At 69.9% G+C, this 82,864-nt stretch carries 83 protein-coding genes and 2 pseudogenes (1 of these 85 running past the window's edge); 46 read left to right on the top strand and 39 right to left on the bottom strand.

All coding sequences use genetic code 11. The annotated features are described in order from the left end of the window. Positions 1-42: 42 nt before the first annotated feature. Entirely contained in the window at positions 43-1,560 is a 1,518-nt protein-coding gene (locus AB0M56_RS27940) for a polysaccharide deacetylase family protein (RefSeq protein WP_364180860.1), read from the bottom strand. Positions 1,561-1,740: 180 nt separating this feature from the next. Here AB0M56_RS27940 and AB0M56_RS27935 point away from each other — a divergent pair, with 180 nt between their 5' ends. The 5 genes from AB0M56_RS27935 to AB0M56_RS27915 all read left to right on the top strand — a co-directional run bounded on the left by AB0M56_RS27935 (position 1,741) and on the right by AB0M56_RS27915 (position 7,690). After that, positions 1,741-2,433, top strand: a complete 693-nt coding sequence (locus tag AB0M56_RS27935; protein ID WP_364180857.1) for a response regulator transcription factor — start codon at positions 1,741-1,743, stop codon at positions 2,431-2,433. Between the two features lie 5 nt (positions 2,434-2,438). After that, the gene (locus AB0M56_RS27930; RefSeq protein ID WP_364180854.1) at positions 2,439-3,722 is read left to right on the top strand and encodes a nucleotide sugar dehydrogenase; all 1,284 of its coding nucleotides are present in this window, start codon (positions 2,439-2,441) and stop codon (positions 3,720-3,722) included. Between the two features lie 28 nt (positions 3,723-3,750). Further along, complete coding sequence (locus AB0M56_RS27925; protein ID WP_364180851.1) at positions 3,751-4,734, top strand: NAD-dependent epimerase/dehydratase family protein; 984 nt, start codon at positions 3,751-3,753, stop codon at positions 4,732-4,734. A 107-nt stretch (positions 4,735-4,841) separates the two neighbouring features. Next, positions 4,842-5,807: a glycosyl hydrolase family 18 protein gene (locus AB0M56_RS27920; RefSeq protein ID WP_364180849.1), complete on the top strand. Its 966-nt coding sequence runs from the start codon at positions 4,842-4,844 to the stop codon at positions 5,805-5,807. After that, complete coding sequence (locus AB0M56_RS27915; RefSeq protein ID WP_364180846.1) at positions 5,804-7,690, top strand: glycosyltransferase family 2 protein; 1,887 nt, start codon at positions 5,804-5,806, stop codon at positions 7,688-7,690. Before AB0M56_RS27920 ends, AB0M56_RS27915 begins: the two co-directional genes overlap by 4 nt. A 457-nt stretch (positions 7,691-8,147) precedes the next feature. Here AB0M56_RS27915 and AB0M56_RS27910 read toward each other — a convergent pair whose 3' ends face one another. Next, on the bottom strand, positions 8,148-9,119 hold the full coding sequence (locus AB0M56_RS27910) for an FAD-dependent monooxygenase (protein WP_364180844.1): 972 nt from the start codon (positions 9,117-9,119) through the stop codon (positions 8,148-8,150). Between the two features lie 267 nt (positions 9,120-9,386). On the opposite strand from AB0M56_RS27910, the gene AB0M56_RS27905 reads away from it, so the two are divergent. Continuing rightward, positions 9,387-10,088 (top strand): TetR family transcriptional regulator, encoded by a 702-nt coding sequence (locus tag AB0M56_RS27905; RefSeq protein WP_364180842.1) that lies wholly within the window; start codon positions 9,387-9,389, stop codon positions 10,086-10,088. Between the two features lie 206 nt (positions 10,089-10,294). Here the strand turns inward: AB0M56_RS27905 and AB0M56_RS27900 are convergent, their stop codons facing one another. Together AB0M56_RS27900 and AB0M56_RS27895 are read right to left on the bottom strand one after the other, a co-directional pair. Further along, positions 10,295-10,651, bottom strand: coding sequence for an arsenate reductase family protein (locus AB0M56_RS27900; RefSeq protein ID WP_364180885.1), 357 nt, complete (start codon positions 10,649-10,651; stop codon positions 10,295-10,297). A gap of 19 nt (positions 10,652-10,670) precedes the next feature. Continuing rightward, complete coding sequence (locus AB0M56_RS27895) at positions 10,671-11,270, bottom strand: hypothetical protein (RefSeq protein WP_364180840.1); 600 nt, start codon at positions 11,268-11,270, stop codon at positions 10,671-10,673. A 147-nt stretch (positions 11,271-11,417) separates the two neighbouring features. Between AB0M56_RS27895 and AB0M56_RS27890 the strand changes: the two genes are divergently transcribed. Beyond that, the gene (locus tag AB0M56_RS27890; protein WP_364180837.1) at positions 11,418-11,948 is read left to right on the top strand and encodes a GNAT family N-acetyltransferase; all 531 of its coding nucleotides are present in this window, start codon (positions 11,418-11,420) and stop codon (positions 11,946-11,948) included. Between the two features lie 309 nt (positions 11,949-12,257). Here AB0M56_RS27890 and AB0M56_RS27885 read toward each other — a convergent pair whose 3' ends face one another. Together AB0M56_RS27885 and AB0M56_RS27880 are read right to left on the bottom strand one after the other, a co-directional pair. Then, positions 12,258-12,734 (bottom strand): MEKHLA domain-containing protein, encoded by a 477-nt coding sequence (locus AB0M56_RS27885; RefSeq protein WP_364180835.1) that lies wholly within the window; start codon positions 12,732-12,734, stop codon positions 12,258-12,260. Between the two features lie 142 nt (positions 12,735-12,876). Then, positions 12,877-13,518, bottom strand: coding sequence for an NAD(P)H-dependent oxidoreductase (locus AB0M56_RS27880; protein ID WP_364180833.1), 642 nt, complete (start codon positions 13,516-13,518; stop codon positions 12,877-12,879). An 84-nt stretch (positions 13,519-13,602) separates the two neighbouring features. Between AB0M56_RS27880 and AB0M56_RS27875 the strand changes: the two genes are divergently transcribed. From AB0M56_RS27875 to AB0M56_RS27860, 4 genes are all read left to right on the top strand, one after another. Continuing rightward, entirely contained in the window at positions 13,603-14,127 is a 525-nt protein-coding gene (locus AB0M56_RS27875) for a MarR family winged helix-turn-helix transcriptional regulator (RefSeq protein ID WP_364180831.1), read from the top strand. Between the two features lie 91 nt (positions 14,128-14,218). Then, positions 14,219-15,970 carry a cytochrome c oxidase subunit I gene (gene ctaD, locus AB0M56_RS27870; RefSeq protein ID WP_364180829.1) on the top strand — a complete coding sequence of 584 codons (1,752 nt, stop codon included), beginning with the start codon at positions 14,219-14,221 and terminating at the stop codon, positions 15,968-15,970. Between the two features lie 37 nt (positions 15,971-16,007). Continuing rightward, complete coding sequence (ligD, locus tag AB0M56_RS27865; protein ID WP_364180826.1) at positions 16,008-17,594, top strand: non-homologous end-joining DNA ligase; 1,587 nt, start codon at positions 16,008-16,010, stop codon at positions 17,592-17,594. A 54-nt stretch (positions 17,595-17,648) separates the two neighbouring features. Then, positions 17,649-18,635 carry an LLM class F420-dependent oxidoreductase gene (locus tag AB0M56_RS27860; protein ID WP_364180824.1) on the top strand — a complete coding sequence of 329 codons (987 nt, stop codon included), beginning with the start codon at positions 17,649-17,651 and terminating at the stop codon, positions 18,633-18,635. A 399-nt stretch (positions 18,636-19,034) separates the two neighbouring features. Here AB0M56_RS27860 and AB0M56_RS27855 read toward each other — a convergent pair whose 3' ends face one another. Continuing rightward, positions 19,035-19,655, bottom strand: a complete 621-nt coding sequence (locus tag AB0M56_RS27855; RefSeq protein ID WP_364180821.1) for a hypothetical protein — start codon at positions 19,653-19,655, stop codon at positions 19,035-19,037. Between the two features lie 39 nt (positions 19,656-19,694). Further along, positions 19,695-20,249 carry an XRE family transcriptional regulator gene (locus tag AB0M56_RS27850; protein WP_364180819.1) on the bottom strand — a complete coding sequence of 185 codons (555 nt, stop codon included), beginning with the start codon at positions 20,247-20,249 and terminating at the stop codon, positions 19,695-19,697. A 43-nt stretch (positions 20,250-20,292) separates the two neighbouring features. Between AB0M56_RS27850 and AB0M56_RS27845 the strand changes: the two genes are divergently transcribed. From AB0M56_RS27845 to AB0M56_RS27835, 3 genes are read left to right on the top strand one after another with little or no spacing between them, the layout of a single operon-like run. Next, positions 20,293-20,814, top strand: coding sequence for an N-acetyltransferase family protein (locus tag AB0M56_RS27845; RefSeq protein ID WP_364180816.1), 522 nt, complete (start codon positions 20,293-20,295; stop codon positions 20,812-20,814). A 19-nt stretch (positions 20,815-20,833) separates the two neighbouring features. Beyond that, positions 20,834-21,283: a helix-turn-helix transcriptional regulator gene (locus tag AB0M56_RS27840; RefSeq protein ID WP_364180813.1), complete on the top strand. Its 450-nt coding sequence runs from the start codon at positions 20,834-20,836 to the stop codon at positions 21,281-21,283. Positions 21,284-21,292: 9 nt separating this feature from the next. Next, a complete protein-coding gene (locus AB0M56_RS27835; RefSeq protein ID WP_220246681.1) occupies positions 21,293-21,697 on the top strand; it encodes a VOC family protein in 405 nt (134 codons plus the stop codon). A 41-nt stretch (positions 21,698-21,738) separates the two neighbouring features. On the opposite strand, the gene AB0M56_RS27830 is transcribed toward AB0M56_RS27835, so the two are convergent. From AB0M56_RS27830 to AB0M56_RS27820, 3 genes are all read right to left on the bottom strand, one after another. Further along, positions 21,739-22,725 carry a hypothetical protein gene (locus AB0M56_RS27830; protein ID WP_364180811.1) on the bottom strand — a complete coding sequence of 329 codons (987 nt, stop codon included), beginning with the start codon at positions 22,723-22,725 and terminating at the stop codon, positions 21,739-21,741. Beyond that, positions 22,722-23,279, bottom strand: a complete 558-nt coding sequence (locus AB0M56_RS27825; protein WP_364180809.1) for a hypothetical protein — start codon at positions 23,277-23,279, stop codon at positions 22,722-22,724. Before AB0M56_RS27825 ends, AB0M56_RS27830 begins: the two co-directional genes overlap by 4 nt. A gap of 71 nt (positions 23,280-23,350) precedes the next feature. Next, the gene (locus AB0M56_RS27820; protein WP_364180806.1) at positions 23,351-23,737 is read right to left on the bottom strand and encodes a hypothetical protein; all 387 of its coding nucleotides are present in this window, start codon (positions 23,735-23,737) and stop codon (positions 23,351-23,353) included. Positions 23,738-24,350: 613 nt separating this feature from the next. On the opposite strand from AB0M56_RS27820, the gene AB0M56_RS27815 reads away from it, so the two are divergent. The 3 genes from AB0M56_RS27815 to AB0M56_RS27805 all read left to right on the top strand — a co-directional run bounded on the left by AB0M56_RS27815 (position 24,351) and on the right by AB0M56_RS27805 (position 29,734). Continuing rightward, on the top strand, positions 24,351-27,455 hold the full coding sequence (locus AB0M56_RS27815; RefSeq protein ID WP_364180804.1) for a BTAD domain-containing putative transcriptional regulator: 3,105 nt from the start codon (positions 24,351-24,353) through the stop codon (positions 27,453-27,455). A gap of 539 nt (positions 27,456-27,994) precedes the next feature. Beyond that, complete coding sequence (locus AB0M56_RS27810) at positions 27,995-28,879, top strand: LysR family transcriptional regulator (RefSeq protein WP_364180801.1); 885 nt, start codon at positions 27,995-27,997, stop codon at positions 28,877-28,879. Between the two features lie 108 nt (positions 28,880-28,987). Next, positions 28,988-29,734 (top strand): SDR family oxidoreductase, encoded by a 747-nt coding sequence (locus AB0M56_RS27805; RefSeq protein WP_364180798.1) that lies wholly within the window; start codon positions 28,988-28,990, stop codon positions 29,732-29,734. A 68-nt stretch (positions 29,735-29,802) separates the two neighbouring features. Here the strand turns inward: AB0M56_RS27805 and AB0M56_RS27800 are convergent, their stop codons facing one another. From AB0M56_RS27800 to AB0M56_RS27790, 3 genes are all read right to left on the bottom strand, one after another. Next, positions 29,803-30,717, bottom strand: a complete 915-nt coding sequence (locus AB0M56_RS27800) for a DJ-1/PfpI family protein (protein ID WP_364180795.1) — start codon at positions 30,715-30,717, stop codon at positions 29,803-29,805. Positions 30,718-30,825: 108 nt separating this feature from the next. Then, complete coding sequence (locus tag AB0M56_RS27795) at positions 30,826-31,818, bottom strand: glutathione S-transferase C-terminal domain-containing protein (protein WP_364180792.1); 993 nt, start codon at positions 31,816-31,818, stop codon at positions 30,826-30,828. 28 nt (positions 31,819-31,846) lie between these two features. After that, positions 31,847-32,326, bottom strand: coding sequence for a MarR family transcriptional regulator (locus tag AB0M56_RS27790; RefSeq protein ID WP_364180789.1), 480 nt, complete (start codon positions 32,324-32,326; stop codon positions 31,847-31,849). Between the two features lie 110 nt (positions 32,327-32,436). Between AB0M56_RS27790 and AB0M56_RS27785 the strand changes: the two genes are divergently transcribed. Then, positions 32,437-32,997: a YceI family protein gene (locus AB0M56_RS27785; RefSeq protein WP_364180786.1), complete on the top strand. Its 561-nt coding sequence runs from the start codon at positions 32,437-32,439 to the stop codon at positions 32,995-32,997. An 87-nt stretch (positions 32,998-33,084) separates the two neighbouring features. On the opposite strand, the gene AB0M56_RS27780 is transcribed toward AB0M56_RS27785, so the two are convergent. From AB0M56_RS27780 to AB0M56_RS27770, 3 genes are all read right to left on the bottom strand, one after another. Continuing rightward, positions 33,085-33,969 carry a TIGR03620 family F420-dependent LLM class oxidoreductase gene (locus tag AB0M56_RS27780; protein WP_364180784.1) on the bottom strand — a complete coding sequence of 295 codons (885 nt, stop codon included), beginning with the start codon at positions 33,967-33,969 and terminating at the stop codon, positions 33,085-33,087. Between the two features lie 67 nt (positions 33,970-34,036). After that, positions 34,037-34,351, bottom strand: a complete 315-nt coding sequence (locus AB0M56_RS27775) for a metalloregulator ArsR/SmtB family transcription factor (protein ID WP_354881496.1) — start codon at positions 34,349-34,351, stop codon at positions 34,037-34,039. A gap of 43 nt (positions 34,352-34,394) precedes the next feature. Then, complete coding sequence (locus AB0M56_RS27770; protein ID WP_364180781.1) at positions 34,395-34,988, bottom strand: TetR/AcrR family transcriptional regulator; 594 nt, start codon at positions 34,986-34,988, stop codon at positions 34,395-34,397. Between the two features lie 85 nt (positions 34,989-35,073). On the opposite strand from AB0M56_RS27770, the gene AB0M56_RS27765 reads away from it, so the two are divergent. After that, complete coding sequence (locus AB0M56_RS27765; protein WP_364180778.1) at positions 35,074-35,844, top strand: SDR family oxidoreductase; 771 nt, start codon at positions 35,074-35,076, stop codon at positions 35,842-35,844. Between the two features lies 1 nt (position 35,845). Here the strand turns inward: AB0M56_RS27765 and AB0M56_RS27760 are convergent, their stop codons facing one another. From AB0M56_RS27760 to AB0M56_RS27750, 3 genes are all read right to left on the bottom strand, one after another. Beyond that, positions 35,846-36,397 carry a hypothetical protein gene (locus AB0M56_RS27760; RefSeq protein ID WP_364180775.1) on the bottom strand — a complete coding sequence of 184 codons (552 nt, stop codon included), beginning with the start codon at positions 36,395-36,397 and terminating at the stop codon, positions 35,846-35,848. Positions 36,398-36,468: 71 nt separating this feature from the next. Further along, positions 36,469-38,019, bottom strand: a complete 1,551-nt coding sequence (locus AB0M56_RS27755; RefSeq protein ID WP_364180774.1) for an alpha/beta hydrolase — start codon at positions 38,017-38,019, stop codon at positions 36,469-36,471. A 14-nt stretch (positions 38,020-38,033) separates the two neighbouring features. Then, positions 38,034-38,333: a hypothetical protein gene (locus AB0M56_RS27750; RefSeq protein ID WP_364180771.1), complete on the bottom strand. Its 300-nt coding sequence runs from the start codon at positions 38,331-38,333 to the stop codon at positions 38,034-38,036. Positions 38,334-38,692: 359 nt separating this feature from the next. On the opposite strand from AB0M56_RS27750, the gene AB0M56_RS27745 reads away from it, so the two are divergent. The 4 genes from AB0M56_RS27745 to AB0M56_RS27730 all read left to right on the top strand — a co-directional run bounded on the left by AB0M56_RS27745 (position 38,693) and on the right by AB0M56_RS27730 (position 44,646). Continuing rightward, a complete protein-coding gene (locus tag AB0M56_RS27745) occupies positions 38,693-40,093 on the top strand; it encodes a sugar porter family MFS transporter (protein WP_364180768.1) in 1,401 nt (466 codons plus the stop codon). 163 nt (positions 40,094-40,256) lie between these two features. Beyond that, positions 40,257-40,667 carry a DUF742 domain-containing protein gene (locus tag AB0M56_RS27740; RefSeq protein WP_364180765.1) on the top strand — a complete coding sequence of 137 codons (411 nt, stop codon included), beginning with the start codon at positions 40,257-40,259 and terminating at the stop codon, positions 40,665-40,667. Positions 40,668-40,689: 22 nt separating this feature from the next. After that, positions 40,690-41,901 carry a monodechloroaminopyrrolnitrin synthase PrnB family protein gene (locus AB0M56_RS27735; RefSeq protein WP_364180763.1) on the top strand — a complete coding sequence of 404 codons (1,212 nt, stop codon included), beginning with the start codon at positions 40,690-40,692 and terminating at the stop codon, positions 41,899-41,901. A 117-nt stretch (positions 41,902-42,018) separates the two neighbouring features. Then, positions 42,019-44,646, top strand: a complete 2,628-nt coding sequence (locus AB0M56_RS27730) for a choice-of-anchor P family protein (RefSeq protein WP_364180760.1) — start codon at positions 42,019-42,021, stop codon at positions 44,644-44,646. A gap of 340 nt (positions 44,647-44,986) precedes the next feature. Here the strand turns inward: AB0M56_RS27730 and AB0M56_RS27725 are convergent, their stop codons facing one another. The 4 genes from AB0M56_RS27725 to AB0M56_RS27710 form a co-directional block, all read right to left on the bottom strand. Further along, positions 44,987-45,841, bottom strand: coding sequence for a hypothetical protein (locus tag AB0M56_RS27725; protein ID WP_364180757.1), 855 nt, complete (start codon positions 45,839-45,841; stop codon positions 44,987-44,989). A 174-nt stretch (positions 45,842-46,015) separates the two neighbouring features. Continuing rightward, entirely contained in the window at positions 46,016-47,212 is a 1,197-nt protein-coding gene (gene dinB / locus AB0M56_RS27720) for a DNA polymerase IV (protein WP_364180754.1), read from the bottom strand. A 56-nt stretch (positions 47,213-47,268) separates the two neighbouring features. Beyond that, positions 47,269-48,264 carry a HEAT repeat domain-containing protein gene (locus AB0M56_RS27715; protein WP_364180751.1) on the bottom strand — a complete coding sequence of 332 codons (996 nt, stop codon included), beginning with the start codon at positions 48,262-48,264 and terminating at the stop codon, positions 47,269-47,271. Further along, the gene (locus AB0M56_RS27710) at positions 48,251-48,937 is read right to left on the bottom strand and encodes a HEAT repeat domain-containing protein (RefSeq protein WP_364180748.1); all 687 of its coding nucleotides are present in this window, start codon (positions 48,935-48,937) and stop codon (positions 48,251-48,253) included. The genes AB0M56_RS27715 and AB0M56_RS27710 overlap by 14 nt, the downstream gene beginning before the upstream one ends. Before the next feature lie 176 nt (positions 48,938-49,113). Here AB0M56_RS27710 and AB0M56_RS27705 point away from each other — a divergent pair, with 176 nt between their 5' ends. Continuing rightward, complete coding sequence (locus AB0M56_RS27705; RefSeq protein WP_364180745.1) at positions 49,114-49,410, top strand: hypothetical protein; 297 nt, start codon at positions 49,114-49,116, stop codon at positions 49,408-49,410. 9 nt (positions 49,411-49,419) lie between these two features. On the opposite strand, the gene AB0M56_RS27700 is transcribed toward AB0M56_RS27705, so the two are convergent. Then, positions 49,420-49,980, bottom strand: coding sequence for a helix-turn-helix domain-containing protein (locus AB0M56_RS27700; protein WP_364180743.1), 561 nt, complete (start codon positions 49,978-49,980; stop codon positions 49,420-49,422). A gap of 237 nt (positions 49,981-50,217) precedes the next feature. On the opposite strand from AB0M56_RS27700, the pseudogene AB0M56_RS27695 reads away from it, so the two are divergent. The 3 genes and pseudogenes from AB0M56_RS27695 to AB0M56_RS27685 all read left to right on the top strand — a co-directional run. Continuing rightward, a pseudogene (locus AB0M56_RS27695) lies at positions 50,218-50,505 on the top strand (oxidoreductase); the annotation flags it as partial. Positions 50,506-50,633: 128 nt separating this feature from the next. Beyond that, positions 50,634-50,807: a hypothetical protein gene (locus AB0M56_RS27690; protein ID WP_364180890.1), complete on the top strand. Its 174-nt coding sequence runs from the start codon at positions 50,634-50,636 to the stop codon at positions 50,805-50,807. Between the two features lie 82 nt (positions 50,808-50,889). Then, positions 50,890-51,531 (top strand): HAD family hydrolase, encoded by a 642-nt coding sequence (locus AB0M56_RS27685; protein WP_364180740.1) that lies wholly within the window; start codon positions 50,890-50,892, stop codon positions 51,529-51,531. Between the two features lie 3 nt (positions 51,532-51,534). Here the strand turns inward: AB0M56_RS27685 and AB0M56_RS27680 are convergent, their stop codons facing one another. Then, complete coding sequence (locus tag AB0M56_RS27680) at positions 51,535-53,022, bottom strand: serine/threonine-protein kinase (protein ID WP_364180737.1); 1,488 nt, start codon at positions 53,020-53,022, stop codon at positions 51,535-51,537. A gap of 172 nt (positions 53,023-53,194) precedes the next feature. On the opposite strand from AB0M56_RS27680, the gene AB0M56_RS27675 reads away from it, so the two are divergent. The 6 genes from AB0M56_RS27675 to AB0M56_RS27650 all read left to right on the top strand — a co-directional run bounded on the left by AB0M56_RS27675 (position 53,195) and on the right by AB0M56_RS27650 (position 59,390). Continuing rightward, positions 53,195-54,397 carry an MFS transporter gene (locus tag AB0M56_RS27675; protein WP_364180734.1) on the top strand — a complete coding sequence of 401 codons (1,203 nt, stop codon included), beginning with the start codon at positions 53,195-53,197 and terminating at the stop codon, positions 54,395-54,397. Between the two features lie 1,130 nt (positions 54,398-55,527). After that, complete coding sequence (locus AB0M56_RS27670; protein WP_364180731.1) at positions 55,528-56,766, top strand: GGDEF domain-containing protein; 1,239 nt, start codon at positions 55,528-55,530, stop codon at positions 56,764-56,766. Between the two features lie 58 nt (positions 56,767-56,824). Continuing rightward, the gene (locus AB0M56_RS27665; protein WP_364180728.1) at positions 56,825-57,667 is read left to right on the top strand and encodes a heavy metal-binding domain-containing protein; all 843 of its coding nucleotides are present in this window, start codon (positions 56,825-56,827) and stop codon (positions 57,665-57,667) included. Between the two features lie 10 nt (positions 57,668-57,677). Further along, positions 57,678-58,496 carry a heavy metal-binding domain-containing protein gene (locus AB0M56_RS27660; RefSeq protein ID WP_364180726.1) on the top strand — a complete coding sequence of 273 codons (819 nt, stop codon included), beginning with the start codon at positions 57,678-57,680 and terminating at the stop codon, positions 58,494-58,496. Next, entirely contained in the window at positions 58,496-58,912 is a 417-nt protein-coding gene (locus tag AB0M56_RS27655; RefSeq protein WP_364180725.1) for a hypothetical protein, read from the top strand. The genes AB0M56_RS27660 and AB0M56_RS27655 overlap by 1 nt, the downstream gene beginning before the upstream one ends. A 61-nt stretch (positions 58,913-58,973) precedes the next feature. Continuing rightward, positions 58,974-59,390, top strand: coding sequence for a VOC family protein (locus tag AB0M56_RS27650; RefSeq protein ID WP_364180723.1), 417 nt, complete (start codon positions 58,974-58,976; stop codon positions 59,388-59,390). A 6-nt stretch (positions 59,391-59,396) separates the two neighbouring features. Here the strand turns inward: AB0M56_RS27650 and AB0M56_RS27645 are convergent, their stop codons facing one another. The 4 genes from AB0M56_RS27645 to AB0M56_RS27630 form a co-directional block, all read right to left on the bottom strand. Further along, positions 59,397-60,152, bottom strand: a complete 756-nt coding sequence (locus AB0M56_RS27645; protein ID WP_364180721.1) for an SDR family oxidoreductase — start codon at positions 60,150-60,152, stop codon at positions 59,397-59,399. 52 nt (positions 60,153-60,204) lie between these two features. Continuing rightward, the gene (locus tag AB0M56_RS27640; protein ID WP_364180719.1) at positions 60,205-61,164 is read right to left on the bottom strand and encodes a zinc-binding dehydrogenase; all 960 of its coding nucleotides are present in this window, start codon (positions 61,162-61,164) and stop codon (positions 60,205-60,207) included. Between the two features lie 116 nt (positions 61,165-61,280). After that, complete coding sequence (locus AB0M56_RS27635; RefSeq protein WP_364180717.1) at positions 61,281-62,135, bottom strand: hypothetical protein; 855 nt, start codon at positions 62,133-62,135, stop codon at positions 61,281-61,283. A 65-nt stretch (positions 62,136-62,200) separates the two neighbouring features. Next, positions 62,201-63,217, bottom strand: coding sequence for a S1 family peptidase (locus AB0M56_RS27630; RefSeq protein WP_364180716.1), 1,017 nt, complete (start codon positions 63,215-63,217; stop codon positions 62,201-62,203). Positions 63,218-63,487: 270 nt separating this feature from the next. Between AB0M56_RS27630 and AB0M56_RS27625 the strand changes: the two genes are divergently transcribed. Next, positions 63,488-63,922: an SRPBCC family protein gene (locus AB0M56_RS27625; RefSeq protein ID WP_364180714.1), complete on the top strand. Its 435-nt coding sequence runs from the start codon at positions 63,488-63,490 to the stop codon at positions 63,920-63,922. A gap of 13 nt (positions 63,923-63,935) precedes the next feature. Here the strand turns inward: AB0M56_RS27625 and AB0M56_RS27620 are convergent, their stop codons facing one another. Continuing rightward, positions 63,936-64,247 carry a GNAT family N-acetyltransferase gene (locus AB0M56_RS27620; protein WP_364180712.1) on the bottom strand — a complete coding sequence of 104 codons (312 nt, stop codon included), beginning with the start codon at positions 64,245-64,247 and terminating at the stop codon, positions 63,936-63,938. Between the two features lie 253 nt (positions 64,248-64,500). Between AB0M56_RS27620 and AB0M56_RS27615 the strand changes: the two genes are divergently transcribed. The 7 genes and pseudogenes from AB0M56_RS27615 to AB0M56_RS27585 form a co-directional block, all read left to right on the top strand. Then, positions 64,501-66,735, top strand: a complete 2,235-nt coding sequence (locus AB0M56_RS27615; RefSeq protein WP_364180710.1) for a germacradienol/geosmin synthase — start codon at positions 64,501-64,503, stop codon at positions 66,733-66,735. Positions 66,736-67,557: 822 nt separating this feature from the next. Further along, entirely contained in the window at positions 67,558-68,346 is a 789-nt protein-coding gene (locus tag AB0M56_RS27610; protein WP_364180708.1) for an MBL fold metallo-hydrolase, read from the top strand. Next, complete coding sequence (locus tag AB0M56_RS27605; RefSeq protein WP_364180706.1) at positions 68,343-68,936, top strand: VTT domain-containing protein; 594 nt, start codon at positions 68,343-68,345, stop codon at positions 68,934-68,936. Before AB0M56_RS27610 ends, AB0M56_RS27605 begins: the two co-directional genes overlap by 4 nt. Then, a complete protein-coding gene (locus tag AB0M56_RS27600; protein WP_364180704.1) occupies positions 68,933-71,053 on the top strand; it encodes a phage holin family protein in 2,121 nt (706 codons plus the stop codon). The genes AB0M56_RS27605 and AB0M56_RS27600 overlap by 4 nt, the downstream gene beginning before the upstream one ends. Further along, entirely contained in the window at positions 71,050-71,274 is a 225-nt protein-coding gene (locus AB0M56_RS27595; protein WP_364180702.1) for a glutaredoxin domain-containing protein, read from the top strand. The genes AB0M56_RS27600 and AB0M56_RS27595 overlap by 4 nt, the downstream gene beginning before the upstream one ends. Beyond that, positions 71,271-71,507 carry a ferrous iron transport protein A gene (locus AB0M56_RS27590; RefSeq protein ID WP_364180700.1) on the top strand — a complete coding sequence of 79 codons (237 nt, stop codon included), beginning with the start codon at positions 71,271-71,273 and terminating at the stop codon, positions 71,505-71,507. The genes AB0M56_RS27595 and AB0M56_RS27590 overlap by 4 nt, the downstream gene beginning before the upstream one ends. A 21-nt stretch (positions 71,508-71,528) precedes the next feature. Beyond that, positions 71,529-71,782 (top strand): annotated as a pseudogene (locus AB0M56_RS27585) (SAM-dependent methyltransferase); the annotation flags it as partial. Positions 71,783-71,828: 46 nt separating this feature from the next. Here AB0M56_RS27585 and AB0M56_RS27580 read toward each other — a convergent pair. The 5 genes from AB0M56_RS27580 to AB0M56_RS27560 form a co-directional block, all read right to left on the bottom strand. Beyond that, the gene (locus AB0M56_RS27580) at positions 71,829-72,614 is read right to left on the bottom strand and encodes a TetR/AcrR family transcriptional regulator C-terminal domain-containing protein (RefSeq protein ID WP_364180698.1); all 786 of its coding nucleotides are present in this window, start codon (positions 72,612-72,614) and stop codon (positions 71,829-71,831) included. Positions 72,615-72,659: 45 nt separating this feature from the next. Then, positions 72,660-73,181 carry a hypothetical protein gene (locus AB0M56_RS27575; RefSeq protein ID WP_364180697.1) on the bottom strand — a complete coding sequence of 174 codons (522 nt, stop codon included), beginning with the start codon at positions 73,179-73,181 and terminating at the stop codon, positions 72,660-72,662. Between the two features lie 122 nt (positions 73,182-73,303). Further along, on the bottom strand, positions 73,304-73,498 hold the full coding sequence (locus AB0M56_RS27570) for a ferredoxin (protein ID WP_364180695.1): 195 nt from the start codon (positions 73,496-73,498) through the stop codon (positions 73,304-73,306). A 24-nt stretch (positions 73,499-73,522) separates the two neighbouring features. Then, entirely contained in the window at positions 73,523-74,761 is a 1,239-nt protein-coding gene (locus AB0M56_RS27565; RefSeq protein WP_364180693.1) for a cytochrome P450, read from the bottom strand. 154 nt (positions 74,762-74,915) lie between these two features. Continuing rightward, the gene (locus AB0M56_RS27560) at positions 74,916-75,542 is read right to left on the bottom strand and encodes a TetR/AcrR family transcriptional regulator (RefSeq protein WP_364180691.1); all 627 of its coding nucleotides are present in this window, start codon (positions 75,540-75,542) and stop codon (positions 74,916-74,918) included. Positions 75,543-75,658: 116 nt separating this feature from the next. Between AB0M56_RS27560 and AB0M56_RS27555 the strand changes: the two genes are divergently transcribed. The 3 genes from AB0M56_RS27555 to AB0M56_RS27545 are packed head-to-tail and all read left to right on the top strand — an operon-like array spanning position 75,659 to position 78,856. Next, complete coding sequence (locus AB0M56_RS27555) at positions 75,659-76,318, top strand: YbaB/EbfC family nucleoid-associated protein (RefSeq protein ID WP_364180689.1); 660 nt, start codon at positions 75,659-75,661, stop codon at positions 76,316-76,318. A gap of 16 nt (positions 76,319-76,334) precedes the next feature. Then, a complete protein-coding gene (locus tag AB0M56_RS27550; protein ID WP_364180688.1) occupies positions 76,335-76,652 on the top strand; it encodes a type VII secretion target in 318 nt (105 codons plus the stop codon). After that, positions 76,649-78,856: a hypothetical protein gene (locus AB0M56_RS27545; protein WP_364180686.1), complete on the top strand. Its 2,208-nt coding sequence runs from the start codon at positions 76,649-76,651 to the stop codon at positions 78,854-78,856. Before AB0M56_RS27550 ends, AB0M56_RS27545 begins: the two co-directional genes overlap by 4 nt. Positions 78,857-79,523: 667 nt before the next feature. Here AB0M56_RS27545 and AB0M56_RS27540 read toward each other — a convergent pair. Further along, the gene (locus tag AB0M56_RS27540) at positions 79,524-80,228 is read right to left on the bottom strand and encodes an SDR family oxidoreductase (RefSeq protein ID WP_364180684.1); all 705 of its coding nucleotides are present in this window, start codon (positions 80,226-80,228) and stop codon (positions 79,524-79,526) included. A gap of 99 nt (positions 80,229-80,327) precedes the next feature. Between AB0M56_RS27540 and AB0M56_RS27535 the strand changes: the two genes are divergently transcribed. After that, entirely contained in the window at positions 80,328-80,816 is a 489-nt protein-coding gene (locus AB0M56_RS27535; RefSeq protein ID WP_364180682.1) for a helix-turn-helix domain-containing protein, read from the top strand. A gap of 142 nt (positions 80,817-80,958) precedes the next feature. Continuing rightward, positions 80,959-81,537 carry a snapalysin family zinc-dependent metalloprotease gene (locus AB0M56_RS27530; protein WP_364180680.1) on the top strand — a complete coding sequence of 193 codons (579 nt, stop codon included), beginning with the start codon at positions 80,959-80,961 and terminating at the stop codon, positions 81,535-81,537. 43 nt (positions 81,538-81,580) lie between these two features. On the opposite strand, the gene AB0M56_RS27525 is transcribed toward AB0M56_RS27530, so the two are convergent. After that, positions 81,581-82,258, bottom strand: a complete 678-nt coding sequence (locus tag AB0M56_RS27525) for a GntR family transcriptional regulator (RefSeq protein WP_364180678.1) — start codon at positions 82,256-82,258, stop codon at positions 81,581-81,583. After that, positions 82,255-82,864, bottom strand: the end of a protein-coding gene (locus AB0M56_RS27520) for an alpha-galactosidase (RefSeq protein ID WP_364180676.1). Its footprint extends 1,550 nt past the window's final position; the window shows 610 of its 2,160 coding nt (coding positions 1,551-2,160); its start codon lies off the right edge, out of view — the gene reads right to left on this strand; the stop codon is at positions 82,255-82,257. Before AB0M56_RS27520 ends, AB0M56_RS27525 begins: the two co-directional genes overlap by 4 nt.

The following is an 82,864-nucleotide window of genomic DNA, read 5'->3' as shown; positions in this document are numbered from 1 at the left end:
GCTGCCCGGCGGCGAGCGCCGGGCAGCGACGGGGAACGGGCGTCAGTCACCGGGCTCCACGGGAGCGATGACCTGCCCGGGCTGCGCGCCGACCAGCGGCTTCGCGTTGCGGCCGAACGTGCCGGCCTTCGAGGAGTTGCGGCTCGTCACGCTGAACCGCTGCGGACCCGTGGTGGACGCCTGGATGGCGGCCGCCGCTGCCGAGCCGGTACCCGCGGCGAACGAGTAGTCGTCCGTCGTCACCGAACCGTTGGCGATGAGCGAGAGTCCGAAGCTCAGCCCGGTCGCACCCGCGGGCGCTGCCGGAGTGGTGAACGTGCCCTGCGTCCAGTTCGACGCCGCCGCGAGCCACGGGCCGGACGTCCAGTACATCCAGAAGCCCTGGGTGTTGCGGTAGTACAGCGCAAACTGCGTGATCGCCGTCGACTTGTACCAGACGCCGACCGTGTAGGTGTTGCCCGCGGCGATCGTCGGGGTACAGGCTCCGAGGTCGAACGCCGGCAAGAGCTTCGCGTCGCCGTCGGTGTAGTTGGAGACGTCGAGCCTTTGCGCGTAAGTACCCGTGTGCTTGTCCGTGGTTCTCGTCCACGTCGGCGTGTTGCCGCCATAGCCGCCCGGCATGTAGCAGTCGGGGAACCCGGTGCCGCTGGTCGAGGTTTCGAGCGACGTGTTCACCACGCCGGTGTTCGTCGACGCCGGTGCCGTCACGACCGGCTTCGTGGCGCCACCGATCGCCTGTTGCATGGTCTTCACCGTCGTGCCCACGCTCTTGCGCCCGTTCAGCCACGAGAGGAACTGGTCCAATCGCGAAGTGGAGATGGACAGTTCGTCACACCCGGCGCCGTCGCAGACGTGGTGGAAGGTGAAGGTGAGCAGGCCGCCATTGGTCTCGGCCGCGGTGACCGCGCTCTGCATCTGGGCCAGGGTCCAGGTGTTGTCATCCTCGTCGAGCGCCTTGATCTCGTACGCGTCGGCGGGTTTGGTCGTGTCGGCCGCCGGACAGCCTGCGCAACCGTGCGCCGAAGCCAGGTCGCCGAGACCGCGGGCGCTGTTGAAGCCGCACGCCTTCACGTTGTTCTTCACCGAGGTGTTCAACGCTGCGTACGGGTACGCGAAGCTGGTCACGGAGAAGCCCATCGCGGCCAATGAGGCGCGGCCGTTGCAAATCTGCCGCTTCGCCTCGTCAGCAGGCACCGTGGTGAGGTCGGGGTGCGTCACCGTGTGACCACCGATCTCGTGCCCGGCGTTCTTGATCGTGTTCAGATTCGCCTGCGTCAGATAGTTGGGCGCGCCGACCGAACCGCTGATGATGTAGAACGTGCCCTTCATGTTGTACTTCTGCAGGATCGGCAGGGCGGTCATCTGATCCGAGTTGCCGTCGTCGAAGGTGAGCACCACGCCCAGCGGCCGCGCCAGCGACGCACTCGCCGTGGAACTCCCCACCGCCAACGCGGGCAGCACACACAGCAGCGCGGCCGCGCAGACCGCGAGCCGCGTGCGTGCCCGCCGGAAGTCCAATCCCTTGCGGGCTTTGCGGTGTTTCCGCGTACTTCTTTCCATGGGTGGCCACCAAAATGATCGGGGATACCTCAGCTGACCGTAGGGTCAACACCCGGCACCCGGATCCCCCTAAGGGACGAGCCCGCCTACCGCAAATGCCGGATCTCCGTCATCTGCATGAGCCGTCTTTCGCACAGCTGGCTGAGGACAACCGGTTTCAGGGCCTGTTTGCTGTGCGGCGTGGACATCACCCGTCTGTTCCTGATCGAGGACCACCGCATGGTGGCCGACGTGCTGACGTCGAGCCTCGCCGCGGTGCCCTGGATCAGAGTGGTCGGCACGCGCGCCACCTCCGATCCGACGCTGCGCTCCGCGCTCATCGCACAGCAGCCGGACGTGGTGACCGTGGAGCTGGAGCCGCTCACCGACGTGCGTGAGCGGATCCGAACCTGGCGCGCAGCGGCGCCGACGGCCCGCTTCGTCGCCCTCACCGCGAGCCGGGACCGAGATCTCGCGGTGGGCGCTGCCCACGCGGGGATCGACACCTGGATTCCCAAGGAAAGTTCGCTCGAAGACCTGCTGGACCGCGTGCGCGGCGCTCGCGCCGGGCACGCGTGGTACCCGCCGGAGCTGCTGGCCGTGCTGTTCGATCGGTTGCGCCGCGACGGCGCCACCCGGCACCGGCCGGCTTCGAGCCCTCTCGACGTGCTGAGCGAGCGTGAACGCGAAGTGCTGGTGGCGATGGTCGACGGCGACCGCAGCGACCAGATCGCGGCACGCCTGCAGCTTTCCCGCAACACCGTGCGCACGCACACCCGCAACTTGTTCCGCAAGCTGAAAGTCCACAGCGGACTGGAAGTCGTCAAGATCGCCCGAGCTGCCGGCATCGAGCCCCAAGGCGAGGCGCCGATATGGAAAGGGGAAATCCCTTGACACTCATGGCCGAATCCCCCCTCAGCGAGACCGAGGGCCTCATCTCCGTCGCCATCGTCGGCATGGGCTACGTGGGTCTGCCGACCGCGTTGGGCCTGCACGCCGACGGTGCGCGTGTGCTGGGTCTCGACACCAGCGCCGACCGGCGCGAGTCGATCCTGGCCGGCGAGCCCGACCTCGTCGAGGCCGACCTCGCGCGCCTCGTCGTCGCGCGCCGGGACGGCCGGTTCGACCTCACCGGCGACCCCGCTCGGCTGGCCGAGGCCGACGCCGTGATCATCTGCGTCCCGACGCCGCTGGACCGTTATCTGACACCGGATCTGGGCCCGCTCCGGGCGGCGTGCCGGTCGGTGGTCGAGCACGCCCGCCCGGGCCAGACGCTCATCCTCACCTCCACCAGCTACGTGGGAACCACGCGCGAGATGCTCGTCGAACCCTTGCAGGACCGGGGTCTCGTGATCGGCGACGACGTGTTCGTGGCGTTCAGCCCCGAGCGCATCGACCCCGGTGTCGCCGAGCACACGCAGCAGAGCACGCCCCGCGTCGTCGGCGGCTGCACGCCGGCGTGCAGCCGCCACGCCCGGCGCGTGCTGCAGAAGCTGACGCCGCTCCTGCACGAAGTCTCCTCGGCCGAAGCGGCGGAGCTGACGAAGCTGTACGAGAACTCGTTCCGCGCGGTGAACATCGCTCTGGCCAACGAATTCGCCGGCATCTGCTCGACGCTGGAGCTCGACCCGATCGAGGTGACGCGCGCGGCCGCCACGAAACCGTACGGGTTCATGAGTTTCTACCCCGGCCCCGGCGTCGGCGGGCACTGCATCCCGTGCGACCCGCACTACCTGCTGTGGCAGCTGCGCGAGGCCCACGGCGACGCGCCGTTGATCAGCCAGGCCATGACGTCGATCGCGCACCGGCCCGGCCAGGTCGCCGACCGCGTCACGGCCACGCTCTCGGCCGCCGGCCGCGGGGTGGCGGGCGCGCGGATCGTGGTGGTGGGCGTGACGTACAAGCCGGGTGTGCGCGACCTGCGCGAGTCGTCGGCGCTGGAGATCATCGAGCGGCTGGCGGCCGGCGGGGCGAAGGTCGAGTACCACGACCCGCTCGTGCCGGAGCTGAAGCTGGGCCAGCGCTCGTACCAGAGCAACCCCGACCCGCACGGCACGGACTTCGACCTCGTGCTGATCCACACCGTCCACCCCGGACAGTCCTACGACTGGATCGAGCACTGCCCCTTGGTGCTCGACGCCACCTACACGTTCGACGCGGCCCCCCACCGCGAACTGGTCTGAACAACATCCACGAGAAAGGGCGTACCCCATGCGGTGCTTGGTAACCGGCGGGGCCGGCTTCATCGGGTCCCACCTGACCGAGCGGCTGCTCGGCGAGAACCGCGAGGTGGTGGTGCTGGACGACTTCAGCACCGGCACCGAGCAGAACCTCGCGGTCGTCGCCGGCGACCCGCGGTTGCGGATCGTCCGCGGTTCCGTGTGCGATCAGGCCGCCGTCGAGTCGTGCATGGAGGGGGTCGAGCAGATCTACCACCTGGCCGCGGCCGTCGGCGTGTTCACGATCATGCAGAAGACCCTCGACAGCCTGCGCACCAACCTGCTGGGCACCGAGGTCGTGCTCGACGCGGCGCTGCGCCACGACGCGCGCATCCTCGTCACGTCGACCAGCGAGGTGTACGGCAAGAACACCTCGATCGGGCTGAAGGAGGACGACGACCGCGTGGTCGGGTCGCCGTTGAAGAACCGCTGGTCCTACGCCGAGGCGAAGGCGCTCGACGAGACGTTCACCTACCTCTACGGCAGTGAGCTCGGCGTGCGGACGGTGCTGGTGCGGCTGTTCAACACCGTCGGCCCGCGCCAGCGCGGCCGCTACGGCATGGTGGTGCCGCGGTTCGTGGACCAGGCGCTGACCGGGCAGCCGCTGACCGTGTTCGGCACGGGCCGGCAGACGCGGTGCTTCTGCCACGTGCTCGACGTGGTGCCCGCGCTCGTGGCACTGCTGGACGACGAGTCGGCGCACGGCCGCGTCTACAACCTCGGCAGCCCCGAGCAGGTGAGCATTGAGGAGCTAGCGGAGCTGGTGATCTCGGCGACCGCGTCCAACAGCACGATCGCCCGAGTTCCGTACCAGGAGGCGTACGGCGCAGGGTACGAGGACATGCAGCGGCGGGTGCCGAACTGCGCGCGGGCGGCGCAGCAGGTCGGGTTCCGTGCTGTGCACAGCCTGCGGGAGACCATCGACGCCGTCATCGAGGACCGGCGGGCGCAGCTGCGGACCGCCGTCGCCGGTTGATGACGCGCCGGACGTCCCGGTCGCGTCACCGCGTCCGGGTCGCCGTGCTTCTCCTGTGTGAGCTGCTGGTGTTGACGTTGTTGCGAGACGGAGGAGCGCGCGCGGCCGTGCAGCCGCACACGATCGCGTCGCTCCCCTACTGGAACCTGGCCGGAGGAACCTCGACGGTGCAGGCGCACGAGTCGCAGATCACCGAGGCGTCGCCGTGGCTCTACGGCCTCGACGCCCAGGGCCGGCTCGTCGCGCAGTCTCAGCGCACGGACGATCTCACGCGGCTGCGCGCCACGGGAGTGGAGATCACGCCGACGATCGCGAACGTCACCGAGGGGCGCTGGCATCCGCAGATCGTGCAGACCATCCTGCACGATCCCGCGGCGACCGCGCGGCACATCTCGGACATCGTGGCGCTGGTCGTGCAAGGGGACTTCTCGGGCGTCGACATCGACTACGAGGAGCTGCGCTCGACCGACCGCGCCGCGTTCACGGCGTTCCTCACGCGGCTGGCGGATGCTTTGCACGCCAACGAGAAACGCCTGTCGGTGGACGTGTTCGCGAAGACCACCGACGCGGGCTACGACGAGCGCAACCGAGCGCAGGACTACGCCGCGCTGGGCCGCGCCGTCGACCAGGTGCGGTTGATGGCGTACGACTACCACTGGCAGACATCGGCGCCGGGCCCGATCGCGCCCGAGGGCTGGGTTCGCGACGTGCTGACGTATGCGACGTCGCAGATCCCGAGGGCGAAGATCGTGCTGGGCGTGCCGATGTACGGCTACGACTGGGTGGGCCACAACGCCGTGCCGGTCACGTGGGTGCAGGCCTACGGGCGGTCGCGGGAGTTCGGGGTGCCCGTCGAGTGGGACGGGTTCAGCGAATCGCCCCACTTCTCCTACACCGACGCCGCCGGGCAGCGGCACGACGTGTGGTTCGAGAACGCCTACAGCGCGTCGATCAAGTTCTCCCAGGCCCGGCAATTCGGGATCGGCGGGGTGTACCTCTGGCTCTTCGGCACGGAGGACGACCTCGTCTGGTCGAAACTCGACACCTACTGGACTCCGGCGGAGGCGCGATGATCCCCCTGTGGCTGCTGGCAATCTTCGTCTTCGGGGTGAACTTCACCCTGTGGGGCACTGCCGGTCTGGCGCGCGCGCTCGAAAACTGCATGCGGTCACCACAGCCGCCGCGGCCGTCACCGGTGCCCCGCGCGCGGCCCGCCCGCGTGCACCGCTCGCGCGTCGCCGTGCTCATGGCCGCGCACAACGAGGAGGTGGTGATCGGCGAGTCGCTGGCCGCCATCACCCGCCTCGTGCCGGCGTCGAACGTCCACGTCGTGTCCGACGGCTCCACCGACCGCACCGTCGAGCTCGCCCTGGCATGCGGTGTGAACGTCACCGAGACGCCCAGCAACGTCGGCAAGGCAGGCGCGCTGGAGGAAGGCGTGCGCCACTTCTCCCTCGCCACCCGCTACGACGCCGTGCTGCTGCTGGACGCCGACACCCGCCTCGACCCGGACTACTTCGATGCCGCCCTCCCGCAGTTCGACGACCCCGACGTGGTCGCCGTGGCCGGCTGCGCCGCCACCGACTGGTCCGCCTCCCGCCGCGGGTTCCCGGCGTTCCTGTTCACCGCGCACCGCGCACGCATTTACGCGCTGCTGCAACGCCTCCTCAAGTTCGGCCAGACCTGGCGCCGCACCAACGCGACCCTCATCGTCCCCGGCTTCGCCAGCCTCTACCGCGCGGAAACCTTGCCGTTCATCGACATCAACCCCCCGGGTCTGGTCATCGAGGACTTCAACATGACGTTCGAGGTCTACCGCAAACGCCTCGGCAAAGTCGGCTTTTCCTTGAAGGCCATCGCCGTCACCCAGGACCCGGACGCCTTGCGCGACTACGTCCGCCAGACGCGCCGCTGGGCCCTCGGCTTCTGGCAAAGCGTCCGCCGCTTCCGCCCGAGCGCCGACCTGTTCAGCTTCATGCTGGGGCTGTACGTGCTGGAGCTGGTCCTGGCCAGCCTCTTCATGGCCTTGCTGCCATTGATGGTCGTGCTCTTGTTGCTGGCCCTCATCCCCGGCTTCCTGTCCGTACCGATCGCGGGCGACCTGACCTTGGCGATCGGCCACTACGTCAACCTCCCGACCATCGCGTTCGGCATCCTCGTGCCGGACCTCCTCCTCACCCTCGCCGTCGTCCTGACGGAACGCCGCGCCCGCTACCTGCTCATGGCGCCCCTCTACCTCCCCCTCCGCTGCCTCGACGCCTGCGTCGCCCTCTGGACCCTCCCCCAAGCCTGGCGCGGCAGCTCCGGCCGCTGGCAAAGCCCCACCCGCCGCGGCACCGACATCTCCGCGGCCCCGGACCTCGCTGCAATCGGTGCGGGTGCGGATGCGGATGTGGGCTCCGGCGTGGGCGTGGGTGCGGGCTCCGGCATGGCGGCGGGCCTGGGTGCTGCCGCGAGTGCCGGAGTGCCAGGGGGCACCGAAGTGGGTTCAGGCCTGGCTGCTGCCACGAGTACCCGAGTACCAGGAGGCACCGAAGTCGGTTCAGGCCTGGCTGCTGCCACAAGTACCCGAGTACCAGGAGGCACCGAAGTCGGTTCAGGCCTGGCTGCTGCCACAAGTACCCGAGTACCAGGAGGCACCGAAGTGCCCGGGGGTACCGAAGTGCCCGGGGGTACCGGCTTGGCCACAGGCCCCGGTCAGGCTGCGGGTACCGGCCTCGGTTCCGGTGGCGGCACTCGCCTTCTCCCGTCCCCCTTCCCTCGCGACATCCCCACCCAGCACAACGGCACGGGCCCGACAATCCCCTCCCACAGCAACGACTCCAGCCAAACCCTCCCGTCTCTACCTCCGACGCCCTCCGACCCATCCCCCACGTCCGAGACCGAACCGGCCTGGCCAACCGAGTGGCCCCCGGACTGGCCCCCCGACCCCTTCCCCCGTGAAAAGGTCGGCTGACCTCTCCCACCACAGCGGCCCACGGCCGCCCCTCCCCGCGCAACGACCACGCACCGCACGCCGGCACGCCGGCGCCGCGCGGTCACCGACCAGCGTCGGCGCTCGGCCCGCCACACGCCGACGCGGCACCGGCCCCGGCCCTGGCTCTGGCCCTGGCCCTGGCCCTGGCCCTGGCCCTGGTGAGGAAACCCGCCTATCCACCCGCAACCAAGGCCCACACCACGGCGGATAGGCCACCTGGCCACCACCAACACGCGCAACCTCGCCGACCGACCAGAACACCGGCAAGGCCCATGCCGCAGCGCAACCAGTCAGCGTCTGCGCCGCTTGGTGGCCGACTGGGCAAGCAACTCACCCACCTGCCAGCGCTCGGCCAAGCCGCGCGACGCCTCTAGCCAGGCCGGCGGGTGCGCCGTCTGGCCGCCTGCCGGCCCCGGGCGGCCAAATTTCCACCCAGTCACGCGCTCCTCGCCAAGGCCAGCTTCTGCGCCGCGTTGACCAACGGCGCCAACCGCGTCCCGAGGTTGCGCACCGCCATTCCCGCCCTGGTGGCGGGAATCAGCATCGCGGCCGCCACAGGAACGTTGCGCTGCCTCGGATTCACCAGCTTCCGGTGCGTGGCCTCATAACGCCGGAACGCCGCCGCCGGATCCCCCGGGGTCGCGGCCAGTTCGGTGGCCAGCGTGTGCGCACCGGACATCGCCAGCGTGGAGCCATCGCCGAACAGCGAGACACACGACGCCGCATCACCCGCCAGCACCACCCGGCGCGCGGCCCAGCTCGGCAACCGCACACGCGAAACCGAATCGAGGTACAGATCGCCGGCAGCCCGCACCTGGTCGAGCAGCTCCGGCACCCGCCATCCCACGCCGGCGTACGCGGTCTCCAGCAACCGCTTGTGCTGCTGCGTGTCGCGGTAGTCGAAGCCCGGCACCGCGGCGTGGCGGAACATGAACGCCACGATCCCGCGCTCCCGCGATGGGTGCACCGCCACCGCACGGCCCGGCGAGTTGTACATGACGATCTCGCTCCGGTCGGGCACCGGCGCGTCGAGCGGCATGGTCGCGACGTACACACCCATGTGCTCCACGAACTCCGGCTCCGGGCCGAACGCCAGCCGGCGCACGCCGGAGTGCAGCCCGTCGGTGCCCACCACGAGGTCGAACCGCCGCGGTGCGCCGTGTTCGAAGGTGACGTCGACCCCGCCCTCGTCCTGCGCGAGCCCGGCCACCGAGTCGTGGAACACGTATTTCGCGTCGTCGGCGCTCGCCTCGTACAGGATGCGCGCGAGGTCGGTGCGTGTCAGCTCGACGTCGGTGCCACCACCGTCGCCCAGCGCCACCCGCCCGACACTCTTCCCCCGGTCGTTCACGAACTTCATGCTCCTGACCGAGGTGGCCGCCTCCCGCAGCTGCTCGGTGAGGCCCATCTTCCGCGACCTCGGCGGCCAGCCCGCGGACGTCCACCGGGCTGCCGCTCGAGCGCAGTCCGGCCGCGCGCTCCGCCACGGTCGGCCGGTACCCCGCACGCGCCAGCCAGTAGGCGAGCGTGGGCCCGGCGACTCCCGCACCGGAGATCAGCACTGTCTTCGTGGTCATAATCTGCCATCCCCTCCTGCCGCGGTCCCCCTGACCAACGGTCAGGATCGACGGTACACGCCTGTCCACCGGTCAGGCAAGGAGGTAGATTCGGCAGCATGAACGAAGTCGTGCCGCCCGACACCCGCGCGCGCATACTGCAGGTCGCCATGGACTTGTTCGCCTCGAACGGCTACCACGCGACCTCCGTGCGGGAAATCGCCGAACGCGTCGGCGTCACAAAAACCGCGGTTCTGTACCACTTCCCGGGCAAGGCCGAGATCATCACCGCGATGGCCGAGCCGATGCTGGTCGACCTGGAAGCCACCGTCGACTCGGCGCAGGCCCTGGCACCGGACGCCGACGCCGCCCGCGACGCGATGGTCGAAGGCCTGCTCGACGTCTGGCTGCGCCACCGCTACCTGCTGCGGCTCAACCTGCGTGATCTGGGGTTGACCGCGTCGCAGTCGGTGTTCGACCGCTTCCGCGACGGCATGCTGCGGGCGAACCTGATCGTGGCCGGTCCGGACCCGGACTTCGCCGCCAACGTCCGCGCCGCGCAGGCCATCGCCATGCTGAGCGATCCGGTGGTCCTCTACGCCGACCACTCCGTCGACGAACTGCGCGCCACCGTGCTCGACGGCGTCCACCGCCTCTTCGGCGACTCACAACGCCACGCCGGGCGGGGCCGGCCGACCGTGATGACCGGCAACCTGCTGGTGATGTGCCGCAAGCTGCACGACCAGGGCTTCCCGGCCACGAAGATCGCCGACGAGCTGGGCGTCTCCCGGGCGACGGTCTACCGCCACCTGAAGGTCTAGCAATATTGAGACGCTTTATGATACTTTTGAGACACCGGCGACGCAGCAGACATCACCGAACGCACATCCACTAACACGAGACAGCACGGCACACGACAGCACTGGCACGACAGCTCTGAAACAGCAGCGTTGAGAGAACAGCACCCCGAGCACACCAGGAGGCGAATGGACGAAGCAGACCACCGACACCCACGCGGGGCGAGGCGTCAGCCCAGGACGGACCGGACCGTCTCCTCGTCACGGGCGACGACTGTGGTGCCGTCGTCGGCCGTGATGATCGGGCGCTGGATGAGCGCCGGGTTCGCCGCCAGCGCCTCGATCCAGCGGGCGCGATCGGCGGGCGTTCGCGGCCACGACTTCAGGCCGAGCTCGGTCGCGACCTTCTCGCCGGTGCGCGTGATGTCCCACGGGTCGAGCCCGAGCCGGTCCAGCACGGCCTCGAGCTCGGCCGGCGTCGGCGGGTCCTCGAGGTACCGGCGCACGGTGTAGGCGGCGCCGGCCTCGTCGAGCAGCGACACGGCGGAGCGGCACTTCGAGCAACGCGGGTTGACCCAGATTTCCACGAGGGTCACCGTACGCGACCTACTTCGCGAACGCCTGCTGCTGGCACTGGTCGGCGAGCTTGTCGAGGTTGTCGTAGGTGTCGGACGAGCCGTCGTCGATCTGCCAGGTGAGGCCGTCGGCGTCGACGCTGGTGTCGGGGGCCACGTGCACGTGGGCGCCCTTGTCGGTCATGCACTTGACCATGTCGTGGAACTGGTCGTTGAACTTCGGGTTGGTCCGCGGGGAAAGCTCGGGCGGCTGCAGCGGCAGCTTTCGTTTGCAGGCCTCCTCGGCTTTCTTCGACTGGGGGCTGTCGTCGTTCATGTCGAGGGCAGGCGGGCTGTTCGGGTCGCCGACCGGGCCGGAGTGCCGTCCATCGAGGACGGCGTGGCCGTTGGTGCGGAGACAGGAGTCGTAGGCGTCCCAGTAGGACTGTTTCTCCTCGGGCGAGCTGTCGAGGCGCAGCTGCGGGCGGCCTGCGTCGGACTCGGCCGTGGTGGCCGACGACGAGGCTGGGGCACCTGCGGACGCGCTGCCCGTGTCGAGCGTGGCGACCTGCGGGGCGGCGGGCGAGCCGGAGCAGGCGCTGAGCAGGACGAACGCGGCGCCGGCGACGAAGAAGGAGATGGATGAACGCACGTTGCGAGCGTGGCAGGAGGTTGTGAGGAAGCTATGACGATGGAGTCAGGAGGCCACTAGGAGCCCCGAGGGCCAACGCCCCACGGAGGGCGACGGGTGCCACGGATCACCCGCCGGTGGAGGGTCGTTTCGGCGTACCGTTCAGCCATGGACATGCCTCTGGCCACCGACCGCCTCGTGATCCGGGACTGGTCGATCGACGACGCCGACGCCGCGTTCCGTATCTACGGCACGGACGAGGTCACTCACTGGCTGACGCCCGCGATGGACCGCGTCACCGACGTCGCCGCGATGCGCTCGGTGCTGCAAGCGTGGCAGGAAGCCCAGCCGAACCTGGCTCCGCCGCGCGGGCGCTGGGCCGTGGCGCGCACGTCGGACGGCGCCGTCGTGGGCGGGCTCGGGATCCGGCTGCTGCCGCCGTTCCAGGAGGACCTGGAGCTGAGCTGGCAGCTGCACCCGGACGCCTGGGGCAAGGGCTACGCGACGGAATCGGCGCGGACGCTGATCGAGTGGGCGTTCACGCAGGACACCGAGGAGCTCTTCGCCGTGGCGCGGCCCTCCAACACGCGCGCCATCGCGACGGCCAAGCGCCTCGGCATGCAGTGGGTCGGCGAAACGACGAAGTACTACGACCTGCGGCTGCAGGTGTACCGCATCCGCCACAGCGACATCATCTAGCGAGCCGGCGCGCGCACACCCACCTGGCAGAGAGGCCCATCCGGCAGACGCGCCTATCCGACAGACGCGCCCACCAGACAGAGCGCCGACGCCTTCGTGTGCCCGCGCCAAGCCGAAGGGGCGGCAGTGCTCCCGCGCGCCGGCCCGACAGCGCGGCAGTGCTCCCCCGCGCCAGTCGAACAGCGCGGCAGCGCTCCGGTGCACCAACCGACGGGACGCGCCCTCACACGCTCACGCCGGTGAACTCCGGGCGAACAGCAAGGAAAAAGCGTCCGCGAGCGGGCGGACAGAATGGACCGAGAAGCAGGGTCAGACGGCCGTATAGCGCGCGAAAATGGCGGCCTGTCCCTGTTTCACCCCGGTGTCGTCGACGAGGTTCCACATCGTCACGTCTTCGATCCAGAAGCGGCGGCCCGACTTGGCGATGCGCCGGCCGCGGTAGCCGCTGACGAAGCCGTGGGTGGCGACGGCCTCGACGAGGGCGTCACGGTCCTCCTGCCGGTCCGGCTCGGCGGAAAGGCGCGAGGGCATGCCGCGGAACTCGGTCCAGCCGAGTTCGAACGCGTGCTGGGCGACGAGGTTGGCGTAGGTGAAGCGGGGGTCGTCGGCGGTGTCGTGGGCCAGGAGGCCGAAGGGGGCGTCCTCGTAGAGGTGGCGGGCGGCGTCCAACCTGGCGTCGATCAGTGGTTTGCCGACCACGCGGCGGTAGCTGTCCACGAGCAGCCGGGCGAAAGCGGCGTCCAGCGGTGACGACCCGGAGTCGGACAACTCAGCACCGTGTGACATGGCGTCAAGTTACGCCCGCCGCCACGGGCCGTCGCAACTCGGGTGATCGCCAGGTCCACTATGGACTCCGGGCCGGAGACGAACTCGCCACGGCCTCCCCCTCGGGACCGTGGCGAGCCGTCCGACCCAAGAGCCCGATGGACTACGCGTTGACCGGAGTCCAGAGCTCGTCGATCTCCCGCTCCGCCGCCGCCATGCTCTCGGCCGCCAGATCACGCAGGTCGGCCATCGCCGGGTTGGTGTCCGCCAGCGTCAGCTCCGCGGCGATGAACCGCGGCTCGATGCCGGTGATCGCCAGGCCGTGCGGGAGCCAGGACTCGGCGTGGTCCCAGCCGAAGCGCGGGGTGCCCTCGCCGTAGCCACCGCCGCGGGAGGCGAGGACGAGGAACTCGCGGCCGTCGAGCAGGCCGGTGCCCGTGGCCGGGTCGAAGGCGAGACCGGGGGCGATCAGGTGGTCGACCCAGGACTTCACGACGCTCGGCGCGCCGTAGTTGTACAGGGGCAGGCCGAGCAGCACCGTGGACGCCTCGCGGACCTCGCCGACGAGCTCCTCGGTGAGCTTCCACGACTCGTTCTGCTCCGGCGTGCGCTGCTCGGCAGGCACGACGCGGGCGAGACCGGACGCGGCGTCGAAGTGCGGGACCGGGTTGGCGCCCAGGTCGCGGTAGGTGACGGTGCCGTCGGGGTGGGCGGCCCGCCACGCGGCGGCAGCGCGGGCGCTGAGCGCTCGGCTGACCGAGCGGTCGCCGTTGATGCTGGAGTCGATGTGGAGAAGGTGAGGCATCTCGTTCGCCGTCCATAGATCGTTTGTGTAGGACAAACCATTTATAGCACACGGACGACTCGCGAGTTCTCGTATACTGGACGCATGGCCTCGCTCCCGGTCGTCAACCAGCCGCCCCACCGGTGCGGAGCCCTGCTCGACCACCTCTCGCGGCGCGTGCGGACGCGGGCGGAATCGGTGCTGACGCCCATGAACCTGCGCCCCCGCCACCTGCTCACGCTCACGGTGCTGCGCGACCACGGCAGCAGCACCCAGCAGGCCCTGGCCGCCACCCTCGGCATCGACAGCACCAACCTCGTCGGCCTGCTCAACGACCTCGAGGCCGACAACCTCATCGAGCGCCGCCGCTCCCCCGAGGACCGCCGCCGGCACGTGGTGGAGCTCACCGACGTCGGGGCGAAGAAGCTGGCCAAGGCCGAGTTCGCCATGGCCGCCGTCGAGGACGAGGTGCTCTGTGCCCTGAGCCTCGAGCAGCGCGAACAGCTCTACAGCCTCCTCCAGCACGCCACCGCCACCACGGAGGCCGAAGCCTGCGTCGCCGCCGACGACACCGTCCGCACCCACGTGCAGGCCTGCGTCGCGGACGACGACCAGCCGCTGCAGCGGTAGCCCGCAGCGCGCGGAAAAGCGCGTTGAAAAACCGGCCCCACCCCCTCCTCGTGATCGTGCCCACAATGGGTACGCCCTGAGGGGAGGACCGATGGCCGACACCGTGACCAGGCCCGTTCCGGTTCCGCTGCGGCCGGCGTGGCGCGGGCTGAAGGGCGGGCAGATCCTGAAGATCGCCCGCACGACGGACCACAAGACGATCGGCGTCCTCTATCTCTCGACGTCGTTCGCGTTCTTCCTCATCGGCGGCCTCACCGCGCTGCTGATGCGCACGGAGCTCGCACAGCCTGGCATGCAATTCCTGTCACCGGAGCAGTACAACCAGCTGTTCACCATGCACGGCACGATCATGCTGCTGCTGTACGCGACCCCGAACCTCTTCGGCTTCGCCAACTTCATCGTGCCGCTGCAGATCGGGTCGCCCGACGTGGCGTTCCCGCGGCTGAACGCGTTCTCCTACTGGCTGTACCTGTTCGGCGGGCTGATCGTGATCAGCAGCTACCTCACACCCGGCGGCCCACCCGAATTCGGCTGGACCGCGTACACGCCGCTGTCCAACGCCATCCACTCGCCGGGCATCGGCGGCGACCTGTGGATCACCGGGCTGATCATCTCGGGGCTCGGCACGATCCTGGGCGCGGTGAACATGGTGACGACGATCGTCACGTTGCGCTGCCCCGGCATGACGATGTGGCGGATGCCCATCTTCACCTGGAACATCCTGCTCACCGGCGTGCTGATCCTGCTCGCGTTCCCGATCCTCACGGCCGCGCTGTTCGGGCTGCTCGCCGACAGACACATCGGCGCGCACGTGTTCGACCCCGCCAACGGCGGCGCGATCCTGTGGCAGCACCTGTTCTGGTTCTTCGGACACCCGGAGGTCTACATCGTCGCGCTGCCGTACTTCGGCATCGCCACGGAGATCATCCCTGTCTTCAGCCGAAAACCGCTGTTCGGCTACCGGACGATGGTGTTCGCGACGATCGCGATCACCGGCCTGTCGGCCACCGTCTGGGCGCACCACATGTTCGCGACCGGCGCCGTGCTGCTGCCGTTCTTCTCGTTCATGACCTTCCTCATCGCCGTGCCCACCGGGATCAAGTTCTTCAACTGGATCGGCACGATGTGGAAGGGGCAGCTGACGTTCGAGTCGCCGATGCTGTGGTCGATCGGGTTCCTGGTCACGTTCCTGCTCGGCGGGCTCACCGGCGTCATCCTTGCCGCCCCGCCGCTGGACTTCCACGTGCACGACAGCTACTTCGTCGTCGCCCACTTCCACTACGTGCTGTTCGGGACGATCGTGTTCGCCACCTTCGCCGGCATCTACTTCTGGTTCCCCAAGATCACCGGCCGCATGCTCGACGAGCCGCTGGCCAAGTGGCACTTCTGGACGACCTTCATCGGCTTCCACACCACGTTCCTCATCCAGCACTGGCTCGGCGACGCCGGCATGCCCCGCCGCTACGCCGACTACCTGCGCAGCGACGGGTTCACCCTCATGCAGACCATCTCCACGATCGGGTCGTTCATCCTGGGCGCCTCGGTGCTGCCCTTCATCTGGAACGTGGTGAAGAGCTACCGCTTCGGCGCTCGCGTCGACACCGACGATCCGTGGGGCTACGGCAACTCGCTGGAGTGGGCGACGACGTGCCCGCCGCCGCGGCACAACTTCCTCGAGCTGCCCCGCATCCGCTCCGAGCGGCCCGCGTTCGAGCTGCACTACCCGCACATGGTCGAACGCCTGCGCGCGGAGGGCCACGTCACACGCGGTGGAAGCCACCGTGGCACGCCGAGCCAGGCCGCGTCCGAGGCGATCATCCCACCGCGTGACCAGGACCGCTGATCGAAAGTGTCCTACGCTGCCTTGAGGAGGGCGGACCATGGACTCTGCGGCGGAGCGGCTCAAGAAGTACCGCGAGATGCGCGACTTCCAGCGCACCGCCGAGCCCGCGGGCGGCGACGCGGCCACCACGCCGGGAAACCGCTTCGTCGTGCAGCGCCACCGCGCCCGCCGCCGGCACTACGATCTGCGCCTGGAGCTGGGCGGCGTGCTCATCAGCTGGGCCGTGCCGAAGGGCCCGACGCTCGACCCGAAGGTGCGGCGGATGGCCGTGCACGTGGAGGACCACCCGCTCGAATACGCGGATTTCGAGGGCGTGATCCCGCACGGCGAGTACGGCGGCGGCGACGTGATCGTGTGGGACCGCGGCACCTGGGAGCCCGTCGACACCGACGACCCCGAGCAGGCGCTCGCCGACGGCAACCTGCACTTCGACCTGTTCGGTGAGAAGCTCGCCGGCCGCTTCGTGCTCATCCACCCCAGCCGCGACGGCGACGGAAAGCAGTGGCTGCTGCTGCACAAGCAGGACGACCACGCCACCGCCGGCTGGGACGCCGAGGACCACCTGAAGTCGGTGAAGAGCGGGCTGACCAACGACGAGATCAAGGCCGCTCCCCCGGCACTCTGGCGCAGCGACCTGCCGGCGGCCGAGGCGGAGCAGCAGCTCAAACCCGTGTTCCAGCCCGCGTCCGACGCCGAGCTGAAAGCCCTGGATGAGCTCGACGCGCGCGGCAGCTGGACCGTCGCCGGTCAGAAGCTGGCGCTGACCAACCTCGACAAGGTCCTCGTCCCCGGACGCGACGGCGAGGACCCCATCACCAAACGCGACCTCATCCGGTACTACACGCGCATCGGCCCGACGATGCTGCCCTATCTCGCGAACCGCGCTCTCAACACGAACCGGTTCCCCGGCGGCATCGAGAAACCCGGCTTCTGGCACAAGGAAGTGCCCGACCACGCGCCGAAGTGGCTGCACCGCTGGCACTACGAGAAAGCCGATGCCGACGACGTGCAGCAGTACCTCGTGCCCGAGGGCGTCGCCGACCTGGCGTGGCTGGCGAACTTCGGCGCGCTCGAGCTGCACGCGTGGACATCGCGGATCGAGGACGTCGAGCACCCCACGTGGACGTTGTTCGACATCGACCCCGGCCAGGAGACGTCGTTCGACGACGTGCTCGCCCTCGCGCGCTTGCACCGCACCGCTTTGGAGCACCTCGGGCTCGTCGGGCTGCCGAAAGTCACGGGACAGCGCGGGATCCAGGTGTGGGTGCCGGTGGAACCGCGCTACACGTATGCGGAAACGCGCAAGTGGGCCGAGACCGTGTCGAAGACGATCGGGCGCACGCTGCCGGACTTGGTCAGCTGGGCGTGGCACAAGGACCGCCGCGGGGGCAAGGCGCGGCTGGACTACACGCAGAACGTGCTGAACAAAACGCTCGTCGCGCCCTACAGCGTCCGCCCGCGGCCGGGTGCGCCGGTTACGGTGCCGCTGTGGTGGGAGGAGCTCGACGATCCGGATCTCACTCCCGACCACTGGACGATTCGGACAGTCCTCAAACGAGTCGAGACCGTCGGTGATCCGTTCGCGACGTTGCTGGGTGTGGAGCAGCAGCTGCCGAAACTGTGAATTATCACCGGTTCAGCTCTACCTGGAGTGCGCTCCAGGCCTAGGGTCGGGGCCATGCGATTCGGAATGTTCGTTCCCCAGGGCTGGCGTCACGACCTCATCGGTATCGACCCGGCCGACCACTGGACCACCATGCTCGACCTCGCCCGCTTCGCCGACGCGGGACCGTTCGAGTCAATCTGGGTCTACGACCACTTCCACACCGTGCCCGTGCCGAGCGACGAAGCCACCCACGAGGCGTGGAGCCTCATGGCGGCCTATGGCGCCGCGACTTCGCGCGTGCGGCTGGGACAGATGTGCACCTGCATGGCGTACCGCAACCCCGCCTACCTCGCGAAGGTCGCGGCCACCATCGACGTGATCTCCGGCGGCCGCGTGGAGATGGGCATCGGCGGCGGCTGGTACGAGCACGAGTGGCGCGCCTACGGCTACGGCTTCCCCAGCGCCGGCGAGCGCCTCGGCATGCTCGACGAGGGCGTCGAGATCATGCGCCAGCTGTGGACCGAGGGCAAAGCCACCCTCGACGGCAAGCACTACCAGGTCGACGGCGCCATCTCCCGTCCCCTTCCCTTGCAGGATGGCGGAATCCCCCTGTGGATCGCCGGCGGCGGCGAAAGGAAGACCCTGCGCACGGCCGCGAAGTACGCCCAGTACACCAACTTCGTCGGCGACGTCGAGGGCTTCAAGCACAAGTCGTCGGTGCTGGAAGGCCACTGCAAGGACCTCGGCACGGACTTCGGTTCGATCATCCGCTCGGCCAACTACAACGTCGTGATCGGCGAAACCGAGAAGGACGTGCAGGACCGGCTGGCGTGGATTCGTTCGCACTACGAGCGGTATCTGCCGGCGGATGTGCTGGAGTCCACCGTCACCAGCTTCGAAAACGGCCCGATGGTGGGCACGCCGGAGCAGATCGTGGAGCGGTTCAAGGAGCTGGAGGGTCTCGGGATGACGTACGCGATCAACTACTTCGTGGAAGCCGCGTACGACCGGTCGGGCCTCGAGCTGTTCACGTCGAAGGTGATTCCGGAGCTGATCTGAGGTTTTTCGTTTGCCGGCCGGTGCCCGTTCGGGGTGCCGGCCGGTTTTTTGTGGTTGGTCTCTGGAATCATGCTTGTGGGGTACGTTGCGGGCTGCTGTGAGTGCGCCCCGACGGTGATCGTGTGGGCTTTGGATTGTGGCCGCTGGCGCTTGGGTTGCCTGTGTGGTCCGGAAAACCGCAGGCTGCGCAGGACTGCTACCCTGCCTGACGCGGTTCATCCACAGCCCACCCCGAGTTGTGGACAACCACCCGGCATTGCTTTCGGACGCCCAAAATTGTCGGTGCCGGCCGGTAGACTGGACGTGGGGACGCCCCCCTGGGAGGGCGGGGGCTGTGTGTCCCCCGGCTGCGGAAGGGGTTGGCAGTTCGGTAACCCTGACGCGAAGCGCTGCAGGAAGTCAGACCAACGACTCCAGAACGTCGGGAAGCGCCACCAACACCGTGGCACCCAAGGCGAACGGCACCACCCACAAAGCCACAAACCCCAGCTGGCGCAGCGAACGCACCCCCAGACCCAGCACCAAACCGAGGGCGAGCAGAGTCGCCACCGCCAAGGCGACGGAGCCGAGGTGGGGCCATTCGCGAGCGGCATCCGCGAGGACGAGGCCCACGGCTGCGGCGGTGGCGAGGGTGCCGGCGCGGGTGGGGGCGCCGACGAAGCGGAAGGCGAGGCCGAGGGTGCCCGCGAGGACGGCCAGGAAGCACCACAGCACCACGGTCTGGGTGTCGATCGAGTAGGGCATGCCCGGGTATTTGAGGCCGTACATGACTTTCTTGCCCACGTAGAACGCGACCACGGCAGGCAGGAGGGCGGCGACGGTGCGGACGTACGCACGGCGCGGGCCGCGGCCGGCGGAGACGGCGACCACCAGCGCGATCCACAGGACGAACGCGTGCGCGAGGAGGCGGAGGCCGGCGTTGTAATACGCGAAGGCCGCGAAGGCGCCGGATGCCAGGCCGCCGGCGACGGCCAGGGCTTCGCCCGCGCCGAGGGGCCGTCGGGTCAAAGAGTCGGTCATGTGTCCCCCAAGAACGCAGACCTTACCGGTAAGCGGCGATCAGCGTTTCGTCAGCACCACCAGGTAGCGGCAAGCGTCCGGAGTCGGGTTCACATAGGTGCACGGCGCCGGGCGGCCCAGCTGCAGGCAGTCCCCCGCGTCGAGTTCGTGCACCGTGGCGCCCTCGACGAAGCGGAGGTGGCCCGACAAGACCCAGATGCGGTGGTCCGCGAACGCATAAGAATCTGCCGGAAAGCCGACCGAAGCGCCGGCCGGCAGAGAGACCTCGACGAGTTCCGTGGAACCCGGCGGTGACACAGCGCGGCGCACATACCCCGTGAGCGGGTCGGTCCACGTCGGTTGGTCCGAAAGCCGCATGAGGCGACGGTCGGAGCCGGCCTCGGCGCGCGCGACGAGTTCCGACAAGGTCAGGCCCAACGCGGACGCCAGCCGGCTCAGCAGCACCGCCGTGGGCTGGGCCTCGCCGCGTTCGATTTTGCCGATCATGGCGCGCGAGACGCCCGAGCGTTCGGCCAGGGTGCTGGCGGAGAGGTCGTGGGCGAGGCGGGCGTCGCGCAGGGTCGAGGCCAAGGAGGCTGACAGGGGGTCCGTCACAAGGTGACACTATAACAGCCAATAGACGCTACTATAGTGAACCATGCTGATCCGAGACGCCGACGAGCGCGACGCCGAAGCGTGCGCGGAGATCTACGCGCCATACGTGCGCGACACGACGATCACGTTCGAGACCGAGCCGCCGACCGGTACGGAAATGGCGGAGCGCATCGAGCGCGCCGCGAAGACGCACGCGTGGCTGGTTCTGGAGATCGACGGGCGCGTGGCCGGGTACGCGTACGGCGGGCCGTTCAAGGAGCGCGCCGCGTACCGCTGGTCGTGCGAGGTGAGCGTGTACCTGGAGCTGGGGCGGCGACGCACGGGCGGCGGCCGCGCGCTGTACGAAGCGCTCTTCACACGCCTCGCGGAGCGCGGGTTCCGGATGGCCGTCGCGGGGATGACGCTGCCGAACGAGCCCAGCGTCGGCCTGCACGCGGCGCTGGGGTTCGAGCCCGTGGGCACGTACCGGCGCATCGGGTGGAAACACGGAGCGTGGCGGGACGTGGCGTGGGCGCAGCGCTCGCTCGTGCCGGGTTGGGACGAATCGCCGGAGGAACCACACTGAGCAGTGCAGAATGGAGCCCATGAGCGCCGACCTCGACGAGCTGCGCAGACTGCGCCGTGCCCGTGACCGGATGGACCGCGAGTACGCCGAACCCCTCGACGTGCCCGCGCTCGCCCGCACAGCGCTGATGTCGACGGCGCACTTCAGCCGCCGCTTCCGTGAGGCGTACGCGGAGACGCCGTACTCCTATCTCATGACCCGCCGCATCGAACGTGCCAAGACGCTGCTGCGCAACGGTCTCACCGTCACCGAAGCGTGCTTCGCCGTCGGGTGTACCAGCCTCGGGTCGTTTTCGGCGCGGTTCACGGAGCTCGTCGGCGACACGCCCTCGGCCTACCGCGCGCGCGACCACGAGCATGTCGCCGCGGTACCGCCGTGCCAGACGATGGTGGCCACGCGGCCGCGCAAGACCGGTGGCGCGCCGCAGCAGAGCAGTATTGGAGAAGCGTCCGTCGGCGCGCCCGCATAACCTCACGGCATGACTGTTTCCATCGCCGCCGTGCACGTGATCGTCGACGATCCCGACGCGGCCGTCGCGTTCTACAGAGACACGCTGGGGTTCAAGGTGCGCAACGAGGTCGCCAACGACGGCTTCCGCTGGGTCACCCTCACTACCGACACCCAGCCCGAGATCGAGATCGTGCTGTCGCAGCCGCACGCCGGCCGGTCCAAGGCCGACGGCGACACCGTGGCCGCGCTGCTCGCCAAGGGTGAGCTCGGCGCGATCAACCTGCGGACGGACAACCTCGACGAGACGTTCGCCAAGGTCGCCGCCGCGCCCGGCGCCGAGGTGCTGCAGGAGCCGGCCGACCAGTTCTGGGGCGTGCGCGACGCCGCCGTGCGCGACCCGGCGGGGAACCTCGTGCGGATCGCCCAGGCTTAGTCAGTCAGGCCCAGTCAGTCAGGCCAGTCAGCCGGGCCCAGTCAGTCTCCACTGATGTCGAGGTCCTCGATGTCTTGTTCGAGCCGGGCGCGCCAGGACCACTGCGGCTGGGTCCAGTCGGTGTCGTCGGCCGGGGGCTCGCCCAGCGGCAGCGCCTGGTCGGCAACGCCGTGGGTCACGCGGTAGGTCAGCGCCGACGTCGCCGCGCGGATCCACCGGTCCCCCGCCGCACCGGACGGCGGGGCGACGCCGAACGCGTGCGTGAACCACACGGGCAGGAGCGCACTGGACCCGATCGCGTCGGTGATGCGTTCGCGCAGCTTGGAGTGCAGCTCTTCCCAGTCGCGTTCGGACTTCTCGATCTGGGGCAGCACGCGGGTGCGCGTGACGTCGTCGGCGTCGAGCACCTGCTGCGCGGCCTCGGCGTCCTTGACCGCGGCAGGCAGCTGCCGGTCGAGGACACCGCGGCGACGGGCGACCACTTCGGACAGTCGCGACTGGGCGCCGCCGCGGTTTTCGTCGCCGTGCTGGGTGGTGGCGAGGATGGCGAGCACGTTGATGAGCGCGTTTTCGCTCTCTGCCAACGCTTCGCGCGCCTGCGGCAGCCGCGCGATGTCCTCTTCGTACGGACGGCGCTGGTTAGCCGTCATCAGCTGCGCGGCCAGCGCGTGGCGACGTTCGGCGTCGGCGGCGAGTTTGCGCAACGCGGGGCCGACGTCGTCAAGGTCCACCACCGGCACCTTCTCCGACACGCGCACCGCGCGTTCGAGCAGCTGCAGGCGCTGGCGCAGCCGTTCGAGCTGGCGCGTGGCGAGGTCGAGGCGGGACTCGTGGCGGGCCTGCGCGTCGGAGAAGGACTCGAACGTCTCGCGCAGCTCCGTCAGCTCGCGCCCGGTGCGCGACTCGAGGTCGACGACGGTTTCCTGCATGCCGTCGACGGTTTCGGACAGCGCATCGAACTCGCTGTCCGCCTCCTCCTCGCCTTCGGGGTAGTACTCGGCGTCGGGGTAGTACTCCGAGTAGGTCATCGGACCTCCTGCACCAGGAACACGACGGTGATCACGGTCGCGACGGCGGCGAGCACCACCAGGATCGTCTGCACGGCGCCCGGGACCAGCAGCGACGCGGCCGTGAGCCCCGCCGCGGCCGCCCCCGTGTACGCGGCGCGCAGCCGCCGGTCGACCATCAGCGGCGTCGGCCCGAGCGGCCCGAGCGCGATCCGCAGCCCGGACCCGAGCAGCGGCAGCGCGAACAGGACCCACACCGCGCTGATCCCGCCGAACAGCATCAGCGCGCCCGCGACCATCCCCACCGCGACGGGCGCCGCCGCCAGGTACAGCGACAGCCGCTGCGCGCCGGCCCGTTGCGCCTCCAGCTTCGCCGCGCGCACCTGCACGGTCGCGATCTCCACCTCGTGCTCCGTGCGCAGCAGGTCCTCCGCCGCGTCGACCAGGCTGTCGAGGGCACGCGTCCGCTCGTCCCCGGCTTCCGGCAGGGCACCCAGCCGCGCCCGCATGGTCTCCTGCACCCGGGCGACGCGCGCCGTCGCCTGCTCGCGCTTGTGCTGCGCTGGCGTAGTCACCCGGCCACTGTAGGTACGAACCGCGCCAACCCCCGGGAACGACGCGGCTTGCCGTGGAGTGTCGCCGCCGGTCAGATGACTCCGAAGAGGCAGAACCCGCCGTCGGGCCCCTGCCCCAGCATGAACGTGGCGCTGTACGGCAACGGGGTTCCGGGATAGTCGGAGTTGACGTGCACGAACTGCGTGATCTCGTGCAGCGGCTCGACCTCCCGGACGCGGTAGTGCCCCGCGTTCGGGTCCGCGAAATGCCCGTGCACGAGCGACGCCGGGCTCTCGTCCGCCGACTCGCACACATACGCGGCGGCGCCGGCGAGGTCGTGGGCGTTGAGCTTGCCGAGAAGCTCGTTCATGAACTGCGGTTCAGGCAGGGTGCGGGCAGCGCCGACCGGGTGGTTCTTGTTCAGGAAGAACCCGGGCGCGACGAAGCCCGTGATCGCAACGCCGGCCGCCAGCACCACGACGACGCCGAGGGTGATCCAGAGCCAGAGGAGGCTCCGCTTCTCCGGTTTCTGTGGTGGCGGTGGGTAGCCGGGTGGCGGGTAGCCGGGTTGGGCCCAACTGTTGCTGCGGGTATGGCTGCTGTGGCCACTGCCCACCCGACTGCGGCCGGTAACTCATCGTCGTCCTCGGAAGCTCACCGAACGTAAATTACCCACATCGCGAGCGTAATTCTCGACGAGGCTGATGCCGCACCCAGCCACCGAATTTTGCCCCCTCATGGCCCCTCCGCCGCCAGACAGGCCCCCGCCGCCAGACAGGCCCCCGCCCTCCCTGGGGGGCGTGCCCTTATCCAGTCTATCGACCACCCCCGACAAAACCCGTGGTCAACCCAGTCGGAGGGCGAAGTTGTCCACAACTCGGGGTGGTGTGGACAACTTCAGTTCAGCCCTCCGTTGAGCGGCGAAACCAGGGCTACCGGGCGAGTTCTCCAGAGCCGAACAGCCGCGGATCCCGCTCATCGACCGCTGATCACCGGCGTCCGAGCGATTCCGCGAGGCAAGGCGCAACGCGCGGTTGAACTCCGGGGATCTCCCCGAGGTGCCGCCGCCGCCGAGCGGGCAGAATCGAGCGGTGCGGATCAGCTTGCTGGGCCCTCTGGAGGTCCGGACGGACGACGGCGCGCCCGTCGAGGTCGCGGGCGCGCGGCTGCGGGCGCTGCTCAGTGCGCTGGCGCTGGAGCCCGGCCGGGAGGTGTCGGCGGCCCGGCTGGTCGACGCGGTGTGGGGCGAGGACCCGCCGGCGACCGCCAACGCGTTGCAGGCGCTCGTTTCGCGGCTGCGCAAGGCCGGGGTGACGCTGGAGTCGACGTCCGCGGGGTACCGGCTGTCGGCGGGTGTGGACGCGACGCGGTTCGAGGAGCTGGTCGCGAAGGCGCGGCATGCGGACGATGCGGAGACCGTCACGCTGCTGAGGGAGGCGCTGGATCTGTGGCGGGGTCCCGGTCGAGCCGACAGCCCTTATTTCCAAGCCCCGTTCGCCCGGCTCACCGAGCTGCGGTTGGGCGCGGCGGAGGACCACGCCGAGGCAGCGCTGCGGTTGGGCGGCGGCGAGGAGCTGGTCGCGGAGCTCACCACGCTCCGGTCGGAACACCCGTTACGCGAACGCCTCGCCGCCGCCCTCATGCGCGCCCTGTGCGCCGCCGGGCGGCCCGCCGACGCGCTGACGGTCTACGAACGCCTCCGCAAAGCCCTCACGGAAGAGCTCGGCACGGACCCGTCGGCGCAGCTTTCCGCGCTGCACACGGCAATCCTGCGTGATTCCCCTGTGGACGGTCACGACGAACCGCGCAACAACCTGCGCGCCGGGCTCACGAGCTTCGTCGGCCGCGACGCCGACGTCGCCCAGGTCGCCAAGCTCGTCGCCGAATACCGCCTCACCACGCTGACCGGCCCGGGCGGCGCCGGGAAAACGCGCCTGGCCACCGAAACCGCCCGCACGCTCCTCGATCGCACACGGGGCGACGTCTGGCTCGTCGAGCTCGCCCCGATCACCGACGGCGCCGACATCGCCCAGACCGTCCTCACCACCCTCGGCCTCCGCGAACACGGCCAACTCGGCCTGACCACCAGCGGCACGCCCGTCGACCGGGCCGTCGGCGCCCTGCGCGGCCGCGAAGCGCTGCTGGTGCTCGACAACTGCGAGCACGTCATCGACGCAGCCGCCGAACTGGCCGAACGCCTCCTCGGCGAATGCCCCCGCCTGCGCATCGTCGCGACGAGCCGCGAACCGCTCGCCGTCACGGGGGAAGCGTTGTGGCCGGTGGAGCCGCTCGCCCTGCCACCGCAGGACGCGAGCGTCGCCGACGCCATGGCCTGCGCATCCGTGCGCCTGCTCGCGGACCGCGCCGCGGCGGTGCGCCCGGGCTTCGAGGTGAACGCGTCGACCGTCGACGCCGTCGCTCGTATCTGCCGCGCCCTCGACGGCATGCCCCTCGCCGTCGAATTGGCCGCCGCGCGCCTGCGCTCCCTCACCATCGCCCAACTGGCCGCCCGCCTCGACGACCGCTTCCGCCTCCTGACCGCCGGCAGCCGCACCGCGCTGCCCCGGCATCGCACCCTGCGCGCCGTCGTCGACTGGAGCTGGGAACTCCTGTCCGACGCGGAGCGCACCCTGCTGCGCCGCCTCGCCGTCTTCTCCGGCGGCGCCACCTCCGAAGCAGCTGCTGCGGTCTGCGGCACCGAGGATGCTCCTGACCTGCTCACAGCCCTTGTCGACAAGTCTCTTCTCGTTGTTTCGGACACGCCCGAACCGCGCTACACCATGCTCGAAACCATCAAAGCCTATGCACTCGAGCGCCTCAAAGAAGCCGCCGAACCCGAGCTGTTGCGACGCGCCCACGCCACCTGGTTCGCCCAGCTCGCCGAAGCCGCCGACCCCCACCTGCGCCGCGCCGAACAGCTCGAATGGCTCGCCCGCCTCACCGCCGACCACGGCAACCTCACCTCCGCCGTCCGCTCCGCCATCACGGCGGGCGACGCGGCCACGGCGATCCGCCTCGTCGTCGCCTCCGGCTGGTATTGGCTCCTGGGCGGCCACCGCGCCGAAGGCATGGAACTGATCCTCGCCGCCCTCGCCGTCCCCGGCGAGGTGGACAACGAAGACCGCGCCTCCGCCAACGCCCTCTGCGTCCTCTTCTCCACAGCCGGTTTGGCCGACGACCGCTCCGCCGAGTCCTGGATCCACACCGCCTTGGAGCTGACGGACGGCGGCCCGCGCGCCCACCCGGCCCTCCGCTTCATGATCCCGCTCGAAGAGCTGTTGTCCAGCACCCCAACCGGCACACCGCCACGTCTGGACACTTTGGACACCCTCCTGGCCGACGAAGACCCCTGGCTCCGCGCCCACGCCCGCCTCACCCGCGCCCGCCTGCAGTTCAACACCAGCCACGGCCGCGCCTCCACCGAAGCCGACCTCGAAGAATCCGTGCGCTTGTTCCGCCTCACCGGCGAACGCTGGGGCCGCTCCCTCGCGCTGAGCAGCCTCGCCGAACTCATCGCCCGCAACGGCGAACTCCAGCGAGCCCTCGGCCACTACTCCGAAGCCATCGACGTCGTCACGGAAATCGGCACGCTCGAAGACGTCCTGTACATCTGGGGCCGCCAAGCCCAACTCTTCTGGCTAGTCGGCGATCCCGCTTCTGCCGAAGCCGCCCTCGCCGCCGCCGACCGTGACGCGGCGATGGTGGTCTCTCCGGACGCACTCGCCGGACTGGCACAGGCCAAGGGCGACCTGGCCCGGTGGCGCGGAGACCCCGGTGCCGCGGTGAGGTTCTTTGATCGAGCCGAGGGCTTGGTTCAGCACCTTCCCCTGCACCCCCTGTTCCAAGCAATGATGGCTCAGTCGCGAGCATTCGTGGATGCGGACACCGGCGACCTCGCCAAGGCCGCAATCCGACGGCGCGCCGCGTTCGGCCTGACCACCAAAGCCGGCGACGCGATGTATTTGTCACAAGTGGTTGTGGGGATCGCGGACCACGCTCTTCGCATCGGCCAACCGGAAAATGCGGCACACCTACTGAAGACAGCCTACGAACTGAGCGGCGGCCCAGACCACAGCTCGCCCGACGCAGTGCGGTTGGGCCACCTGATCACCGTGGCTGACGTGAATGACGTGAATGACGTGGTACCGATGACCATCGATGAGCTGGGAGCAATGGTCACCTCGGTTCTCGAGTAACACCCAGGTTCACCCGTCGCCGCGCGAACCCGCAATAACCCTCCACCGACGGCCGACCACCACGTTCCGCCAGCCAAATCCATCTACCGGGCACACGGCGGGTCTACCCAACCCAATTTCTCCTCAACCAATCCCCCGACCTTTCCCCGGCCGGCCCCCGACGAAGGTGAAACAACACGGCTTGGGGTAGCTTGTCAAGGTACTCTTTCCCGCCTTGACAAGCTACCCCAAGCCGTAGTGACAATTGAACTTCGGGGAGCCATCTGCAGGTCATCTTTTAGTCTTTTTATCTTTCTTTGTCGGGTGGTTGAGCTGGGAGTCGTGTCTGCCGATGGGTGGCCATTGGGAGGATGGTTGGCTCGCTGATCCGGTGCGTTCCAGAAATGGCTGAGCCGCGTGACGGTCGGAATGTGACCGTTGGATAGGTGGGTCACCAAGGGGCCGCACGATCCGTCCCCCACCACGCCCAGGCGCCGAGACACTGCCACCCGCCACCTCACCTCCACCCCCTCATAGACAGCCATGGTGCGATGAACACCATGGAGATCCGAGAAATGCGCGCCTTCGTCGCCGTGGTCGAGGAGGGTGGGCTGTCGGCGGCGGCGCGGCGGTTGCACGTGAGCCAGCCGTCGGTGTCGCAGACGGTGCAGGCGCTGGAGCGGCAGCTGGGGGTGCAGTTGCTGGTGCGCAGCAGCGCGGGTGTGCAGCCCACCGAGGCCGGGATGACGTTGGCTGGTGAGGCGCGTGCGGTGCTGGCGCGGCATGACCAGGCGGTGGCGGCGGTGACGCGGCATGCGTCGGGGAGTCTGTTGCGCGTCGGGATGCCGTTGGAGTTGCCGCCGGATTTGATGTCGCGGGCGTTGGCCGATCTGGCCGCCGCGTTTCCGGACACGAGGGTGCAGGTGGCGCACGCGTCGACGACCGGGCAGTTCGGGCTGTTGCAGAAGGGCGAGCTCGAGTTGGGCCTGGTGCGCGAGCGGCCGGTGGGGCCGGAGCTCGACGCGATGCCGGTGCTGGAGGAGAAGCTCGGGGTGCTGCTGTCGAAGGAGCAGGCCGGCAAGCTCGCGGGGCCCGACGGAATCCGGCTCGACGCGCTGGCCGGGCTGGAGTGGATCGGGTTCCCGAGGGAGGGCAGCCCGGCCTGGTACGACGAGGTGACCGCGATCTTCCGTTCGCACGGTCTCGAAATCGGCCCCGATCCGACGGCCGGGCACTCGCTGATCTCCGAGCTCAAGTTCGCCGCCGTGAGCGCGGGTGGCACGTTCACGCTCGCGCCGCCGAACTGGACGCAGCCCATCCCCGAGCACCTGGCGTGGTGTCCGCTGCTCGGGTCGCCACTCGTGCGGCGGACGTGGGCGGTGTGGGCGGCGTCGTCGCACCGGCGTGACCTCGGGCATCTGGTGGCGGCACTGGACGTCTTATAGGGGTCATAAGCGAGCGGTATCGCCAGGTCGGAAGGCTGGTCGGGCCGTTTCGCTTGAACGAGGTGGCTGCGCACCACGGCGCGGCCGGACTCGGGAGAAGTGACTGAAATGACGGCAGAACTGTCGGGAACCACCGCTCTGGTCACGGGCGCGACGAGCGGCATCGGGCGCGCGACGGCGGTGGCGCTGGCGAAGCTCGGCGCCCACGTGCTGGTGAGCGGTCGCGACGCCGGCCGTGGTGAGCAGGTGGTGAAGGAGATCGTCGCCGAGGGCGGTCAGGCCGCGTTCCTGGCTTCCGACCTCGCCGACGCGGCCTCGGCGCAGGACCTCGCTTCGCGCGCCCTCGCGGTGACGGGACGAGTGGACGTGCTGGTGAACAGCGCCGGCGTGTTTCCCTTCGGCCCCACCGAGGACACGTCGGAGCAGGACTTCGACGCGGTGTACGCGCTGAACGTGAAGGCGCCGTACTTCCTCGTCGCGGCTCTCGCGCCGGCGATGGCGACGCGCGGTGCGGGGTCGATCGTGAACGTGTCCACCATGGTCGCCGAGTTCGGCGCCGCGGGTATGGGTCTCTACGGCTCCAGCAAGGCGGCGCTGGAGCTGCTGACGAAGTCGTGGTCCGCGGAATTCGGCCCGCGCGGCGTGCGCGTGAACGCCGTCAGCCCCGGCCCGACACGCACCGAAGGCACGGCCGTGATGGGCGAAAGCCTGGACCAGCTGGCGTCGCTCGCCCCCGCCGGCCGCCCCGCCGGCCCGGAGGAGATCGCGGCGGCGATCGTGTTCCTGGTGACCGGCGGCGCGAGCTTCATCCACGGCGCGGTGCTGCCGGTGGATGGCGGACGGGTTGCGGTGTAAGGAATTCTCGGATGGGTGAGCCGGCGCTTGTCGGGCGCCGGCACCCCATCGATCCGTTGTGGACAAGCCTATTGGTGCTGCAGTTCCTTCGACTTCCGCAACGAGCGCAGCGACCGCGAGTCCGCAAAGCCGGCACTGCGAGCCGCGGCCTCGAGAGTCGACCCGTCGGCCAGCAGGTGCTCGGCGTGTTCCAACCGCAGCGTTTGCTGATAGCGCAACGGAGTCATCCCCACCGCGTCGACGAAATGCCGCGTGACCGTCCGTTCGCTGCAGCCCAGTTCCCGCGCCAGGGACGAAAGCCTCAGGGGTTCCGCGTAGCGCGTCTCGATCAGGTCTTGCACGCGGTGCACCAGATCGGACAGGTGGTTGCGGTGGCGGAGCAGGCCGGTGACGGGCTGCTGGCCGTTGCGGCGCGCGTAGAAGACGAGCGACCGCGCGATGCGGCCCGCGACGCCGGGGCCGTGGGCGGTGGCGACGAGGTGCAGCGCCAGGTCGATGCCGCTGGCCATGCCGGCGGAGGAGGCGACGCGGCCGTCGACGACGTAGAGCACATCGCGGACCACGGTGGTGGCCGGGTAGCGCAGGGCGAGGCCGTCCTGAAGGTCATGGTGGGTGGTGCAGCGGCGGCCGTCGAGCAGGCCCGCCTCGGCGAGGGCGACGGTGCCCGCGCAGACGCTCGCGACGAGGCCGCCCGCGGAGTGGTGGACGCGCAGCAGGTCGAGCCCGCGCGGCATGGCCGGGGCGACGCCCGGGGTGAAACCGGCACCGCCGGGGACCACGAGGATGTCGTCGCGGCCGAGGACGGGGACGCGAGTCGAAGCGCGCACAGGCAGGCCCTCGGCGGTGGGCACGTCGGGTTCCTCGGCGAAGTAGGCCAGCTCGTAGGGCAGGCCCAGCGAGCGCGCGGCGAGGAAAACGTCGGCCGCGCCCGCGATGTCCAGCAGGTACGCCTGAGGTGCGAGCAGGAACACCACCCTCGTCATGAGCGCGACGCTACCCGCGAGCGTCTCCCGGACCGGCGGCATCGGCGCAGGTCCGGGAGACCTCGGGTAAGGGTGCTGCCCTCGTGGGCCCAGCAGTGGCGAAACCCGTCACGCCGCCAGCGAGGGCACCTGCTCGCCTTCGATCGGCGGCCCCGGCGGGGTGCCGTCGCCGAACGGACGGCCGCCCAGCTCCTCGCGGCCGTGCGGAGTCAGCCAGCCCGACAGGTCGGGTCCGGCGGGGATGACACCCGTCGGGTTGATGGAGCGGTGCACCACGTAGTAGTGCTCCTTGACCTGGTCGAAGTCGATCGTGTCGCCGAAACCGGGGGTCTGGAACAGGTCACGTGTGTAGGCCCACAGCACTGGCATCTCGGTGAGCTTCTCGCGGTTGCACTTGAAGTGGCCGTGGTACACCGCGTCGAAGCGGACGAGCGTGGTGAACAGCCGCACGTCGGCCTCGGTGATGGTGTCGCCGACTAGGTAACGCTGGTTCGCGAGGCGCTCGGAGAGCCAGTCGAGGCGGGCGAAGAGCGCGTTGTACGCCTTCTCGTACGCCTCCTGCGAACCGGCGAAACCGGCCTGGTAGACGCCGTTGTTCACGTCGCGGAACACCTTGTCGGCGACGTCGTCGATCTCGTCACGAAGGGGTTCCGGGTACAGGTCGGGCGCGCCTTCGCGGTGGTACGCGCGCCACTCCAGGGAGAAGTCGAGCGTCATCTGCTTGAAGTCGTTGGTCACGACCTGGCCGGTCGGCACGTCGACGATCGCCGGCACGGTGATGCCGCGCGGGTACTGCGGGTCGCGCTTGAAGAAGGCCTCCTGCAGGCGCTCGATGCCCAGCACGGGGTCGCGCCCGCCCGGGTCGAGGTCGAACGTCCAGCTGCGCTGGTCGTGCGTCGGCCCGCAGATGCCCATGGACAGCACGTCATCGAGGCCCAGCAGCCGGCGCACGATCGACGCGCGGTTGGCCCACGGGCACGCGCGGGCGATCACGAGGCGGTAGCGGCCGGGCTCCACGGGCCAGCCGTCGCGGCCGTCGGCGGTGATGCGGTCAGGAATGTAGTTCTGGTCGCGCTTGAACTCGCCCTTGTCGGCGGTCATGACACCACTTTCGTCGAAGGGTTGCAGGTCACTCGGGGCACGGCTGGGCGCCGTCCGGCTCCAGCGCCGCGGCCACCCGCGCGAGGATCGGGCCCGCGCCGCGGATCTCGTCGGGGGTCAGGTGGTCGAACAGGTGCGACCGTACGCGCGCGAGGTGCCCTGGGTAGGCCCCCGCGAGTTTCGACCGACCCGATTCGGTGAGCGACGCGTTGGCCGCGCGGCCGTCACTCTCGCACTTGACCTTCTCCACCAGACCGCGCTTGACCAGGCTGTCGACGACGCGGCTGATGCGGCTGAGCGAGAGCGCCGTGGCCTTGGCCAGGTCGGACAGCCGCAGCCACCCCTCCTCGGCCTCGGACAGGGACACGAGCACGGTGTAGTCGGTCATCGAGATGCCGGTCTCGTTCACGAAATGGTCTTCCAGCACGCGCGGCAACACGGTGATGATCCGCGTCAACGGCCGCCACACGGCCTCTTCTTCCCTGCTCAACGGCACTCTGTCCACCATATGGGCAGTCTACCGGAATACTTGCTCGCGCAATCAGGTTATGTGGGCTAGAGTCTTGTTGAGCCCTCAACCAAGCGGTTGGGGGAGCGAACCCCGAAGGAAGAGATCTCATGACCAGCGCGACCACCACTTACCCCCAGCTGACCGGCGAGTACACGATCGACGCCGCCCACAGCCGCATCGGCTTCGTCGCCCGCCACGCGATGGTGACGAAGGTCCGCGGCGCGTTCAACGAGTTCGACGGCAGCTTCACCGTCGACGGTGAGAACCCGGCGAACTCGAGCGCCAAGGTCACCATCCAGGCGCACAGCATCGACACCCGCAACGCCGACCGCGACGGTCACATCCGCAGCAACGACTTCCTCTCGATGGACGAGTACCCGCAGATCACCTTCGTGTCCACCGGGATCACCCAGACCGGCGACACCAGCTTCGACGTGACCGGCGACCTCACCATCAAGGGCGTTGCCAAGTCCATCACCATCCCCTTCGAGTTCGAGGGTTCGGCGAAGGACCCGTTCGGCAACGACCGCGTGGGCTTCGAGGGCTCCACCACGATCTCCCGCAAGGACTACGGCATCACCTGGAACGCCGCGCTCGAGACCGGCGGCGTGCTGGTGTCCGACAAGGTCACCCTCGAGTTCGAGGTCTCGGCGATCAAGAGCGCCTGAACCTCACCTCAGGCCCCGGGTAACCGGGTCGCGCAAGGCCGGCTCACCGACTTCGGTCGATGAGCCGGCCTGTCGGCGTTTGTGGGGTCAGTCGTCCGACAGCAGGGCTTCGCCGAGACGGCGCCAGTGCGGCATCGCCGACTTGCCCGGCGGGGTGCCGATGACCTGGATCCCGACGTGGTCCGCGCCCGCCATGAGGTGGCCTCGGAGCTTCTCCACGACGGTGTCGGCGTCGCCCCAGAAGACGAGCGCGTCGATGAGGCGGTCGGAGCCGCCGTTCGAGATTTCGGCTTCGGTGTAGCCGAGGCGGCGGAACTTGGCGACGTTGTACGTCGACGTCAGGTAGCGCGCGAGGTGGTCCCGCGCGGTGGCGCGGGCGAGAACCGGGTCGGGTTCGAAGAGGACGGCGTGCTCGACACCCAGGAAGGCGTCCGGGCCGAGGATCTCGCGTGCCTGGGCGGTGTGGTCGACGGTGACGTGGTAGGCGTGGGCGCCGGAAGCGCGGTCGCGGGCCAGTTGCAGCATCTTGGGTCCGTAGGCGGCCAGGATACGGCGAATCGGCGACGCGGGAGCGGGGTTCGGGCTCTGCACCGCGTCCATCTCGTCCAGGTACGCGGCCATGGCGGCCAGCGGTTTGACCTCGGAACGAGCGCCGCCGTAACCGAGGCCGAGGACGTGGCGGCCGGGGTAGGCGTCGGCGAGCAGGTGGGCAGCGCCTTGCGTCCAGCGGGCCTCGCGAGACCAGATCTGCGCGATGCCGTTGACGACGTGCATCCGCTGGGTCGCAGCGAGCAGGAAACCCGCGTGCGTCAGGGCTTCGCGGCCCAGCAGCTCCGGTACCCAGATCGCGCGCCAGCCCTGGTCTTCCAGCTCCTGCACCGAGTCCCGGATGAAACCAGCGGGCTGGTGTTCGAAGTCGAACGTCCAGATCCCGAACTTCCCCAGCCCGTCTACAGCATCTCCTCGAGTCACACATCGAAGTATCGCAGAATTACGATATGAAGTGCAACCAAGAAGGCGCCCAGCCAGAAACAGAGACCTACAACGTCTGCCCCAGCACCGAAACCAGCGAGGCGATCCGCTCTTCGTCGCGCCGGTAGTGCGTCCACTTCCCCACCCGTGTGGACCGCACCAGGCCCGCACGCTCCAGCTCCGCGAGGTACGCCGACACCGTCGACTGCGCCAAGCCCGCCTTCGCCTGGATGTGGCTCACGCAGACGCCGACATCGAGCACCCCGCCGTCGAGCGGGAAGTGCTGCGCGGGCTCGCGCAGCCACGCGAGCAGCTGCAGCCGCACGGGGTTGGCCAGCGCGCGCAACGCCCGGACGACCTCGGGGTCCGCGACTGTTTCCACACGGCAAGGATACCGCGCACGTTTCGCGGTATCCCGATCCGAACTAGCTCCGCCGCAGGTTCTCGATCGCCACGTCCAGCGCGGCTTCCAGGTGTGCCGACGATCCCGTGGACAGCAGCATCATCACCCCACCCTGCAGCCCGGCCAGCAGCGCCGAAGCCGCACGCGAAGGGTCGACCGACGGCCCCACCTCGCCGGCCGCCTGCAGGTGGCGGATCCCGGCCGCGAGCTCGGCGAGCCAGCGCTCCATCAGCTGCGTCGACACCGCCTGCGCGCCCGGGGTGTTGCGGCCGAGCTGCGACATCACGACGTTGAGCGGGCAGAGCTGCCCCTGCTCGGTGTAGTGCGCCACCACGGTGTCGCGCCACGACTGCCACGCGTCCCACGTGTGCAGTGCGCCGAGGTAGGGCTGCTGCGAACCGAGCACGCGCTCGGCCTCGAACTCCGCGACGGCCAGCAGCAGCCGCTCCTTGCCCTCGGGAAAGTAGTGGAACAGCTGGCTTTTGCTGGTGCCGGTGCGTGCACGGACGTCGTCGAGCGTGGTGTCGAACACGCCGCGCTCGCGGATCTCCGCGGCGGCACCCTCGACGATGCGCTGCCGGGTCGCGGCACCCTTGGCGGTGAGTGTCTGGGTCACGAGCGCACCTTTCTGGACTTGCCAGTCCATTTTAGCGCGGGCACGGTTGAACCCGCCAGTCCATTCCACGAAAGGAAGATCCACCGTGACCTCACGTTTCGAAGGCCGCACCGCGCTCGTCACCGGGTCGACGGGCGGGATCGGCGTCGCCATCGCGCGCGCGTTCGCCGCCGAGGGCGCCCACGTGCTGGTGAGCGGCCGTGACGCCGAACGCGGCGAGAAGGTGACCGCCGGCATCGCCGAAGAAGGCGGCCGCGCCACGTTCCTGCGCGCCGACCTCACCACCGGCGCGGCCGTGCGCGAGCTCGCCGAAGCCGCCGAACGGGCAGCCGGCGGCGCGCTCGACATCCTCGTCAACAACGCCGCCTTGCTGATCTTCCCGTCGCCGACCACGGATCTGGCCGAAGAACTCATCGACGCCGCGCTCGCCGTGAACATCAAGGCGCCGATGCTGCTCACCGGCCTGCTCGCGCCGGGCATGGCCGCGCGCGGCAGCGGCGCGATCGTGAACCTCGGCTCCATCAACGGTCTCGACGGCATGGCCGGCTCCGCCCTCTACAGCACCACCAAGGCCGCCGTGCACTCGCTGACCAAGTCGTGGGCCGCCGAGTACGGGCCGTCGGGCGTGCGCGTCAACACCGTCGCGCCCGGGCCCACGTTCACCGAGCGCATCGCCGGGTCCGACGAGGCCTTGGAGCGCGTGCAACCGATGCTCGCGACCATCCCGTCGCGGCGCGCGAGCACGCCGGAGGAGATCGCGAACGCCGTGCTGTTCCTGGCGGGCGACGACGCGCTGAACATCCACGGCACCACGCTCAGCGTCGACGGCGGCTATTCGGCCGTGCGGTCGGCCTGAGTCAGAAGGCCGTGCCGCCGTCCGACCAGTTCGTCTCGCCGAAGTCCTCGTCGTCCACCGCCGCACGACGAGGACGCGGCTGCGGTTTCGGAGCCGGCTCGGGCTCGGGCGCCGAGGCCACAGCGGTTTCCGCGGGCTCCCCCGCGGCTTCCGGTACTCCGTTCGGCCACACGCACGGCGAGGTCGCCCCGAGGTACAGCTTGCCGAGCTCGTTGGCCTGGATCGACATGTCGAAGCTGTCGGAAGCGTTGCGCACGAACACGTATTGGTCGGTCGGCCGCCGATCGGTGACGACGGTGAAGCCGTGCGCCCGCCACCAGGTGACGACGGCGTCGAAGTGCTCGCCGAACGCCGCCACCTGCACGCCGGTGATCTCGTACGTCACCGAGATCTCGAAGCGCCCCCGCGGGCCGTCGTCGGTCGGGTCCGTGCACTCGGACCGGTTCTGCGAGAACAAGGTGCGCGACGCCGTGCCCGGCAACGCCTCGAACGCGGCGCGCACATAGTCCTCGACGCGGTCGTGGGCTTGTTTCTCGGTCATCGTGGTTTCCATGGCCCCACCTCCGGGGGAGCAGGCGACACAGGTCAGCAGGACGGTCAGCGCGGCGATCGCGCGGCAGGCCCTCACCCCGGTTTCCCCGCGATGATGCGGCCGAAGCTGCGCAGCGAGGGGTTGTTGTCCTCCCAGTACTGGCTGTGCGCCGCACCGGAAAGCCCGCCCTCGTACCACGGGCCCTTGGTACCGGGCGCGGAGTCGAAGACCTGGCCGCCGAAGCCCGAGCCCGCCGGGTTCGGCCCCAGCGGGTCGTGGCCGGCGACACCGACGTTGGTGATCTTGATCATGTCGTGCTCGGCGACGGTGGAGTGCACGTGCTGCGCCACCTGGTCCTGCGGCACGCCGTCGAGGTGCAGCTGGTTCGCGTGGTCGACGCCGACGCCCGGGCTCGCGACGAACACGAGCTCATCCGCGTCGAGGCCACCGTCGCGCGCGGCGTGGCCGACGACCGTGGTGCCGTAGCTGTGCCCGAGCACGGTGTTGTGCGAAGGCGCTCCGTCGTGCGAGGCGCGCAGGCCTTCCTCGAACTTCGAGAGGTCGGCTTTTCCGTGGTCCGCATCGCTTTCGCCGGCCGCGTCCCACAGTTCGTCCGGCGCGTCGTAGCCGACCCACGTGATCACGGACGGCGAGGGCGAGCCCGCCATCGTCGCCGACTGCCACATCTTGTCCGAACGTCCGAGGTCGCCGCCGATCTTCGAGAGCTCGCTGCCGGTGCCGGGCACGTACGTGGCGACATCCGTTGCGGTGTCGGGGTTTCCCGCGGCGACCACGGCTTTGCCGTCGCCGCTGGTGTCGAGCTGGACCAGGTACGCCTGCGGCTTGCCGGGGCCGGTGCCGTTGAGCCGGTTGTCGATGTCGGTGAGCCCACGCAGCTTCGCCTTCGCGCCGTCGCTCGGATCGTTGCGCAGCCGGGTCATTTCCCGTTGCAGGACAAGGCGGTTGGCGGCGTCACGGTCTTTGACGGGGATACCGTCGAGGTTGCGCACGAGGTCCGGGTTGTCGCGCAGGATCGTGCCCTGCGAGGTGGTCGAGAGGCTGTCCCACCACGCGCGGTTGTCGCCGGGCGTGCCGCCCTGCGGCGGGCCGATAGTGGACAGGCCGCTCTGCGCGGCGCCGGCGTCGGCCGCTTGCGCAAGCGTTGTGGCGCCCTGGTCGGTGATCTCGCCGCGCGCTGCGCGCGTGAGGATGGCCGCGAAATCGGCGTCGACGTCGGTGGCCTGGCGCAGGATCTGCTCGATCCGGTCGGACAGCTCGACGCGGACGCGCTCGTCGGGCGCCGCTCCCGGGCCAGGCACGGTGGTGACCCAGCCGCTGTCGTCGATGGCGAACCCGTTGTGCGAAGCCAAATCGTCGGTGTCGCGGACGTCGGCGGTGATGCGTTCGACCGCCAGCTGCGTCTCGTGCGCGCCGCGCCGCACGGCCGAGGCCTCGGCGACGAGCTGTTCGAGCCGCGTGGTCAACGCGGTGCCGCGAGCCCGCGCGGCCGTCGCGGCGTCGCCGGTCCAGCCGTCGAGGCGCGTCATGCCTTCGACGTCGCCGTCGGCGGCCAGGAGCTGCTCGCAGCGTTGGTTCAGCAGATCGGCCACCGTGCCGATCGCCCCGGCGTTCCAGCTCCGCACAACGCCCCAGGTGATCACCGGCCCGCCCCGTTCACGTCGTCCGCGGCCTGCTGCTCGGCGCCGCGGTAACCGCGCGCGGCGTCGTCGAGCTGTTCGCCGTATGCGTCCGTGTCGGTCGCCCACTGCGGCACGGCCTCGTGCCAGACATCGCTCAGCTGCGCCGCCGCGGTCACGCTCGTGCCACCAGGCATTCCGGCCGGAATCCCACTGAGCGGGCCGGCCAGGTCCACCGGACGCACGGTCGCGGCCGCGCGGTGGGCGTGGCCCGCCGCTTCGCTCACCGTCGCCGGAACGACTTCGAACCCCGCACCCATGCGTACCTCGTCTTCCCCAGGTGACCAGACGACACCGTACGACGATCGACGTATGCGCGCGGTTCCGAGACGACACCGGAAATCCGGATTGTCTGTACCACCGCGTCTGACCTGGGCACTCTTGCCCTTATCGCGTCCACATATGTGAACGCCAGTCACGTGACTGAATAGTTATCAGCCGGTGTATTGCCCACGGATGGGCCGCGTGTGACTGTGTACGGCGAAGTTCGTCGGAACGCGTCCGGCGCCCAGCCAGGAAAAAACCGGCTATTCGAGACCCACCATGCTCGGCCGAACGGCGCTGGTCCCCACCGGCGAGCCGGACCGGCCGGCCAGCACCGGAAAGAGACGGCTCGGTTATGACACAAACTGCCGCGGCGCGGCGGCCCATCAACAGGACCACGTTGTACTTCTTCGGTGCCCTCGGCGGCATCCTGTTCGGTTACGACCTCGGTGTCATTTCGGGTGTGCTGCCGTTCATCGGCAAGACCTGGAACCTGACCGGGTGGGACAAGGGCGTGATCACCGCCAGCCTGTCGGTCGGCGCGATCGTCGGTGCCCTCTTCTCCTCGCGGATGAACGAGAAACTGGGCCGGCGTCGCACGATCATGGTGGCCGCGGTCATCGTCATCATCGGCACGATCGCGGCGAGCGTCTCGCCGAGCTTCGCGCTGCTGATCATCTCGCGGCTCGTGATCGGCGTCGGCATCGGATTTTCCTCGTCCACGGTGCCGACCTACCTGTCCGAGCTGGCCCCGGCCCGCCAGCGCGGCGCCATGGGCGCGCTGAACCAGATCTTCATCGTGCTCGGCATCCTGATCGCGTTCCTCGTGAGCTACGGCCTCGGCCCGTCCGGCAACTGGCGGCTGATGTTCGCCGGTGCCGTCGTGCCGGCCGTGATCCTGCTCGTGGGCCTGATCTTCCTGCCCGAGACGCCGCGGTGGCTGCTCGCCAACGGCCAGGAGGAGCAGGCGCGCTCGGTGCTCAAGAGCTCGCACGGCAACTCGGTGAACGTCGACGAGGAGATCAGCACCATCCGCGAGGTCATCCGCCTCGACACGGAGTCGGCCAAGACGCGCTTCCGCGACCTGTGGGCGCCGATGGTGCGCCCGATGCTGATCGTGGCTCTGCTGCTCGCCGTCGGCCAGCAGTTCAGCGGTGTCAACGCGGTCAACGCGTACTTCCCGACGATGCTGATCGGCCTCGGCTTCGCCACGCAGGCGGCGCTGCTGTCCGGTGTGCTGCTGGGTGTCACGAAGTTCCTGTTCACCGCGTGGGTGGTGTTCGTCGTCGACCGCTGGGGCCGCAAGCCGCTGCTGCTGATCGGCAACGTGCTCATGGTCATCACGCTCGTCGCGGCCGGGTTCATCGTGATCGAGGTGGACGACGTGACCACCAAGGGCATCCTGATGCTCGTCGCGATGGTGCTCTACCTGGTGGGCTACGAGCTCGGCTGGGGCGCGGTCGTGTGGGTCATGATGGCCGAGGTCTTCCCGCTCAAGGTCCGTGCGGCGGGCATGGGCATCAGCAGTGTGGTGCTGTGGGCCGCCACCGGCATCATCAGCGCGATCTTCCCGATCATCTCCGATCCGGGAGCGCTCGGGCTCGGCGGTTCGATGTTCCTGTTCGCGGGCATCAACGTCGTGCTGTTCGGTCTCACCAAGTGGCTGGTCCCCGAGACCAAGGGCCGCACGCTCGAGCAGATCGAGCTCGACCTGCGCGGGCGCCACAAGGCGCGCGCCAAGGCCGAAGCGGCCTGATCACCTACGCCCGGACAGCCGGGGTGCGGCATTCACGCCGCACCCCGGCTGCCGTCGTTTTCAGGTCCACGTCAGGTCCACTTCGGACAGAATTTGTCGCGCGGAGTTGGCACAGCGGTGATCACGGTGCTGTACTGCCACCAGAGCGCGAGGAGGTGGCGGCATGACCGAGCCGGACGGGACACCGGGCCGGCACCGCGTGTCCGATCCCGCCGAAGGCGCCGGCGAACCCGACGACCTGCCGCTCGTGCGGCCGTACGCGCGCACCCGCACGCCCGTGCACGTCAGCCACGACCTCGCGCTTGAGACACTGGTCTCGACCACCGAGCTGGGCCGCCGGCTGAGCCGCCTGCTGCGGGAGCCCTACGGCAGCGCGTGCGAGCTGTGCGTGTCCACGGTGTCGGTCGCCGAGCTGTCGGCGTACCTCAACCTCTCGATCGGCACTGCGCGCGAACTCGTGGAGGAACTGCTCAACGAGGAGCTGCTCTACGCCCACCCGCCGGTCGGCGCGTACGACGCCCAGGCCCGCACGCAGGCGCTCGCCCGCATGCTCGGCGGGCTCGACCGGCTGTAGCACCGCGGATATCCTCGGCGCGGTGACGTCTTCCGTGGCCCGGTTCGACCGGTGGATCAGGAACGAGTTCGTCGAGTACAACACCGCGCTGGAAGAGGCGTACTTCGCCGAGCGGCGCGAGGTCCTCGACGGCCGTCCCGAGCTGGACGAGCTCAAGCGCGCCATCGTCGCCGAGGGCCACCACCTGATCGGCCGCATCCTCGACGAGGGCGCGCTACCCGTGGTAGAGCGGGAGAAGTACCAACTTCTCGGAATGGTGGGCTACCACCTCGCTGCCTGCCGGAGGCACGAATCGGTTGCGCCGGGTGCCGAGGATCTGTCGTCCGCCTGGTCGCTGGCATCGTTGCTCGGGTCCTCGCTGGGCGTGGCGCCGCGGTTCGTTTTCGCGCACCAGGCGATGTACAACCCGGCCAGTGGCGGACAGTTCCAGACCTTCACCTCGCTCGAAGACGAGGCTGTTTTTATGACCGGCAACGGGCTGGCGGTCTTCGCTTACCAACGCGCGGCCGAGGCCGTTCGGCGGGTTGTTCCGATCGGGGTGTCGAGCCCGCTTTCGGCGTATTTGCTCGAGACGGCGCGGACGGCACTGGAAGACGTGCTGCAGTTCAACCGGACGCTGTCGAAGACGTTGGACGTGGAGCGGTTCTTCTTCAACGTGCGGCCGTATTTCAAAACCTATCGTGTGGGCAATGCCGAATACCGTGGCGCGAACGCCGGCGACTTCTCCGCGATCAACGAGCTCGACGTCCTGCTGGGACTGGCGACCACGCGGGATCCCTTCTACCAGAACGTGGTGGTGGAGAAGTATCCGTACCTGACCCCCGACGACCAGGCGCGACTGCGGGTGATCGGCGACGAGGAATCACTGCTCACGCGATTCCTGAGGGAAGCCGAGAGCTCGCCCAACCCGCAGCTGAGCCGCAACGCGGAACTGTTTCTCGCCGTGTGCCGCGCCCATGGTGCCGCGTACACCTACCACCACCACAAGCTCGTTTTGCCGTTCCTCGTCGAACCCGCGAAAACGGCGCCACCGGAACGGATTTCGGAGCTCACCGCGAGCGGTCCGCCGTTGGAGGTCGTGGTTTCCGGTCTTTCGTACTTGGCGGATCTGCGTTCGGCCCGCGACCGGCCCGGAAAACCGTCGGCTCGAAAAGACCTCGACCGGCTCCGGGAACTGGTTTCGTCCGCAACCGGTGACGGCCACCCTGCGTCACTCACCGCATCGGCCGAGTAACTCCGCGGGTCCGGCGGCGACTTTCCCACCGTTGATTCCGATCGACGAAAGGGAAGTGAAGCCTTGAGACCGAGAATGTGGGCCGGCGCCGCAACGCTGGCCGTGACGGCTCTTGCCATGAGTGCGATACCGGCCGCGGCCGTGACCGGGAACCTGCCGGGCGGAACGAGCATCGCGGTCACCGTGACCGCGCCGGCCGAGGACACCGTGATCCCCCAGGGACCCGCGACTGTCACCGGCACCGCGTCGGTGGGTACCGGCGCGGCGGTGAAGGACACCGGGCTCACCTACGTGCTCGACGTGTCCGGCAGCACCGGCTCCGGCTGCGCGAACACCACCGTGCTGGGCTGCGAGATCGCGGCGGCCAAGGCCCTCAACAACGACGCGGCGGCCCCGAACACCGTGATCGGCAGCGTCGGCGCGGCCGTGTTCGGCAGCGGCGGCGAGGCGGCCGACGTGCGTCCCGCGGCCGGCGACCAGCCCCTGACCACCCCGACCGCCGACGACAACGGCAACGGCGCCCGGGACATCAACGAGGTGCTCGACTCGGCCGTGATCGGCGGCGTCGGCAAGTTCACCGCGAAGAGCTTCCCGAGCGGCACGGACTACGTCGCCGGGATCAACGCCGCGAAGACCGTGACGAACGCGCAGACCGAGAACCGCAAGGTCGTGGTCTTCCTCTCCGACGGCATCGCGGGCGGTGACGTGCGGCCGCCGCTGAGCTCGGTGCCCGCGAGCGTCACGTACTACACGTTCGCCGTCGGCGCCGGTGCGAGCTGCGCCGGGACCTCGTACCCGGCGAGCCTGCAGGCCATCGCCGACCTCACCGGCGGCACCTGCACCGCCGTGCCCGACCCCGCGAACCTGCCCAACGTGCTCCCGGGCGTGATCGACTCGCAGCTCAGCGCCCTGACGCTGTCGGTCGACGGCGGCGGCGCGACCCCCGTGACGAACGTGAACCCCGGGCTGCCCCGCACGGGTCCGGCGTCCGTCACGTACTCCGTGGCCACCGGCGACCTCGCGCCGGGGCGCCATGAGCTGTGCGTGACCGCGCACGGCACCGACGGCGGCGGACCGGGCACCGTGGCCGACTGCACGCACGTGATCGTGAACGCGCCGCCGGTCGTCGCTCCGGGCGGTCCGTACGCGGGTCAGGAGGGCACGGCGATCTCGCTGGCCGGCACGGTCACCGATCCGGACGGGCCTACCGGCACGCGGCACTGGAGCGTCGCGCCGGGCTCGGGTGTCGACGCCGGTGCGACGTGCTCCTTCGGCGACGCGGCAGCGCTGAGCACCACCGTGACGTGTGACGACGACGGGGTGTGGACCCTCACGCTGACCGCCGACGACAGCGTGAACCCACCGGTCTCGCGCACGACGAACCTGACCGTGTCGAACGTGGCCCCGCACGTGAGCGTCACCGCGCCGGCCACGGACGCGGTGTTCAACCACGGGGCGGCGGTGGCGGTGACCGCGCCGTTCACCGACGTCGGCAAGCACGACACGCACACGTGCACCGTCGACTACGCGGACGGTTCGCCGCTCGTGACGGGTTCGGTCTCGGAGACCCCCGGCTCGGGCACGTGCACGGCTTCGCACGCGTACACGTTTTCGGGCACGTACAACGTGCTGGCGCGCGTGACCGACGACGACGGTGGTGCGGCGACCGCGATCGTGCGGATCATCGTGAACGATCCGCCGGTGGTGGTGGCCGGTGGCCCGTACGCGGGTCAGGAGGGCACGGCGGTTTCGCTGGCCGGTTCGGTGTCCGATCCGGACGGTCCGACGCTCGCCACGCACTGGAGCGCGGCTCAACAGTCCGGTGTGGACAGTGGGACTTCCTGTGTCTTCGGGGATCCCGCCGCGTTGTCCACTATGGTGACCTGTGACGACGACGGCGTGTGGACGCTGACGCTCTCGGCCGACGACAGCCTGCACCCGGCCGTGCTGAAGACGACCACGCTGACGCTGACGAACGTCGCGCCGCACGTGAGCATCTCGTCGCCGCCCGACGGGCAGCTCGTGCTGCGCAACGCCTCCATCGGCGTCACCGCGCCGTTCACCGACATCGGCCGGCACGACACGCACACCTGCACGGTCGACTTCGGTGACGGTTCGCCGGTGGCCACGGGCGCCGTTGCCGAGACGCCGGGTTCGGGCACCTGCACCGCTTCGCACGCCTTCACCGGCGTCGGCGCGCACAATGTGCTGGTCACCGTGACCGACGACGACGGTGGCGCGGCCACCGCCGTGGTCAAGATCGTGTCGTACGTGCGGGCCGAGGCGTGGTCGCTCAGCGCGAGCGGCTTGATCAACGTCGGCAAGACGCCGCTCGCCGGCTGCCCGCCGAACAGCGACCACACCACGGCTTCGCTGAACGTGCTCGGGCTGGCCTCCGTCCAGGCCCTCCACGCCGACTGCACCCTCGACGCGGCCACCGGCCGCACCGACGCGGGCGCCCTCGTCTCGGGCGCGTCGCTGCTGGGTGGCGTGATCTCGCTGAAGGACATCCAGACGTCCTGCGTCGCCGACGAGACCGGCCTGCACGGGTCTTCCCGCGTGGGCACGCTCAACGGCCAGCCGATCGGGGCCGGGCCGGTCACCATCGGCATCCCCGGCGTGGCGACCGTGCACCTCAACGAAACGGTCACCGGACCGAACGGCCAGCTCGCGCAGTACGCCGTGCGCGTGGTGACGCTGCTCGGCCAGGAGATCGTGCTGTCGGGCTGCCGGATGGGCTTCTGACGGCGAGGGTTCCGGGGGTCGATGGTGGTCCCCGGAACCCGTTCGGCTCTTGCCGATTGCCTGAACCACCCAGGTTCAGGACTTCGGCAGCGGGCTGAACGGTGCCCGGTTTGCGCGAAGACGTGCGCCCCGGAACTCATTCGAGTGCGTGTGACGAGGGAAATGGGACCGGGGATGAATTGTTATCCCGGCAGGCTGGACAGACCGCGTGGAAAATGTCTTGTCGACCCGATCGGGTGAGTAAGGAAAAAAGTCCACCGGCGCATTAGGCGAGGAGGCAGAGAACGTGAATCGGCCCGGCACCCGTCGAGAGGGCGCCGGGCCGGTTCGCGGGGAACGGTCAGCAGCTGATGAGCAGGCTGGTGACGGCGTGGCAGGAGCGCGACGCCTTGTCGTTGGCTGCGTTGGGGTCCGTCGGGGAGCTTGCCTGGCGCTGGGCCGTGGTGGTGAGCGTGCCGAGGGTCAGGAGGCCGGCGCGGGCCGTGAAGCTCGCCTTGGCCGAGGTGCCCGAGGGCAGCGACGCGATGTTGCAGTTGACCGTGCGGCCGGAAGCCGTGCAGTTGGAAGACTTCGAGTACTGCAGGCCGTTGGCCAGCGTCGCCTGGAGCTTGACGCCGGTGGCGGTGGCGGGGCCGGCGTTCTTGGCGGTGATCGTGTACGTGATCTCCGAGCTGAGGACGCCCGCGGGAGCGGCGCTCAGCGACACGGCGATGTCGGCGGAGTCGGTGGCCGGGGTGATGGTGATGGCCGGGCCGTCGAGGGTTTCGAAGGCGAAGTTGTCGCCCACGAACTGGTCCTGCAGGGTGACCGAGCCGGTCGGGGCGGTGTCCTTCACCTTGAGGGTGAAGGTGACCGTGGCGCCCTGACTCGGCGCGAGGTCGCCGACAGTCGCGCGGAGGCTGCTGCCGAGCACGCCGCAAGCGACGTTGCAGGACACCACGTCGGCGACGTCGGCGATCGGCGTCTCCTTGCCGTACAGCGCGGCCTTGGCGCCGGTGACGACGAAGTCCTGCGTGTTGTACAGCGTCTCGGTGACCGTGAAGGTCTCACCGCGCTGCAGGCTCGTGGGGCTCACGTCGATCGCGCTGCTGGGCGGGGCCGCGAGCGCCGCGCCGGGCGCCACGAACAGCATCGCGGCGGAGGCCGCCACCACCGAGAGAATGGTGATACCACGCCGACGTCTTTGCTTGTCCATGCTTTCTCACTATTTCGTCCGAGGGGTACCGCTCTGGCATTTTCGGGAAGACTCGGGAAAACGTAGCTGCCCCTCCGTCGCCCGAGGCCCTTCGTTCGTTACAGGGCCATTCAGAGCATCCGCCGCTGATCCACAGTGAGTTTTTCACCTGATGCACCCGGCGACCGGTGGAGATCAATCGGGCAGCAGCGGCACCGACATCCCGGGGTCGTGCCCCAGCAACGATCCCCGCGTGATCGCCGCGCTCCCGAACCGGTCGCGGATCCCGTCGACGGCCGAATCCACCGCGACCCCGTCCTCGATCTCGAACGGCAGCACGAGCTGCACCGACCCGTGCGGCGTCAGGTTCGAGAACGAGATCCCCAGCAGCGTGAGCCCGCGGTCGTAAACGAGCGATTGGGCCTCCACCAACAACTTCCGCGCCGCGGCCAGCAACGTCTCGGTGTGATCGGTGGCCTCGACCAGCGTTCGCGACCGCGTGGCCCGCGTGAAGTCGGCGAACCGCATGCGCAGCACCACCGTGCGCGTGAGCCGCGACGCCGACCGCAGCCGCCGCGCCAGGCGGTCCACAATGGACACCAGAAGCTCGTCCAGCTCCGCCATCGTCCGCCGCCGGCGCCCCAACGCCCGCTGCGAACCCATGGACCGCCGGCGTCGCCCGACCTGCACCGGACGCGGATCCAGACCGTGCGACAGCGCGTGGAGGTGGTGCCCGGCTCCCCGCCCGAGCATCGAAACCAGATCCACCTCCGGCAGTTGCGCCACCTGCCGCACGGTGCGGATCCCGCGTGAGCGCAGCTTTTCCGACGTCACCTTCCCCACGCCCCACAGCCGCTCCACCGGCAGCGGGTGCAGGAACTCCAGCTCCCCGTCGGGCGGCACGACCAGCAACCCGTCCGGCTTCGCCACCGCGCTGGCCACCTTCGCGAGGAACTTCGTGCGCGCCACCCCCACCGTGATCGGCAGCCCGACGCGCGCCAGCACCTCGGCCCGCAGCCGCCGCGCGATCTCCGACGGACTCCCCGCGATGCGCCGCAGCCCGCCCACGTCGAGGAACGCCTCGTCGATCGACAGCCCCTCCACGACCGGCGTGGTGTCGCGGAAGACCTCGAACACAGCCTTGCTCGCCGCGCTGTACGCCGCCATCCGCGGCGGCACCACCACCGCGTGCGGGCACAGCCGCAGAGCCTGCGCACCGCCCATGGCCGTGCGCACGCCCAACCTCTTCGCCTCGTAACTCGCCGCCAGCACCACCCCGCCCCCGACGATCACGGGCCGGCCGCGCAGGCGCGGATCGTCGCGCTGCTCGACCGACGCGTAGAACGCGTCGAGGTCGGCGTGGAGGATGGGGCCTTCAGTCGACACGAACACATGTTCGCATCGAACACCGACAAAAAGGGTCCCCTTGTCACCTGAACGGCGCAATATCAGCCGTCAGACCGCCGCATTCGCGCGAGAGCCGAGGCGACGAGGGCGACGGCCGGGTCGCCGTCCTGGGTCAGCCGCTGGAGGAGATCTTCGGCCGCCGGGAGCTCGGCGAGCGCCTGCGTCAACCGGATCCGCACGGCCGAATCCGACGGGTGGGCGGCGAGCTCGTCGGCCAGCGCGGCCTTGATCGCGCCGGCGCACGAGGCGGCCAGCGACAGCGCGCCCAGGACCTCGGCCGCCTCGACGTCGTTGGGCCCGTCCACCACCATGGCGACGAGCGTCGGCACGGCCTCGGGAAAACCGCGGCCACCCAACGCCAGAGCCGCCCGCGTGCGCACCGTCGGGTCCGAGTCCCCGAGCGCTTCACGAAGCACCGCCGTCGCGTCCTCCCCCGACAGCGAGGCGATCGCCCGGACCGCGCGCCGCCGGACTTCGACGTCGTCGGAACGCACGCCCGCCGCCAGGCTCGCCAGCCCGTCGCCACCGGCGCGCGCGAGCGCCCACCGCAGGGCACCCGCGACGTTCTGGTCGGGTTCGGCGAGCACCGCCTCCGCCAGCAGCTCCGCCGGCACCTCCTCCACCGGGGCCAGCGCGGCCTGCTGCCGGCGCGCGGCATCCGGCGAGTCGAGCCGGTGCAGCAGCTCGACCAGGCGCAGCACGTCCTGCCAGCCCGGCGGCGCCGACGCGTCGACCCGGCGCAGCCGCTCCAGCAGCTCCTGCTCGCGCTTCAGCCGGTTCTCGGTCCGCCGGATCAGCTCACCGACCAATGTGGACGGTGCAAACGCCGGATCCTCCAGCGCCCGGCCGATCTCTCGCAGCGACAATCCCAGCGACCGCAGGCTTTCCACGTGGAAGATCCGTCGGATGTCCTCGGCGGAGTACTCGCGGTAGCCACCGACGGTACGGCCGGTGGGACGCACCAGCCCGAGGGTGTCGTAGTGCCGGAGCATCCGGGCACTCACCCCCGAGCGGCGCGCCACCTCACCGATCAGCACCGGCCACCTCCGCCGCACGTTCCGGTCCGAGCGCGGCGATCCGCTTCGCCTCGTCGACGGCCGGGTCGAACGCCGCCTCCGGGTCGCGCAGCAGCCGCTCCGTCGCGCGGGCGTGCGCCCGCACCACGGGGTCGGCACTCGCCAGCGCCGTCGGCAGCATCGGCTCGATCACGTCCCCGAGCGCGACGAGCGCCCGGCTCAGGCTCAGCTTCACGTTCCGGTCCCCGTGTCCGAGCTGCGCTGCCAGCTCCTCGGCCAGCGCGGGCTTTTCCACCTCGGGCACGAGCACGACGGCCGCCCGCCACGCACTCCGCGCGACCTCGTCGTCGGGGTCGCGCAGCAGCGACCGCGTGATCTCGGGCCAGACTCTCCCGTCGCCGATCTTGGACAGCGTGTGCAGCGCCTGGCTCCGGGCCTGCGCACCGTCGGACCGCAGCTCCCCGACGAGCGTGGGCACGGTGAGCTCCGCCGGCAGCCGGGTCAACGCCCACGTGAGCATGTCGCGCACGAAGAAATCCGGCTCCACCGCGCACCGCGCCACGAGCGTCTCGAGGAGCCCAGGGTCGGCGTCCGTGCCGGCCGCAAGCGCCGCCTGCAGCCGCATCGACGAGTTACCGGCGCTGAGTGCTTCGAGCAGGTTGGGGTTCTTGTGTGGCGTGTTGATCGGGACCACCTCCTGCGACCCAGTGAAGACCTTGTCACGATGTCAAGGTCAAGTTCGGCTCGCGACTTCACCACCGGGACCGGTCCCCCCGCGCCGAGCTACCGTGCGCGCATGCCGAGGATTCGGGCCCGCCGATCCGCGATCTTCGCGGCCATCGGCCTCGCGTGCGCGCTCGGCCTCGGCGCGTGCCGACAGCCGGCGCCCGCGAACGACATCCCACCGACATTCGCTGGCTCGCGGTCGGCGACTGCATCGGCGGCGTCACCGTCAACGAGAAGATGGCCACCGGCCACCCGAGGATCGTCGACTGCGCCGGCCCCGACGCCAAGCTCCGCGTCGACGCCGAGGTCGCCCCGGGAACCCAGTGCAACGCGCTCGACTACACCTTCTCCGCCACCGACGACAAGGACGCCCCGACGGTCTTCTGTCTCACCCACGAGCTGAAGGCACCGCTACCGACCACCCCGCTGACCCTGCCGTGACCCGGCCGCTCAGCCGCGGAAGCGCAGCCCGTCCAGCAGCAGGTCGAGCAGCCGCCCGGCTTGCTCGCGTTGCGAAGGCTCGCCGGCCGCCAGGGCGATGCCGCTGAGTCCGATGAGGACGTCGTCCACGAGGACGTCGCCGCGGAGGGTGCCGGCGGCGATCAGCGGGGAGACCAGCTGCTCGATGGTCGAGTTCAGGCGGTCGCGGCTGTGGGCGTAGGGGTTGCCGCCGGAGGCGATGACGGCGCGCAGGGCGTCGGACATGCCGATCTTCGTGGTCATGTAGTCCACGAAGCGGTCCATCCACGTGCGCAACGCCTCGTAGTGCGGCAGCTCCTGCAGCAGCGCGGGGCCGGCGTCGCACAGCTGGTCCAGCTCATTTCGGTACGCGGCCTCGATCAAGGCCTCGCGCGTCGGAAAGTGGCGGTACAGCGTGCCGATGCCGACGCCGGCGTCCTTGGCGATCGCGTCGAGCGTGGCGTCGAGGCCCTTCTCGGAGAACAGCCGCACCGCGGACGCGAGCAGGAGGTCGCGGTTGCGCCGCGCGTCCGCGCGCAGTGGCTTGGTCACCTCTCACCCCTTCCGTCTCGTCAACTCAAGCATATTCGCGACCGGAGGATCCTCCGGTTAATGTCCGCGTGATCGTCACCGAGGCCGGGCACCGCACCGCCGACGCGATCACAGCGGCCACGGGCAACGCGGCGGTCGACGTCAAGCACCTCGAGCTGGCCGATCGCGATTCCGTCGCCGAGCTGGCGAGCGACTGGCAGGGCCCGCTCCACATCCTCGTGAACAACGCCGGCTGTGATGGCCGAACCGCTCAATCGCACGCCGGAAGGCTGGGAGCACCAGTTCGCCACCAACCACCTCGGCCACTTCGGCCTCGCGCTCGGCCTGCACGACGCCCTCGCCCGACCCGGCGACGCGCGCATCGTGTCCGTGAGCTCCAGTGCCCACTCGCGCTCGGGCATTGTCTTCGACGACATCCACTTCGAGCGCCGCGAGTACGACCCTTGGTCCGCCTACGGCCAGTCGACGTCCGCGAACGTGCTCTTCGCTGTCGAGGCCACGCGGCGCTGGGCCGCCGACGGGATCACCACCAACGCCCTCATGCCCGGCGGCATTCGCACCAACCTGCAGCGCCACCAGGCCAGCGACCCCGAGTTCGCCGAGTCGCCAGGACCTACGCGTGGAAGACCACCGAGCAGGGCGCGTCGACCTCGGTGCTGCTCGCGGCGTCTCCCCTGCTGGCCGGCGTCGGCGGCCGTTACTTCGAGGACAACAACGAAGCCGAGCCCCACCTCCCCCCGTCACGCGACGGCGTCGCGGCCCACGCGCTCGACCCCGAAGCCGCGACGCTGCTGTGGGAGGTCTCGCTGGAGCTGCTCGCGCGCTGACCCGACGGTCGGCCTGCGCCGCTCGGGTCGTTCGGGCCGGATCAGCGTGCGGGTGCGCGCGATCTCTGCTTAGGGTCGTTCGGTGCGGCTCGTGCTGTTCGACCTCGACAACACCCTCGTCGACCGGGCGGAGGGGTTCCGGCGCTGGGTTTGGGAGTTCTGCGCGGAACACCGCCTGACGCCCGACGACGCCGCCTGGCTCAGGTCCGCCGACCAGGACGGGCTCGCCCCGCGCGACGTCTTCTTCAAGGCCGTGCGCGACCGGTTCGCCCTGCGGGACACTGCCGCTGAGCTGCTCGAGTCGTACCGGCAGCGGCACCCGACTTTGATCCCCGCCGCGCCGGGCGTGCTGGCCGGCCTGCCGCGGCTGCGGGCGGCGGGCTGGCGGATCGGCGTCGTGACCAACGGCAACGCCGATCAGCAGCTCGCAACTCTCCTGTGTACGGGTGTCGCGGGGCTCGTGGACGGGTGGGCGATCTCCGAGCACGAAGGCGTCGGCAAGCCGGACCGGCGGTTGTTCGAGATCGCGGCGGCACGCTGCGAGGCACCGTTGCGCGACGGCTGGATGGTCGGCGACGGCGAGGAGACCGACGTCGCCGGCGGCCGGGCCGCGGGGCTGCACACCGTGTGGGTCGATCGCGGGCGCGCGTGGAGCGGGGACGAAAAGGCCCCGGACCACGTCGTCGCCGACGCGGCCGGGGCCATCGAACTGCTGCTGGAGTGAGCGCTACTTGCTTTCGGAGTCGATCTTCCAGACGCCGTTGTCGTTGACCATGTGGTAGGTGTGGCGCTCTGTCGTGTTGACCCTGCCGCCGTAGGTGATCTCGGCGCTGAGGGTGTCGGGCCCGATCTGCTTGACGTCGCTCGCGCGAGCGGTGCGACCGCTCCAGAAACTCTGGTACCTGGCGTAGTCCTGGTCGTTGGTCGTCTTGAAGTTGTCCGTCAAGAGACCAAAGCTCGTCTTCAGGTCGCCCGGGATGAGCGTGAAGTAGTGCGTCAGCGCGGCTGCCATGTCCTGCGGTGAGCTGACCGAACTGCTGCTCGGCGACGACGGCGGGGTGCTCGGCACGGACGGCTTGCTCGGCGGCGGTGTCGTCGGAGTAGTCGGTGCCGTCGGCGGGTTCGTGGTCGGCCCCGGGGAGTTCGCGGACGACGAGTTGATCACCGGCGCCGCGCCACCGGCGGTCGGGGTCGTGCCGCTGTTGCGGTTCACCAGCACGATCACCACGACGACGACCACCACGAGCACGGCGCCGAGGCCGGCGAGGACCATCGAGCGCCGTCTTCGGTCGACGGGTGCCGGGGCGGGAGTCGTCGGAGCGACGGCCGGAGCCGGAGCAGCCGGGAGCGGCGCGGGCACCGTCAGCGGAATCGGCACCGCCGCGACGGGCGTGACGCCGCCGTCGAGCTCCCTCAGCTCGGTGAGCACCTCGGCCATCGACGGCCGGTCCTCGGGCTTGAGCTCCAGCAGCTTGAGCAGCAGCGGCTCCAGCTTCCCCGCCTGCTTCGGCGGGTTGATCGAACCGCTGGACACGCGGTACAGCAATGCGATCGCGTTGTCCGCCGTGCCGAACGGCGGCGCGCCCTCCACCGCCATGTAGAGCGTGGCGCCGAGGGCGAAGACGTCGGAAGCGAACATGGCTTCTTCGCCGCGCGCGACTTCGGGCGCGAGGAACGCGGGCGTACCGGAGATTTCGCCCGTCGCCGTCAGCGTGACGTCGCCGACCGCGCGGGAGATGCCGAAGTCGGTGACCTTGACCGTGCCGTCTTCGCCGAGCAGGACGTTGCCCGGCTTCACGTCGCGGTGGACGATGCCGGCGCGATGCGCGGCGGCGAGCACGCCGGCCAGCTGCACGGCGATGGGGATGACCTCGTCGACGGTCAGCGGACCATCGTCGTGCAGCTTCGCCGAGAGGCTGCGCGAGGGCAGGTACTCCATGATCAGCCACGGCCGGTCTTCGTACTCGACCACGTTGAACACGGAGATGGCGTTGGGATGCTGCAGGCGCGCGGCGATGCGAGCCTCGCGCATCGCGCGGCTCTTCGCCTCGGCGACCTTCTCCTCGCCCTGGTTCATCGGCATGAGGAGTTCTTTCACCGCGACGACGCGGCCGAGGATCTTGTCCTCGCCGCGCCAGACCATGCCCATGGCGCCGCTGCCGATGAGCTCGACGAGCTGGTAGCGACCGGCGATCTGCCGGCTCTCCTCGGTCAACGAAAAACCCCTCAGTGCGACGTTCACGGACGGCGATCGCCAAGTTTTTCACGGCGCTCGCCCGGGTGTCCCTACGACCCACCGGTGGGTGCGGGGGTTGCTCCGCGTGGCCGACCCGGGACACTCTGATCATATGACCGCCGAGGCCCCGTCATTCCGAAACGTGTTCGGCGTGACCGAATTCCGGGCCCTGTGGCTCGCGCACGTGCTGTCGGTCGCCGGTGATCAACTGGCTCGCGTCGCGCTCACGGTTCTCGTGTTCGACCGTACCGAATCCGCGGGCTGGGCGGCGCTCACGTACGCGCTGACTTACCTGCCGGATCTGCTGGGCGGCGCGCTCGGCGGCCTGGCCGACCGGTTCCCGCGCCGCACGGTGCTCGTGGTGGCCGATGTGCTGCGAGCCGTGCTCGTGGCCGTGATGGCGATCCCCGGGCTGCCGTGGCCGGTCGCGGCGGCGTTGCTGGTGGTCGTGCAGCTGGCAGCGGGCCCGTTCCAGGCGGCGCGGCAGGCCGTGCTGCCGGACATCCTCGGGCCGGACCGGTTGCCCGTCGGCCAGGCGATGTTGTCCTCGACCTACCAGGCGGCGCTCGTGATCGGCTTCGGCGCCGGCGCGGCGGTGGTCGCGTGGCTCGGGGTGACGGGCGCGCTGGCGGTGGACGCGGTGACGTTCGCCGTGTCGGCGCTCGCATTGCGCTGCGGGCTGCGGCCGCACCCGGTCGACGTCGTCAAGCGGGGTCCCGCGGCGGCTTCCCAGTGGGCTTCGCTGGTCGCGGGCTGCCGGCTGGTCGGGCGAGACCGGCGGCTGCGGTCGTTGCTGGCGATCGCCTGCTGCAGCGGGTTCTACGTGGTGCCCGAAGGCCTGGCCGTGCCGATCGCCGCGCAGCTCGGCGGCACGGGGGTGCTGCCGTGGCTGCTCATCGCCAACCCCGTCGGGTCGCTGCTCGGCGCGGTGCTGCTGAGCCGCGTGCCGCGCGTGCGCCAGGCGCGGCTGCTGGGGCCGCTCGCGGTGGCCACCAGCCTCGTGCTGCTGCCGACGGGCTGGACCCCCGGGCTCGTCGTGATGGTGGTTTTGTGGACGTTGTCCGGAATGTTCTCCGCGCACGACTTGATCACGCAGGTGCAGTACAGCCTGGCCGCCCCGCCCGAGCAGCGTGGCCAGGTGATCGGCGTCGCGATCGCGGCGCTGCGGGCATCGCAGGGCCTCGCCATCGCGGCCGCCGGAGCACTCACCCAGGTGCTCGCGCCCACCACCGTGGTGGCCGTCGCGGCCGTCGCCGGTGCGACGGTCGCCGCCCTCGCAGCCACGGCGTGGCTGCGCGCGGCGTGGCCCCGTCGAAGTCCTCTCGACGAGGCCACGCCACCTGCTGCGTCCTGAACCTCACGGCTCACGTCCGGTGACCGGCCCACCTCCTCGTGGTTGTCGTGGCGCTCGTGGTTCGCGTGCACAGTCGGGCTCTCTCGCGGGCAGGACTCACGTCCAGTTGTTGTCACGCATGCCTTTCACCCCCTCGTCGGGTGTTCGCCGGGCTTCGGTTCAGCAGGTCCAGTTGTTGTCGCGCACCTGGCGCTCCTCTCGGCCGGTCGGGGTTCGTCGGGGTTGTCGGGCGGGGTTCAGCAGGTCCAGTTGTTGTCGCGCACGTGCTTCTCCTCTCGGGCTCGTCGGGGTCGCCTACGGGGATCAGCGGGTCCAGTTGTTGTCACGCACCGACGTCTCCTCTCCACTCGTCACGGACGTTGACCACTCGCCTCAGCGGGTCCAGTTGTTGTCACGCACCGACGTCTCCTCTCCGCTCGTTGTGTTCGTTGGTCTGACCTCAGGACCTCAGCGGGTCCAGTTGTTGTCACGCATCGCCGAAACCTCCTTCCCTGCCGGTGCTTCGCCGGGCTCGTCGGTCACCAGTTGTTGTCACGCACGGCTCTACCCCCTTTCACCTCGGCTGATCAGCGGACTTCGGCCGTCACCAGTTGTTGTCCCGCACCGCCGGACCTCCTTTCCGCGTAGCGGTTCGCCAACAGTTCGGACTCACCAGTTGTTGTCCTGCACCGTGGACACCTCCTCCCGCAGAACGCATCGAAACACCGGAACTCTCGACCTCAAGTCGAGCTCAACGGTCCAGACCACTCAGGCGGACACCGTCCAGTTGTTGTCGCGCACCGTCGTCACCTCCTCGCCGGGGCCGCGCCGACCGGCGGTTTCGCGGAGCCCGCCGGTCACCGATCGTGGTTGTCGCACGTCAGTGGCTTCAGTGGCCGGAGGCCGCGGATTCCCAGGTACGCCAAGGAATCGCGGCGGGCCACCACTACGCTCAGTGGTCACCTCCCCTCTGCGCGGGCCGGGCGCTGGGCTGTCCGGGCGAAATTCCCCGGCCAGGTCCCAGAGTCCGGACCACGGGCGGCACACGGCGCGCCCCGTCGTTTACGGTAGAAGCCAACCGGGTGAGGTGAAGAGTGCGCGGACGAGCAAACCGGTCTGCCGGATGGTTCACGGGCTGGCGCCTTTGGCGGTTGCCCTCTCATGTCCGCACTTATGTGCTCCTCGTCAACTTCCTGGCGATCCTGGCGTCGGTGAGCACCGCGTGGCTGGCGCCGGTGCACCAGCAGGACCTGATCCGCTTCGGCGTGCTGGCCGTGTGCGCGGCAGCCGCCATCGAGGCCACTCGCCACATCGAGCGCCAGCGCGAGTACAACCGCGCGCCCACGGTCGCGTACGTCGACACCAAGGCCGTGTGGAGCATCGCGGCCGTGGTGGCGCTGCCGGCAGTGCTGGCCACGGCGATGGTCGTGTTCACCTACGCGATGGCGTGGTGGCGCGTCTGGCCGCGCGAACGGCCCGTGCTCCCCCACCGCTGGATCTTCTCCGCCGCGACCGTGCTGTGCGGCACGCAGGCGGCGGTCGCCGTGCTCGCGCTGGGCATGCACCACTACCCCGGTGTGCCGGCCACGGGCTTCCTGCCCGGCCTCACCGACCTGGTCGTCGTCATCTTCGCGGCCGCCCTGCGCTGGGCCATCAACACGGCGCTGGTGATGGTCGCCATCGCGCTCTCGAGCCCGCCGCGCTCGCTGTCGGACCTGTTCTCCGGCTTCGGCGACCAACTGCTGGAAGCCGGTGCGATCGGCCTGGGCCTGGTCACCGCCGCGCTGCTCCTGCTGGCCAACCCACTGGTGCTCACCGGCGTGGTCGTGGCGCTGGTGGCGCTGCACCGCGGCCTGCTGCTCGCGCAGTTCCAGCGCGACGCGCGCACCGACGTGACCACGGGACTGGCCACCAAGCGCTGGTGGCGCACGCTGGCCGAGCAATACCTCGAGCGCGCCCGCACCGGCAACGGCACCGTCGGCGTGCTGCTGCTCGACCTCGACCACTTCAAGGCCATCAACGACACCTACGGCCACCCGACCGGCGACGTCGTGCTGCGCGAGATCGCCATCGCGCTGCGCAGCGAAGTGCGCGACCAGGACATCTGCGGCCGCTGGGGCGGCGAGGAGTTCGCGATCGTGCTGCCCAACGTGCCGACGATGGAGCAACTCGGCCAGCTCGCCGACCGCATCCGCCGGCGCATCCCGCAGGTCATCGTGCCGCTGCCCGAGCGCGACACGGTGATCAGCGACCTGACCGTGTCGATCGGCTGCGCGCTCTACCCGGCCGAGCACCTCACCGGCGTCGACGACGTGCTGGTCGCCACCGACACCGCGCTCTACCGGGCGAAGCAGGCGGGCCGCAACCGCGTGGAGCTCGCCACACACTGAAGGACGTTCCGGACAACCCCGCCTTCTCGTTCCGACTTCGCCTCCCCCGCGTGCCACGATGGACGCTGAGGGCCGCGCCGAGGCCCGCGAGGAGGTCCGAGTGCCCGACTGGGATGGCCGTGGACTGCCGCCGGTCGCGCGGGCGCGCGTCGACCGGTTCGCTTCGTCCGGCCTGCGCACCTCCCTGCTGAGCGTCCCCGGCGCGGTCGGCGCGGAAGTCGCCGGATTCACCCCCGTGGGGGAGGTCATGGGGTGCGTCGTGGAGCGCCTCGGCTGGACCTCCGGCTTCGGCATCACGCCCAACCAGCAGGCCGCCATCTACGCCGACGCGCTCCGTCAGGGCTACCGCGTCGCGCTGGACCGGCTGCGGCTGGAGGCCGAGGCGATCGGCGCCGACGGCATCCTCGGCATCACGACGTCCGTCACGCGGCTCGACGAGACCATGCAGGAGTTCGTGGCGCTCGGCACCGCGGTGCGCGCGGAGACGGGGCAACGGCCCGGGCGCGTGTTCACCACCGAGCTGCCGGGCCAGGACGTCGGCAAGCTGATGCAGGCCGGCTGGGTGCCCGCGGCCGTCGCGATCGGCATCTCGGCGCACACCACGTTCGACTACAACATGCAGTACCAGACCACGATGTGGGCCGGGAATGTCGAGGTCGACGCCCACACCCGGCTCGTCACCGAGGTGCGAGCCGACGCGCGCAGCCAGTTCCGCAAGACCGTGCAGACCACCGGCGCCGACGGGGCGATCGTCTCGCGGATGTCGCTCGACACGTGGCAGCTGGGCGAGGTGGCCGTGGCCGGGGTGGCGAGCGTGTTCGGCACCGCCATCGCCCGATTCCACGTCGGCAGCGCCGCGCCCACGTCCGCGCTCACGATCCTGCCGCTCAACCGAGTTTGAAGGAGGCCCTGTGACGACCACGGACCCCGCCGCGCAGCACATCCCCGAGGATGCGATGCGCCGGCTCGCCGAGATGCGGCCGGGGCAGGCGACGAGCCTGTTCACGTCCGACTTGAGCGTGAACGAGTTCCTGCTCGTGCGCGAGGCCGGCTTCCGCCCGCTGGGCCTGGTGCTCGGATCGAGCATCTACCACGTCGGGTTCCAGATGGGGCGTTGGAGCAAGAACCAAGAGATGGACCGCCTGTCGGCGGCGATGTACCACGCGCGCGAGCTCGCGATGACGCGCATGGAGACCGAGGCCGATCTGCTGGGCGCCGACGGGATCGTGGCCGTGCGCCTGGAGATCGAGTTCAAGGAGTTCGGCAGCGACCTGGCGGAGTTCATCGCCGTGGGCACCGCGGTGAAGGCCGACGAGCCCGGCGCGTGGCGCAACAACACCGGCAAGCCGTTCACGTCCGACCTGTCCGGCCAGGACTTCTGGACGCTCGTGCAAGCCGGCTACGCGCCGCTGGGCATGGTGATGGGCACGTGCGTCTACCACATCGCGCACCAGCGCTTCCGCCAGGCGATGAGCAACATCGGACAGAACGTGGAGATCCCGCAGTACACCGAGGCCCTCTACGACGCGCGTGAGCTCGCGATGTCACGCATGCAGGCCGAGGCCGAGCAGCTGAAGGCCGAAGGCATCGTGGGGGTGCAGTTGCTGTCACTGCCGCATCGATGGGGTGGGCACACGACGGAGTTCTTCGCCATCGGCACCGCCGTGAAGCCACTGCGCCCCGACCACCGCATCACCAAGCCGCAGCTCGTGCTGCCCCTCACCGACTGATGTCCGGGTCAGAGCTCGGCCCGGCCGGCGAGTTCCACCTCCTGGTGGCCGCCCTGCGCGCCGATCGCGCCGACGTCGAGTCCTACACACGCGTGCTGTCCGAGACTCTCGGCGACGCCCTCCCGCCGGGCATGGTCGAGATCGACCGCCGGCGCAGCTTCGCCGACCGCGTGGCCGGGCGCCTCGGGCAGCCGGTCCAGGTGCGCGTGTCGACGCCGCACCAGCTGCTCGTGCTCACGGCCGACCGGTCCGGCGGGGTCACGGGCGAGATTCGCCAGGTGGTGCGCGGGGTCGTGATCAGCCGCCGGGACACCGACGTCGAGGAGTGGGTGACGGTGCTCGCCCAGGAGCTGCAGGCGCTGGCTTCTCGGGACGCGAAGGCCCGCGAAGCGTTGTCGCGGTTCCTGGGTAGCTGACTCCGGCGTGGTTGAACCGCCGAACCTTGACCCGCCTGGTTTGCCCGATTAGAACTCGGGGATGGACTGGACACTCGAGGTCGTCATCGTTCCCGTGTCCGATGTGGACCGCGCGAAGGCGTTTTACGCCGAGCAGTGCGGCTTCCACGTCGACCACGACACCGTGGTGGGGCCCAGTGCGCGCGTCGTGCAGCTGACCCCGCAGGGCTCCGGGTGCTCGATCGTCGTCGGCGAGGGCGTGGTTCCCCCGATGCCGCCCGGGTCACTCAAGGGCCTGCAGCTCGTGGTCGCCGACCTGCCGCGCGCCCGCGAGACGCTGCTCGCGGGCGGCGTCGACGTCAGCGAGATCCAGCTCCTCGGGCCCGACCCTGCCACCGGCCGGCCCGAGGACCTCGACAACATCGGCTTCTTCCACTTCTCCGACCCGGATGGCAACGCCTGGGCCGTGCAGCAGATCTCGGCGCGAGGCAAGGGTTAGTCAGTGTTAGTCGACGAGTGCGCCGCAGCTGATGTTGGTCGTCGCGGCGGTCATGGTGCGAGCGCGATCGGAGGCGACGAACGCGGCGACCGCGCCCACGTCGGCGAGCGTCGCGGGGCGGCCGAGCATCGTGCTCTTCGCGATTCCTTCCGTGACCGCCTCGGTGTGCGCGAAATCCGCCGGGAGCGATTCGGGAATGCCGCCGGACCGCAGGGTTACGGTGCGGACGCCGTAGCCGCCCAGCTCCGCGGCGAGTTGCCGGCGCATCGCCTCGAGCGCGGCGAACGCCACCTGCAGACCGCCGACCGGGTGCGTGCGCACCGGGTCCCCGTCGCCGCCGAAGACGAGCACGACGCCGCCGCGTGCGCGCTTCATGTGCCGCCCGGCCGCGCGCATGGTGAGGAACGTCGTGCGCACGGCCGTGACCACGGGCTGTTCGTAGTCGGCCAGGGACATCTCCAGGAACGGGGTGCCCTGCACGTCGCCGTGGGTGATGGCGTTGACCGAGATGTCGAGGCTGCCGCCGGCGGCGACCACGGCGTCGGCGTGCCTGTCGACGGCCTGCTCGTCGAGGGCGTCGAACTCCTCGACATCGGCGCGCCCGCCCGCCGCCCGGATCTCGTCGGCGACCTTCTCGAGCTTCGCGCGCGTACGGCCGGCCAGGAAGACGCGCGCGCCTTCTTCAGCGAACGCGCGCGCGATGGCGCCGCCGATCGCTCCGCCAGCGCCGTAGACCACTGCGTTCTTTCCTTCGAGCAGCATGGGCTCTCCGTTCGTCGGGTTTGCGCTTCCACCCGTGCGTCGAACGAGGTGCTCAGGAATCGACAGGATCCGCGGCGACGAGCACGATCCGGCGCCCGTGCAGCTCACCACGTTCCATTCGCCCGTGCGCGTCGGCTGCTTCGGCGAGCGGCACCCGCTCCACCGCCCGCGGACGCAGGCCACCGGCGGCGAAGCGCTCGTTCAGCGCCGCCGCCGCGTCGGCCAGTTCCGCGGCCGTCGCCCGGGAGATGACGAACCCGACCACGGACTGGTCGTTCAGGTACAGCGCCCCGGCAGGCAGCACCGGCCGGCTGCGCGGCCCCGCGAGCAGCACGATCCGGCCGCGGAAAGCCAGGTGCGCCACGGCCGTTACGAGGTCGTTCGTGCCGGAGGTGTCCACGTAGAGGTCGATGCCGTCCGGCAGGTCGGTCTTGCGGTAGTCCAGCGCCACATCGGCGCCGCGAGACACGCAGTGGTCCAGATCCGCCGCCGACGCCGTGGCCACCACGCGCGCACCCGCCGCCGCGGCGAGCTCGATCAACGCGGTCCCGACGTTGCCGCCACCACCGACGACCAGCACGGTCTGCCCGGCGCGCAGCCCACCGTGTGTGAACAACGCCAGGTACGCCGTGGCCGCGGGGTGCACCACGGCGACGGCGTCGAACGGATCGACGCCGGCGGGCAGGCGGTACAACCGATCCGCCGCCACGGCCACGCGTTGGGCCGCCGCACCCTGTCGTCCGCCATGCCCGAGGCTGTTGCCCCACACCGTTTCCCCGGCCGCGAAGCCGTTCGCCGAGCCCACGACGTGGCCGACGAAATCCCGGCTCAGCACGAGCGGCCACGGTCCCGGCACCGGCCACATCCCGTTGCGCACGAACGTGTCCACAGGGTTCACGGTGCTCGCGACGACCTCGACGAGCACCTCACCGAGCGCCGGCACGGGATCGGGGAGCTCGCCGAAGCGGATTTCCTCGACCGGGCCGGGCCTCTCGACGAACGCAGCCTTCACTCAGGCGAAGCTACCAGCGGTGAGGATCGCGTGGCCGTGTCGTTCTTTGGCTTCGAGGTAGTGAACTCTCCGATCGAGGGGTTGGTGGCCATTGCTGTCACTGCATGGCGCAGCGCTTACGGCCGGACCGCACCCATCGGGTTCGGGATCGGGAGGCCACCCGCGTCGACGACCGCACGGCTGAGCGGTACGGCCAGCTCCAGCACGCGGTCCACCGCGTCGGGACCGAGCGCGTCGAGCGGGTCCGCGGCCAGGCGGTCGGTCATCACCTCGACGTCGTGGCGGACGGCGGCGCCGCTCGCCGTGAGCCGGCCTGCGGGGTCGAGCAGGCCACGGGAAAGCAGGCGGGCCGTCGAGTCGTCCCATTCCTCGTCGGTCCAGCCTCGGGCGCGCTGGACGATCTCGCGCGTCGTGGCGCCGGCGGCGATGTGGGTGAGGCTCGCGTCGAGGCCGGACAGCCCGGCGGAGACGCCGGCGAGCACGTGGCCGTCGCCGCGATGTTCCCGCAGGGCGCAGGTGGCGAGCCAGAGGCGGGCGAGCGGGCGGTCGGGACGCATCGCCGACGCCCACGCGGCGGCGAGCGGACGGCCGTCGAAGCGGCAGCCGGCGACGGCGCGTTCGAGCAGCCCGGTGAGTTCATCCACCGCCGAGTCCGGTGGCAGCAGCCGCGTCAAAGCGGCTTCCACGGCGAGAATCCGGCTCTGCAGCACGTCTTCCGGCTTCGCGAATGTCCACGCGTCGGGCAGGGCGCGCGCGACCATCCCGGGCGCGAAGCCGTAGAACATCGACGTGACCGGCCCCGGGCCGATCGGGCCCAGCGGCGCCGCGCGGCCCGCGAAGTACCCCATCCACCAGCCGCGCAGGCCCACTTCCTTCGCCGCGGCGGCGGGCTCGGAAGCGAAGTAGACCACGGCGTGCAGCGGCTCCAGCGCGACCCAGAGCCGCCTGGCCAGGCTCGAATTCGGCTCCATGACGGTCAGCGTACGCACGAAGAAGGCCCCTTCACCGCGTGGTGAAGGGGCCTCCGGGAAAACGATCAGGCGAGCTCGAGCCCGTAGGACTGCAGCTCGAGGGTGAGCGGGTAGAAGTAGCTTGTCACGGTGTCGCCGCCGGACAGCGTGCCGAGGCCCTTCGATCCGTCGTACGCCGGGCCGCCCGAGTCACCGTGGTCGGTGTGCGCGGTGGTGCCGAACTCGTGGTTGAGCACGCCCACGTCGAAGTTCACGGACTCGTCGACCGAGGTGACCTCGCCGCTGCCGCCACCGGTGGTCTGGCCCTGCTTCTGGATCTGCTCGCCGACGGTCGGCGTGCCGGCGCTGCTGATGGTCTGGCCGGTGTTGATGGCGCCGTCACCCGAGCCGTTCGGGCGGGTCAGGAGACCGGAGTCCGCACCCGGGCAGTCGCTCTCCACCACGCGGGCGCCGGAGACGTCGCCGCCCGACCAGGTGCCGCCCTCGTTGGTGCAGTGGCCGGCCGTGAGCATCATCGGCTCGCCGCCACGGGTGACGTTGAAGCCGAGGGAGCAGGTGAACTGGCCGTTGTTGATCGAGTCGCCGTCGGCGATGTAGGTCGACAGCTTGCCGGCGCGGTGCTCGATGCGGGCGGAGTCGCCCAGCTTCGCGGCGGCCGCGGTGACCTTGGCGACGGTGGCCGGCGAGGCCGCGTCGTAGATCTTCACGACGACCTGGTTGTTCTTGGTGTCGATGCCCCACGCGGTCTGCGGCACGTTCTTCACGGCGTCGAGGGAGTTCTTGGCGTTGGTCAGCGCGGCGAAGCTGTTCTTCACCAGCTTCGTGGCGAAGCCGGCGGCTTCGGCCTTCTGCTGGGCGGCCGCGTCGGTGACGTTGACGATGGCCTTGCCGTTGTCGAGGTAGATGCCACCGCCCGACAGGCCGAGGCTGTCGACGACCTGCGTCGCCTGGGTGATGGCCTGGGCCTGCATCTGCGCGAAGGCGAGCGGGCTGGCCGAAGCGGCGTTCACGCAAAGGCCGGCGGTGAGCGCCGCCGCCGAGAACACGGTGAAACCGGCGACGAACGTTTTCCGGGAAGTCATCGAATCTTCCTCCAGTTGAGCTGGACGGATCCTGCGCGAACGGCTCGCGCGACCATGGTGGGACTCCCCACACTTTTGTTGCCAGGCAACCAACGCACCACCGACGAAGGTTGGTTAATAACCAATTCATCCGGACAAATCGGACCGTCGCGCCCGTTCGGCTCAGGCCACTACGCCGAACAGCCGTGCGACCGCACCGTTCACCGGGATGAGTTACCCGCCGGGCGCCACAGGGCAATCGCGGGGCGGGCTTCCGGTTAAGGTCGGCGCGTGCCCGACACCGAGCTGAGCCACGCGTTCACCGTGGCCGCACCGCCCGCGGACGTCGTCGCCCACCTCGCGGAGCCTTCGAACTACGTCGGCTTGTCACCGCTGGTGGTGGAGGTGCGCGACGTCGCGCGGGAAGAGGGCTTGACGCGGTACACCGCGGTGGAGCGGTTCCGCTTCTTCGGCTTTCTGCGCCACGACAACCCGATCGTCGTCATGCTCCGCACCACCGGCACGGTGGCGGTCCACGGCGACGTGGTGTCGCCCGGCGGCGTGCGGATGGGTTACCGGTTCGACCTCGAGCCCGACGGCGGCGGCACACACGTGACCGACACGCTGCGGCTGCACACACCGCCGGGCCTGCTTCGCTTCGCCGCTTCACGGGCCCGCGCGGTGCAACTTGCCCGCGCGGGCATCCTCGCCGAGCGGCTCGGCTGAGTCCACAAAGGACTTACTTCGCGGCGGAAGTGCCTTCCGGCCACTGGACGTGCTCTTCGTAGCCGGTGTGCTTGCGCAGGAACGCCGCGATGAACGGGCAAACCGGCACGATCACCCCACCGTTGGCCACGACGTCGTCGAGCGCGTACGTGGCCAGCGTGGTGCCGAGGCCGCGACCGCCGAAGGCCTTGTCGATCTCGGTGTGGGTGAACACCGTCTGGTTGTCGCGCAGCAGGTACTGCGTGAAGCCGGCCAGCTTGTCGTCCGCGTACACCTCGTAGCGGTGCTTCTCGTCGTTGCGGACCACGCGGGTCTCGTCGCTCATTCGTCGCTCCTCGAAGTCTGGGCATTCAGATCAACGCCGGACAGCCTGCCGTACTTCCCCGGCGTGCGTTGATCTTCACCGAAGAATGACGCGGCGGCCCGGGAAACGACTCAGGCGTGATCCGGGCTGGGCCGCCCGGGCGACACGGTGCGAGCGATCGGGTGGAACGCCCGCGCGGACCTTACGGGGCGCCCGGCGCGTTTGGTTGATTCTCTGGGTCGGTGACCACCACTGGGAAGGCCAGGACCGCGCTGTGCAGCCGTTCGCTCTGCCCGAGTTCTACATGCCCTACCCGGCCCGGCTGAACCCGCACCTCGACGGTGCGCGGGAGCACAGCAAGGCGTGGGCGTACACGATGGACATGATCGACGTCCCCCAGCACGGCACCGTGATCTGGGACGAACACGACTTCGACTCCCACGACTACGCGCTGCTGTGCGCCTACACCCACCCGGACGCCGGCGCGACGGAGCTCGACCTCATCACCGACTGGTACGTCTGGGTCTTCTACTTCGACGACCACTTCCTGGAGCTGTTCAAGCGCACCGGCGACATCGACAGCGCCCGCGCCTACCTCGACCGGATCGCCCTGTTCATGCCGGTCACGGGCGACATCACGGCGACTGCGGAGAACCCCGTCGAGCGCGGACTCGAGGACCTGTGGAATTGCACCGTCCCGCATCGTTCCGAGGGCTGGCGCCGCCGCTTCGTGGAGAGCACGCGCAACCTGCTGGACGAGTCCTTGTGGGAACTCGCCAACATCAACGAGGGCCGCGTCTCCAACCCGATCGAGTACATCGAAATGCGCCGCAAGGTCGGCGGCGCACCCTGGTCCGCGAACCTCATCGAGCACTCGGTCCACGCCGAGGTCCCCGACGCCATCGCCGCCTCCCGCCCCATGGAGGTCCTGCGCGACTGCTTCGCCGACGCCGTCCACCTCCGCAACGACTTGTTCTCCTACCAGCGCGAGGTCGAAGACGAGGGCGAGCTTTCGAACGGCGTCCTCGTCTTCGAGAAGTTCCTCGGCTGCACCACCCAGGAAGCCGCCGACGCCGTCAACGACCTCCTCACGTCCCGGTTGCACCAGTTCGAACACACCGCCCTCACCGAAGTCCCGGCCCTGTTCGACGAACACGCCGTGGACCTGTCCGGCCGCGCCGAGACCTTCGCCTACGTCAAGGGCCTCCAGGACTGGCAGTCCGGCGGCCACGAATGGCACCTGCGCTCCAGCCGCTACATGAACGAAGGCGCGCTCGACTCCCGTGGCGGCCCCGAGCTGCTGGGCGGCCCCACCGGCCTGGGCACCTCGGCTGCCCGCATCTTCTCTTCCTTGGTGAGCACCGCTCCCCAGCGTTTGCGGTCCTTCTCCCACCAGTCGCACGAGGTCGTGGGCCCGATCGTCCGGCCCGAGATCTACATGCCTTTCGAGCTCCGCCTGAGCCCGCACCTGGCTGCCGCCCGCGACCACCTGGCCGAGTGGTGCACCGAGACGGGCTTCCTCGACGGCGTGGTCTGGGACGAGCACAAGATGCGGGCCATGGACCTCCCCCTGTGCTCGGCCGGCATCCACCCGGACGCTTCCCCCGAGCAACTGGACCTGACCAGCGCCTGGCTGGCCTGGGGCACTTACGGGGACGACTACTACCCCGTGGTCTTCGGCGCTTCCCACAACCTGGGTGCGGCGAAGGTGGCTACGGAGCGCTTCAAGCTCTTCATGCCACTCGAGGACGAGCCCATGCCCACTCCGGAGGGCTCACTGGAGACCGGCCTCGCCGACCTGTGGCTTCGGACAGCCGGCCCGATCAGCCTGGATTCGCGCCGCGCCTTCCGTAAGGCCGTCGTCGACATGTGCGAAAGCTGGCTCTGGGAACTGGCGAACCAGGCCGAAAACCGAATCCCTGATCCAATCGACTATGTCGAGATGCGGCGCAAGACTTTCGGCTCGGACCTCACGATGAGCCTGTCCCGGATTTCCCACGGGCGGTTGATACCGCCGGAGATCTACCGGACTCGAACCATCCAGGCCATCGAACACTCGGCCATGGATTATGCCTGCCTGCTCAACGACGTGTTCTCGTACAAGAAGGAAATCCAGTACGAAGGCGAACTTCACAACTCGGTACTGGTCGTCCGCAATTTCCTCGACGTGGACGAGCAGACAGCTTTCGAGATTGTGAACGACCTGATGACCGCCCGAATGAAAGAATTCGAACACGCCGTCGACGTGGGATTGCCAGGCCTGTTCTCGGACTTCTCCCTCGACGAGGACGTCCGAGCCGCACTGACGGCTTACGCGGACGAGCTGAAGGACTGGATGGCGGGAATCCTCAACTGGCACGAAGGCTGCGCCAGGTACACCGAAGAGGAAATCCGCCGCCGCCCTGACGTTCCGGAGGATGCTCTTGCCGCACCGGCCTTCTCAGCAGGCCCAACAGGGCTGGGAACGGGCTCACTGAGGATCTCCTCCATCCTCCCCGCCGCCAGGTAACCCACCCCCAGGACAGCCACCTAACACCCAACCACCCACCGTCTGCCACCCAAACCCATCTGCCCAACAGACGGCGGGTCTACCCAACCCAACTTCTCCTTAACCAATCCCCCGACCTTTCCCCGGCCGGTCCCCCAACGAAGGTGAAACAACACGGCTCGGGGTAGCTTGTCAAGGTACTCTTTCCCGCCTTGACAAGCTACCCCGAGCCGTAGTGACAATTGAACTTCGGGGAGCCATCTGCAGGTCATCTTTAATCTTTTCATCGTTAAAAACAAAGCCAAAAGATCAAGAGAAGATGTACATTGCTAGCCCCGCTGCACTCAATGGTTCTACGGGACTTGCTTTGTGTCAAGGCGGGAAAGAGTACCTTGACACAAAGCAAGTCCCGTAGAAGAAAGTGCTTCGCCGGGGGCCGGCCGGGGAAAGGTTAGCCGGAGAGACCGACGGCTTTGTCGGGTGGTTGAGTTGGGAGTCGTGTCTGCCGATCGGTGACCATTGAGAAGATGATTGGCCGCCTCGCCGGTGCGTCCGGGAGGTGGTTCAGCTGCGTGACGGCGGGTAAGTGACCTTGGGCAAATGGTTGGCCGCCTGTGCCGGTGCGTCCGGTAGGTGGCCAAGCTGCGTGACGGTGGATCGGTGGCCATTCGGAAGACGGTTGTCCAGCCGCGCCCGGCGGCTCCGTAGGTAGCCGAGCCGTCCGACGGCGTCCACCACGCCACCCACGCACCCACGCACCAACAGCCCCCAAGATCGACCCGAAAAGGGTGCAACCCACCACTCCTCCGGGCGTTTTCGCCCTCATCAGGTGATACTCGAAGCGTGAGAGGCTTGAACCTGCACTTCCTCGGCCACGCGACGACGCGAGTGGAGCTCGGTGGGCGGGTGGTGCTGACGGACCCGGTGCTCACGAAGCGTGTGGGGCCGTTGACAAGGGTGGTGCCGCTGCCGGATTCGTCGGCTTGGGCTGGGGTGGACACCGTCCTCATCTCGCACCTCCACGGTGACCACCTGCACCTTCCCTCACTCCGTCTGCTCAGCAAGGCGCGAATCGTCGTCCCCCGCGGCGCCGGCGTGTGGCTGAGGAAGCGCGGGGTCCACAACGTCGAAGAGATCGCCCCTGGGGAAACCATCCAGGACGGCGAGCTCCGGATCACCGCGACAGAAGCCATCCACTCCGGCCACCGCTGGGGGCCGCGGCTCACCCACGGGCCGCAGAGCCCCGCCCTCGGCCACCTCCTCGAAGCGGACGGCACCAGGGTCTATTCGGCCGGAGACACCGACCTCTTCGAAGGCATGAAGCAACTCGGCCCGGTCGACGTCGCTCTGCTGCCCGTCTGGGGTTGGGGCCCGAACCTCGGCCCCGGGCACCTCACCCCGGAACGCGCCGCCGTGGCCGCGGGGTTGCTGAAAGCCGCGGCGGTCGTCCCGGTCCATTGGGGGACGCTGGCGGTCCCCGGAATCCACCTGACGAAGCAGATGAAGAAGCTCCTCGAAGAGCCGCCGGAAACCTTCGCCGAGCACGTGGTCGAAGCGGGCCTGCCGACGGACGTCCTGATCACCCGGCCCGGCGCCGAAGTGACGTTGCCCGCCCCTGAGGAACGGGCGTGAACTGGTCGGACCCGTCGGCGATCGGCTACCCGGCGCTGTTCGGCGGGGTTCTGCTGGGGTCGGTGATCCCGATCGTGCCGACGGGAGCATTGGTGGGTGCGGCGGCGGCCGTCGCGACGACGACGGATCACCTGTCGCTGCCCCTGGTCATCCTGCTGGCGATCGCCGGCGCGTATCTCGGGGACGTGCTGACGTTCGCCGTGCCCAGGTTCGGGAGCGAACCGCTGCTGCGGTGGGTGGAGAAGCGCCAGCAAGCCGAACGGCTGGCCAAGGGGCGGGAGCAGTTCGCGCGCCGCGGCTGGCAGCTCGTCGTGATCGGAAGGCTCGTGCCGGCCGGGCGCATCCCGGTGCTGCTGGCCGCCGGCACGCTGGGGTACCCGTGGCGCAAGCTGCTGCCGGCGGGGCTCGTGGCCTGCGTGTTGTGGGCCGTTGCCTATTCTCTGCTCGGCATCGTGAGCGGCGGCATCTTCGATTCGCCGTTGATCGCCACGCTGCTGGCCACCGTGCTCGTGCTGCTGGTGACCGTGTTGTTGACGGTGATCAGCAGGCTGCGCGCGCGGGCGGCCGAACGGACTGGAGGACATCAGTGACGACACCCGCTCCGTCGAAGGGGCGCCTGCTGGGCGGCGGCCGGGTCGTCGCCCGCGTGGTGCTGGTGTGGGCCGCGGTGACGGGCGCGTTGCGGCTGCTCGACATGTGGCTCGACGGGTTCACCATGCAGTCGTGGTGGCAGCCCACCGTGTGCGCGCTGATCCTCGGGCTGCTCACGTCCGTGGTGTGGCCGTGGGTGGTGCGGGTCGCGTGGCCGATCGCGTACTTCACGCTCGGCGTGGGCACCTACCTGCTGCTGGGCGCGGCGACGTTGGCGATCCTGCAGGCCGTGCCGGGCGTCGAGCTGTCCGGGTTCGGGACGGCGGTGATCATCACGGTGGTGATGTCGGCCGTCGGCGCGCTGATCTCGAGCGCGCTCGCCGTGGACGAGGACGAGATCTTCTTCCGCCGGGCCGCACGCCGCCGGCGCAAGCACGCGCCCGGTGAGGACCTCGCCGAGGAGCCGCCCGGCGTCGTCTTCCTGCAGATCGACGGGCTGGGCTACGACACCGTGCGCCGTGCGGTGCGCGACGGGGACATGCCGACGTTCGCCGCGTGGCTGTCGGAAGGCTCGCATTCGCTCACGCGCTGGCACACCGACTGGAGCTCGCAGACCGGCGCCAGCGTGTGCGGCATCCTGCACGGCTCCAACCACGACATCCTCGGGTTCCGCTGGTACGAGAAGGACCGCGACCACGTGATGGCGTGCGCGCACCCGAGCGACGCGGCCGAGATCGAGCGGCGCCACACCAACGGCCGCGGCCTGCTCGCGGGCGACGGCGCCAGCCACGGCAACCTGTTCTCCGGCGACGCCGAGCACGTGAGCCTCACCATGAGCTCCATCCCGGTCCTCGTGCCGCGCACGGTCCGCGGCCCGCGGCACGACTCCGTCGGCGCCGGCTACCGCGCGTACTTCGCGAACCCGGTCAACGTCTTGCGGACGTTCGGCGTGGCCCTCATCGACGTCTTCCGTGAGCTGTCCGCGGCCGCCAAGCAGCGCCGCGCCGGCGTGGTGCCGCGAATCCCGCGCGGCGGCTTCTACCCGCTCGCGCGCCCGGGCACCACGGTGATCGCGCGGGATGTGGTCGTCTCCGCGATCATCGGCGACATGCTGGCGGGCCGGCCCGTGGTGTACGCGGACTTCCTCGGCTACGACGAGGTCGCGCACCACTCGGGCATCGAGCGCTTCGACACGCTGGAGGTGCTGCGCTCGATCGACCAGCAGTTCGCGCGGCTGCTGCGCACGAGCCGCATCGCGCCGCGGCGCTACCACATCGTGGGGCTGTCGGACCACGGCCAGACCCAGGGCCAGGCGTTCGTCGACCGCTTCGGCGAAACCATGGAAGCCGTGGTCGGACGCCTGTGCGGTGGCGCGCCCGTGGCCGAGCACGGCAAGCGCCGGCAGGCCGAGAGCTGGCAGGTCAACGCGGCGCTCGCCGAGGCGACCACCACCGGCGGCCTGATCGCGCGCCGGCTGCGCTCGCGCGTCGAGGACGCCGAGTGCGCCGAGAACCGGCCGCGCACCACGAGCGGCTCGCCCGGCGAGGTCACGCGCGTGGCGCCCGGCGTGGTGTGCGTGGTGTCCGGGCACCTGGCGATGGTGTCGTTCACCGAGCACGAGGGCCGCGTGAACCTGGAGACGATCGAGCGCGAGTACCCGGACCTGCTGCCGACGCTGGTCGACCACGACGGCGTCGGGTTCATGCTGGTTCACAGCTCGGAGTTCGGCCCCGTCGTCCTCGGCCGCGACGGCTTGAAGCGCCTCGCGACGGGCGTCGTGATCGGCGAGGACCCGCTGGCGGACTACGGCCCGTACGCCGACGAGCTGGTCAAGCGCGTCGACACGTTCCCGCACTGCGCGGACATCATGATCAACAGCCGCTACGACCCGGAGTCGGACCAGTCGTCGCCGTTCGAACGGCACGTCGGGTCCCACGGCGCCCTCGGCGGCCCGCAGCAGCGCGGTTTCATCCTGCACCCGCGCTCGTTCCCCGCGCCCGGCGAACCGGTCGGGGCAGAGGCGGTGCACCACGTGTTCCGCGACTGGCTGACGTTCCTGGGGCATGGTGTGCCCGCTTCGTCTGCTTCGGTTGCCGTTTCGGAGGTGGCTTCATGATCGTGTACGGCGCGAGCTGGTGCCCGGACGTCAAACGCAGCCGCGCGCTGCTCGACACCCGCGGCGTGGCGTACGACTACGTGGACGTCGAGGCGGACCCCGCCGCCGAGGCGCTGGTGCGCTCCCTCCAGGACGGCGCGCGCCGCATCCCGACCATCGTCTTCACCGACGGCACCCACCTGGTGGAACCGTCGGACGACGAACTCGCGGCACGCCTGTGATTCTCCTGGACCTGCCACTGGGCACCCGCGTCGTGGTCCGCTACCGCGTCGAGGGCGGCTTCACGGACGCCCTCGGTGAGCTGCGGGACCGCGATTCTTCTTCCTGCACAGTGGAAACGAAGCGCGGCCTCGTGGTGGTGCCGCTGTCCGAGGTGGTCGCGGCGAAGCCGGTGCCGCCCGCTCCGGAGCGCCGCCGTCCGAAATCGAGTGGCCCGCCACCCGGCGACCTGTGACGATCGGCGCCCTTCTACGACCTGGTAGCCGAAGCCGCGTCGGTTGCCGTGGCGGGCTGGGACTTCTCCTGGCTCGACGGCCGTGCCACCGAGCGGCGCCCGTCCTGGGGCTACCAACGCCTTATCGGCACCCGGCTCGCCCACGCCCAGTCCGCTTTGGACATCCCGGCGGCGGCGAAGTCCTCGCTGAAATTCCTGCGCTGCCGCCGCGCACCGTCGCCACGGAGTCGTGGCCCCCGAACGTGGCCAAAGCGGCTTCCTTATTGCACCCCCGCATCGCCACCACCACGCGGCTCCTGATCGAAGCCCGAACGCCGTGAATCAGCTCTCCCGAGCGATAGCCGCCTCGATACCGTCCAGGAGGAGGTCCAGGCCCGACTCGAGGCTGAGCCGGGCCTCACGCTCGAGGTAAGGCTCGTCCGACGCGGCCGGAGGCTGCCCCGAGCCCAATCGGCCCACCAACGGATACCGCGAAACCAAATCCGGCACCAGCTCCCCCAGCACCGCCGCCCGCGAGGACCACCAGTCCTCTTCGGACAGTCCCGTCTCGCGGGAGGCCTGGCGTGATTCGGCGGCGATCTGCACCGAACCGCGGACCGTGTTCAGCAAGGCGCCCACGATCCACCGCACCCGCGCGGCTGGCAGACCGGTCGCGAAGAGGACCCGCAGCACCAGCTGCTGCATCCGGAACTCCCCCGGCCCCAGCACCGGCCAGGCGTAGGACACCTGCAGCACCCACGGGTGCCGCAGGTGGAAGTCCCAGAGCTCGCGCGCCAGAGCGACCACCGCGGGGCGCCAGCCGCCGGACAGGTCGTGGTCGTCGCGCAGCTCGGTCAGCGTCTGGTCGTACATGAGGTCGATGAGCTCGGTCTTGCCCGGCACGTACGTGTACAGCGCCATCGCCGTCCGGCCCAGGCGCTCGCCCACCGCCCGCATGGACAGCGCGCCCATTCCCGAGGCGTCGGCGATTTCCACGGCCGCCGCGACGATGGCGTCCACGCTCAGCGCGGGCTTGGGCCCCGGCCCGCCGCCGCGGGGCGCGACGTCCTTGCGCCACAGGAGCTCCATCGAGCGGCGGGCGTCCCCTTGCCCGGCGAAGACGACCACGAGGAACCCCCTGCGACGGCGACTCCTTACAGCATAAAGCCCGGGTCAGAAGCCGAGCGCGGTGACCGTCAGCACGTACTTGCCCTGCAGCAGTTCACCGCGCATTTCCGGCGTGATGGCGCGCGACGTGTCGGTGTAGGTGCCCGGAGACGCGGTCTGCACGGCGTACACGAAGTTGCTCACGCTCGGGTCCACGACAAGGCTGATCGTCGGCGTCAAAGTGGGCGAGAAGCGGTTCACGGCGCGCACGTAGGTGAAGACCGAGTGCACGACGGTGTCAGCCGCGGCCGAGTCGGTGGCGCAGCCCGTGGCCGGCGCGGCGGGCAGGTCGGCGGTGGCGTCGTTGAACGCCGTGGCCACCGGGTTCGCCGTGGCGTTCGGGTTGGAGCCCATCTCGGCGACGATGGCCTCGACGCGGGAGTCCAGCGTGGCCGCGACGTCACCGACCGCGGCGCACCGCAGCGGCGACGGCGGGATCGGCGCGATGGACGCCGCGGCGGGCACGGCGCCCGCCGCGAGCAGGGCCGGCGCGGCGATCAGCACGGACACGAGACGGCGGAGCGACACGGCGGGTTTCCCTTCCCCGGCAACCAGGACGAGTCACCCTAGCCAGCACCGCGCCGACCACGACATTCCCCGGTCGGGCGTCACACCACCGTGTGGCGCCCGACCGGTTCCACAATGGACAACTACCCCGCCAGCTCGATCGCCAACGCGGGACAGATCTGCGCCGCCTCGCGGACCTGGTCGTGCAGCTGTTCGGGCGGGTTCTCGTCCAGCAGTACGACGATGCCGTCGTCCTCGCGCTGGTCGAACACCTCCGGCGCCGCGAGCACGCACTGGCCCGCCCCGACGCACCGATCCTGGTCGATGACCACCTTCATCTCAACAGTCCTTTCGCGGGAGGTTCACCAGGTCACGGGCAGCGAGTGCACGCCGTAGACCAGCATGTCGTTCTTGAAGTCCAGCTCCGCCAACGGCGCCGCCAGCTTCAGCGTCGGGATCCGCCGGTAGAGCGTGCTGTAGACCACCTGCAGCTCGACGCGCGCGAGCGGCTGCCCGAGACACTGGTGCACGCCGTAGCCGAAAGCCACGTGGTGGCGGGCCTTGCGCGTCACGTCGAGCTTGTCCGGGTCGGGGAACGCCTCGGCGTCGCGGTTGGCGGCGTCGGAAGCGGCGATGAGGCCCTCGCCCTTGCGGATCTGCCGGCCCGCGACCTCCATGTCCTCCAACGCGACGCGCCGACGTCCCGTGTGGACGATCGTGAGGTAGCGCAGCAGCTCCTCCACAGCGTTGGCGATCAGCGGCGGGTCGCCTTCGCAGACGAGGTCGAGCTGCTCCGGGTGCTCCAGCAGCGCCACGGTGCCGAGCGCGATCATGTTGGCCGTGGTCTCGTGGCCGGCCACGAGCAGGAGCTGGCCCATGGCCGCGACGTCGTCCGCCGTCATCGCGCCGGTGGCCACCTGCTCGGTCGCGAGACGGCTCAGCACGTCGTCGCCCGGGTCCGTCAGCTTCTGCTCCACCAGCCGGCTCAGGTAGGCCAGCAGTTCCTCGACCGCGTCCAGCGACTGCTGCGGCGTGGCCTCCTGCGAGATCAGCACCTTGCTGAGGCGGTGGAACAGCGCGCGGTCCCCGTACGGCACGCCGAGCAGCTCGCAGATCACCAGCGACGGCAGGGGAAGCGCGAAGGCCTGCACGAGGTCCGCGGGCTTCGGGCCGGCCAGCATGTCGTCGATCAGCTCGTCGACGATCTTCTGGATGCGCGGGCGCAGGCGCTCCATCTTCTTGACCACGAAGTCGGCGGTCAGCATCCGACGCTGGGAAGCATGCTCGGGGTCGTCCATGCTGATGAACGCCTTGGCGCGCTTGCGCCGGGCCGCGACGCCCGGCGACTGCGGCGGGTACCCCGGCAGGTCGGTGTCGGCGCTGACGCGCGAGTCACGGAGCAGCGCGCGGACGTCTTCGTAGCGCGTGAACAGCCAGGGCTCGCTGCCGTCCCAGATCCGCACGCGGGACACCGGCTCGTCGTGCAGCCGCCGCTCGAGCTCGGGTGGCGGGTCGAACGGGCAGCGCCCGCGCGACATCGGGTACTCGGGCTCACGGGCGTCGGACACGCCTTGCGACGAGGACGAGAGGACCTCCGTCATCGACAATCCCTCCTACGGAGAGTTACCAAACGAATGTTCGGATACTTACTGAACACATGTTAGGCAATCTGGTGGAGAGTTGGCCACCTTCGCGGACAAGATCACCGGGACGGCCGAGAGCGGTCGGGTGGAAACGGGAGAAAACGCCCGTGGCTCAGGCGAAAACGAGCGAAACGAGCTCGTCGACGAACGGCAGGACGGAGTCGGCGCCGCCCCGCACGGGCGAGTTGTGGAACAGCGCGACGCGGCCATGGGCTCCGACGAACGCGATCACGCCGGCCCGCTCGGCGGGCACTCTGAGCGAGAATCCCGCCGCGTCGCACCGCGCGAAGCCGGTCGTGAGCAGTTCGATGAGGTCGGGCAACGGTCCCTTCGGGTACGCGTCGGGCGTCGCGCGCGTGGCGCCGTTGGCCATCATCAGCCGGTGGTGGCCCGGGTTGTCCATGGCGAAGCGGCAGTACGCGTGGATCAGCGCACGCACGCGGCCGACGACGTCCGCCGGGTCCTCGCTCGCCTCGGCCGCCTCCATCGCGGCGCGCAGCCGCGCGAACTCGTGGTCGAGTAAGCCCGCGACGAGGGCGGAGCGGTCCGTGAAGTGCTGGTAGATGCTCGCCGGCGCGATGCCGACCGCGCGGGCGACGCCGCGGATCGTCAGGCCGTCCTCACCGCCGAGCTCGGACAGCAGCCGGCTGGCCGCGTCGAGGATCTCCCCGCGCAGCCGGTCGCCCTCGCCCCACCTGTTCCGGGTGCGCCCGGCGCTGACCTCGACTTCTTCCGGCACGTGCCCATTCTTACCGCTTGACCTGCCCGAGCGTCGGATGGGCCGCCTCGTTTCGTCGTTGACCCGTCATCTGCGGTTCACCCCGACAGGTGGGACAGATCGATATTTTTTTCCCGGTGGACGAGCAGGAGTGGCTGGACGACTTCCAGCGGCGCGTGGACGACATGCGCGCGAAAAGCGTGGCGTTGCAAGAGAAACTCACCGAGGCCGAAGGCAAGGCCCGCTCGTCGGACGGACTGATCACGGTCACCGTCACCCCCAACGGCGCGCTGAAGAACCTGCACATCGACGACCGGGCGCTGCGTTCGTCCGGCGGGGCCCAGCTCACCGCCACCATCATGGAGACCTACAGCAAGGCCCAGCGACAGGTGTCGCGCGAGGTCGCCGACGCGCTCGAGCCACTGGCCGGCGGCACCGAGATGATGGACGTGGTCCGGTCCTTCCTGCCCGAACCGGAGCCCGAGGAAGACGAGCCGCAGAACGCGCCGCGCCAGCCCGGTGAACCCGAGGCCGAGGACCGCACCCCGCCGCCGCCCGCGCCGCCGCGGATGCCGCCCGCCGGTGGCCTGCCGCCCGCACAGCCGGGAATGCCGCCGCAGCTGCCTCAGGTTCCGCCCCTGCCGCCGCGGATGCCGCCCGCTCCCCCCGTTCCGCCGGCTCCGCAGCCGGGGCCGCCCGCGCCGCCGCAGCCGCGGCCGGACCAGCAGCCGAGGCCGCAGTCGGGCCCGCACCGCCGCCGCATGGACGGCGACGACGACGAGATGCAGCCGTGGTGACGAGGGAGATGCGCTGATGGACGGGTACACCGTCGAACCCGACGTGCTGACGACGTACGCGAGTGGTCTGGACGACCGCGGCGGCAAGGTGACGGCCGCGGCCAACCGCATCCAAGAGGTCAACGGCGGCGACATCAACGCGTTCGGCGTGGTCGTCGGCCAGGTGCTGGGGATCCCGACGCGCATCGCGCTCGGTGTGCTGCACGACCAGGTCAACGGCGCCGCGAAGGCGATGACGGACCAGGCCAACAACACGCGCACTGCCGCGGACCAGTACCGCACCACGGAAACCAACCACGCGCAGACGATCACGACAGCGGGGACCCCGACGTGACCACGACGTTCGACCCGAACGCCAAGCCCGACTTCGGTGCCGGGGTGGTGATCACCGACTCCAACAAGTTCTCCGGCGCGGGTTTCCTCGACTCGTACTCGTTCCTCATCAAGAGCTGCGAGGACATGAAGACCGCCGACGACTCCGACAAGGCGGCCCTGGGCGTCTCGATCGGGCTCGGCGTGGTGGCTTCGGCCGTGGACACGGTGAAGTTCGCGCTCAACCCGCTGGGCAGCCTGATCTCGGCCGGGCTCGGCTGGCTGATCGAGCACGTGAGCTTCCTGCGCGAGCCGCTCGACATGCTGATGGGCGACCCGGACCAGATCCAGCTGCTGAGCCAGGAAGTGCACACGATCGCCGAGACCATCCGGCAGATCGGCGAGGACCAGAAGTCCTCTTTGGACGGTGACATCAAGGAGTGGCAGGGCAACGCCGGCGACACGTTCCGGCAGCGCATGCAGGAGCTCGCCGCCGACCTGGACAGCAAGGCCCACGGCACCGACATCGTGGCGTACCTGATCCAGACGAACATGGCCATCATCGCGGCCGTGCGAGGTCTGTTCCGCGACCTCATCACCACGGTGCTGGGCGACATGATCTCCACGATGCTGATCGCTTTGGCCGCGGCCATCCCGACGTTCGGCGCGTCCATCGTCGCGGGCGTCGGCTGGTGCGTCACCCAGGCGACGCTCACCGCCACCTCGCTCGGCGCGAAGCTCGCCGCGGTCGTCGCGCAGGCCACCCGCTCGGCCGCGCGCATCGGCAACATCGTCAAGGGCCTCAAAACCCGCCCGGGCGCGAGCGGCGCCGCCGGCAGCGGGGCCCACGCTGGCGACGACATCCCGCTGGGCCCGGTCCCCGGCCGCGGCGGCTCGGGCGGCGGCGCCGGTGGTGGCGCTGGGTCTTCCGGTGCGCACAGTGGTGATGATGCGGCTACTCCGCCGCCGGTGCCGCCGAAGGACGATGTGCCTCCGCCTACGGGTGGTTCGGGTTCGGGTTCGGGTTCTGGATCGGGCTCGGGCTCGGGTGGCGGCAGCGGTTCGGGTTCTGGGTCGGGCTCGGGCTCGGGTAGCGGCAGCGGTTCGGGTTCGGGCTCGGGTAGTGGTTCTGGCAGCGGCTCGGGCAGCGGCTCCCACCCCGGCGACGACGCCGCCACGCCTCCCCCGACCCATAGCGGCGACGACGCTGCGACCCCAGCCCCGGCCTCGCACGCCGGTGACGACGTCCCCACTCCGGTTCCGCCGAAGGACGACGTGCCCCCGCCCGCCGGCGGCAGTGGTTCCGGCAGTGGATCCGGCTCGGGCAGCGGCTCCGGCAGCGGCACCCACGCCGGCGACGACGCCGCCACGCCTCCCCCGGCTTCCCACGCCGGCGACGACGTCCCACCTCCGGTCCCACCGAAGGACGACGTCCCGCCGCCGGCAACCCACGCCGACGACGCGGCCACTCCGCCACCCGCCGGCCACGCGGGCGACGACGTCCCACCGCCCGTCCCGCCCAAGGACGACGTCCCGCCACCGGCAACCCATTCGGGCGACGACGCCGCAGCACCTCCGCCGGCTTCGCACGCCGGTGACGACGTCCCGCCGCCGGTGCCGCCCAAGGACGACGTGCCCCCGCCCGGCACCCACTCCGGCGACGACGCCGCGACACCTCCGCCGAGCAGCCCCGCGGGCGACGACGCGCCGCCGCCCGTCCCGCCCAAGGACGACGTGCCCCCGCCCGGCACCCACTCCGGCGACGACGCAGCCTCGGACAGCAGCCACGGCGGAACCCAAGGCAGCCACCATGGCGACGACGGGACGCCGCCTGGCAGCAGCCACCACGGTGACGACGGCACCCCGCCCGCCAGTCACCACGGCGACGACGCCGCCGCGCCCCCGGCCAACCAGCCGCCGAAGACCCCGTGGACGAAGGCGCACGAGGACTGGCTGAAGCAGCACCAGCCGGACGCCTTCGCCAAGTACAAGTACCTCGAGAACCAGCTGAAGGCGAACCACCCGCAAGCCTTCTCGATCCTCAAGCAATGGGTCGCCGACTCCGACAGCGCCAAGGAAATGTGGGCGTGGCCGGTCAAGGGCGGCCAGGAGATCATGAAGCAGATGCTCGACATCCAGAAAACAGCCGAAACCGGCTGGGCCAACGCCAACGCCAACGCCAACACCGGCGGCGGCGACGAGCCCCCAGCAGACGGCGGCCACTAGCCCGCCACAAAGACACCGCGCCCCTGCCAGCCCACAAGGCCGCCGGGGGCGCGGTGCTTTGCCCGCACACCAACGAAAACCGGGCTCCCGCGAGCCATCTGTCCCGGGCTGCCCGGCGGTTCGCCTAAAGGGTCACTCGCCCTCGACAGACCACCGAGCCGCCAAGAAGCGCCCCCGCCCGCCACGAACCGCCATTGGAGCGACCAACCGGAGAAACCGCCACCGACGCGACCGACTGGGCCACACCAGCGGCCCACCGAAAACGCGGCAACGGACCGGCTTCGGCGAGGCCACCGGCAGACAACCAGCGAACCGAAACAACCGAGCCGGCTCGGAGCGCCCCGCCTCACTCCTCCGCAGACCACAAGGCAGCCAAGAAGCGCCCCGGCTGCCGGAGACCGCCGCCTGGGCAACCGGCCAGGAACCCACCAGCGAGCCACCAAAAACCCGGCCCCGGACCAGCGCGGACAGTCGACGGCAAGACGAACCCCCAGGCCCGACAGGGAAGCCGGCTGCTTGCCATCCTTGGCCGAGCCACCCGAAATCCGGCCGCAGCCGCAAACACCCGTCCCGACAGGGCCATCGCCCGGTTCCCGCGCAAGCCGGCAAAAGCCACCGAAAACCCGCCCTGAACCAGCAGCGGATGCCCGCCGAAACGAGCCGTAAGTCAGGAAACCAGCTGCGGGTACTGCCCCGCGATGTCGCCCGACAGGCTCGCGCGCACGGCGCGGCTGACGTCGTCCGCGACGATCTCGAAGTCGCCCTTTTCGAGGCCGTCCAGGGCCAACGCGGCGATCGACGCCGGGTCGGACTTGGGGCCTGTGATGTCCGAGGCCATGTCCGTGTCCATATAGCCGACGTGCAGGGCCGTCACCAGCGTGCCCTGGTCGCGCAGGGCCAGGCGCAGGCCGTTGGTCAGCTGCAGGCCCGCCGCTTTGCCCGCGGAGTACGCGTTGACTTGGGGTGCGGTGAACCACGACAGCACCGAGAGGATGTTGAGGATCGCGCCGCCGCCGTTGCGGGCCAGCGTGGGAGCGAAGGCGCGCGCCGTTTCCAGTGGGCCGAAGTAGTGCGTCTCCATCTCCAGCCGGACGTCTTCCAGCGAACCGGAAAGGAACGACGCCCCCGTGGAGACGCCGGCGTTGTTGATCAGCAGCGTCACATCGCCGGCCGCTTCGGCGGCCGCGCGGATCGAAGCCGGGTCTGTGACGTCGACCGCAATCGGCACGACACCCGGCAGGTCGACCGATTCCGGACGGCGCACCGCGGCGTAGACCTTCGCCGCCCCGCGCTCCAGCAGAGCGGCGGCCAACTCCCGGCCCAGCCCGCGGTTCGCGCCCGTCACCAGCGCGACAGAACCCTTGATCTCCATCAAAAACACTCCCATCACATCTGACTTGTCACCTGCAAGCTAGCCATCGCCGACACTACGGGCTAAACTTGCTTCAGGCAAGCCAGCGCGGGAGGAAACATGGGCCGACGTTCAAGCTGGGAAGGCACGTCCTGCCCCATCGCTCGCGGCGCCGACGTGCTCGGCGAGCCGTGGACGCTGGTGATCCTTCGCGACGCCCACGCGGGCACCACGCGCTTCGACGAGTTCCGCAGCCGCCTCGGCATCGCGGACAATGTGCTGTCCGCACGGCTCGCGCGAATGGTCGAGACCGGCCTGATGACCCGCGTCCCCTACCGCGACGGCGGCCGCACCCGCGACGAGTACCGCCTCACCCAGGCCGGCGCCGACACGCTGCCGGTGATCCACGCGCTGGGCGCCTGGGGTGACACCTACACCCATTCGCCCACGCCCAGCGAGCCGATGCTGCTGATCCACACCCCGTGCGGTGAGCCCACACGCCCCGGCGAGAAGTGCGACCACTGCGGCGGCGACCTCAACCGCACGGAACTGCGCCGGCTCGAGAAGGACTCACACGAGCAGGTACCGCTGGCCGAACCGATCGCCTGAGTCAACCCGTAGATGGTGTTGGTAAATCACCATTTTCCGGACAGTACGAAAGTCGGGTCACAAGCAGGGCTGAATTGCCTAAATTCGGCGCAGCGCGCGCAAATCAGGCAAAACTCCCCTCACCCACCCGAGGAGCTTTCCGATGTCGAGGAAGTTCTTGCTGTCCGGCGCGATCGCGCTGGCCGTCGCCGCCGCCCCGCTTGTCACGGGCACGGCCACCGCCGCCACGGCCGCCACCGACCAGGCCGCGGCCGTCACCACGGTGTACTACAGCACCTCCGGCGCGCCGACGTTCCGCGCGGCGATCAACGCCGGCGCGGCCAACTGGAACCGCTCGGTCACCAACGTCAAGCTGGTCGAACGCTCCTCCGGCGCCTCGCTGCGCTACACCGAGGGCAACGACCCGCGCGGCTCCTACGCCCAGAGCGACGGCCACGGCACCGGCACCGTCTTCATCGACTACACCCAAGCCCGCGAGTACGACAACACCCGCATCGCCGCCCACGAGACCGGCCACGTGCTCGGCCTGCCCGACCACTACTCCGGCCCGTGCTCCGAGCTGATGTCCGGCGGCGGCCCCGGCCCGTCCTGCACCAACGCCAACCCCAACGCGCAGGAACGCTCCCGCGTGAACTCCCTGTGGGCCAACGGTTTCCGCACGCTGGGCGCCGGCGGACCGCAGGAGCGCATCTACGAGACGCTGCCCGTCCTCACCCACTGACCCGAACCTGTGAAGGGCTCCCCCGACCGTTGAGGGGAGCCCTTCACATGCGGGACAACAGCCGGTCGCGCGCCACTTCCAGGTGCGCGGCCATCGCCTTGCGCGCCGCCGCCGCGCTGCCCGACACGAGCGCCTCGACGATGTCGCGGTGCTCCGAGATCGTCTGCTCGCCGAACGGCTGGTTGTAGTTGAGCCGGAAGAAGTGCAGGTGGCAGTGCGTGCGGGCGAACGCCTGCTCCACCGCCGCGTTGCCCGCGATGCGCAGCACCAGCTCGTGCAAGCGCGCGTCGTGCGCGGTCAACGCCTTGTAGTCGCTGTACGCGTCGTGCGCGGGCGCGGCGGGGCACGTCGCCAGCTCCGCGCGCAACGCCGCCGAATGACCGTCCGACATCGCCTTCGCGGCCAGCCCGGCGCTCGGCGGCTCCAGCAGCATCCGCAGCGAGTACATGTCGTCGACCTCGCGCCTGCTCAGCAGCTCGGTCACGCGGTAGCCGCGCAACGGCAGGCGGCTCACCAGCTCCTCGGATTCCAAGCGCGCCAGCGCTTCCCGCACCGGCGTGCCCGAGACCCCCAGTTCCCGCGCGATCTCGTCGATGTTCACGCGGGCGCCGGGCGCGATGCCGTCGTTCATGATGAGGGCGCGAAGCTGCTCGTAGACGCCGTCGGCGAGCACCTGCCGGGCCGGCAGCGCGACGAGCCTGCGCTCCGCGCCCGGCTTCATGATTGGTCCACAGTGGACAGGTCGACCAGCAGCGCCTGCGCCGGGTCGAGCACCGGCATCGGCAGGCCCGCCGCCGCGAGCACGGCACCCGGAAGTTCCAGCGGCCCGTCGACAGCCCGCGTGAACCACTCCGGCGCCGCCACCTCGCGCAACGAAGGCAGCCCGGCTTCGGTCCGCACGCGGACGCGATACAACCGCGACGGGTCCAGCCCTGGCAGCCGCACGCGTCCGGGCTGTCCCGCCGGGCCCGTCGCCAAGCGGGCCCAGCAGAACAGCGCACGGGTCTGCGAAACCACGCCGTGCAGGTACGCGTCGGCGTCCGGCAGGTCGGCCCGGACCACGCGCCCGCCGTGCAGCAGCGGCCGGAACTCCTTGTACAGCTGCGCCCACGCCGTGAACGCCGCCAGCTCCTCCGGCGTGCTGCGCGTGAGGTCGGCCTCGATCCCCGCGTGGCCGAACAACGCCGTGACCAGCCGGAACGACAGGTCCGTCATGCGCGCGGTGGTGTGGCTGCGCTCGGCGCCGACGTGCGAGCCGATCACCTCCGGCGGGATCAGCTGCGCGGTCCAGCGCTGGATCGCCTGCCGTTCGAGCGGGTCGATGCAG

Source organism: Amycolatopsis sp. NPDC051372 (assembly GCF_040682095.1).
Taxonomy (GTDB): Bacteria; Actinomycetota; Actinomycetes; order Mycobacteriales; family Pseudonocardiaceae; genus Amycolatopsis.
The sequence above is the reverse complement of the archived record's forward strand: the minus strand, read 5'-3'. Positions and strand labels throughout refer to the sequence as shown.

Bases quoted from the DNA above. Each gene is read 5' to 3' on its own strand.
- AB0M56_RS27570 (WP_364180695.1), bottom strand. From the start codon at position 73,498: ATGAAGGTGGTCATCGACCAGGATCGGTGCGTCGGGGCGGGCCAGTGC.
- AB0M56_RS27655 (WP_364180725.1), top strand. From the start codon at position 58,496: ATGTCCGGGTCAGAGCTCGGCCCGGCCGGCGAGTTCCACCTCCTGGTG.
- AB0M56_RS27565 (WP_364180693.1), bottom strand. From the start codon at position 74,761: ATGACGGAGGTCCTCTCGTCCTCGTCGCAAGGCGTGTCCGACGCCCGT.
- AB0M56_RS27910 (WP_364180844.1), bottom strand. From the start codon at position 9,119: ATGGGCCTCACCGAGCAGCTGCGGGAGGCGGCCACCTCGGTCAGGAGC.
- AB0M56_RS27745 (WP_364180768.1), top strand. From the start codon at position 38,693: ATGACACAAACTGCCGCGGCGCGGCGGCCCATCAACAGGACCACGTTG.
- AB0M56_RS27800 (WP_364180795.1), bottom strand. From the start codon at position 30,717: ATGACGAGGGTGGTGTTCCTGCTCGCACCTCAGGCGTACCTGCTGGAC.
- AB0M56_RS27785 (WP_364180786.1), top strand. From the start codon at position 32,437: ATGACCAGCGCGACCACCACTTACCCCCAGCTGACCGGCGAGTACACG.
- AB0M56_RS27915 (WP_364180846.1), top strand. From the start codon at position 5,804: ATGATCCCCCTGTGGCTGCTGGCAATCTTCGTCTTCGGGGTGAACTTC.
- AB0M56_RS27730 (WP_364180760.1), top strand. From the start codon at position 42,019: ATGAGTGCGATACCGGCCGCGGCCGTGACCGGGAACCTGCCGGGCGGA.
- AB0M56_RS27790 (WP_364180789.1), bottom strand. From the start codon at position 32,326: ATGGTGGACAGAGTGCCGTTGAGCAGGGAAGAAGAGGCCGTGTGGCGG.
- AB0M56_RS27645 (WP_364180721.1), bottom strand. From the start codon at position 60,152: ATGCTGCTCGAAGGAAAGAACGCAGTGGTCTACGGCGCTGGCGGAGCG.
- AB0M56_RS27905 (WP_364180842.1), top strand. From the start codon at position 9,387: ATGAACGAAGTCGTGCCGCCCGACACCCGCGCGCGCATACTGCAGGTC.
- AB0M56_RS27840 (WP_364180813.1), top strand. From the start codon at position 20,834: ATGAGCGCCGACCTCGACGAGCTGCGCAGACTGCGCCGTGCCCGTGAC.
- AB0M56_RS27530 (WP_364180680.1), top strand. From the start codon at position 80,959: ATGTCGAGGAAGTTCTTGCTGTCCGGCGCGATCGCGCTGGCCGTCGCC.
- AB0M56_RS27875 (WP_364180831.1), top strand. From the start codon at position 13,603: ATGGCCTCGCTCCCGGTCGTCAACCAGCCGCCCCACCGGTGCGGAGCC.
- ctaD (WP_364180829.1), top strand. From the start codon at position 14,219: ATGGCCGACACCGTGACCAGGCCCGTTCCGGTTCCGCTGCGGCCGGCG.
- AB0M56_RS27595 (WP_364180702.1), top strand. From the start codon at position 71,050: ATGATCGTGTACGGCGCGAGCTGGTGCCCGGACGTCAAACGCAGCCGC.
- AB0M56_RS27880 (WP_364180833.1), bottom strand. From the start codon at position 13,518: ATGCCTCACCTTCTCCACATCGACTCCAGCATCAACGGCGACCGCTCG.
- AB0M56_RS27885 (WP_364180835.1), bottom strand. From the start codon at position 12,734: ATGTCACACGGTGCTGAGTTGTCCGACTCCGGGTCGTCACCGCTGGAC.
- AB0M56_RS27760 (WP_364180775.1), bottom strand. From the start codon at position 36,397: ATGGAAACCACGATGACCGAGAAACAAGCCCACGACCGCGTCGAGGAC.
- AB0M56_RS27535 (WP_364180682.1), top strand. From the start codon at position 80,328: ATGGGCCGACGTTCAAGCTGGGAAGGCACGTCCTGCCCCATCGCTCGC.
- AB0M56_RS27635 (WP_364180717.1), bottom strand. From the start codon at position 62,135: ATGGAGCCGAATTCGAGCCTGGCCAGGCGGCTCTGGGTCGCGCTGGAG.
- AB0M56_RS27925 (WP_364180851.1), top strand. From the start codon at position 3,751: ATGCGGTGCTTGGTAACCGGCGGGGCCGGCTTCATCGGGTCCCACCTG.
- AB0M56_RS27550 (WP_364180688.1), top strand. From the start codon at position 76,335: ATGGACGGGTACACCGTCGAACCCGACGTGCTGACGACGTACGCGAGT.
- AB0M56_RS27650 (WP_364180723.1), top strand. From the start codon at position 58,974: ATGGACTGGACACTCGAGGTCGTCATCGTTCCCGTGTCCGATGTGGAC.
- AB0M56_RS27795 (WP_364180792.1), bottom strand. From the start codon at position 31,818: ATGACCGCCGACAAGGGCGAGTTCAAGCGCGACCAGAACTACATTCCT.
- AB0M56_RS27855 (WP_364180821.1), bottom strand. From the start codon at position 19,655: ATGACCGACTCTTTGACCCGACGGCCCCTCGGCGCGGGCGAAGCCCTG.
- AB0M56_RS27830 (WP_364180811.1), bottom strand. From the start codon at position 22,725: ATGACCTACTCGGAGTACTACCCCGACGCCGAGTACTACCCCGAAGGC.
- AB0M56_RS27810 (WP_364180801.1), top strand. From the start codon at position 27,995: ATGGAGATCCGAGAAATGCGCGCCTTCGTCGCCGTGGTCGAGGAGGGT.
- AB0M56_RS27525 (WP_364180678.1), bottom strand. From the start codon at position 82,258: ATGAAGCCGGGCGCGGAGCGCAGGCTCGTCGCGCTGCCGGCCCGGCAG.
- AB0M56_RS27845 (WP_364180816.1), top strand. From the start codon at position 20,293: ATGCTGATCCGAGACGCCGACGAGCGCGACGCCGAAGCGTGCGCGGAG.
- AB0M56_RS27890 (WP_364180837.1), top strand. From the start codon at position 11,418: ATGGACATGCCTCTGGCCACCGACCGCCTCGTGATCCGGGACTGGTCG.
- AB0M56_RS27860 (WP_364180824.1), top strand. From the start codon at position 17,649: ATGCGATTCGGAATGTTCGTTCCCCAGGGCTGGCGTCACGACCTCATC.
- AB0M56_RS27930 (WP_364180854.1), top strand. From the start codon at position 2,439: ATGGCCGAATCCCCCCTCAGCGAGACCGAGGGCCTCATCTCCGTCGCC.
- AB0M56_RS27665 (WP_364180728.1), top strand. From the start codon at position 56,825: ATGGACGCTGAGGGCCGCGCCGAGGCCCGCGAGGAGGTCCGAGTGCCC.
- ligD (WP_364180826.1), top strand. From the start codon at position 16,008: ATGGACTCTGCGGCGGAGCGGCTCAAGAAGTACCGCGAGATGCGCGAC.
- AB0M56_RS27630 (WP_364180716.1), bottom strand. From the start codon at position 63,217: ATGACTTCCCGGAAAACGTTCGTCGCCGGTTTCACCGTGTTCTCGGCG.
- AB0M56_RS27620 (WP_364180712.1), bottom strand. From the start codon at position 64,247: ATGAGCGACGAGACCCGCGTGGTCCGCAACGACGAGAAGCACCGCTAC.
- AB0M56_RS27750 (WP_364180771.1), bottom strand. From the start codon at position 38,333: ATGGGTGCGGGGTTCGAAGTCGTTCCGGCGACGGTGAGCGAAGCGGCG.
- AB0M56_RS27540 (WP_364180684.1), bottom strand. From the start codon at position 80,228: ATGGAGATCAAGGGTTCTGTCGCGCTGGTGACGGGCGCGAACCGCGGG.
- AB0M56_RS27725 (WP_364180757.1), bottom strand. From the start codon at position 45,841: ATGGACAAGCAAAGACGTCGGCGTGGTATCACCATTCTCTCGGTGGTG.
- AB0M56_RS27805 (WP_364180798.1), top strand. From the start codon at position 28,988: ATGACGGCAGAACTGTCGGGAACCACCGCTCTGGTCACGGGCGCGACG.
- AB0M56_RS27835 (WP_220246681.1), top strand. From the start codon at position 21,293: ATGACTGTTTCCATCGCCGCCGTGCACGTGATCGTCGACGATCCCGAC.
- AB0M56_RS27740 (WP_364180765.1), top strand. From the start codon at position 40,257: ATGACCGAGCCGGACGGGACACCGGGCCGGCACCGCGTGTCCGATCCC.
- AB0M56_RS27940 (WP_364180860.1), bottom strand. From the start codon at position 1,560: ATGGAAAGAAGTACGCGGAAACACCGCAAAGCCCGCAAGGGATTGGAC.